The 115343-nt window shown below is 48.8% G+C and carries 111 protein-coding genes, 1 tRNA gene and 2 riboswitches (2 of these 114 only partly in view); all 112 genes read right to left on the reverse strand.

All coding sequences use genetic code 11. The annotated features are described in order from the left end of the window. Window positions 1-280, reverse strand: partial view of a site-2 protease family protein gene (locus tag PHR44_05530; GenBank protein ID MDD4910122.1) — the 5' portion only. 341 nt of this gene lie to the left of the window's left edge; 280 of the gene's 621 nt are visible here — the first part of the coding sequence; the start codon lies at window positions 278-280; the stop codon falls past the left edge of the window. A gap of 39 nt (window positions 281-319) precedes the next feature. Continuing rightward, window positions 320-616 (reverse strand): small basic protein, encoded by a 297-nt coding sequence (locus PHR44_05535; protein MDD4910123.1) that lies wholly within the window; start codon window positions 614-616, stop codon window positions 320-322. Beyond that, complete coding sequence (locus tag PHR44_05540) at window positions 613-1206, reverse strand: SPOR domain-containing protein (GenBank protein MDD4910124.1); 594 nt, start codon at window positions 1204-1206, stop codon at window positions 613-615. Before PHR44_05540 ends, PHR44_05535 begins: the two co-directional genes overlap by 4 nt. A gap of 1 nt (window position 1207) precedes the next feature. Then, a complete protein-coding gene (locus PHR44_05545) occupies window positions 1208-2290 on the reverse strand; it encodes an HD domain-containing protein (GenBank protein ID MDD4910125.1) in 1083 nt (360 codons plus the stop codon). Continuing rightward, window positions 2250-3443 carry a deoxyguanosinetriphosphate triphosphohydrolase gene (locus tag PHR44_05550; GenBank protein ID MDD4910126.1) on the reverse strand — a complete coding sequence of 398 codons (1194 nt, stop codon included), beginning with the start codon at window positions 3441-3443 and terminating at the stop codon, window positions 2250-2252. The genes PHR44_05545 and PHR44_05550 overlap by 41 nt, the downstream gene beginning before the upstream one ends. Beyond that, window positions 3412-3909: an HIT domain-containing protein gene (locus PHR44_05555; GenBank protein MDD4910127.1), complete on the reverse strand. Its 498-nt coding sequence runs from the start codon at window positions 3907-3909 to the stop codon at window positions 3412-3414. The genes PHR44_05550 and PHR44_05555 overlap by 32 nt, the downstream gene beginning before the upstream one ends. A gap of 28 nt (window positions 3910-3937) precedes the next feature. Then, window positions 3938-4435: a metallophosphoesterase family protein gene (locus tag PHR44_05560; GenBank protein ID MDD4910128.1), complete on the reverse strand. Its 498-nt coding sequence runs from the start codon at window positions 4433-4435 to the stop codon at window positions 3938-3940. Continuing rightward, window positions 4432-6066, reverse strand: a complete 1635-nt coding sequence (locus PHR44_05565; protein MDD4910129.1) for a hypothetical protein — start codon at window positions 6064-6066, stop codon at window positions 4432-4434. The genes PHR44_05560 and PHR44_05565 overlap by 4 nt, the downstream gene beginning before the upstream one ends. Next, window positions 6063-6704: a LysM peptidoglycan-binding domain-containing M23 family metallopeptidase gene (locus PHR44_05570; protein MDD4910130.1), complete on the reverse strand. Its 642-nt coding sequence runs from the start codon at window positions 6702-6704 to the stop codon at window positions 6063-6065. The genes PHR44_05565 and PHR44_05570 overlap by 4 nt, the downstream gene beginning before the upstream one ends. A 14-nt stretch (window positions 6705-6718) precedes the next feature. After that, window positions 6719-6789 (reverse strand) — tRNA-Gly (locus PHR44_05575). Window positions 6790-6792: 3 nt separating this feature from the next. Next, window positions 6793-8073, reverse strand: a complete 1281-nt coding sequence (thiC, locus tag PHR44_05580) for a phosphomethylpyrimidine synthase ThiC (GenBank protein ID MDD4910131.1) — start codon at window positions 8071-8073, stop codon at window positions 6793-6795. A 3-nt stretch (window positions 8074-8076) separates the two neighbouring features. After that, entirely contained in the window at window positions 8077-8712 is a 636-nt protein-coding gene (gene thiE / locus PHR44_05585; protein MDD4910132.1) for a thiamine phosphate synthase, read from the reverse strand. Next, window positions 8690-9103 (reverse strand): thiamine-phosphate pyrophosphorylase, encoded by a 414-nt coding sequence (locus tag PHR44_05590; GenBank protein MDD4910133.1) that lies wholly within the window; start codon window positions 9101-9103, stop codon window positions 8690-8692. Before PHR44_05590 ends, thiE begins: the two co-directional genes overlap by 23 nt. After that, window positions 9100-9579, reverse strand: coding sequence for a D-glycero-beta-D-manno-heptose 1-phosphate adenylyltransferase (rfaE2, locus tag PHR44_05595; protein ID MDD4910134.1), 480 nt, complete (start codon window positions 9577-9579; stop codon window positions 9100-9102). Before rfaE2 ends, PHR44_05590 begins: the two co-directional genes overlap by 4 nt. Further along, window positions 9569-10150 carry an SIS domain-containing protein gene (locus PHR44_05600; protein ID MDD4910135.1) on the reverse strand — a complete coding sequence of 194 codons (582 nt, stop codon included), beginning with the start codon at window positions 10148-10150 and terminating at the stop codon, window positions 9569-9571. Before PHR44_05600 ends, rfaE2 begins: the two co-directional genes overlap by 11 nt. Beyond that, window positions 10143-11171, reverse strand: a complete 1029-nt coding sequence (locus PHR44_05605; protein MDD4910136.1) for a 6-phosphofructokinase — start codon at window positions 11169-11171, stop codon at window positions 10143-10145. Before PHR44_05605 ends, PHR44_05600 begins: the two co-directional genes overlap by 8 nt. Before the next feature lie 24 nt (window positions 11172-11195). Beyond that, window positions 11196-11804, reverse strand: a complete 609-nt coding sequence (gene amaP, locus PHR44_05610; protein ID MDD4910137.1) for an alkaline shock response membrane anchor protein AmaP — start codon at window positions 11802-11804, stop codon at window positions 11196-11198. A 3-nt stretch (window positions 11805-11807) separates the two neighbouring features. Further along, a complete protein-coding gene (locus tag PHR44_05615) occupies window positions 11808-12164 on the reverse strand; it encodes an Asp23/Gls24 family envelope stress response protein (GenBank protein ID MDD4910138.1) in 357 nt (118 codons plus the stop codon). A 21-nt stretch (window positions 12165-12185) separates the two neighbouring features. Next, window positions 12186-13544 carry an acetyl-CoA carboxylase biotin carboxylase subunit gene (gene accC, locus PHR44_05620; protein ID MDD4910139.1) on the reverse strand — a complete coding sequence of 453 codons (1359 nt, stop codon included), beginning with the start codon at window positions 13542-13544 and terminating at the stop codon, window positions 12186-12188. 5 nt (window positions 13545-13549) lie between these two features. After that, on the reverse strand, window positions 13550-13996 hold the full coding sequence (gene accB / locus PHR44_05625) for an acetyl-CoA carboxylase biotin carboxyl carrier protein (protein ID MDD4910140.1): 447 nt from the start codon (window positions 13994-13996) through the stop codon (window positions 13550-13552). A 15-nt stretch (window positions 13997-14011) separates the two neighbouring features. Then, window positions 14012-14569 (reverse strand): elongation factor P, encoded by a 558-nt coding sequence (gene efp / locus PHR44_05630; protein MDD4910141.1) that lies wholly within the window; start codon window positions 14567-14569, stop codon window positions 14012-14014. A 22-nt stretch (window positions 14570-14591) separates the two neighbouring features. Beyond that, window positions 14592-15641, reverse strand: a complete 1050-nt coding sequence (locus PHR44_05635; GenBank protein ID MDD4910142.1) for a Xaa-Pro peptidase family protein — start codon at window positions 15639-15641, stop codon at window positions 14592-14594. A 6-nt stretch (window positions 15642-15647) separates the two neighbouring features. Continuing rightward, window positions 15648-16082 carry a type II 3-dehydroquinate dehydratase gene (gene aroQ, locus PHR44_05640; protein ID MDD4910143.1) on the reverse strand — a complete coding sequence of 145 codons (435 nt, stop codon included), beginning with the start codon at window positions 16080-16082 and terminating at the stop codon, window positions 15648-15650. A 3-nt stretch (window positions 16083-16085) separates the two neighbouring features. Then, window positions 16086-16241 carry a Trm112 family protein gene (locus tag PHR44_05645; protein ID MDD4910144.1) on the reverse strand — a complete coding sequence of 52 codons (156 nt, stop codon included), beginning with the start codon at window positions 16239-16241 and terminating at the stop codon, window positions 16086-16088. A gap of 13 nt (window positions 16242-16254) precedes the next feature. Beyond that, entirely contained in the window at window positions 16255-17076 is an 822-nt protein-coding gene (gene amrB / locus PHR44_05650; protein MDD4910145.1) for an AmmeMemoRadiSam system protein B, read from the reverse strand. Window positions 17077-17084: 8 nt separating this feature from the next. After that, window positions 17085-17255: a 30S ribosomal protein S21 gene (rpsU, locus tag PHR44_05655; GenBank protein ID MDD4910146.1), complete on the reverse strand. Its 171-nt coding sequence runs from the start codon at window positions 17253-17255 to the stop codon at window positions 17085-17087. An 84-nt stretch (window positions 17256-17339) separates the two neighbouring features. Continuing rightward, on the reverse strand, window positions 17340-17957 hold the full coding sequence (locus PHR44_05660) for a hypothetical protein (GenBank protein MDD4910147.1): 618 nt from the start codon (window positions 17955-17957) through the stop codon (window positions 17340-17342). 62 nt (window positions 17958-18019) lie between these two features. Beyond that, window positions 18020-19843, reverse strand: coding sequence for a TonB-dependent receptor (locus tag PHR44_05665; protein ID MDD4910148.1), 1824 nt, complete (start codon window positions 19841-19843; stop codon window positions 18020-18022). A 16-nt stretch (window positions 19844-19859) separates the two neighbouring features. Next, a riboswitch (cobalamin riboswitch) is annotated at window positions 19860-20003 on the reverse strand. Further along, window positions 19976-20503: a cob(I)yrinic acid a,c-diamide adenosyltransferase gene (locus PHR44_05670; GenBank protein MDD4910149.1), complete on the reverse strand. Its 528-nt coding sequence runs from the start codon at window positions 20501-20503 to the stop codon at window positions 19976-19978. Its footprint overlaps the riboswitch before it by 28 nt. Next, window positions 20469-21296, reverse strand: a complete 828-nt coding sequence (locus PHR44_05675; protein ID MDD4910150.1) for a heme ABC transporter ATP-binding protein — start codon at window positions 21294-21296, stop codon at window positions 20469-20471. Before PHR44_05675 ends, PHR44_05670 begins: the two co-directional genes overlap by 35 nt. 7 nt (window positions 21297-21303) lie before the next feature. Beyond that, on the reverse strand, window positions 21304-22272 hold the full coding sequence (locus PHR44_05680; protein ID MDD4910151.1) for an iron ABC transporter permease: 969 nt from the start codon (window positions 22270-22272) through the stop codon (window positions 21304-21306). Further along, window positions 22269-23108, reverse strand: coding sequence for a cobalamin-binding protein (locus PHR44_05685; protein ID MDD4910152.1), 840 nt, complete (start codon window positions 23106-23108; stop codon window positions 22269-22271). Before PHR44_05685 ends, PHR44_05680 begins: the two co-directional genes overlap by 4 nt. After that, on the reverse strand, window positions 23081-23746 hold the full coding sequence (locus PHR44_05690; GenBank protein ID MDD4910153.1) for a diphthine--ammonia ligase: 666 nt from the start codon (window positions 23744-23746) through the stop codon (window positions 23081-23083). The genes PHR44_05685 and PHR44_05690 overlap by 28 nt, the downstream gene beginning before the upstream one ends. Then, on the reverse strand, window positions 23730-25049 hold the full coding sequence (gene cbpB, locus PHR44_05695; protein MDD4910154.1) for a peptide-modifying radical SAM enzyme CbpB: 1320 nt from the start codon (window positions 25047-25049) through the stop codon (window positions 23730-23732). The genes PHR44_05690 and cbpB overlap by 17 nt, the downstream gene beginning before the upstream one ends. After that, window positions 25027-25167 carry a hypothetical protein gene (locus PHR44_05700; GenBank protein MDD4910155.1) on the reverse strand — a complete coding sequence of 47 codons (141 nt, stop codon included), beginning with the start codon at window positions 25165-25167 and terminating at the stop codon, window positions 25027-25029. The genes cbpB and PHR44_05700 overlap by 23 nt, the downstream gene beginning before the upstream one ends. Before the next feature lie 15 nt (window positions 25168-25182). Beyond that, complete coding sequence (locus PHR44_05705) at window positions 25183-26679, reverse strand: cobyric acid synthase (protein MDD4910156.1); 1497 nt, start codon at window positions 26677-26679, stop codon at window positions 25183-25185. After that, window positions 26672-27583 carry an adenosylcobinamide-phosphate synthase CbiB gene (gene cbiB / locus PHR44_05710; protein ID MDD4910157.1) on the reverse strand — a complete coding sequence of 304 codons (912 nt, stop codon included), beginning with the start codon at window positions 27581-27583 and terminating at the stop codon, window positions 26672-26674. Before cbiB ends, PHR44_05705 begins: the two co-directional genes overlap by 8 nt. Continuing rightward, window positions 27580-28632 carry a threonine-phosphate decarboxylase CobD gene (cobD, locus tag PHR44_05715; protein MDD4910158.1) on the reverse strand — a complete coding sequence of 351 codons (1053 nt, stop codon included), beginning with the start codon at window positions 28630-28632 and terminating at the stop codon, window positions 27580-27582. The genes cbiB and cobD overlap by 4 nt, the downstream gene beginning before the upstream one ends. Continuing rightward, window positions 28629-29354: an adenosylcobinamide-GDP ribazoletransferase gene (cobS, locus tag PHR44_05720; GenBank protein MDD4910159.1), complete on the reverse strand. Its 726-nt coding sequence runs from the start codon at window positions 29352-29354 to the stop codon at window positions 28629-28631. The genes cobD and cobS overlap by 4 nt, the downstream gene beginning before the upstream one ends. 1 nt (window position 29355) lies before the next feature. Continuing rightward, complete coding sequence (gene cobT, locus PHR44_05725; protein ID MDD4910160.1) at window positions 29356-30471, reverse strand: nicotinate-nucleotide--dimethylbenzimidazole phosphoribosyltransferase; 1116 nt, start codon at window positions 30469-30471, stop codon at window positions 29356-29358. Then, window positions 30468-30995 carry a bifunctional adenosylcobinamide kinase/adenosylcobinamide-phosphate guanylyltransferase gene (gene cobU / locus PHR44_05730; protein ID MDD4910161.1) on the reverse strand — a complete coding sequence of 176 codons (528 nt, stop codon included), beginning with the start codon at window positions 30993-30995 and terminating at the stop codon, window positions 30468-30470. The genes cobT and cobU overlap by 4 nt, the downstream gene beginning before the upstream one ends. Next, the gene (gene cobC, locus PHR44_05735; GenBank protein ID MDD4910162.1) at window positions 30983-31534 is read right to left on the reverse strand and encodes an alpha-ribazole phosphatase; all 552 of its coding nucleotides are present in this window, start codon (window positions 31532-31534) and stop codon (window positions 30983-30985) included. The genes cobU and cobC overlap by 13 nt, the downstream gene beginning before the upstream one ends. A gap of 73 nt (window positions 31535-31607) precedes the next feature. Further along, a riboswitch (cobalamin riboswitch) is annotated at window positions 31608-31795 on the reverse strand. A gap of 53 nt (window positions 31796-31848) precedes the next feature. Then, window positions 31849-32832 carry a radical SAM protein gene (locus tag PHR44_05740; GenBank protein ID MDD4910163.1) on the reverse strand — a complete coding sequence of 328 codons (984 nt, stop codon included), beginning with the start codon at window positions 32830-32832 and terminating at the stop codon, window positions 31849-31851. 339 nt (window positions 32833-33171) lie between these two features. Beyond that, entirely contained in the window at window positions 33172-33933 is a 762-nt protein-coding gene (locus PHR44_05745; GenBank protein ID MDD4910164.1) for a hypothetical protein, read from the reverse strand. Next, window positions 33930-34427 (reverse strand): hypothetical protein, encoded by a 498-nt coding sequence (locus tag PHR44_05750; GenBank protein MDD4910165.1) that lies wholly within the window; start codon window positions 34425-34427, stop codon window positions 33930-33932. The genes PHR44_05745 and PHR44_05750 overlap by 4 nt, the downstream gene beginning before the upstream one ends. Window positions 34428-34513: 86 nt before the next feature. Beyond that, complete coding sequence (locus tag PHR44_05755) at window positions 34514-35269, reverse strand: class I SAM-dependent methyltransferase (protein ID MDD4910166.1); 756 nt, start codon at window positions 35267-35269, stop codon at window positions 34514-34516. Window positions 35270-35281: 12 nt separating this feature from the next. Continuing rightward, entirely contained in the window at window positions 35282-36073 is a 792-nt protein-coding gene (locus PHR44_05760; protein MDD4910167.1) for a hypothetical protein, read from the reverse strand. 185 nt (window positions 36074-36258) lie between these two features. Continuing rightward, the gene (locus tag PHR44_05765; GenBank protein ID MDD4910168.1) at window positions 36259-36663 is read right to left on the reverse strand and encodes a hypothetical protein; all 405 of its coding nucleotides are present in this window, start codon (window positions 36661-36663) and stop codon (window positions 36259-36261) included. A 6-nt stretch (window positions 36664-36669) separates the two neighbouring features. Beyond that, window positions 36670-43038: a toxin TcdB middle/N-terminal domain-containing protein gene (locus PHR44_05770; GenBank protein MDD4910169.1), complete on the reverse strand. Its 6369-nt coding sequence runs from the start codon at window positions 43036-43038 to the stop codon at window positions 36670-36672. A gap of 2 nt (window positions 43039-43040) precedes the next feature. Beyond that, complete coding sequence (locus tag PHR44_05775; GenBank protein ID MDD4910170.1) at window positions 43041-46427, reverse strand: SpvB/TcaC N-terminal domain-containing protein; 3387 nt, start codon at window positions 46425-46427, stop codon at window positions 43041-43043. Between the two features lie 57 nt (window positions 46428-46484). Then, window positions 46485-46979, reverse strand: a complete 495-nt coding sequence (locus PHR44_05780; GenBank protein ID MDD4910171.1) for a small multi-drug export protein — start codon at window positions 46977-46979, stop codon at window positions 46485-46487. Continuing rightward, complete coding sequence (locus PHR44_05785) at window positions 46972-47610, reverse strand: protein-L-isoaspartate(D-aspartate) O-methyltransferase (GenBank protein MDD4910172.1); 639 nt, start codon at window positions 47608-47610, stop codon at window positions 46972-46974. Before PHR44_05785 ends, PHR44_05780 begins: the two co-directional genes overlap by 8 nt. Further along, the gene (locus tag PHR44_05790; protein ID MDD4910173.1) at window positions 47610-48272 is read right to left on the reverse strand and encodes a glycosyltransferase family 2 protein; all 663 of its coding nucleotides are present in this window, start codon (window positions 48270-48272) and stop codon (window positions 47610-47612) included. Before PHR44_05790 ends, PHR44_05785 begins: the two co-directional genes overlap by 1 nt. 1 nt (window position 48273) lies before the next feature. Continuing rightward, the gene (locus PHR44_05795) at window positions 48274-49128 is read right to left on the reverse strand and encodes a lysophospholipid acyltransferase family protein (protein ID MDD4910174.1); all 855 of its coding nucleotides are present in this window, start codon (window positions 49126-49128) and stop codon (window positions 48274-48276) included. A 1-nt stretch (window position 49129) separates the two neighbouring features. Further along, window positions 49130-50257: a glycosyltransferase gene (locus PHR44_05800; GenBank protein MDD4910175.1), complete on the reverse strand. Its 1128-nt coding sequence runs from the start codon at window positions 50255-50257 to the stop codon at window positions 49130-49132. Between the two features lie 6 nt (window positions 50258-50263). Then, window positions 50264-51427, reverse strand: coding sequence for an HD-GYP domain-containing protein (locus PHR44_05805; protein MDD4910176.1), 1164 nt, complete (start codon window positions 51425-51427; stop codon window positions 50264-50266). 51 nt (window positions 51428-51478) lie between these two features. Continuing rightward, window positions 51479-52381: a hypothetical protein gene (locus PHR44_05810; GenBank protein ID MDD4910177.1), complete on the reverse strand. Its 903-nt coding sequence runs from the start codon at window positions 52379-52381 to the stop codon at window positions 51479-51481. After that, a complete protein-coding gene (locus tag PHR44_05815) occupies window positions 52378-52884 on the reverse strand; it encodes a helix-turn-helix transcriptional regulator (protein ID MDD4910178.1) in 507 nt (168 codons plus the stop codon). The genes PHR44_05810 and PHR44_05815 overlap by 4 nt, the downstream gene beginning before the upstream one ends. After that, window positions 52881-53591, reverse strand: coding sequence for a nucleotidyl transferase AbiEii/AbiGii toxin family protein (locus PHR44_05820; protein ID MDD4910179.1), 711 nt, complete (start codon window positions 53589-53591; stop codon window positions 52881-52883). Before PHR44_05820 ends, PHR44_05815 begins: the two co-directional genes overlap by 4 nt. Before the next feature lie 656 nt (window positions 53592-54247). After that, complete coding sequence (locus PHR44_05825; GenBank protein MDD4910180.1) at window positions 54248-54724, reverse strand: transposase; 477 nt, start codon at window positions 54722-54724, stop codon at window positions 54248-54250. A gap of 56 nt (window positions 54725-54780) precedes the next feature. Further along, window positions 54781-55167: a hypothetical protein gene (locus tag PHR44_05830; protein MDD4910181.1), complete on the reverse strand. Its 387-nt coding sequence runs from the start codon at window positions 55165-55167 to the stop codon at window positions 54781-54783. 23 nt (window positions 55168-55190) lie between these two features. After that, window positions 55191-55877 (reverse strand): DUF4329 domain-containing protein, encoded by a 687-nt coding sequence (locus PHR44_05835; GenBank protein ID MDD4910182.1) that lies wholly within the window; start codon window positions 55875-55877, stop codon window positions 55191-55193. A gap of 220 nt (window positions 55878-56097) precedes the next feature. Then, window positions 56098-56487, reverse strand: coding sequence for an NTF2 fold immunity protein (locus PHR44_05840; protein ID MDD4910183.1), 390 nt, complete (start codon window positions 56485-56487; stop codon window positions 56098-56100). After that, the gene (locus PHR44_05845) at window positions 56484-60308 is read right to left on the reverse strand and encodes a DUF4329 domain-containing protein (protein MDD4910184.1); all 3825 of its coding nucleotides are present in this window, start codon (window positions 60306-60308) and stop codon (window positions 56484-56486) included. Before PHR44_05845 ends, PHR44_05840 begins: the two co-directional genes overlap by 4 nt. After that, the gene (locus tag PHR44_05850; protein MDD4910185.1) at window positions 60301-60738 is read right to left on the reverse strand and encodes a hypothetical protein; all 438 of its coding nucleotides are present in this window, start codon (window positions 60736-60738) and stop codon (window positions 60301-60303) included. The genes PHR44_05845 and PHR44_05850 overlap by 8 nt, the downstream gene beginning before the upstream one ends. 16 nt (window positions 60739-60754) lie before the next feature. After that, entirely contained in the window at window positions 60755-68146 is a 7392-nt protein-coding gene (locus tag PHR44_05855; protein ID MDD4910186.1) for a FlgD immunoglobulin-like domain containing protein, read from the reverse strand. A 419-nt stretch (window positions 68147-68565) separates the two neighbouring features. Continuing rightward, window positions 68566-68952 (reverse strand): response regulator, encoded by a 387-nt coding sequence (locus PHR44_05860; protein MDD4910187.1) that lies wholly within the window; start codon window positions 68950-68952, stop codon window positions 68566-68568. A 10-nt stretch (window positions 68953-68962) separates the two neighbouring features. Continuing rightward, window positions 68963-71215 (reverse strand): ATP-binding protein, encoded by a 2253-nt coding sequence (locus tag PHR44_05865; GenBank protein MDD4910188.1) that lies wholly within the window; start codon window positions 71213-71215, stop codon window positions 68963-68965. A gap of 647 nt (window positions 71216-71862) precedes the next feature. Continuing rightward, window positions 71863-73395, reverse strand: coding sequence for an NAD(P)/FAD-dependent oxidoreductase (locus PHR44_05870; protein MDD4910189.1), 1533 nt, complete (start codon window positions 73393-73395; stop codon window positions 71863-71865). A 105-nt stretch (window positions 73396-73500) separates the two neighbouring features. Further along, window positions 73501-73860: a four helix bundle protein gene (locus tag PHR44_05875; protein MDD4910190.1), complete on the reverse strand. Its 360-nt coding sequence runs from the start codon at window positions 73858-73860 to the stop codon at window positions 73501-73503. Window positions 73861-73910: 50 nt separating this feature from the next. Then, complete coding sequence (locus PHR44_05880; protein ID MDD4910191.1) at window positions 73911-75182, reverse strand: beta-ketoacyl synthase N-terminal-like domain-containing protein; 1272 nt, start codon at window positions 75180-75182, stop codon at window positions 73911-73913. After that, window positions 75172-76389, reverse strand: a complete 1218-nt coding sequence (locus PHR44_05885; protein ID MDD4910192.1) for a beta-ketoacyl-[acyl-carrier-protein] synthase family protein — start codon at window positions 76387-76389, stop codon at window positions 75172-75174. Before PHR44_05885 ends, PHR44_05880 begins: the two co-directional genes overlap by 11 nt. Beyond that, a complete protein-coding gene (gene fabZ, locus PHR44_05890; protein MDD4910193.1) occupies window positions 76376-76825 on the reverse strand; it encodes a 3-hydroxyacyl-ACP dehydratase FabZ in 450 nt (149 codons plus the stop codon). Before fabZ ends, PHR44_05885 begins: the two co-directional genes overlap by 14 nt. An 8-nt stretch (window positions 76826-76833) precedes the next feature. After that, window positions 76834-77067, reverse strand: a complete 234-nt coding sequence (locus tag PHR44_05895) for an acyl carrier protein (protein MDD4910194.1) — start codon at window positions 77065-77067, stop codon at window positions 76834-76836. Window positions 77068-77078: 11 nt separating this feature from the next. Beyond that, a complete protein-coding gene (locus PHR44_05900; GenBank protein MDD4910195.1) occupies window positions 77079-78302 on the reverse strand; it encodes a beta-ketoacyl-[acyl-carrier-protein] synthase family protein in 1224 nt (407 codons plus the stop codon). Beyond that, the gene (fabG, locus tag PHR44_05905; protein MDD4910196.1) at window positions 78299-79042 is read right to left on the reverse strand and encodes a 3-oxoacyl-[acyl-carrier-protein] reductase; all 744 of its coding nucleotides are present in this window, start codon (window positions 79040-79042) and stop codon (window positions 78299-78301) included. The genes PHR44_05900 and fabG overlap by 4 nt, the downstream gene beginning before the upstream one ends. Beyond that, on the reverse strand, window positions 79035-79415 hold the full coding sequence (locus PHR44_05910; protein ID MDD4910197.1) for a response regulator: 381 nt from the start codon (window positions 79413-79415) through the stop codon (window positions 79035-79037). The genes fabG and PHR44_05910 overlap by 8 nt, the downstream gene beginning before the upstream one ends. A 3-nt stretch (window positions 79416-79418) precedes the next feature. Next, window positions 79419-81599, reverse strand: a complete 2181-nt coding sequence (locus PHR44_05915) for an ATP-binding protein (protein ID MDD4910198.1) — start codon at window positions 81597-81599, stop codon at window positions 79419-79421. Further along, the gene (locus tag PHR44_05920; protein MDD4910199.1) at window positions 81596-82864 is read right to left on the reverse strand and encodes a GMC family oxidoreductase; all 1269 of its coding nucleotides are present in this window, start codon (window positions 82862-82864) and stop codon (window positions 81596-81598) included. The genes PHR44_05915 and PHR44_05920 overlap by 4 nt, the downstream gene beginning before the upstream one ends. A 35-nt stretch (window positions 82865-82899) precedes the next feature. After that, complete coding sequence (locus PHR44_05925) at window positions 82900-84468, reverse strand: SRPBCC family protein (GenBank protein ID MDD4910200.1); 1569 nt, start codon at window positions 84466-84468, stop codon at window positions 82900-82902. Further along, window positions 84461-85105 (reverse strand): lysophospholipid acyltransferase family protein, encoded by a 645-nt coding sequence (locus PHR44_05930; GenBank protein ID MDD4910201.1) that lies wholly within the window; start codon window positions 85103-85105, stop codon window positions 84461-84463. The genes PHR44_05925 and PHR44_05930 overlap by 8 nt, the downstream gene beginning before the upstream one ends. Then, a complete protein-coding gene (locus PHR44_05935; protein MDD4910202.1) occupies window positions 85053-85253 on the reverse strand; it encodes a helix-turn-helix domain-containing protein in 201 nt (66 codons plus the stop codon). The genes PHR44_05930 and PHR44_05935 overlap by 53 nt, the downstream gene beginning before the upstream one ends. 150 nt (window positions 85254-85403) lie before the next feature. Beyond that, window positions 85404-86618 carry a hypothetical protein gene (locus PHR44_05940; GenBank protein ID MDD4910203.1) on the reverse strand — a complete coding sequence of 405 codons (1215 nt, stop codon included), beginning with the start codon at window positions 86616-86618 and terminating at the stop codon, window positions 85404-85406. Between the two features lie 15 nt (window positions 86619-86633). Further along, complete coding sequence (locus PHR44_05945; GenBank protein ID MDD4910204.1) at window positions 86634-87530, reverse strand: energy transducer TonB; 897 nt, start codon at window positions 87528-87530, stop codon at window positions 86634-86636. A gap of 153 nt (window positions 87531-87683) precedes the next feature. After that, a complete protein-coding gene (locus tag PHR44_05950; GenBank protein MDD4910205.1) occupies window positions 87684-88436 on the reverse strand; it encodes an SIMPL domain-containing protein in 753 nt (250 codons plus the stop codon). Between the two features lie 230 nt (window positions 88437-88666). Continuing rightward, window positions 88667-89041: a hypothetical protein gene (locus PHR44_05955; GenBank protein ID MDD4910206.1), complete on the reverse strand. Its 375-nt coding sequence runs from the start codon at window positions 89039-89041 to the stop codon at window positions 88667-88669. 113 nt (window positions 89042-89154) lie between these two features. Then, the gene (locus PHR44_05960; protein MDD4910207.1) at window positions 89155-96717 is read right to left on the reverse strand and encodes a SpvB/TcaC N-terminal domain-containing protein; all 7563 of its coding nucleotides are present in this window, start codon (window positions 96715-96717) and stop codon (window positions 89155-89157) included. A gap of 3 nt (window positions 96718-96720) precedes the next feature. Beyond that, a complete protein-coding gene (locus PHR44_05965; GenBank protein ID MDD4910208.1) occupies window positions 96721-98937 on the reverse strand; it encodes a hypothetical protein in 2217 nt (738 codons plus the stop codon). A gap of 146 nt (window positions 98938-99083) precedes the next feature. Then, window positions 99084-99320, reverse strand: coding sequence for a lipoyl domain-containing protein (locus PHR44_05970; protein ID MDD4910209.1), 237 nt, complete (start codon window positions 99318-99320; stop codon window positions 99084-99086). After that, the gene (gene lipB, locus PHR44_05975; protein ID MDD4910210.1) at window positions 99277-99942 is read right to left on the reverse strand and encodes a lipoyl(octanoyl) transferase LipB; all 666 of its coding nucleotides are present in this window, start codon (window positions 99940-99942) and stop codon (window positions 99277-99279) included. The genes PHR44_05970 and lipB overlap by 44 nt, the downstream gene beginning before the upstream one ends. Then, the gene (gene lpdA, locus PHR44_05980; GenBank protein MDD4910211.1) at window positions 99942-101264 is read right to left on the reverse strand and encodes a dihydrolipoyl dehydrogenase; all 1323 of its coding nucleotides are present in this window, start codon (window positions 101262-101264) and stop codon (window positions 99942-99944) included. The genes lipB and lpdA overlap by 1 nt, the downstream gene beginning before the upstream one ends. Beyond that, window positions 101249-102172, reverse strand: coding sequence for a malate dehydrogenase (locus PHR44_05985; GenBank protein MDD4910212.1), 924 nt, complete (start codon window positions 102170-102172; stop codon window positions 101249-101251). The genes lpdA and PHR44_05985 overlap by 16 nt, the downstream gene beginning before the upstream one ends. Next, entirely contained in the window at window positions 102173-103258 is a 1086-nt protein-coding gene (locus PHR44_05990; GenBank protein ID MDD4910213.1) for an isocitrate/isopropylmalate dehydrogenase family protein, read from the reverse strand. Next, window positions 103255-103755, reverse strand: coding sequence for a 3-isopropylmalate dehydratase (locus tag PHR44_05995; protein MDD4910214.1), 501 nt, complete (start codon window positions 103753-103755; stop codon window positions 103255-103257). Before PHR44_05995 ends, PHR44_05990 begins: the two co-directional genes overlap by 4 nt. Window position 103756: 1 nt before the next feature. Continuing rightward, on the reverse strand, window positions 103757-104803 hold the full coding sequence (locus tag PHR44_06000; protein ID MDD4910215.1) for a type IV pilus twitching motility protein PilT: 1047 nt from the start codon (window positions 104801-104803) through the stop codon (window positions 103757-103759). Next, complete coding sequence (locus PHR44_06005) at window positions 104803-106062, reverse strand: 3-isopropylmalate dehydratase large subunit (GenBank protein MDD4910216.1); 1260 nt, start codon at window positions 106060-106062, stop codon at window positions 104803-104805. Before PHR44_06005 ends, PHR44_06000 begins: the two co-directional genes overlap by 1 nt. Further along, window positions 106047-107213 carry a pyridoxal phosphate-dependent aminotransferase gene (locus tag PHR44_06010; GenBank protein ID MDD4910217.1) on the reverse strand — a complete coding sequence of 389 codons (1167 nt, stop codon included), beginning with the start codon at window positions 107211-107213 and terminating at the stop codon, window positions 106047-106049. The genes PHR44_06005 and PHR44_06010 overlap by 16 nt, the downstream gene beginning before the upstream one ends. 109 nt (window positions 107214-107322) lie before the next feature. After that, entirely contained in the window at window positions 107323-107883 is a 561-nt protein-coding gene (rplQ, locus tag PHR44_06015) for a 50S ribosomal protein L17 (GenBank protein ID MDD4910218.1), read from the reverse strand. Next, complete coding sequence (locus tag PHR44_06020) at window positions 107880-108872, reverse strand: DNA-directed RNA polymerase subunit alpha (protein MDD4910219.1); 993 nt, start codon at window positions 108870-108872, stop codon at window positions 107880-107882. Before PHR44_06020 ends, rplQ begins: the two co-directional genes overlap by 4 nt. A 20-nt stretch (window positions 108873-108892) precedes the next feature. Then, a complete protein-coding gene (rpsD, locus tag PHR44_06025) occupies window positions 108893-109519 on the reverse strand; it encodes a 30S ribosomal protein S4 (protein MDD4910220.1) in 627 nt (208 codons plus the stop codon). Between the two features lie 2 nt (window positions 109520-109521). Continuing rightward, entirely contained in the window at window positions 109522-109938 is a 417-nt protein-coding gene (gene rpsK, locus PHR44_06030; protein MDD4910221.1) for a 30S ribosomal protein S11, read from the reverse strand. 14 nt (window positions 109939-109952) lie between these two features. After that, window positions 109953-110336, reverse strand: coding sequence for a 30S ribosomal protein S13 (gene rpsM / locus PHR44_06035; GenBank protein ID MDD4910222.1), 384 nt, complete (start codon window positions 110334-110336; stop codon window positions 109953-109955). 17 nt (window positions 110337-110353) lie between these two features. Continuing rightward, window positions 110354-110467 carry a 50S ribosomal protein L36 gene (gene rpmJ / locus PHR44_06040; GenBank protein MDD4910223.1) on the reverse strand — a complete coding sequence of 38 codons (114 nt, stop codon included), beginning with the start codon at window positions 110465-110467 and terminating at the stop codon, window positions 110354-110356. Further along, window positions 110464-110682, reverse strand: coding sequence for a translation initiation factor IF-1 (infA, locus tag PHR44_06045; GenBank protein MDD4910224.1), 219 nt, complete (start codon window positions 110680-110682; stop codon window positions 110464-110466). The genes rpmJ and infA overlap by 4 nt, the downstream gene beginning before the upstream one ends. Window position 110683: 1 nt before the next feature. Then, a complete protein-coding gene (gene map / locus PHR44_06050) occupies window positions 110684-111427 on the reverse strand; it encodes a type I methionyl aminopeptidase (protein ID MDD4910225.1) in 744 nt (247 codons plus the stop codon). Next, a complete protein-coding gene (locus PHR44_06055; protein MDD4910226.1) occupies window positions 111428-112066 on the reverse strand; it encodes an adenylate kinase in 639 nt (212 codons plus the stop codon). It lies immediately after the preceding gene. Continuing rightward, the gene (secY, locus tag PHR44_06060; GenBank protein MDD4910227.1) at window positions 112063-113409 is read right to left on the reverse strand and encodes a preprotein translocase subunit SecY; all 1347 of its coding nucleotides are present in this window, start codon (window positions 113407-113409) and stop codon (window positions 112063-112065) included. The genes PHR44_06055 and secY overlap by 4 nt, the downstream gene beginning before the upstream one ends. Beyond that, the gene (gene rplO / locus PHR44_06065; protein MDD4910228.1) at window positions 113390-113848 is read right to left on the reverse strand and encodes a 50S ribosomal protein L15; all 459 of its coding nucleotides are present in this window, start codon (window positions 113846-113848) and stop codon (window positions 113390-113392) included. The genes secY and rplO overlap by 20 nt, the downstream gene beginning before the upstream one ends. After that, on the reverse strand, window positions 113838-114338 hold the full coding sequence (gene rpsE / locus PHR44_06070) for a 30S ribosomal protein S5 (GenBank protein MDD4910229.1): 501 nt from the start codon (window positions 114336-114338) through the stop codon (window positions 113838-113840). The genes rplO and rpsE overlap by 11 nt, the downstream gene beginning before the upstream one ends. Before the next feature lie 8 nt (window positions 114339-114346). Then, complete coding sequence (gene rplR, locus PHR44_06075; protein MDD4910230.1) at window positions 114347-114721, reverse strand: 50S ribosomal protein L18; 375 nt, start codon at window positions 114719-114721, stop codon at window positions 114347-114349. A gap of 1 nt (window position 114722) precedes the next feature. Continuing rightward, a complete protein-coding gene (rplF, locus tag PHR44_06080) occupies window positions 114723-115271 on the reverse strand; it encodes a 50S ribosomal protein L6 (GenBank protein MDD4910231.1) in 549 nt (182 codons plus the stop codon). Window positions 115272-115296: 25 nt separating this feature from the next. Continuing rightward, window positions 115297-115343: the final stretch of a 30S ribosomal protein S8 gene (gene rpsH / locus PHR44_06085; protein ID MDD4910232.1), read on the reverse strand. It continues 355 nt past the right edge of the window; 47 of the gene's 402 nt are visible here — the last part of the coding sequence; its start codon lies off the right edge, out of view; the stop codon is at window positions 115297-115299.

The following is a 115343-nucleotide window of genomic DNA, read 5'->3' on the forward strand; positions in this document are numbered from 1 at the left end:
TATCCCTCTTGGGGTTATGGAGATTCCTGAAATTAACCGGCACGGGTTTTGCCCAGCCAAAAATAAACCTGGAACCGCTTAGAATAAGCAAGGCGGGGAATACTATCGTCCCGAAGATATCTATATGGACCAAAGGATTGAGAGTAAGGCGCCCTGCCATTAGAGCGGTGTGGTCGCCGAGCTTAAGCGCGACAAAACCATGGCTGACCTCGTGGAACACCACGGCAAAGTAGAATATGACCACCATTAATACTGTCGCGCTTAGATCTTGGGCTATCATTCGTAGGTTTTAGGCGGGAACTTTAAATCTGTGAAATCATTACTTTCCGGATGGAGCCGCGCCTTTAGATGGAGCCGCGCCCTTAGGCGCTGCTTCCCTGGTTCCGCCCGCGGGAGCGCCGCCTGCTGCCGCGGCCTCGGCAGTGGGTTCCTTAACCGCCTTTTCCTTCTTGATCTTGATCCTTACGGTCTTTATCTTGGGCAAGCCGAAGACAGACTCACCCTCGCTCCATTTGCCTTTCTCTAATAACGATTTTAACTTTTCCGTTCTCTTTAAAACCGACTTCTGTTTTTTGTGTTTAATGGATGAACCAAGCGACGGGTGTATCGACATCATAACCTCCTGACAAAACTGTCACTATATTGTTTTTCCTTCTTAAGCTCCTTCAGTGAAACCTGCGCCTTGTCTTTTGAAGGAAAATTGCCGATGCATAAAACCACATATTTGCCCTTAGGCATAACTATCGTCTTGTAGCCCTTTTTCTCAAACCTCTGCGCTGCTGATTTCGCGTGCTCTTGTTTAGTATAAGAGGCGATCTGTATCGTATAGTATTCGCTTGCTCCGGGGGCGCTGCCCTGTATCCGCGCGCTCCCCCCCTTCGCCAGCAGGACTTCCCCGCCTGACTTCTCAGCAGGCCTCTGGATCTCTGCCCCTTTCTGAACTGCCTTAGGCGCGGCGATCGCCTTCATCCGGGTATTGCCTGCCCCGGCGATTCCGCCGGAACCTGCCAGGCGCCTGCCTCTTTCAAAACCAAAAGAAAAGAACACGACGCCGCATACTATAAAACATATAAGCAGCATTATCTGCTTCTCATGCCGCTTGATGCTAATTTTGAACGACCGCTTGCAGGCGCCGCCCCTTGGCGCCGGGCCGTGCTCTCCCTCAGAAAAAAGCTCTAATTGTGTGGATGTATGCCTGAAATCCATATTATTTCATTATAACTTTTGAGCGTTCCCTCTTCAAGTATTTTTTTATCCTGAAACTCTTCAATACCTTCAGAAATGCATCTACTACCTTGGGATCGAACTGCGAGCCGCTCTGCCTCTTTATCTCATTTACCGCCTGAATGACATTCATCCTCTCTTTATAGGGGCGGCCGAAAACCATGGCCTCAAAGGCGTCGGCAACCGACATTATCCTCGCGCCCAGAGGGATCCTGCCTTTCTTAAGCCCGGAAGGATAACCCTGTCCGTCATATTTTTCGTGATGATGCAGTATTATGGGTATGACGGGCTTAAGGATCTGAAGGGGCTTGAACATCTTCGCGCCCGCGACAGGATGGCCTTTGATCAATCCGAACTCTTTCTTTGTAAGCGGTGTCGGCTTCATAAGTATTTCACTGGGGATATCTATCTTGCCGACATCATGAAGCATGCTCGCGTACTTCAGGATACGTATGTCGCTTTCGTTCAACCGCATCTGATGCGCGATATCCCCCACCAGCTTGCTGAAGTAAGGCGTATGCGTGTATTCACGGGGGACCTTCGCGTCAAGGAGCTTCACCATGGATTTTATGCTGCCGAGTATCAACTTCTGCTGCTCTTCATAAAGCTGGATATTCTTTATGCCCATTGATACCTGCGTAACCAGCATAGAAAGTATATCCTGATCAACGGAATCAAACGGCTGCTGATGCCTGCCGCGCTTTAATATGACAATGCCGATTATGTCTTCAGACATAAGAGGCGCGGCCATAACACAGCCCTTATTAACAGGGGTGGCCGTCTTCGCGATCTCCTTCTCCAGATAATTAGACAACCTGCCCCTGCGCTCAACAATGATCCTCTTATTTATACGGTAGGCGCATTTAAGATCGGCATATTGCTTCGTATTGTCAAGCAGGATCACGGTGCACTGCGCCGCCTCCATAACCTGGCAAAGAAGTTTTGAAAGGCGGAGCAAAAGGCCTTTGATATCAAAACTGGAATTTATCAGGCGGTAAAGCGAATGCTGCGAAGAGATCGCCCGTTTATACTTTTTCGTGAGGGTCAAATAGTTTCTTGTGCTCATCCAGCGCGCACCTGTCGGTCATCGCGGCTATATAGTCGCAAATCATCCTTCTGGTGTCCTCCTGCGAGCCCCTTGGTTGGTCCAGGGCGGGTGCTGATCCTGTCGAAGCAGGGCCCTTCCTGCTTACAGGAAGCTGCTCCGGGCTCTCCAGGTATAAATTAAACAATTCCGTGATAAACCTCTTTGCCTTATGAGACATCCTTAACACTCTATAATGGCGGTAAAGATCCCTGATCAGAAGGCGGCGTAACTCTAATCTGCGTTCCTTTATATCATCGCTGAAGACGATAATCTTTTCCTTAAGGCCCTTCGCGTCATCCGGAGAAGAAGGCGCGAATTCTTTTAGTTTCTTCCGCGAATTATTGATGAGGTCGGTCACCTGGATGTCTATAAGCGACCTTATCATCAGGTACTTCCTCATCTGCGGATCCAGCTTCCGGTGTTTCGCCCAGGTCCCCTCGAATACATCACGCCAGAGAGAAACCTTCTTAAGTTCGCTCTCCTGGATAAGCCCTGAGGTAATACCGTCATCTAAATCATGATTATCATACGCTATTTCATCCGCGATGTCAACGACTTGTGTTTCCAGCGCGGGCAGTTTATCCGGCTCAAATGTCTCGTTTCCGGCTATGGTATCATAAGCCGACATATGCTTTGCTATGCCTTCCCTGACTTCCCAGGTCAAGTTCAATCCGGGAAAATCAGGATATTTTTCCTCCAATAGATCCACGACCCTTAAGCTCTGCGCGTTGTGGTTGAACCCGCCGTAATCCCGCATCAGATCATTAAGCGCCTCCTCGCCCGCGTGCCCGAAAGGCGTATGGCCCAGATCATGGGCGAGCGAAATGGCCTCTACCAGATCTACGTTCAGCCTCAACGCCCAGGCGATCGTCCTGGCTATCTGAGAGACCTCCAATGTATGCGTAAGGCGGGTCCGGTAATAATCGCCTTCGTGATTGACAAATACCTGCGTCTTGTATTCCAGGCGCCTGAAAGCAGCCGAATGTATTACCCTGTCCCTGTCTCTCTGGTAACAACCGCGGTAGGTATGCTCTTTTTCCTTATGCTGCCTGCCGCGCGTCCGGCTGCTTTTCTGGGCGTAAGGCGCGAGAAACCTGCTTTCAAACTCTTCTATGTAATTGCTTTTCCGCATGCCTCAAGATATTATACAGCTCTTCCAGCGACTGTGATATTACTTTGGTGCCGGCTATAACCGGCATAAAATTCGTGTCTTCAGCCCAGCGCGGCACGATGTGTATATGCAGGTGCCCGGGGAAGCCCGCGCCGCTTACCTTTCCCAGATTCATGCCTACATTGTATCCCTGCGGCTTAAGCACCTTATCCAGGAGAAGCTTAGACCTGTTCAACAGCCCGATAAGGTCTGCTATCTCTTCCTTACTAAGCCCTGACAGCTCTGCCACATGCCTGCGCGGCACTACCATAAGATGGCCATTGTTATAGGGAAATATATTCAACAGGGCCAGGGAATTCCTGCTTCGCAAGACCACAAAATGCTTCTTATCGGATCTTGTGCCGGCCGCGCCACAGAATATACATTTGCGTTTATTCCCGCCTTGCCTGAGATATTTCATGCGCCACGGCGCCCATAACTTGTCCATCATGTACCTCTTAGTTAAATCGGATTTATCAATTAATACGGATTATTTTACCTTTTATACCCTTGTCTACCTCCAATATGCCGTAAGAGTTATACGGCGCGAATATTTTATCGCAAAGCGAGCCGGGATTAAAATAAAGCACCCCGCCTATTTCTTTGTTGAACGGCTTATGTGTGTGGCCGAACACGATCGCGTCAAGCCGTTCGCCTTCAAATATCTTATTAACCATGTCTATGATATCATCGGGATGCCCGCAGCCGTGAGTAAGCCCTATCTTAAAACCGCCGGCCTCCAGTATCTGCTTAACAGGAAGGGCGTTCTTTGCCTTCGCGGAATCCATATTCCCCCTTACCGCCTTCACTTCTACGCCGGGCAATCTTTCCCTGAAGATATCAAGGACCGCGATGTCTGTTAAGTCCCCGCAGTGCAATACAAGGTCGGCCGACTTAAGGCCGCTGAATACCGCGTCGGGCAGCCGGCTGCAGGTTTCAGGATAATGCGTGTCGGAAACAACCCCTATCTTCATTTAATGATGCGGGGTTTCCCGTAGAAATCCATCAGCAGGTTCAGATTGTCCAGATTCCAGGTCATTATCTTCTCCTCTTTGGCAAGGAGCCGGGCATTAGCGTCTATATCTTCGGATACGATTATAAACTTTTTCCGCGCCTTTGAACGGAACTTCTTGCAGCCGCCGGCAAATTCCATTATGTCTTCATAGGTAAGGCACGCGCCGTCCTGACCGTTAAAGGCGGCGACCCATACAATATCGGAGGACCTGCCGAGGATGCCGTCCCTCACGCGGCTGCCGCTGAATTTAAGCGGTTTTATCTCGCGAAAATGGCTTAATTTCAGCCGTTTTCGCTCTATCACCACCGACTCATCATTAAAATTATAGAAAAGCTCGGTCATCCTTTCCAGGATATCTTTATTGTTATTCTCAATAAAACTCTTTACCTCATCCGTTATCCTTGCCTTAAGCCTCGTGATAAACTCTTCACCCATCAGGGGGTTTCCCGACGCGTAGTCGGAATAAACGAATTTAAACCACAGATTATATAGCCGGTCATTAAATGTATAGAAATCCCCGCTTCTCGTCAGGACATCTCCCGCGATCAAGGCGTCCAGTTCATCTACTATCTTATTTTTTTGCCGGCGGAGGTTCAGCCGTATGTCCTTTATTCTGTTGCAGCCGTCGGTAATGAAGGCGAGTATCTTAAGGCGGTCCCGGGATGAGGCGGTATCGGCCAACTGCCGCGTCCTGAAAAGGAAATTTTTGTTCAGCACGCTCCACCTGTCGGAAAGAGAGCGGACAATACCCTCCACAAATACCTCTGAATCAATGATGTTCTTCTCGTGGCCGCGCGCGCAGGATGTCATTGACTCGCATATCGTCTTTAAATAAAACGGGTGCCCCCCTGTAAAATATATAAGGAACTTCCTGAAGTTATGGTCTATGAAAAAGGGCGCGAAATGCCTGTTTATCATTTCATTGCTGCAGCGGGCGTCAAAGGGCGCCAATTCGATGATCTCAAAATTGCCGAACAAAAGCGAAAGGTCTTCCTGCAGTATCTTCTGCGCCTTTTTCCCGCGGGAACTTATGAGGATATACATAATGTTTTTCTGCACGCATATCGCCTTTCCCCATTCCCTGTAAAGGTTCTTGACCTTAAAATTCTCTATATTCTGGAATTCGTCAAATACGACAACGCAGGATTTTGACGTCTCTTTATAGAAAACATCCAGGATAGATAGCATCTCAAAAAACACCCCGGACGCCCTGCTGCCTGCCTTAGCGACCTCTGCCAGGACGGCGATCCTGCCTGCCGTATCCGGAATGAATCTCCTGGAGGCGTTGACCAGAAAGCCGTAATCGTTCTGCAGGGATATGCCGCTATTCTGCAGGAAACTGTAGAGCATCGCGCAGAAAAAACGCTTCAGAAATGACTGAAGGTCCTCATCCGGCTTTACCTCAAGATATACCGGCACTACCGCGTTATCCTGGAACCTGCCGAAGAAGTCCAAAACCGCGCTGCTTTTACCAACGAGCTCGCTTCCCAGAACGGCTATATTCTGCCTGTAACCCTCCCTGAACCCCTGCAGGCGTTTGCCGAGGATATCTTTGATCTCCTGCCTTCCTATAAACTCACCTGTTTTCATGGCAAATAGTAAAGAGGATCTTTGGGTATATGGCCTTTGCGCACCTCAAAATGGAGAAGGGCGTGAGCGCCGCCTGATGCATTGATCAGACCGATCGTATCTCCCGACGCGACCCTGTCTCCTGCCCCGGCATTTATCCGCGAAAGCCCGGCATATACCGTTTCAAAACCGTCTCCGTGGTCAATTATCAGGGAATTACCCCATCCGTGAAGGTCTCTTCCCACGAATGTCACAACCCCGCCCCTGGAAGCAGATACATTTGAAGCCGAATTTACCTGAATGTCAATTCCTTTATTATTTACCCTGTTTCTTAGATTCCCGAAAGCGGATACTATGCTGCCCCTTACCGGCCAGGCAAAATCCCGGGAGGCGGCGGATGAACGCTCAATATTGTCAAATTCCTTTATTTCGGGTATCAATAACCTACGCCCGGTTTCTACCTGGCGCGGATTGGTAATACCGTTTGCCTCAACCAGCGCGTCAACAGACACGCTATGCATCCTGGCTATCCTCCAGAGGGTCTCGCCGCGCCGGACATTGTGATACTTGCCCGCGCTCACCGTAGGAGTAACCGGCTGCCTCATCGCGCATCCGCTTAACAAAAATAATATAGAGGCAATAGCAACTATTTCTCTCATAGAACTTTTTTCAAAGCGGGCGATGGGAATTGAACCCACCTATCCAGCTTGGGAAGCTGGTGTTCTACCGATGAACTACGCCCGCAATCTATTTTACGCAATTCTCGACTAATTTCAAGGAACAAAACTTTCCGCACATTGTGCAGACGTCCGAAAGCGCGGGCAAAGAAGAAGCCCTATATTCCTCCGCTTTCCTGGGATAAACCGCGTACTTGATCTGCTCTTTCCAATCCCTGTTCTTTCGCGCGATAGACATCTTCCTGTCCCAATCCACGGCGCCTTTTACTCCCTTGGCTATATCGGCCGCGTGAGCCGCTATACGGGAAGCGATAACGCCGTCTTCTACGTCCTGGGTGGCAGGATGCCTGAGATGCTCGGAAGGGGTTACATAGCAAAGAAAATCCGCCCCGAAACCGGCCGCCAATGCCCCGCCTATCGCCCCGGAAATATGGTCGTAGCCGGCCGCGACATCGCAGACAAGCGGACCTAGGACATAAAACGGCGCGTTTCTGCATATCTTTTTCTGCAGCAGGATATTCCTCTTTATCTGGTTTAGCGGAACATGCCCGGGGCCTTCTATGATCACTTGGACGCCTTTCTTCAGGGCCCTCTTTGCCAATCCGCCGAGTATCCTCAATTCATGCAGCTGCAATGCGTCGGTAGCATCCAATATGCTTCCCGGGCGCATCCCGTCCCCCAGGCTCAAAGTGATGTCAAACTTACGCGCCATATCCAGCACATCATCAAAAAATTCATATAGGGGATTTTCCTTATTGGAGCGCGCTATCCAGGCAGTCAGCATCGCCCCTCCCCTGCTTACAACGCCGAGAACGCGGCGCCTTTTTTGGGCGATAGACACGGCGGACTTTGTCACGCCGGAATGTATGGTGAAAAAATCCACGCCCATCTCCGCCTGCGTCTTTAACGCGCCAAAGATATCGTCTTTCGTCATCTTCAGGAAACTGCCCCTGGAACGCTCGGCGATCAACGCCGCCTGATAGATCGGCACTGTGCCGACGGGGACACAAGAACGCTTGATCATTGACCGCAGCATGCCCTCAATGTTACCGCCTGTGCTTAGATCCATGACCGTATCTGCTCCGGCCTCTACGGCAACGTCAAGCTTCTCTAATTCATAATTACTGTCCGCCTTATCCTCGGATGTCCCTATATTGGCGTTTACCTTTGTCCTCAGCCCTTTGCCTATGCCGCAGGGCCTGGCGACATCATGGAAGGTATTCTTAGGAATAACGATCTCTCCTTTTGCTATCTTTTTCAGAAGATAACTTATAGAAACACCTTCACATTTGGCGATGCCGCGGATCAAGGTATTGGCCTTATTCCTTCTTGCCTCTTCAATAAGTGTCATTGGTTATTGTGATATACGTTTTTTTAAAAAAGATACTTTTTTACTTACGTCCTTTGCGCCGCAGATCTCCCTTACTACGGCTATCCTCTCTGCCCCGCTATCAATTACAGAATTAAGGTTACCCGAATTGATCCCGCCTATGGCAAAAAACGGTATGCCCACATTCTTAGCCGCCCACCTGATTAAACTTAACCCTACAGGCGCGTACGCGGGCTTGGTAGGGGTCTTAAAAACCGGCCCCACGCTTATATAGTCGGCGCCTTCCTTCTGCGCCTTAAGGCACTGATTGATACTATGGCAGGATATGCCGATGAGTTTGCCCCTGCCGATGATCTCACGGGCGCGCTCCAACGGCAGGTCGTCCTGGCCCAAATGCAGCCCATCAGCATCCACTATCCTGGCAATGTCTGCCCGGTCATTAAGGATCAGTGGTATGCCGTATTTGGATAAGATGCCTTTGATCCGGTAAGCTATACCGATTATTTCTGCCGCGGCAGCGTTCTTTGCCCGAAACTGGATCAGGCCAACGCCTGCCCTGGCCGCTTGAGCGGATACAGCCGGCAGCCGCTTTGTATCAGCGCATATATCCTTATCCAGCACAAGGTATAGATTACGCTCATCCAAACAGAATTTTTTCAAGTGAGTATGTCCTGTAGCGCGCGTATTTTGCCCGCCCCGCAAGCCGCTCATCCACCAATTTAAGGAACTCCTCAAGGACCCTGAGAGATTCCTTTACCCTTTGTATATTAGCAAGCAGTATGCGGTTCTGATCCGCCCTTTTCAGTTCCGCTTTTATATGCCTTATTCCCACGTCTTCGTCTATATTCCTGTATTTGAGGAGGATCTTATAGTCAAACGCGCCGGAGATCAAATCAATACTATGGCGTATCTTCTTGAATTCCCGCGTAGCGCGCTTATCGTCAAAAATAAACCGCGTAGTATCCTCACATACGCGAAGCCCTTCCTTTACCCTGTTTAAATTCGCGTCTATGACCCTGAAGACCTTACTGTTATTGCCGCGCTTATTCAACCTTTTCCTTTGATCGCCTTTATCAGAGCGCTGGTAGAATAGTCCTTGATATAAGGCAAGCTCACTACCCTGCCTCCGTAACCGCGGACAAATGAACCGCCGGCTATCTTCTCCACGCTCCAGTCGCCGCCCTTGACCAGCACATCCGGCCTTATCTTCCTGATCAGATCTTCCGGGGTCAACCCGGCAAAAAACGTGATGAAATCAACGCATTCCAACGCTGAAAGCACATATGCCCTGTCGTTCTGATTGTTGACCGGCCGCTTATCGCCTTTTATCTTTCTTACCGAACTGTCCGTGTTCAGGCCCACGATAAGAATATCAGCGCGGCTCTTCGCCTTCCGCAGATAAGCGATATGCCCTTTGTGCAGGATGTCAAAACAGCCGTTGGTAAAAACCACCCTCAGCCCTTTCTTTCTAAGGGACGCGGCGATCCTGGATATCTCCCGCTGAGATTTGATTTTACTATTTATCAAATGACCCCTCTACTATCTCGCAAATTATATGGCCGATAATTATGTGGGCTTCCTGTATCCTCGCGGTCACCGCGGAAGGGACTACTATGGAAATACCGGCCTCTTTACTTAACTTCCCGCCGCTGCCGCCGGTGAGCGCGATCGTCCCGGCGCCAAGTTCCTTTGCCTTTGCCAGCGCCTTAATGACGTTGGAGGCATTGCCGCTGGTTGATATGCCTATTACCACGTCCTTTTTTTCCGCCAGCGCCTCTATCTGACGGGAAAAGACGATATCGTAGCCGTAATCATTGGCCAGGGCGGTCAAAACAGAGGTATTGGTGGAAAGCGCGATAGCGGGATAGGCCTTCCTTTCCTTCTGAAACCTGCCGATGAATTCCGCCGCTATGTGCTGAGCGTCGGCGGCGCTGCCGCCGTTGCCGCAAAGTATGACCTTACCGCCGGAACGCAGCGCGCCGGTTACAACGGCAGCGGCCCTGATAATATCATCCAGGTGACGCTCTTTGATCTCCTGCTTTATTTTAAGGGATTCGTTAAGAACCCGCTCCGCTATGTTTCTGGCTTCTCTATCCAAAGAACACCTTCGCTATTTCATAAAGTTCCGGATCTATCGTCTTAAGTTTTGTCACCGCCTCTTCCAGCGGCACATCGACTATTTTGTTGCCCTTTAAGCTCACCATATGCCCGAACTTTTTTGTCTTGACCAGCTCTACCGCCTTGACGCCGAAACGCGTGCCCAGGACGCGGTCAAAGGCCGTGGGGCTGCCGCCCCTCTGAATATGCCCGAGGACGCTTACGCGCGTTTCGTATCCGGTGCGCTTTTCTATTTCCCTGGCGAGCAGGTCGCCTATGCCCCCCAATCTTACATGTCCGAATTCGTCAAGTTTTTGCTCCTGCAGGACCATAGAGCCCTTTTTAAACTCGGCGCCTTCCGCCACAACCACGATGCTGAAGGTCTTGCCGCGGCCGTGCCTCTTTTTAAGCAGGATCGCCACCTCTTCAACATCAATAGGGTATTCCGGTATGAGGATGATGTCCGCGCCCCCAGCGATGCCGGCCTCCGCGGCGATCCACCCCGCGTGCCTGCCCATGACCTCAACGACTATTATGCGATGGTGGCTTTCCGCGGTCGTATGCAATCTGTCAATGCATTCTGTGGCTATGTTTATCGCCGTGTCAAAGCCAAAGGTGTAATCCGTGGCAGAAAGATCGTTGTCTATGGTCTTTGGGACGCCCACAATATTCAATCCTTCCTTGCACAGCTTATTGGCAACGCCAAGGGTGTCTTCCCCGCCTACCGCTACCAGGGCGTCAAGCCCCATTTTCTTATAATTATCTTTCGCGCGCTGGACAGAGCCCTCTTCTTTATAGGGATTTGTGCGGCTGGTGCCTAATATCGTGCCGCCCCTGGGAAGTATGCCTGAAATCGCCTGAAGGTCCAATTCCATAGTGTCGTTCTCGATCAACCCCTTCCAGCCGTTCTTTATCCCTATGACCCTGATATTCTCATTAAAGCTTTTCCTTACGACCGCCCTGATAACCGGGTTTAATCCGGGGCAGTCGCCTCCGCCGGTGAGAATTCCAATAGTAGCCATGCCTTTATTCCTCCTTATTATGTATTAATGGCGCCCGTAACCAAAGGGGACAGCCGGCCCTTTGGCATATCTGCCTTCTTCATGCTCTTTCTTGTTCTTTTCCTCATGCGAGATTATCTTGGCGACGTGTATCCTCGCCATGACCTCGGCATCTATGCCTAACTCCTGTATCCTTGACTTTATCATTTCCTGAAGCCTGCTGGTCACATCGGGTATGTTCGTCTCAGACCTCAAGATCAACCGTATGTTCACTTCTATGTTATTTTTCTTCCCCGCTATGACTTTGGGCTTTAACTCCCTTATCTCGGGTATGCCGCTGGAAATCCTCTTGATGAGGTCTTCAACCGCCGAGAGCGCGATGGTCACCTCTCCGGTGGGCATCTTAAAGGCGATCGTCCTTTCGCGCTGCCATCTGCCTGTAATGCCCTGGGTGAAAAAGAGATTGAACAGAAAGATAAACACGGCTACGAGAAAAATTATCTGCCGCGACTGCATATCGTCATATATCAAATGGAGCGCGCTGGAGATGTGCTCCGGGTATATCCAATGCAGCGACAGAGAGATCAACAGTCCGGCCAAAGCGCATATGACTATTGTATAAAAGATAAGCCCCAAAACAGTAAAGAATTTCATCGCCTACCCCCTTTCTATGCCCTGAATATTTATATTGATATCTTTAATGACCAGGTTGGTCGTCTTTTCCAGATTCCTTCTTACATTCTCCTGGACCTGCGAGGCAACATCAGGGATGCTGTATCCGTACTTCACTACCAGCGGGATATCTATCTTGACCTCGCCGTTTGAATCTATATCAACCTTGATGCCTCCTGTTTGCCTGTCTCTGCCGATAAATTCAAAAATAAACCTTCGCATATCGCTTCCCAGCCCCTTTACGCCGTCTATTTCGCAGGCGGCGATAGAGGCGACGGAAGAGATCGCTTTTTTATGGATCTTGACCAAACCGAATTCTGTCCTGGATTCTTCCCTATTCATGCCTTCCCCCTTGAATTTTTGTTATTCTTCCGATTCTTCCTTCAAAATCTCCTGCACAAAATGCGTGGAAAAGTTCCCGCTCACAAAAAGCGGATTATTCAGGATTATTTTATGAAAATCAATCGTCGTGTGTATGGGGGCTATCACGAATTCGTCCAGCGCCCTCCTCATAGTGCCTATGGCCTCGGTCCTGTCCTTGCCGTGCACGATGAGCTTGGCCACCATAGAATCGTAAAAGGGGTTTACCGTGTAGCCCTGGTATACATGGGTATCCACTCTCACTCCCGGGCCGCCCGGCAGTATAAGGGTTTCGATCTTCCCGGGAGAAGGCATAAAGGCCTTGCTGTGATCTTCCGCGTTGATGCGGCATTCAATGGCCGCGCCTTCCATCTTAACGTCTTCCTGGCTCACCTTCAGCTTCTCGCCCGCGGCGATCCTTATCTGCTCCTTGATGATATCCATGCCGGTCACCATTTCCGTTACCGGATGCTCAACCTGGACCCTGGTGTTCATCTCTATAAAGTAATATTTCCCGGTATTTTCATCGAGCAGGAATTCTACCGTGCCGCAGGACAAATACCCTATGCTCTTTGCCCCCTCGATAGCCATCTGGCCGAGGTGCTTCCTGCTTTTGGGGTCGACCAACGGCGAGGGGGACTCTTCAAGGAGCTTCTGGTGCCTCCTCTGGATACTGCAATCCCTCTCACCCAGATGTATTATGTTGCCTGCCTTATCGGCAATGATCTGTATCTCTATGTGGCGCGGCTTCTCAATATATTTTTCTATATAGACGTCTGAATTGCCGAAACTCGCCTCGGCCTCTGTCTGCGCGGTCATCAAAGCTCCGATAAGCCGCACATCGTTATGACAGATCCTCATCCCTCTGCCGCCTCCGCCCGCTACGGCCTTGATGATCACGGGATAGCCCACCTGTTTGGCTATCTTCAGCGCCTCTTCCTTGCTCTTTATGGAGGACTTGCTCCCGGGAATGACAGGAAGCCCTATCTTAAGCATGGTTTCCCTTGCCAGCATCTTATCGCCCATCTGCCGTATATTTTCAGGAGTAGGCCCTATAAAGGTGATCTGGCAGGACTGGCATATCTCGGCAAAATGGGCATTCTCGGCAAGAAAGCCGTAACCGGGATGTATGGCCTCAACGTCTGTGATCTCCGCGGCGCTTATCAAGGCCGGGATATTAAGGTAGCTCTCTTTGCTCGCCGCCGCGCCTATACAAACCGCTTCATCGGCAAACCTCACATGCAGCGAGTCCTTATCCGCTTGCGAATATACCGCCACAGTGCGTATGCCCAACTCTTTGCATGCCCGTATTATCCTGAGGGCGATCTCGCCCCTGTTGGCTATGAGGACCTTTGAGAACATATTATTTATAACGGTTCGATTAAAAAGACGGGTTGGCCGAATTCGACTGGTTCAGCGTTATCAACTAAAACTTCCTTTATCCTGCCCCTTACCTCTGCCTTTATTTCGTTCATCAGCTTCATCGCCTCTATAATGCAAATAACCTGGCCCGGCTCTATGGCATCGCCAGCGTTTACAAATGGCGCCGATTCAGGAGACGGCGCCCTGTAAAAGGTGCCGACCATGGGGGATTTGATCTCTGCCAGCTTGCCTGCTTCCTTAGCTGCTGCCTGCGACTCCTGGGCCCTGGGCAGTACCTGCTCTTTTTCAACTATAACGGGGGAATTCAGGTCGCCTGACTGTGAGGAGCCCTTGCGCAATTTAATGCGAGTCCCGTCCTTTTCGATCTCAAGCTCGGTGAGCCCGTTCTCGTTCATAAGATTTATCATTTCCTTGATCTCTTTAAGGTTCATCTCTCCACCTCTCGGTTATGCCCTTTCAATATATTCCCCGGTCCGGGTATCCACCTTTATCATATCGCCCGTGTTGACAAACAACGGGACATAGACCACCGCTCCGGTCTCAATAGTGGCCGGCTTGCCGCTGCTTTTTGCCGTATCGCCTTTAATGCCCGGCTCCGTATGCTCTACTTTTACTATGATGGTATTCGGCAGGCTTATATTAAGAAGGTCTCCCTTATAAAAATACGCGCTCACCTCCAGGTTGTCCTTAAGAAAAGGCTCCTTGCCCTGCAGATTGTCTTTATGCAGCGCCAGGTCCTCAAAGTTATCCTGGTCTATGAAATGGAACATGTCTCCCGCGCGGTAGGAATAGGCGAGCTTCCTCTCGTCCACAAAGGCCTCCTCGATCTTTTCTTCGCCCCTGAAGGTGTATTCCTGTATATTGCCGGTCTTCAGATTGCGCAGCTTCGTCCTGACAAACGCTGAGCCCTTGCCCGGCTTGACATGGTTGACTTCCACCACCATATACACGTTCCCTTCAACCAAGACCGTAAGCCCTGTCTTAACCTGATTAATGGATAGCATAGAGGATTATTTTACTTAAGATTTAACGCGTTGTCAATACTTCACATCCGCCTTCGGTCACCAGCACCATGTCTTCTATACGCACGCCGAACTTACCCGGCAGATATATGCCCGGCTCAACCGTAAACACCATCCCCGGCAGAAGCCGCGTCATATTTGTTGAGTTGATATACGGCAGCTCGTGCGCTTCCAGGCCTACGCCATGGCCCAGGGAATGCCGGAAGAACTTTCCGTAGCCCCTGCTCGCGATATGGCCCCTCGCTTTATGATCCACATCTTTAGCGCAGATCCCCGGCCTTATTGCCGATATAGCCAACTCTTGCGCCTCCAACGCCGTGTCGTAAATCTTTAGAAATTCCCTGCTCCTGCAGTTACGTTTAAATACCCGGGTTATGTCTGAGTTATAACCCTCAAAATTAACGCCCATATCGATCAGGACCGGCTCATCCCTCTTAAGCCGGCTTTCTCCTGTCGGATAATGAGGCATTGAGCCGTTCTTGCCAAAGGCCACTATGGTATCAAATGCCATGCTTCTGACGCCGTTGCCCCTGGCCAATGATTCTATAGCGATCTGAATATCTATCTCTTTTCTGCCGCGCCTGAGCGTCTTTCTTACCTGTTCAAGGCATTTAGCCGTCCTTGCTATGGCCTTCCTTATCTTTGCTATTTCCCGGCTGCCTTTGAACTGCCTCAATGATTCAACCAGGTCAAATGTATAAACGCAATCAAGGCCGCGGCAGGCATGCTTTATCCTCTTAAGTTCAGCTACGGATAACGACTTGGCCTCAAATCCCATCCGCCTTACTCTCGCTTTTGTAGCCAGCGAGCAGAGCGTTTGGAATATGTTATGGTCTATTATGGCTATCTTAAAAATGCCGGGATATTTTCTCGCCTCTTCTTCGTAACGAAAATCCGTGATCAGGTATTGGGCGCGCCTGGTGATCAACAGATAAGCATCTCTTGATTCAAGGCCGGTCACATATGAAATATTCGGCTGGCTGCTTACAAACAGCGCGTCCAGGCGCAGCTTATATAGTTTTTTCCTCAGCTGAGTTATGGTGTCCCGCGCCATAGGGCCCTACCGCAGGAGTGCTGCCAACGCCTTGAGGCCGAGCAGATAACTGTTTAAACCAAAACCGCTGATCTGGCCGCAAGCTACAGGGGCAACCAGAGAAGTGTGCCTGAATTCCTCTCTGGCGTAAATATTAGAAAGATGGACCTCAACAACGGGTAGTCCCGAAGCGGATATGGCGTCCCTTATCGCGACGCTTGTATGAGTATATGCGGCGGGGTTTATAAGCAGGCCGTCTATGCCCTTCTTTGCCTTGCCTATCTTCTCTACTATGTCACCCTCATGATCGGACTGAAATATCTCCAGCCCTACCTTCTCTTTCTTCGCTGCCTTCATTAGCTCCTCGTTTATCTTCTTAAGCGTGACCTTACCGTAAAACTGCGGCTCTCTTTTTCCCAATAGATCGAGATTCGGCCCGTGTATTATGAGTATCTTTTTCATATTTTATGCCTCCGCCTCATCGATCAGCATAACCGGTATACCGTCGCGAACAGGATATTTACGGCCGCAGGATTTGCAAACGATCTTGCTGTCTTTCAACTCCACATCGTTCTTGCAGGCAGGACAAGCAAGAATATCTAACAACTCTTTATCTATCATTCTATCACCTCGATTAGTTAATGATTACTCCGGCATATCCGACTACGGAACTGTTGTCTCCGGTAACATCTCCGCTTGTCTGATATTTGATCAACTCAGCGTACTTCGCGCCAAGCGCCTTAGCCGCCACCATAGCCACTATTACAGGAGCGATGCCGCACATAGTCATATCCAGCTTTCTGGCGTCGTTAAATAACTTGCGTTCATCCATGCGGGCTATGTCATTCAGGGCGGCCATGTCCTTCTTTTTCGCGGACTCGGCGGACTCATAATGGGTCATATCGCTGCTGGCGACGATCAAGGTATCTTTCTCCGCGTGGCCGGCCTTTAAGGCCCTGGCAATATTTATGCCTATAGCTTCCAGCGTGTCGATCTCCGCGTTTAACACCACTATCGGCACGATACTGATATCCGGCTTCAGGTATTGCAGGAACGGCACCTCTACCTCTATGGAATGTTCAAAACGGTGGGCATCGTAATCCTCTTCCAGGAGCGGGTCATTCTCAAGAAGCAGCGACGCGAGAGCGCCGTTAACCGCGACATCCCCCAGAGGCGTATGCCATTTGCCCGAAGCTATCAGGCTGAATGGCTTACCATAGCCGGTATGATTAGGCCCCAATATGATCGCGCTGCTCTTGATCTTGATCTTGGAAACAACGGCGCCCGCCACCTTTCCGGAATAGGTGTAGCCGGCATGCGGCATAATACAAGCCAGGGCATCTTTCTTAAAAGAGCGATCTTGCACTAACGACCCGAGTTCGCCTCTAAGTTGGGTCTGCGAGCCCGGATAAAACTGGCCCGCGACCGCGGGCATCCGTATCTTGACCTCAGTCATTTTTGGCGTTATCTGCTTCGGCTTCCTATTGAATACCTTCTGCGCCGCTTCTCGCTAGGCTTCTCGTAATGCTTCCTGTCCCTGAGTTCCCTTAGAATACCTTCCCTGTCTATCTTCTTTTTAAACCGCCTTAAGGCAGACTCAAAGGATTCGTTCTTCCTTACCTCAATTTCCGACATCCTGCTTACACCCCCTTAATTTGCGTTTTGCACAGATTAATATATCACCCATTCTCTTGTGTGTCAACAGATTAGAGGACGGCGCTACTCTACTTCAAATGATATGGCTACTGTAAAGGGGAGTTCCGGGTAATCCAGGTCCTTGGGGAAAGGCGGGAACGGCGAGGCATCATAAATACTCTTCAGGGCTATTTCTTTCAGGTAGGGGCCGGCAAAGGTCCTGCCTTGAGCTATCCCGCTATTGATAACCGCCCCGGAAGAGGAGACCGTAAAGGCGATATTGACCTCTCCTGTTTCGGAACGAAAATAATGCTTGTACGCGCTCCTCCTGATCTTTTCTCTTATTATCTCATAATAGCTCATATAGGCGGGGCTTTTGATCTTATCCGCCCCCAGGACGGGAACGGTTATTTTCTTCTTAAATGTGGCCTGGGCCGATTGCGTGGGCAGGGGCTTGTTCACTTTTAAGGCGGAGCGCTCTATGGCGGGGGTTTCATTCTTAATAAAAGGCGGCAACCCTCTGCCCTTAGGCAGCTCCCTCTTCATTTTATTCTGCTGTTGAGCCGTGTTTTTAAGCGGCGCGGCCCTGAGTATTTTATAGGTGATCTCTATCTCATTAAGCGCCTTTCGCGAGGGCAGCATTGTTTTCGGCAGGCGTAAAAATAATACGGCGTGCGTGAGCAGCGAAAAACAGACCGCCATCTTGAAACTTCTCTCGGTAAGCATACGTTTATAGTTTACTAGAATACGGCGCGTATGTCACTCTAAAATTCTATCTTGACGCCGCTCCTGAGCGAAAAGCCGGGCATAGGATAGCCCTGTATCTGGCTGTATTTTCTGTTCAGCATATTATCGATAGACAGAGTATATTCGATATTTTTAATGAGTTGCCGCGAGGCATCCACGCTCATTACAAAGAAATGATCCAGATAGTCCGAGTTGTTTGTCTTGGTGAACCTGTTAGAAACGAACTGTCCGCCGAGTTTCACCTCCCAGCCCCAGACATCATCCGCCGTTATAAACATATCAACCTTATGCTTGGGCCTGTTAGTAAGATACTTATCCGTATCCTTGTCTTTAGACCTCAAGTAATTATAGGAAACGTCTCCTGTTAAATCAAAAAATAAGGGGAATACCGCTTTTAATTCCAACCCTTCAATCATGGCGGAATTGATATTTGTGGGCGTCCATACACCGCCGCTTCCCTCAGCCCAGTTAATCAGCTTATCCGTATCATTTCTGAAGTAAACTACCTCAATGAAATGGCCGTTGGATAACCATTTTTGCAGGCCCATCTCGCCTGACCAGCCCACTTCCGGCTGCAGATTTGGGTTGCCTTCGTATATGCCTGCGGCAGGGTAATATAAATCATTAAACGTCGGCACCCTGAACGACCTGCCTGCGAATGAATGCAACTTTACTGAATCGTTCAGCCAGTAAGAGACGCTGAAAGAAGGCATCAGCTTCTCTCCGAAATTTGAATAGTCGTCCTGCCTTAAGGATGCCTCTATATTAAAATCATCTGACAATGTAAAGGTATTATTAAGATATATCCCCAGTAGCCGGTAGTCGTGCTTGCCGGAACTTGAGCTGTTAAGCAGGTTCTTCTGCCTGTTTAACCCAAGCAGAAACTTATACCTGTCACTGAACCTCTTTTCTATATGCCCGTCAAAGCCGCGCGCCTTGTCATTGGCCGCGTTTTTATTCAAAGGGTCCCTCTTTTCTATAAATTCAATCCGGTCAAAATTGTAATATGACTTGATAGTAAAATTTAATGTATCATCAACCTCTGAATCCCATAATATCTGCGTATAGTTTGACTTATCTATCTGCTCATCATCTAAATCCTGCGCGTTCACCTTTCCCGGTATGCCGTGTTTTTCATAGTGCGCGCCGGTATGGACTGTGAGTTTGTTGGTTTCATTAATGTCATACACCGCTTTAAACGCCTGGATATTTGCCCTGTATTTGGAATTATCTCTGTGCCCCTGCGATGTTTTTCTAGTCCCGGATACTATATACCCTAATTTCCCGAATGTCCCCGAGTTATATAGCGTATTGATATTTGTCCTGAATGTGCCGAACTCACTCCTTATGTATGTATGCTGCTTCTTATCCGGCTCTTTTGTGATTATGTTGGCTACGCCTCCTACCGCGCTTGAGCCGTAGAGGTTTGATGCCGGCCCCCTGACTATTTCAACCCTGTCTATCATATCAAGCGGTATCTTTGCCAGGTTTGCCTGTCCGTGCCGTGAATTATTCAAGGAAACCCCGTCAAGCAGTATCAGCGTCTGGTTGTCGGTAGCCCCCCTTATACGCAGCGTCTTCTGCGCCCCTATGCCGCCGTAACTTAGCACCTGCGCCCCTGAAGCATAATCCAGCGCATCCGCTACATCGTCTATGTTTCCGGATCCAATATCTTCGCTGTCAACAATATCTAAACTTCTTGTGGTTTCCTTGTACTTCTGCTTGGAGCGCGACGCGCTGACTACGATTTTATCCAACTCATACTCTTCGGCCAGGGCGCTGCCGCCGAACACCATCACTAAAATTAATCCCGCGATAAAAACCAAATTTCTCCTGTTCATCTCTTCTTCTCCTTTCGAGAATACTTTCCGTAATAGATAATCGACCGGGCTTATGCCCTTATCGGGCAATCACCGTTGCGGGGCAGCGGAAGGATTCACACCTTCGCTTCCTTTATCTATCCGGTAACGTTGTTAATATTCTATCCCCTTCCTTCCTTGCGCGCCGTTACGGTAATGATGCCTCACCTCCTTTATGTTGGAAACCATATCGGCGTAATCCCTTAATTTCTTCGGCGCGCCTCTGCCGGTTATGACCACATCTACATCGCCTCTCAGCGGCTCCAAAATAGATACAATGTCATTTATTTTCATATATCTGTCTCGTAAGGCAATGTTTAATTCATCCAAAACCAGCATACCGCAGCCATGGCATTCAAGTATTTTCCTTATGCATTCCATAGCGCTGCCGCATTCTTTTACTATGTTATCGCGCGGCTCGGACTTGAAAAAATGCGGATGACGAGGCGCGAAGGAATACAACTTAACGCCTATCTTTTTCAGCATCCTCGCCTCACCGGTGTATATCCGGCTGTAGTCCTTAAAAAAGGAGATCCAGCATACCTTGATGCCATGCCCCCGCGCCCTTAACGCCTGGCCAAGCGCCGCCGTGGTCTTACCCTTGCCGTCACCTGTGTAAATCAACACCAGTCCTTTTTTCATCTATCCTCTCCTTTGTCGCCAGCAAAATATACGGCTTACGCGAAAACGGGTTCTCCCTTACCACGACTACGGTCTGATATACATCTTCGATATTCTGATAGGTAAGCACTTCGCGCGGATCGCCTGATCTGAACACCTCGCCTTTATTCAGTAGAATAAGCCGGTCGGCGTACTCTGCCGCGAGGTTCAGATCATGCAGGACAGCAAGCACTGTGATCCCCTGTTTTTTATTAAGATTCTTCAGCAGCTCCATTATGCTTATCTGATGACCTATATCAAGGTGGGATGTCGGCTCATCCAGAAGCAGAAGTTTGGGTTCCTGCGCCAGCGCCTGCGCTAAAAGCACTCTTTGCTTTTCCCCGCCGGACAATTCATTCACAAAACGCCTTGATATAACTTGCGTATCGGTCAGGGACATGACATTTTCAATTATGGCGTAGTCGTCGTTGCTCAGCCCTTCAAACCTTTTCTTATGGGGATAACGGCCCATCAGTATAAACTCTTCCACCGTGAATGAGAAATTGAGTTCTACGCCCTGCGGCAATACGGCGATCTCTTCGGCGATCTCCCTGGCGCTGAGCCGGTTGACATCTTTATTGCGGTATATTACCTCTCCCGATCTTATATGCAGGAGTTTGGTGACCGCTTTAAACAAGGTTGTTTTTCCCGCGCCGTTAGGACCGATGATGCCGACGAATTCCCCTTCTGCCACGGAAAAACTGATATTGTGGATTACATCCTTGCTGCCATAACCGCAGAACAGATTTTTTATTGTCAGTATATCTGTGCTCATCTGTGTATTAAAACATCCTCCAGTCCTTTGCCCTGATCAGCAGGATCAGGAAAAATACGCCACCGAAAAGCCCGGTGATCACCCCCACAGGCAGTTCAAGGGGCTTAACGACTGTGCGCGCGAGCGTGTCCGCCAACACAAGAAAAGTTGCCCCTGCCAGGACAGAAGCGGGGATGAGAAATCTGTGGCCCGGCCCGACGAGCTTCCTTGTAAAATGCGGAATAACCAGCCCGACAAAACCGATGATCCCGCAGGCAGCAACCCCTACAGCGGTGATCAGCGATGCCGCGATAAAGATTATCGCCTTTATCCTGGCGACGGCCAGCCCCAAGTGCGTTGCCTTTTCTTCGCCGAGAGTAAGGATATCAATATCCGGGCTGAGATAAAAAATAGCCAGCCAGCCAAAAACAAAAAACGGCAGCATCAATTTTAGCGTCCGCATATCCGCCAGAGAAATGTCGCCCATAAGCCAGAGTATGGCCTGATGCACATTTTCCGACTTTGCCACGGCAAAAAGGAACATAACCAACGATGAGAATACAAAATTCAGCATTACGCCGCCCAATATCATGCCGGTGTTGGAAAACCTCTTGTTGCCGGCGACCATATACACAAGCGCGATGCATAATATCGCCCCTGAAAACGCGCTTACAGGCAGCCAGAACGCGCCTAAACCAAGAATTATACATAAGGAAGCGCCGAACGCCGCACCGCCTGATATCCCTAATGTATAAGGGTCTGCCAGGGGATTGCTCAATACCGCCTGAAAAACGCATCCGCTTACCGCAAGGGACGCGCCTACCATAAGCGCGAGCATTACGCGCGGCAATCTGATCTTATATAAAATGGTCCCTGCCTGGCTGTCAGCCCTGAATAAATCCGGCAAATTCACTTTGGCCGGGCCTGAGAAAAGCGAGAATACGACTGACAGGACAAGCGCGATAAACAAAACTATCAAAACAACCCGCTTGCTCATTGCTGCCTTGCCTCCTTCACCAATCCAGCGGTCTTCTCCAGCGCGACTATAAAATTATCCGGCGTGGGTGTGCAGGCGAAATGCATATCATATACGTACACCCTGTTATTCCTCACAGCGTCTATCCCCGGAAACCTGCGCCACAGATCCAGTTCGCTGCCGGTAATGTCGCCCATTGTAACTACGATTATGATCTCCGGGTTTCTCTTAATTACCTCTTCTATGCTGACTCTGGGATAACGGCCGGCCATATCCGAAAATATGTTCACGCCGCCTGCCCAGTTAATTATCTCATCCGTGAATGTGCCGGCTGAAGCGCTGACTATGGGCCTTGCGCCCAATTGCCAGAATATTTTTATCTTATCCGCGGCGGCAGATTCTTTTCTGATGGCCTCGATCTTTGCATTTATGCCGTCCATGATCTGCCTTGCTGTCTCAAAGCGTCCCAGGATCACTCCCAACCTCAAGAAATTGCGTTCTATATCGCGGAATCCTTTTGTTTCGTTAAACGCGACTACGTTTAACCCCAGGGCGGCCAATTTCTTTATTGACTCCTGCCTGTTGCCTTCATTTGTGGCCAGGACCAGATCCGGCTTAAGAGACACTATTTTCTCCATACTCGGCTCAAGCACTGTCCCGATGATCTCCTTGTTTCGCGCCTCTTCGGGATATCGGCAATACGAGGTAACGCCTATTAAGGAATCCTCTGCGCCTAAAAGATATATCTCTTCAGTAATGGAAGGAGCCAGAGAAACCACCCTTTTGTGATCCGCGTACGAGGTGCCGCTGAAAAACAGCAGGAATAATGCTAATATACTTTTATATTTAACACCCATCTGTCATCAACCTTTTCAACCGCGCCTTCTTCAATCTTCAATTCCCTGGAGAATATCGGCCCGTTAAACACAAAACTGTGGTATTCCCCGTTTTCTCCGCAGGGGTCGACTCCGGCAGGAAGCCCTGATAAAAGATCATTGTCAATTGTCCTGCCCAGTATACTCTTATCCAGTTTATCCGCCTTCACATTAATGATCTTGGATCTAAAACCTGCGCCGATGAATTCGCGCGCCAGTTTCTCCGTATCCTCTTTCCAGAGAGGGAATACCGGCTTAACCCCCGCGGCGGCGCTTACATCGCTGAGCCAATCGTAATGCTCCCGCACAAAGATATCGCCGAATATCGCGTGATCTACACCCTGTTCCTTCAGTGACTTTAAGGCAGCGGTATAAACATCCCTGGCGTTATTTCTTTCCGCGTCTTTTTGCAGAAGCTTAATGCCCATTGCCTCTGCCTGTTTTACTATCGCCTCCCTGCCAAGATTGTGCGATATAGAACACTTGCTTCCCTTCAGCGTTACGTTAAACAGCCGTTCCACGCTATACCCGTCATTCATCGCCCTGAAAAGAGCAAGGCATGCATCCTTGCCTCCACCCCAGAGACAGACGGCCCTTCTGACCTCAGAGTTCGTATTCATACTCTAATCCTTTCAATACCTCTGACTTGATAAATTCAGAGTATTTTTCATCCGCTATAAGTTTAAAGGCGTAAGTAATTATTTTCTTGTAAAACCGGCAAAATACCGACTTCTTATTCATACTGCCCTTATACGCGTAAAGTTCAGCCGGGCAGGGAGCGCCGCATATATTCCTTAATACGCACACATCGCACTCCTTTATATCTTCCACTACGCGGCCGCGTATTTTCCTGAAGGCGGATGAGTCCATAGCGGAGGCGATAGAACCATCACGGAATATGTTCCCGCCGGAGAACTCTCTTAAGCCCGCAAATTCACCGCAAGGTATCATATCTCCGTCCGCGGTTATGTTCAGGAAAACCCTGCCGCCTCCACAAGGCGAGATATCGCACATAAGACGGCGCGCCATAGGCGCGACTATGGCAAGGATAACGTTCTCAAAGTTTCCGATCGCTATTTTGCGGCCGGATTTAAGCGACAGACGCGTAGCCGTCTTAACAGCAAGCAGGAAATACTTAGCCATATCCGCCTGTTTCGGCCTTACCTTACGCGAATGTTTCTGCGTCAGGCGCACAGGGTTAAGTAAGGCGCAGGGCACCCTAAGCTTATGCAGAAAGCTTACAATTTCCGGCAATTGGCGCACGTTGAATTTATTAATGGTCGTGATCACATTCAGCCGCGGGTATCCGTTAAACCATTTTAACGCCCTTACGGCGCATTTGAAATTGCCTCCGCCCTTTGATGAACGCGCCTTATTGTTGGACATCTCATCATATGAATCCAGCGATATGCCCACATTTACCCTGTATTTTATCAGGAAATCAACATCCTTTTTTTCCAGCAGGATGGCGTTTGTCTGAACACCGAAGAGTATCCTGCCGCTGAATTTCCTCACCGCCAGAAACAGCAGGTCTTTCTTCAGCAGCGGCTCTGCCGCGTGGAATATGACTAACGGCTTAGACGCGCCCTCTGTCTTGAAGTGCCGGATAATACTGTTAAGGATAAACTCTAATTTATCCCAGTCCAGTTCAGCGCCTGACTGTCGTATCTGGTGAGGTATATAGCAATACGAGCAATTGGCGTTGCATCTATCTGTCAGATTGACGTAGACCGCGGCAAGCTTTCTATTCTTCCTGAAGGCATTGAAATCCCGGCTGATCTTAGGGTTGACCCGCTCATAGAGGGAGACCGCATCCTGAAAGCCGCCGGCCTTCGGATCCGATCCCCCTCTTGATATCGCCCAGAACACATTGTCCGGGTCGATCATTAAATTGATATTTTTAGCTATTCTTCTCTTCTCCATAGACCACATAATGCGAAAGCCCTGCTCCTGATTTATTGCATTTTGCCCGATAAGATACTGTTTCTTTTTTTTCCTCTGTCTTTTTCTCCGTGCATTTACCCCGCTTAGAACAACTCATTTTGTTCACCTCCTCTCATGACTTAAGCAACCTGTAAATTTCCTTCATATCAATATTTTTCCTGACCAGCCGCGCCAGCTTATCTAAGTTGCCGTTGAGAGACGATCCGCTATTCCCCGCTTTATAGCCCAGGCCTTTGGCAGCGCACAGGCGCGTAATGAAATCCTTACGGAATGGATCATTATCAAAGACGCCGTGGATGTATGTGCCCCATACCCTGCCCGTATCATTTGAGGCGCCGTCGCCTATATCTGCCTTCTTGTTATTTCGCCGCGTGATTTTAAATAACGGCCTTGAGCCGTTTAACAGGCGCGACTGTCCGTGGTGGATTTCGTATCCCTGAAGCATCAGGCCTGACGCCATATGCCTTGCCTTAACCTGGAATGTGGCCTTCTTTCCGCTGAAGGCAGTCATTACTTCCAACAGGCTAAAGCCCTTGACGCCTCCTGACTTTGATTCTATCCTGCCGTTATCTGTGATACTCCTGCCCAACATCTGATATCCGCCGCAGATGCCGATCACTTCACATCCCTTCTTCAGTAAATGATCCAGCTTCTTTGCCAGGCCTGCCTTGCGCAGCGCCGCGAGGTCTGAAATAGTATTTTTGCTGCCGGGGATTATCAAAACATCCGGCTCCGCGATCTCGTTTATGTCCCTGATGTAATTCAGGTTAACCACCGGCTCTTTTTCCAACGCGTCAAAATCGGTAAAATTAGAGATATGCGGAAGATAAAGCACATCTATGTTGATCTTATCACGTTCATATCCGCGCTGCCCCAACCTTTCAAGCGAAACAGAGTCCTCCTCGGGCAGGCGTATGGTATCAGGGCCGAAGAACGGCACCACACCTAAGACCTTTTTCCCTGTCTTTTTTTCAAGGAAACTCAAGCCCCCTTTGAGCAGCCGCTTATCGCCCCTGAACTTATTTATTATGAACCCGGCTACCTGCCTTCTCTCATCAGGCGTGAGCAGCTCCATTGTCCCGACTAGAGACGCGAATACGCCGCCTTTGTCAATATCGGCGACTATTATGACCGGGGCATTGGCGAACTTTGCCATGCGGGTATTGACGATGTCGTGCCGCTTCAGATTTATCTCCGCGATACTGCCCGCTCCCTCTATCACGACAACATTAAACTCAGCCGATAATCTCCTGAAAGAATCCTCAACCGTTTTCCTCAGCCCGGCCTTTGCCTTCGTGTAGCGCAACGCGGACATATTTCCTAACGGCCTGCCTCTTACTATTACCTGCGCGCCGGTATCGCGCGTCGGTTTTAATAATATGGGGTTCATATCTACTGTGGGGTTTATCCTGGCCGCCTCTGCCTGCATTGCCTGCGCCCTGCCTATTTCACCGCCGTCTCGCGTAACGCAAGAATTAAGCGCCATATTCTGCGCCTTGAACGGCGCCACCTCATAGCCGTCCTGCCGAAAAATCCTGCAAAGCGCGGCAACCAGTACGCTTTTACCTACTCCAGAACCTGTGCCGCAGATCTGTATCGCTTTAGACATTTAATAATACTCCCGAAACCAAAGTGATCATCGCGCAAGCATAACTTAATTTTATGCTTTCTGATATATGGATAATATCCGGGGCGCTGTTGCCTTTGCCGAAAACCGGCTTTTCTATCGCCTGTCCCTGGTAGTGATTTACCCCGCCTATTTCAATGCCTAACGCCCCGGCAAACCCTGCCTGAATTATTGAAGTATCCAGCCGCCGGCTTGGCCTGAATGCCTCACGCCAGTTCTTCCTCAGGATAAATGCTGCGATAGCAACAACGGCCGAAGACAACATAGAAGGAATGATATTAAGGAAATGATCCATCCGCGCGCTTGCCCAGCCAAAATCCCTGTATTTCTCATTCCTGTATCCTACCATTGAGTCAAGCGTGTTTATTGCCTTATACATCCAGGCAAGCGGTATGCCGCCTAAAAAGGCAAAGAATATAGGAGCGATTATGCCGTCAACCGTGCTTTCCGCGGTCGTCTCAACGGCTGCCCGCGCGATATCGCCTTTATCCAGATCGCCGGTATCCCTGCCGACAACCTTGGAGAGCTCCTTCCGCGCCAGTTCAATATCGCTGTTTTTAAGCGCTCTGCTTACGGATTCAACGTGCGCCTTCAGGTCTTTGATGCTGATCACAAAGTAGAACAGCAGCGCGGCAACAGCCGTGCCTAAGGCCGCGTTCATCGCAAAAAGCAGCTTCAGGGCCAACCATGCCAGCCCCGGCCAGAATACGGCGATAGTTAAAGCGAATATTATCCCGTTGATCCTGTCGTTATGGCTCAACTTCCTGAAATACTTCTCTGAGGCGCCTATCTGCCTGCCCAATAAACGCACAGGATGCCATTTAAGCCATTGCGGGTCGCCCAGCCACAAGTCCAGGAGAAAACCTATCACGATCGCTATTGTCATATTAATATCTTTTTTAGCTCATTGACCAAACGCAGATTCTCTTTTCTCGTCCTGACCGCCACTCTGAAATACTTACTCCCCAGCCCGCGGAAAGTAGAGCAATCGCGTATGAGTATCCCCTTCCTGCCCAATAAATCAGCCAGCCGGCTTGAATTAACGCTGCTTTTACAAAAAATAAAATTGGCGGTTGGAACTGACGGCTTGACCCCATCTATCAGGCAGAGCTGCCTGTATAGATACTCCCGTTCCCTGAACATAAATTCCCTGCTTTTTTCAATAAACCTTCTGTCTTTCAGCAATGCCTCTGAAATGAGCTGCGCGGGATAATTGACCATCCAGGGATAACGGAATTTATTCAATTTTGACAGCGTCCTGTTATGCGCCGCCACATACCCCGCTCTCAAGCCGGCAAGCGCGAAGAATTTGGTAAGCGATCCGAGGATAATTATCCTGCTGTTCTTGAGCGCCTGCCTTATCAAGGTATACCTGTCTTTGTCCTTTACGAAATCCATAAACACTTCGTCAATTAGAAAATAAGCCGATGGTAATCTTTTAATAAAACTTATTAGATCTCCCGCCTCAAACAGGTCTGCCGTAGGGTTGTTTGGGTTGCAGATAAATACAATATCAGGCCTTCGACCGCGCTCAGGGTTGAAATCACCGATTTCGCGACGATAGATCTTTGAACCGACCGCGTTAAGCGCCCTTTCGTATTCGGAAAACGCTGGCGTAAAGATAAGCGCGCCGCGGGGGCGTAAAGCTGACACGACAAGATAAATGAGTTCAATTGAGCCGCAACCCGGCATTATATTATGCCGATCGACGCCTAGATATCCGGCAATGGCCTTTGTCAGGCCCGCGGCATCTGGCTGAGGATAACGGCGTATCTTGGTGAAATTGTCACGGATCAATTTCCGTATCGCGGGCGGATGACGCAGGGGATTTATGCTCGCGCTGAAATCCACTATTTTATCTTCAGGTATGCCGTACTGCCCTGATGCCGCCTTTATATCTCCACCGTGGTATGCCGCCTGCCTGCTCTCTTTCATATGGCAAGAATGATCAGTGTGACTGCTTCCGTAAACTCAATTATAGCTCCGAGGTTATCGCCTGTTATGCCGCCGAATGTCCGGCTTAACACAAAAGAAAACAACGCGGCTAATACGCATATGACCGGAAAAAATAATACTCCTTTGGCGCCAAGCGCGATGCCGGCTATGACTAAAGCGGTGATAGCGGCGATAACAACGGTTTTAGGGCGGATATTGTCAAAAAATGCTTTTGCCTTACCGGACTCCCTTGGATAACTGAATAAAAAAATTGGCAGCGTTACGCTGAATCTTCCCAGAACAGGAGCAACTATTAATGCGCCTGTCCTCATGCTGCCCAGGGAATGAAGGGCGAAAACCTTAAACAGAATAAGGAATACTACCGCGGCCATACCGAACGCCCCTATCCTGCTGTCCCTCATGATCTCAAGCATTGCTTGTCTGGGCTTTCCGCTGCCTAACGCGTCAAAGGTATCTGCCGTCCCGTCAAGATGCATCCCGCCTGTAATGAGCAGCCATAATCCGGCTAATATAACGCTAAGAAGCAAAGGCGGCAGTATGCCTGAAAGCAAGGCACTTACTCCGGCCAACAGCAGGCCAATAAACAATCCCACAACCGGAAAATAGATCAGGGACGCGGCAATGCCGCGGTCCTTCAACTCCCCCCGTATTCTGACCGGCAGTATCGTAAGGAATTGCAGCGCGATAAGCAGTCCTTTCATATTATTTATCTCTCTCGGATACATTGGCGTCTTTAAATGTCGCCATTTCCCTGAGGATCTTCACCGCTGCCTCGCATAAACCGATGCCCAAAGCGGCGCCCGTGCCTTCGCCTAACCTCAAATCCAGATCAAACAATGGCTTAAGCCCGATGTGGTCAAGGGCGATCCTGTGTCCCGGCTCAACAGAACAGTGCCCCGCGATCATATATTGTTTTGACTTAGGATTTATGGTATAGGCGATCAACGCGCTCGCGCCGCAATTAAAGCCGTCGATCACAACCGGGATCTTTAAAGCCGCGCATCCCAGTATGATGCCGGCGATCCCCCCTATTTCAAATCCCCCTACCTTGGAAAGCACGTCCAGGCCGTCTTCAGGATCTGGCTTATTTAATGCTATCGCCTGCTTTATGACTTCTATCTTGCGCCTGTGTATCGTATCATTGACGCCGGTGCCCCTGCCTGTCACGGATTCAACAGAAGACCGCGTGATCACAGAGACGATCGCGCTGCTTGAGGTAGTATTACCTATACCCATATCGCCCACTGCCACGATATCAACGCCGCCGCGCGACTCCGACTCAACCAGTTCAACCCCATAATCCAGGCATTTCTTTACCTCATCTATACCCATTGCCGGCCCCTTTGCCATATTCTTTGTGCCGTAATTTATCTTTTTATCTACAAAGTTTTGCGCTTTGCGCTTTGCGCTTTTCATGGTTCGACATTGCTCACCATTCACCCTGAGCGCAGTCGAAGGGTTCACTTTCTCTGCCACTCCCATATCCACAACCACCACCTCAGCGCCCACGTGCCTGGCCAGGACATTGATGCCCGCGCCGCCGTTAAGGAAATTATAAACCATTTGCGCGGTTACCTCTTTGGGGAAGGCGCTTACCCCTTCTTCCGTCACGCCGTGGTCTGCCGCTAAAACAAAGACGGACTTTTTCTTAATATCAGGCAGCTCCCGGCCCTTTATACCGCAGATCTGCCTGGCAAGTTCCTCAAGCCGGCCTAAACTGCCTTGCGGCTTGGTCAAATTATCCAGCCGCCTCTGCGCCATCTTGATGAATTCCGCGTCAATATCCTGTATCTTATTTACTGCCTCCTGAAAATTCATTCCTCTCCTTTCAATAATATAGGTATGCCGGACACAACAAAATACGCCTTATCACAACTCCTGGCAAATGCCTGGTTCACCTCACCCGCGATATCCCTGAACCTGCGCGCGATCTCGTTATCGGGAACAATGCCTGAACCAACTTCGTTGGAAATAACTATGGCATCTACCTTTGATTTTTTCACGGATTGGATCGCCTCCAAAGAGTATCGGCGTATATCTTTGTCGGCAGCTCCGGAAAAAACAAGGTTAGAGATCCAAAGAGTAAGGCAGTCAATTATTACGCGGCTTGATACCTTTGACGCCGTTTTTACCGCCCTGGCTAAATCCAGCGGCTCCTCTATGGTCTTCCATGACTTTGGCCGGGACAATTTATGCCTTCTTACCCTTTCCCGCATCTCCCCGTCTTGCGGCCGGCAGGTGGCTATAAAGCACACCCTGCCCTTCGTTTCTTTGGCAAGCCGCACCGCGAGATTACTCTTGCCGCTCCTTGCCCCGCCGGTTATGAAAATCAGTTTTGACATACGCAGATAACGCTGGCTGAATCAATGCTGATATTCCAGAAATCATCCTCATTCAATCTCAGCGTCTCATATATTATCGCCTTGATCGGGCCGTGATGCGTGACAATGGCGATCGTCTTGTCTGCCGCCCCTGATGCAACTTTGTTAAAAAATACCATAACCCGCTTCTTTAAAGCAGAGTAGCTTTCTCCTCCGGGTATCCCTGTATGCAGCGGCCGGTTTAGCCAAAGCGATATTTCACGGGGAAACATTTTCTTTATCTGCTCAAATCTTAAACCCTCCCATAGCCCAAAGTCAATCTCCCTTAGATCGGGTTCAATGATTATCTTTTTCCTGCCGGCTATGAAGCGCGCGGTATCTCTGGCTCGCCTTAAAGGGCTGCTGAATATCGCGTCAAATCTCTCATCCCTGAGAACGCCGGATAAAGACCTTGCCTGCCGCCTCCCTGTCCTGTTAAGCGGAACATCGCTCTTACCGGCATAGCGCCTGAATTTGTTATAATCCGTCTCCGCGTGCCTTATTAAATATATCCTGCCCATACAAAACAAAAACCCCTGACCTGTTCAGTCAAGGGTTGACACCTCTTTTCTTCACCCAAAACCCAATGCCTTACCACGAGGCATTTATACAGGCAGGTCTTCTGACTTAAAGAGGCATTAACCTACTTGCCGCGCCTTCCCGCTTTCCAAGCAGTGGCTCTTGCGGCGTTCGTTCCTCTTAAACAGCGGCGGGACCGTGTCGTCTCTTATCGACTTCCCTTTTTATCCGCGCAACGCGGAACCTGTATAGCTATAAACCAAATTGTAAATATAATATATTACGCGGCTGCGGAGTTGTCAATATAAAATTACCCTTACATATGCATAAAGCCGTTCTTCCTGCATATCCCGCAAACCGTGGTTATCTCTCCGCTTTTCCCTATGATCTCTTTTCTCGCGCGGATATACCCGGTATTATTCCATACCTGACGGATGCCGGCGTTGTTGATATTGCCTATATTGTATTGATCGCCATAGACGGCGCAGCAGGGAAAAACATCGCCGTTCCAATTAATGCTTATCTCCTGCCATGGCTTCCTGCAGGCAGTGATCACCTTTTTCGTCGTGCAGGTATCCTTATTGTAAGCGCTGTATTGAGGGTTATCCGGTATCCACGCCAGGTCTTTCCTGATCGCCTCATCCTTAGGCCTGAGTATCTCATCCTTCATTGTGACGCGCATCTTGCCGACCCTGAAATTCACTCCTATTTCTTCCGCCATCTTTCGCGCCTTCTGGACCTCATGTTCATTATGCTTGAAGACAATGAAATTCCATACCAGATCGACCCTTCCCCCGGACTTCCTGTTCTCATCCGCTATAAACTTCATGTTCCTCATAACCAGGTCAAAGTCGCCGTCAACCCTGTATTTCCCATATGCCTGGGGCGTGGCCCCATCGCAGGAGATGATCACTTCATCAATGCCGGACCTGACCAAGTCCGCCAACAATCGGTCATCATTGATATTAAGGTTGGTGCTGGTAATTATCCTCATCCGCTTATTTCGCAAACGCGCGTATTCCACCATTTTCACAAAATCTTTATTTAAAAGCGGCTCGCCCCAGCTGTAAAAATTCAATACCTCAAGATGCGGCGCCAATTCATCAAGAATCTTCTTAAAGGCGGCAAGGCCCATAAATCCCTTTTTCATTGACTTGTCGCCGGATCCGGTGGGGCAAAGCGGGCATTTAAGATTGCAGACGTTACCCGGCTCAATATTCAATATATGAGGCATATAGGGCAGGCGGCAGATCCTGGTCGCCTTAAAGAACTTCGCCCTTCTTTTATATATCTTGAACATGGATATATCCCGGTAATTGAATCATCCTGTATAGAATAAAAAATCGGCCCGGCCATTGTTAAGCCGGAGCCATAATCACACATCGCTAATTTCCAATCCGAGCCTGCGTCCTCCCTGAAATAAACGTTTATGATTAAGACCGTAGTGCCAAGATTATGGTGAACAGTATAATTGGTATTGACTGAGAAACTTTGAGGGCCTGAATCATAAAACTTTAATGCCGAGCCCTGCCAGACAGGGATCTCGCCTGATATCTGTAATACCCGTCCGTTATCGCCCTTTCTTAAATTCTGCTATCCATTATTATAATAACGACCTCATTAAGAAACAACCTCCTTACTAAATCTTTGCCAAGGCCTTAATCCCTCTCTCTGTTTTGACTCTAAGTTTTGAAGCGCGGGAATCGCTGGGCTCTACTAAGACAATTGCGTAAGTAGTACCATCTTTGTGGACTCTTAAAGGAGAGGTCAAAACCCCAGCTGGTTCGCAGGCAATTTTTACTGCTTCTGTGCCGTCATAAAGACGTAGCCCGATATCAACACTACCCCAAGCTTGAAGTTCATAAATACGAGCGCTGCTCCATCTAGTCTCATTACCGTGCCCACCGGTATTGGTAGATATCCAAATTCTTACTCCTGAGCAGTTGAGATTAAGGTCTATGTTCTGCCGTCCGGAATCTTGATGCGTTTGGACATCGCCATCATCATCATTTCTGCAATCGCTAAAGGAAGTGTATGGACCGGTAAAATCCTTCCATTCAGAACCGTCAAGATACTGAACCTTTGCATAAGTATCTATTCCCGGGCTGTTGTCGGCGTATGAATAAGCGTCTAAACCCCATCTAAAAGATAAGCGGGATATCCTGTAATCCTTATTGAAGATATGAGTGGAGCTGGTTTCGTAATATCCTCCCCCGCCATAGTTTCCTGCCTGAGGAGTGTCAAAATCACCATCTATCGAGATAGGTCCTGCGCCTACATTTGTCCCTACATATGTATGTGTTGTGGCGGGTAATGTGACTATATCGGTATCGGCCTGTACATATCCCGCTAATACTATTGATCCGAACAAAACAAATAGAAAAGAGATAATCTTCTTCATTGATCTGTCCTTAGCCAAACCTGGCCTGTCTCAGGTGATGCAGGGTCAGATGTCCTCGTCTCAATAATAAGGCCGCCCGTTGCTTTTATTTTACCTTCGGCCTCATCAGCTTTTCCCGCCCTCACGGCATAACCGGCAGCGGTGAGCTTCTGTCTGGGTGTCATCTCCGCGTCCGGGGGTATCTGAATGCCAAGCCAATAGGGCTGGTCGAATTTGACGCTCTCATCCGGGAATGAGCCTAAGATAGTTGAGAAGATGCCGCCGCTTGATACAGGGACGCTCTTTGTGTCGCTCCAGATGGCGCTGCCCCCTGACTCCTGTGTGTAGAGCCGAAAGGTGATGCTCACTGTTCCTTCCGACAAGGGTTTGCCATCTTTGTCAGTCAGCCGGCCCTGATAGGAGATCTCACGAGGGATACCGGCAAAAGAGCTAAAAACGAAAAGTGAGAAATGTAAAATGCAGAGAAAAATGATTGTTTTGAATAGTGGTTTCATGGTAGGATTACCCCCCTCAATAATTATTATGTCAATATTTATTCTACAAGATGTTATGCAGAAACGACGCTGATTTACGTACGGATTTACGCTCTGTGCGCGCTGGATTTACGCTGGATCTCGGACGTCTTAGCAGCTTTAACTATCAAATGTTCGCCAAACAACAGCTCCTTTGACAATAAAATCCGGTTAATCCTTGCAAAATTCACACCACCCTTTTTATTTGCGCGCATTTCCTTGACCTTAAGTTGAAATTTAATAAGAGGAACAAGAAATGCCAATCCCCGACCTTCATACTTGCTGGTATGGATGCTCTCTATTCTTAAATCATTGTAACGAAGCAAATATTCCAACTCATGGTATCGCCACGGTATTAAATGTAAATTCCAAATAATTTCTTTTGGATTCTGCGAATGCTCAAGCGGTATCTCTCTAAAATATTCCCAACAGCCCTCTATAAGAAACCGCATCCTGGATTTCAAGTTCAAGATGTTAGGCGTAGATAAAACCAGCTTCCCTCCGGGCTTTAAAATCCGATTCAGCTCTTTAACTACGTCATAAGGATTTTTTAAATGCTCGATTACTTCGGCAAGGACAATAAAATCGAAACTATTATCATCGAAAGGCAGCCTTTCGGCAACATTGCATTTCTGAAATTTTATTTGGTCCGCATATTTAAACCGGGCAACATCCATATCAGCGGCTAAAACACTAAAACCCATTTTCTGCAAATTATATGCATAGTCCCCATCGCCGCATCCAATATCAAGAACCTTGCCGCGCTTTTCTTTTCCAAAAACAGACAGAAAGCTTTCCAGTAAACCGTTTATTTTTTTCCCCATTTTTTGCCGATTTTAGTTTCCTATTGGTATCCAATAAACAACATCTGCCTCTATCACCTTCCAGTAATCATTTTTCCTTACTGGAAACATGATGCTCGCTTCGAATTTATGGTCTCCCTCCGGCGACGTAGTATTACCGACTATCATCCGCTGCGTTGTGGGGGGATTGCCGCTGTCGGTATAACCTCTTAATTCATTTCTGTTGTCCTGATTTGTCCTTTGGGCTAATACAAAACCATCGGTTAAGGCCTGATAAACTGTGTCGGAACTTTTAGATGCCCAACTTCCGAAAAGTTGTTTTACCCGTAAATTCCCGCTACCGACTTCTATTGTATTATTGTCAACCTTATCAGATAGGTATAAGGCCCCTGCTGTATCATTGCTATCACTTCTAATTATAGCCCGCTCTGCCATATTAGCGCTCTCCGCCCTCACCGCGTACCCTGCCGCGGTGAGCTTCTGTCTGGGTGTCATCTCCGCGTCAGGAGGTATCTGGATACCGAGCCAGTAGGGTTGGTCAAACTTTACGCTCTCCTCCGGAAACGGGCCCAAGGTGGTTGAGAAGATGCCGCCGTTTGATACAGGGACGCTCTTTGTGTCACTCCAGATGGCGCTGCCTCCTCCCTCTGTGGTGTAGAGCCGGAAGGTTATGGTGACTATACCTTCTGCCAGCGGCTTACCGTCCTTGTCTGTGAGCCGGCCCTGATAGGAGATCTCACGGGGGATACCGGCAAAGGAACTAAAGGTAAAAAGCGAAAGGTGAAAAATGCAGATAAAAAATAATATCCTGGTTGATGATTTCATTTGGCCCCCCCCTATTTATAATTACGTCTGACGTTGTTGTCAAGGATAATTTCATCGTATCTCTATGTTTATCAAGGAGTAAGCGAGTTATGATACTAATTTATTTAACAGATAAGGTTATCAATAATTATTATATAAATTTTTATTTTTCAATGAGTTAAGCAGAAACGACACTATTTTCGTTTTTACTTTGTGTACCAACTACCACAAAAGATATCTTCAACTATACCATCTTTAAAAGTAACCGTACAATTTGGAGCTAAAGTTTGCAATAAAGCCCCCTTGTAATACCAAAAATCGTAGTCTTTCCTGTTCCCATCTTCTCTAATCTGATCTTTGGAATAATAGTATATGTCGTTAGGAGCACCCCAAGATGCTCTCACATCAACTTTTGTCATACCCCTTATAACTCTTCCTTCAATAATGGCCTTTTTCGTTTCGGGAGATAATGCTGGCTGACTCTGTATATACTCTTTCTTTAAAGCTATGCTGGGTTTCCCCATAGGTCCCGCCGCAGAACAACCTTCAATTACTATCATGGCTAATGATATAACGGCAATAAAGACGGTACTGGTTTTATCCTCTGCCATAAGATTCTATTGAAAATAACGTACTTGACTATTAGGCCCTATGCCATACCAATCAGGATAACCGGATTTATCTAAAACTGCACTATTAAATGTAGAACAAACATACTGACCAGGCAACATGCCATAAGTAATCTTTTCTTTAGCTAAAGACTTGGCGGCATCAATAACATACTGATTGCGACGGAAGCGATTAGAAACATATGCCTGGCGTTTTGAATAGCCTTTTTCAATATTAACTATACCGGTTCCAGTTTCCCAAGTTGAATGCGCCATTTCTGTTTTATTTAACATAATCCCTGTATGAGAAAAAATCCCCCCTTCAAATAAAGCTATGCCCCATCCAATAGCGCTATCTGGTTTAAAAAATACGACATCTCCTCCTTCAAGATTTTGTTCTCCTAAGCTTTGCGTAGGTGTAGCAAGTATCCCTCCCACAGTCTGCCCCAAAGAATGTAAACCGCCTTCCCGTGCTCCCTCGCCAAAATCTCCACCCAGAATCTCAGCAGACACTCCACCGGCAACGATTTCCGCTCCCAGTGGCCAAACACTACCTCCAATATAACCAATTGTCCCGCCAGCAAATCCTGCTAAAGCGCCTAGGCCAACATCACCTCCCAGCATTGCTGAAGCAGCTGCTCCGGCGCCAGCGCCGCCTAAAGCAGAAGCTGCTAATCCAGACCAAAACCCACCTCCCCAGACCGCGCCAACTCCCGCACCTATCCCAAAACCTACTAAACTACTGGCAAACCCTATGCCAAAATTCTGAGCAAAATTGCCACGTTGGCTACTGGCAGCAATTAGGCTATATGTTGCCATCCCTAAAAAAGGATTACCAGTAGCGATACCAACAACAGTACCTACAATAGCAGCGACAAATCCACTGATCTTTTGCCAAAACTTCTTGAACCATCCGTATCCGCTGGGATCCACATAGTTAATGGGATTATTACGGCAATAAGCGTAACGATTCAGATCCTGCGGATCATACGGATGCTGTATTGTCGGATCAGGCGTAATAAATCTGCCAATATACGGGTCGTAATACCTCGCCCCATAATAATACAGACCGAATGAATCAAGTTCTTTGCCGGTGAAGTGGTAGTTGGTGGCGGACTCAACGCTCGTTTGTTTGGCGAACGATCCGTATGGCGTATATTCGTTACGCTCTATTGTCTCTCCGGACTGGTTGGTAATCACATTGCTTGAACCGAGGTGGTCTGAATGGTAATAAATCCTCTGTCCATTTGTGATGGTGCAAATCCTGTTTGAGCCGAGGAAGACGTGGAATTTAACTGCTCTCTCGCCTCCTGTTGTCTCTTCAATCTCATAGGCAGAGCTAAAATAAGTCGTGGTTGAGCCCGCGCTGATCTTCTTTATGCGCTCGGTAGATACGCCATATACGAAGTTAGTGCGGCTGCCTTGCGCATCTGTAATTTCTGTAAGCCGGTTATCGTAATCATATTCCATATTACGGCCTGCGCCGGAGGTCATATTGCCGTTCAAATCGTAAATATAAGAGTATTGCCCTGCTGATGTTACCGCGTGCGGAAGGTTACCGTCGTAGCGCAGCGCGCCGACATCGGACTTGTAGGTCATATTACCGATTGAATCATACCTGTATTCCAAGCTTCGGAATGTCCCCGGGAACTGCGGGTCAGGTATATTCTCCGCTGCCACCAGCCGGTCTAAATCATCGTAGCGGTAGGCGCGGGTTTTATGGTCCGGCAGCATTTCATCGCTAATAGAGGCAACGTTTCCGTTATTATCAAAATCATAAGTGAGTTTTTGGATAAGACGGTCAGGGCTGTAGGTATTGATCTCCTTGAGGCGCAGGTCATCTCCGTAAGCATATCTGGTATGGACTCTGTTCCCAAAATCCACATCATGCATTTTACCCTGGGCATCATAGGTAATGTCGTAGGCGTAAGCGCGCTCCCTGCCCCTTACCATCTCCAGCAGGCCGGAATTACTATCGTAAGTATAACTAAGGGTTTCAGTATCGTCAGGATACTGAACCTCAGTAACCCTGCCCAGGATATCGTAAGCGGTCTTGGTTACATAAGTATGCCCGTCGATAATCTTTCTCGCTTCCTCCGTCCTGCCTTCATTATCATAAAAATATATTGTCTGGTATTCGTTGACATCGGTTACCTTGGTGATCCGGCCGATGCAATTTGAATCGTCTATTTGCGGGTCATCATAGGTATCGTAAAGGTATTCTGCCGCGACTTCGCCGTTGTAAATCTTTTGTCTGAGGCGGTTAAGCTCATCATAGCGCAATTCAATGGCCTGTCCCTTATTATCGGTCTGGAAGCGCAGGTTGCCCATTTTGTCATATTCATAAGAGGTCAACCCTGTATCCGGGTCGTTCAGCGAACTCTTCCTTCCCAAGGAATCATACTTTATGTCTGTCGTATTCCCCTTATTGTCAATCACCCGCACAAGGTTATTCTGCGAGTCAAATTGATATTGGGTGCGGTAATAGCCCCTTCCTGAATCAAAATAAAGCGGCGCCTCCATATTATCGGTGTTTCTGACAAATTCCCTGATCTCCGTAGTGTTGCCGAAGACATCCTTGACCGCGCCCTTTCTGTTGCCTCTGGCATCCTCTGTTTCGACATAAGAAACGGTTTTATAGAACGTCCTTGCTGTGGCGTCCTTGCTTGAACCCGGGAAGTCGGCAGTTACAGAGACCGCCCTTGAGCGCAAGTCATATTCGTATCTGGTATAGGAGATATTGGCCGGCTGCTCATCAAAGTAATGCGGCAGTGACTCTGCCTGCACAAACCCGCGCCGGTTATAATAGGTCTCTGTGGCAATATCCCGCCTGTTGTCGCCGTCCTCTCCGTTTGAAACGGCTTTATATTTACGGCCCAGGCCGTCAAAGTGTTCGGTCGTGACCAGATTAAGCTGGCGGGTGATCTTTGTCTTAAAATCAGGATACTCGTAGGCAGCTACCACTTCCGCGTCTGTATTCAATTCTTCAACAAGCCGCCCCAGAGAATCATAATTTGTGGTAGTCGTATGGCCGTTGGCATCTGTAAGTTGATGCACAGCGCCGAATTCAGGATAATAGGAATAAGATACTGTATGTCCGAGTTCGTTACTTATGCTCTGCGGGAAGGTGTAAAATTCGGTTTCATACGCGGTATCTACCGCCTTGAGGTTGGCGTTTATTGCGCGGATAACGTTACCGTAATCATCGTATTGATATTCTGTGGACGGGCTGTCTTGAGGGTCGGTATTCAACCAGGCGATTTCTTTCTTTAACAGGCCGTCATCATAATACTCAAAGTCCTTACGCGATACTTGGATGCCTTGCTCGTCTTTCAATACTGCATAGTGAACGTTATTAAAACCGACTTCATACGGAGCATTATATACGGTTATGCCTTCTCTTTCATCGCCCGTGGTCTGGCCTTCTATCTCACTGCCTGCCTGTCCTACCTCGCCGTAACTTATCTCCCGCGCTACATTACCCAGTCCATCGTACTCAAATCCGCTCTTTAATGTAATAGACGTGGCCGTATCCTCATATTTTTCATAGGCAGTGGTAAGGACTTCTTTCAGGTGCGGGAAGGCAATGCCGTCTTGCGGCCCTGCCTTTGCCACTTCCCAGGTATTTATAACCTTGCTTACCAGTTTAGGCGTGATAGACCTGCCGTAGTCCTCATAGGCGTAGATCTCCTTGATTTGGCCCTTTAAGGGAACTGTTTCTTCTATCTCACCAAGGTAGAAATACGTCTGTGTATAGTTAAGCGTAACAGGGTCTATTGAAGTTACCTTGCCAAAACCGCGGAATTCGCGCTCAACAGCATCATAGTAACCCTGCTCAAACTTAAATTCCTGTGTATATGAATTTGACCTGTCCACATCAAAACCAACATCCGATCTGTTAGGATAATAATCGCGCTCTATCGTATCGGTGGTAGTCACCTGACGCGTTATATATAAAGGAAACGGCAAGGCCAATTTCTCATCCTGCCTGGTATAGTCATATTCAACGGAGACCAGGCCGCCTTTGCCGTTGTTGACCTCTACCAGAAGATCCGCGGGTCTGCCCGTGCTGGTCCTCACCGACCATCGCTGCAGGCCGGGCCTCTTTTTATCATACAGCGCGGCGTCGGCAATGCCATCACCATTAATATCAAGGGTGGTGGGCGACTGATCCTTTGAGCTGGAATAATTGATCCATACGCCGCTGTCGCCATTGAACGCGCTGCCGGTATTTATCGCCTGATGCCAATCCGAGCCGCCTTCAGGCAGATAACCCACGTCTGTTAAACCATCATTATTAAAATCGGCAACGAAGGCATCTTCCTTAACGGAAAATCCGGAAAGCCAGGTGCCCCTGTCTAAAAACTGCCTGTTATTGGAAAGGGCCACCCTGAATTCACCGCTGGTTTTCTTAAATATACAGATGTCTGCCAGGGAATCGCCGTTAAAATCGCCTACCAAGGGTGTCCATTCCTTGCTTGAGCCAAACCCGCTGATCCACTGCGTAAATCCGGAAAACCCTGAGCCGTTGCCTAACGCAACCCTGGCCTCCCCTGATTCCCAGTTATAAACCCCAAAATCAGTAAAGGCATCTCCGTTAAAATTGCCGGTTAGAGGCGCCCAGTCATTGCCTGCTTCGCTGAATGCAGCCCATTCGCTTGCGCCTGTAAAAGACGACTTGGTAGATGTAGCAATCTTTAATTTGCCGTCCTTATAATTATATACACCTGCATCCCCTACGCCGTCTCCGTTAAAGTCGCCGCCTATGGCAATCCAGTCCTCGCCGCCAAAGCCGGTCAGCCAGTCACTTACATACCTAACCTCGCCTGCCTCTGAAAGCCCGATTTCCCACTTTCCGTCTTCGGGATTATACAGCCCTAAATCGCTAAGCCCGTCGCCGTTAAAGTCGCCGCCTATCGGCCGAATTTTATTATCGGGCTCCACAACGTTAAAATGTATGATATCAGACAAAACAGAACGGCCGTCATCGGTCTCTATCTTAACCTGGATTGTCTCGTTATTACTTACTGCGCTGCCTGCGTTGGTAGTTACGGAGAACTCTGCACCCACAGCAGTTCCTGAAGCAATCTCTGTCCCGTTCTTCAGGATGGTATAAGTCATACTACGGCCCTCGGGGTCGTAGGCATTAATCATAATATCAAAACTCTCATTCACCAGGAATACATAGGGGTCCCTGTTTAAACTCACGCTAACCTCAGGCAGTAGCGAGACATTCAATACCGTAATCTGCACATCCTGGGAAACATCGGCAAAGCCGTCAGAGGCAACAATCGTTACGATATAAACTCCGGCGTCATTATAGGTGGTCTGCCACCTTCCGTCTGATTCAATGGCCGCGCTCTTGCCTTGCTCATTCTGACGAGGAACAAAAGAGTAAACAATGGTATCGCCGGTATCCAAGTCCTCAACTACAGGGCTTATAGTAAACAGCTCGCCCTCATTGGCAGTTAACTCAACGTCCTGTCCGCTGACATTGATACCGTTAATGCTTACGAAGCGCGGAATCCGGTTAACCCTCTCAACGATAATGCGGAAATACTGCTCGTGATAGACCTCTGCGGTAACGCTGTCTACCAACTGCACGCTGACCCGTTCATAAATATAATTCCCGTGCCCGGGAGGCACCCTCCAGGTATTCTCACCTATCATCTCCCAGTCAGTTAAGGGATAACTAAAATTGAACGCATAGTGGTCGCCTTCCCTGGGATTTAAAATCTGCGGGCTAATAGTTATCTCTGTGCCTGCCGAGACCCTAATTTCATCAATAGGGGCAATCAGCGGCGTAGGACTAACCTGTAAAGTTACGTCGTTGCTGTATACAATATTGCCGGCACTATCTTCCGCGATAAACCTGACTGTTTCGCTTCCTAAAAAGTCAGCCGGCTGGCTGAAGCTCACCAGGTTTTCCTGGTTAATCGTAATAACTATCCGATTGTTCCCGCTGAAGGAATACTGCAGGGCATCGCCTTCCGGGTCCTGAAAGTAATCATCCAGATCAAAGGCGTTGGGATAATCTGTACCGATGTCCCATGATATAGGGGCTATCTGACGGATAAGCACAGGCGGGCTGTTATAGATCAAAGTAGGAATAAAACCTGCGCTAAGGCGGTAGTTTAAGCTTGAAGCAGCGCCTATAAACGGCTCGCCTGCGGAATCTAATTGTATTTTATTGTTGAGAGAGCCCTTGCCTGAACCGCCCTCATTGATCGATGAGGACTGGAGCCGGTAATTTAAGCTGGCGGCAACGTCGGCAAGCGCGTCATTAATAGGGCCGAATGCGGCTATATGCAGAAAGATGAGCGCGATCGCTATCGCGCGCCTTGTTAAACTAAATTGTTTTGACCAGAAAAACTCCATATTTAATTCTCTGTTGCCCTCTGGTAATTAAATGTAAGCGCCGGAAAACTCTTGCCGTCGCTGCCGTATTGAGTAACGCTCTTAAGCAATGAGCGGGATGTGTCGTCGCTTAAGACATATTCCAACTCATACCTCCAGATTAACCTTGCGTCCAGCAGGACGCGGATGCGCTTAAGCCGCTTATTTATACTGATCTCCTCCCCGCTGATAAAGCTGGAGGTTACATCAGGCCTGTCTTCGGTCTCAAACTCCACCCTGTGCTTGGGCGCAAAGCCGGCCACGTCGTTACCGGTATATTCAACGCTATTGAGATACGCCTTACCTTTATCCTTTATATAATTAAATCTCACATAATTTGCCTTGGTATCCTTGACCTTGGTTACATACCAGGTAAACGTCCCTCCCGAGCCGTTCTCTTTTGATTCAGGAGTCGCGCCGAATTCCATAACCGTGCCGTTCTTCTCTACGCTGCGCCAGGTATCCGCCTCCTTGTAGAACCTGGTAAAGGTTGACTCTATCTTTGCCTGCCAGACGTTATCGGTCAGATGCACCAGCTGCGTTGAGGAGCTCTGGGTGCGGAATACAAAGGTGTCGCTGTCGTCGTAACGAGCAGGGCCTTTTCGTGTATCCCTGACAATGTATCCCGGCTCAAGCGACCAACCCATGCCTGCCCAGGAATTGGAGCCGGTTGTGCGGTATTGCAGAGTTAAATTCGGCTGCATTCCTTTTCTTCCCGGAGGCACGGTTATAGGTACGGAATGACTGAAAGAGCCGGTAAGCATATCAGGCAGAGGGATCATTGTGCTTGCGCCGACAGGCGTGCTGGGAGGAGTAAGATTTCCTATGATCGCGTAAGTTGAGAAATGGCCTAACTGGAAAGACGCCTTACCGTAAGAGTCAACAACCAGGTTTTGCACGGTCTCCATTACCCTGCTTGACTCATTGTAATAGCGAAGTTCTAACGGTGTGCCCGGCACTTCGTGCTGAACAACTGTTACCGTCAGCGGTTGACTAAACTGCAGCCCATCAGGCAGGAATTTTATAGCTGTCTTTACGGCATATCCGGGCACCTTATCTTCAAATGCCGCCTTATCCAGCAACTGCACCCTCATCTGAGCCCTTTGCTCAGCGCCTAATCGCTCATATGTATCCTGCGGAATATCTATAACTACCTTGCCGTCAAAAAGCTCTACCCTTCTTCCCTCCACCGTCTCCACAGGCTCATCAGGAGGGGGCGACCTGAACAGCTTTATGCCCGAAATCGTATGGTGGGCTTCGGCATTGCCCGCCTTATCCACTGACCAATATTCCAAAATATTATTATCTGATTCGCGGGTGATCTGCGGCTGTCCGTTGGCTGCCACACTAAGAGGGGTGCCTGGATCCACGTTATTTATGATATAGTAGGTATCCCTGACACCGGAGGTGGCGTCTTGCGTGCTAAGAGGTATAGCAAGGGAAACCCCGTAGTAGGCGCGGGAAGCATCAAAATCTGTGCTTGTAACCGGGGCGGCGGTATCCAGGATTATATTCTTAGATACAGCATCAGACCAGGCATCTGACTGTCCGGCCCTATTATCGCTTACCCTCACATATACCGTCTTCACGCCATCGCCGGAAGCCAAGGCCCAGTTCTTTGTCCGCGCAAATGATTCAGGAACAGACCATGAGTCACCATCATTAGAAAATTGTATCTGATCAAGCCCTGTTTGATCATCCCTTGCCTCTATGTTAAGCGTGACTTGTATGCTATTGGTATATTGGGCATCGCTGTTGATACTGAAACCTGTAATTACAGGGACTATTCTGTCAAGAATAGCAAAATACCACTGTATTTTAGATATATTACCGGCGAAGTCGCTGATGGCCAGATCTATACTGTAAAATATAGAAAATCTCAATGGCTCCGCGGGGGCGTAAGAGATGATGTCGCCTTCCACTGCGGGCACAACTACTTCTGTTGACGGTTCGACCCTGTCTAACGGCCCAACAACGCTGAGCGTCATCTCTATGCCGCCGTAATTTACCCCTGAAAGGCCGTCGCCGCACCTCGCGCTAACCGTGGGGGTCTCTTCCAGGAAAGTAACAAGCCAATCCAGAAGGTTTGTTATCTGAGGCGCTGTCTTATCCAGCTTTATGCCCTCTATTATATGATGGGCTTCTTCATTACCCGCGTTATCCACCGACCAGTACTCCAACCTGTTATTAGCGCCTTCTGCGGTAATTACCGGCTGTCCGTCTACCCCTACGGATCTCTGAGGCCCATTGTTGACTTTATAATAAGTATCTGACACTCCTGATGTTGGGTCTGCCGCGGTCAAATCTACGGCTATATCTGCATTATGCCATGGCTGGCTGTCAAAACTTGTGTTTGTTATCGGAGGGGTCGTATCAAATATGATCGTCTGGGTCAGCATCTCTGACCAGTTACCCGCCTTGTCGCTTACCTTAATAGATACGTTCTTCTGGCCGTCTCCGGGATGCAGGCCCCATCGCCAACTCTCTTTAAAGTCGTAATCCGGGCTCCAAGACCTGCCCATATGATTTGAAATCCGCATTTGAGCCAGGGCGCCGCTATCATCATTCGCCGCGATGCTAAGGGTCACCAATCTGTCATTGGTATACTCAGCGCCGTTGTTTATGAGCAGCGACGTAACTACGGGGGGCGCAGTATCAGGTGGCTCATTGGTGCGGAATGTAAGGTCGCCTGACTCCTCGGTATTACCGGCCAGATCAGTTACTACTATCTTAAAATGATAAAGGGTGCCTGGCGTTAAGCCCTCCAGGAGCGCTGAATTGCTGCGGGTGAACGGCCGTCCGTTTGCGGTCTTTCCGTAATCCTGAGTCAATCCGTAATGGACAACTCCACCGGCCGCCTCGGAAGTCGCCCAGTTGATCTCTATATGCGTCTCTCCCTGGTTTGCGAAATAAATCTGCCGTATGTCCGGAGCGGTCTTATCGATCACTACGCCGTCTGAAGGAAGCGACCACCGCGAGCTATAGCTCAATGCCATGATGCTTGATACTATTCTTACGCGGTATCGGTATGAGGACTTTGCTGTCTTGGGCGAGGCGGAATTATAAAATGTATCGTGCGTGTAAGTAAGCGTGCGCCAGACGGCGCCATCTATTGATTCCTGTAATTGATAAAGCGGGTTGCGTGCGGGTATTTCTGTTTCAGGCCTCATCCAGTAAACAACATATGTACCTGAACTGGAATCTATATCAAAGCCGCCTTGCTGCCGCGCCTCCTGAGGCGCGGCAGGGACATAATCTCCGATCGCGTCTTCAATGTCGTCAGCGAAAGCGCTTACACAAGAAGTAAAAAATAAAAGGAAAACAGCTAATAATGCTGTCTTCCTTTGAGTGTCTCTAACCTTAAAAGGCATAGGGTACCTTTCGTTCTCTGACCCTTAACGCTAGTATACCTTAAGAATCGTGTTTTGTCAATGGTTGAACGTATTCCAGGTCATTATTCCCACCGAGCAAAGGGCTGAAACGATCACCGAAGCCAGCAGCACGCCGCCGATAATGGCGGGGAATGCGTATCTGAAGCGGATTTTGAATAATGAAGCGGCGATCGCGCCTGTCCAGGCGCCGGTCATAGGCAAAGGTATGCCGACAAAGATCATAAGGCCAAGCGCCTCATAACGCTGAATAATATCGCCCTTTCTCTTTGCCCTTTCAAAAAGCCAGTCAAAAAACCGGTTGAAACCCGGCAGGTGCCTGAGCCGCTCTGACACCGGCTTAAGGAACACCAGCAGCGGCACAACCGGGATCAAGTTGCCTATGATGGAAAGGAAAATTACCCTGCCTAATGGCAGGCCTAAATAAAGGCCCCAGGGAATTGAACCCCTCAGTTCTAATATCGGTAAAGACGCGGCGGCTATAACAGAGGATTCCTTCGGCAGCCCCTGAAGCCAATGTATCAGGCTATTCACAACTATAACTCCCTTGAAGCGGCACGAATACGCATCCGCAGATTTTCTCTTCCCTGGCCCCCTCTTTCTCTTTATCAACAGCTGTCAACACCTGGCTATACCGCTCTCCTATAGGTATGAGCAGCCGTCCGCCGGCCTTCAACTGTTCAATAAGCGGCTTCGGCACCTCGGTTGCCGCGGCAGTTACTATTATCTTGTCGTAAGGAGCAAACTCCCGCCAGCCATCGGTGCCGTCTCCCACCCTGACCTTGATATTTTTATAGCCCAGTCCATCAAAGATCTCTTTCGCCCGCCCGGACAGAGAATCATATTTCTCAACGGTGTAGACATCTTTTGCCAGTTCCGCGAGGAACACCGTCTGATAACCGGAGCCGGTGCCAATCTCCAACACCTTATCCGTCTCCCGCAAACGCAAACTCTCTGTCATAAGAGCGACTATATAGGGTTGAGAAATGGTCTGGCCCTCGCCTATTGCCAGGGGGAAATCCCCGTAGGCGCTTGAACGCAGGCCTTCAGGCACAAACTTGTGGCGCTCCACCCTGCCGAAAAGCTCAAGCACCTTTCTGTCGCTTATGCCCCTCCGCATAAGCTGCTCCTCAACCATCCGCTTACGCGAAAGCGCGTAATCCATCACCGGAATAGTTCGCTGAATAAAAACCTGAAGAACCGAAGGGTATCCACAAAGGGGTTTATCTGGCTTTTTCTGTTGAAATAAAGCGTCTTGATGGGGATCGACCGGATCCTGTAACCCATTCTTGACGCCCGGATCAGGATCTCGGATTCTGTCTCATATTTTGAAGTGCCCAGCTTGACATTCTTCAGGACACCGGGGATAAACAGGCGGAACCCGCATTGGCTATCGGGTATTCTCTGCCCTGTCAAGCCTGAGATGCCCCAGGACATCAATTTATTGGTCATATAGCGAAGCGGCGGCATAGCCGACGCGTCGCTCATCCTGTTGCCGATTATGATCTCCGCCCCGTTCTTTTCCGCCTCGTCAATAAACTTATCAATGTCATTCGCGCAGTGCTGTCCGTCTCCGTCCATGGTGATCACCGCGTCAAAACCCCCTGACAAGGCGTTATCAAACCCTATTTTCAAGGAAGCGCCCTTGCCCAGGTTGCGCGCGTTACGGACAACCTTCGCGCCGGCATTCTCCGCGGCTTCCGATGTCTTATCCTCTGAGCCGTCGTCGATCACCAATACATCCAATTCCTTCGCGCGAAGCTCAGAAACCAGGCCGCCTATATTCTCCTCTTCGTTAAGGGTCGGTATTATTACGCAGGCCTTCATCTTAGATCCAGAATTGACGGAACATAAACCACTGCTCGGGATAACGCCTGATATAACCCTCAATAATACGCAGGCACCTCTTTGCTAATTCTACCACGTCTTTTTCTTCATTGCCTGTGGCAACCGGCAGGATCGGCTCCTCAAACCTCAGATTGAATTTGCCGTCCTTCTGGACGGTGATAAATCCCGGGATTATGGGCGTGTTGGCCTTAAAGGCGAGCATCGCCGGCCCTCTAGGTATGATAGCAGTCCTGCCGAAGAAATCAAGCCGGAATCCTCCCCGCGTAAAATCCCTGTCGCCTACCAGCGCCACCACCTTGCGCTCTTTAAGCGCCTTGAGGCATTTCTTTACGGCGCCGCCCAAAGGCACTATTTCAACCCCTGTATGCCCGCGCTGCTTATTGAAAAATTCATCTATCCGCTTATTCTTATGGACCATTGCCACGGCTACCACGGGATAGCCGCGAAGCGCGGTAACTGCCGCGGCAAGCTCCCAATTGCCGATATGAGCGGTAGTCGCTATTACCCCGCCGTATTTCTTAAGAGATTCGGATATATACTCCATATTCTCCATCACCACGTGCTTCTTAATAAATTTATCGTCAATTAACGCGAACTTAAAGAATACCGCCAGGTACCTGCCGAAATTCCTGAACATCTTCCAGGAAATAAGCAGTATCTCTCCGCGGCTTTTCTCCGGGAATATGGCCCGAAAGTTAGCTATCACAGCCCTTCTGTCTTTTCCGGCAATAATGAATTGGATAGTACAGACCAGATCGGCAAGGGTGTAGGAAAGCCGCAGCGGCAGGCATACCGCGATAAAATGTCCTAATCTGTAAATGAGGTAATTGACCACGTCAGGTATTCTTACAAAGCCCTAAGAGAAGCCTGGCAATATCTTCTGAAGAGTTCGGCTTGCCGATAGAACGGGCGCTGGCAGACATAGCGCTTAATCTTGAGGGGCCGGCCAACAATCCACTGATACATCCGGCAAGCTCGTCTATATCGTCGATCTTTATCGCCACGCCGTTATCAAGCAAATACTGCGTATTGCTTTCTTCCTGCCCGGGTATGGGTTTGACAATAACCATCGGCAGGCCCTTGGCGAGCGCCTCCGCGGTAGTTATGCCTCCGGGCTTAGTAATTACCAGTTCTGAAATATCCATCAACTGTTCTATGTTGTCGGCAAAACCCAGGATCACTACCTTATTCTTGAACTTATCACTTTTTCCGCTTAATTTCTCATAAAGTTTCTTATTCGAGCCGCATATTACAACCATTTGCACAGGCCGCTCTAATTTATCCAGGACCTTTATGATCCCGCCTATGGGGCCCAACCCCTGCCCGCCGCCCATGATCAGCACAATGGGGATCTCCGGCTCAAGCCCCAGCCGGCCTTTTATCTCTTCTTTATTATTCTGCGGCCGGCTGAATTTCGGCTCGATCGGTATGCCCAACACCTTTATTTTCTCTTCTTTAACGCCTTTTTTTATAAGCTGCCGGCTGATATTTCCGGAAGGCACGACATAATAATCAACATTTTCATAGACCCAGTATGAGTGCGCGGTATAATCGGTTACGATCCCTACCAGCGGAAGTTCGGTATTATACGCCTGCTTAAAATAAGCCGCCATTCCGCAGGGGAATGCCTGGGAGCAGGCGACTGCCTGCGGCTGGAACTTATCAAACAGGGCCTTAAGCTTGGGCGCGTTGAAACGGTGTATCATTTCCTTGATATTGCGGGTCTTCTCCACAACGGCCGGGTTATCGTAAAGATACTCCCAGATCTTCGGCGTGCGCTTTATCACGCCCAGATATAATTTATTTATGATCTTCTCTGAGATCGGGTTGGTGTAATTGAAGGCGTTTATATTGAGGACCTCTGCCCGCGGGTCAATATTCTTTATTGACTTCTCCACCGCTACAGTCGCCTGCTTGTGGCCGGAGACCTCGGAAATATACATCAGCAGAATTCTCTTAGACATCGCTGGTTAGACCTTGCCCTTTTGATATGCCTGGAAGAATGCCTCTACTACCCGCGGGTTGAACTGCCTGCCGCTTTGGCTGCGTAACTCCTCAAACGCCGTCTCCCTGGACAGCGCCTTCCTGTACGGCCTGTCGGTAGTCATGGCGTCAAAGGAGTCCGCGACGGAGATTATGGCGGCGATAAGAGGTATCCCCTCGCCCTTAAGGCCTTCCGGATAGCCGGAACCGTCGTATCTCTCATGATGGTATTTCACGCCTGCCAGCGCCTCTTCAAGCTCCTTTATCGGCTGCAGTATGTTGACGCCGATCAAGGTGTGCTCCTCTATCCTCTTTCGCTCAACGGCATCTAACGGGCCTTCTTTATTCAGGATCGATTCGGGGACGCCTATTTTGCCGATATCGTGCAGTAAGCTGGCAATATGCAGGTTTTCCAGAAACTTGTTGTTGATCTTATTCTTTTTCAGGAAGGACATCTCTTCCGCGATGGCGATGCTTAATCCTGTTACGCGCGAGGTATGTCCGTGGGTGTAGTGGTCTTTGGCGTCAATGGCGGCGGCAAGGGCGACCGTAGTATGTATGAACAATTTGTGCTTCTTATCAAGTTCGTGCTGAAGCTCATCAAACAACTGGGCATTCCTGATAGCCATTGCCACATTAGACGCGAGGGCGACTATAAATGCCAGTTCGTCTTTCGCGAAATCGCCTCCCGACTTTTTTCTCCCCAGAAGCAGTATCCCCAGCAGATCGTTCTGGTAGTAACTGGGTATCGCCGCTATCGTGTCAAATATGTCCAGCTGGTATTTTGCCTTTTCCAGCAAAGCGAGGGTGTTCTTGTTGACCTTATTTTCACGGAGCTTTTTATCTATATCCCGCAGAGTTACTACCTCGCGCCCGAATATATCTTTATTTTTGCGGTCGCTGAATATCTTGATAAGCGCGCTGTCCTTATCTATCCTGGCAAAGCCGGCAGGGATCTTAAAACCCTTTTCGCCCCGGGAGACGGTAAGCACATAGGTATCCTTGTCTTTCCTATGCAGCAGTATTCCCGCGTGCACTACCCCTACCTTGCCGACCATTGTCCTGACGATAAGCTTCGTCAGCGTATCCGGATTATGCACCAGGATCATCGTCTTCGCTGAATTCTCTAACTCTTTCTTATAATCGATCATAGCACTTCATTTTACTATAATATTCGCCGCCACGCAATTATAAATATCTGCTCACCACCTGCGCCCTATGCCGGCGGTTATAGCCGCTTCCTTTTCTGATTTGAGCAACTTAAGGAATGCCTGGCCGTCGGCTCCCCATATATCGTTTGAAAGCGTCAGGTCCATCTCCGGGCCTTTGCCAAGCCCGTGCTTAAGCCCGAATGTGATCGCGCCTGTTTCACGCTTGACAGTCCATTTACCGTATAAAACTACCGTCCGCTTAACCGGCTTAAACCCCACACCCACCTCATACTTTATTGAATCCCTGTTCAATCTGCCCATATCCGCGCGGAGTTCAAAACCGGAATCATCGCTCAAAGAATACGATAAAGCATACGGCCCCTTGATATCCCAACGGCCCCTGAAGGTCAAAGTCGACTTTCCCTTACCCCGCCTCTTTTTATAACAGTATATCAGGTTATGTTTCTTATCCAGTTCCCAGACGCCTTCAAGGGTCAAGGTGTCATATTTGGCCGCTTCCTTCTTCACTCTGAACGTAAGCTGATTGTGTTTATTCGCCTGCCAACTGCCATCCAGCTTAAGAATATTTGTGGATACGCTGTCCTTGCTTCTGGTGGTTACGGCGAACAGAAGAGTATGCGCCTCAACGTGGGCTATCTCACCTTGCAGGGTAAGTTCATCGCCCAAGGTCTGCCTGTGCCAGTTATCAAGGGTAAGTTTTAAGTTGTGCTCTTTGGTCAACGACCAATCACCCCTTAACTTCACTTGATGAGGCGCGTCAGGGCCTTGCCTGTCCGGAGCCTTTACGTGGTATATCAGGGAATTTTTGGGGCCGATCTTGAATTTGCCATCCAGGACCTTGCGGAAGCGCTGCACGCGGGATTTCCTGCCGGTCTCCCCTATAATCAGCCGGTTATAGGGGTCAACTTCATAGCGAACCTTGTGCAAAGTCATCCTAAATTAATTCGCTTAATCTTTATAATCTTACATAGGCGCATTAAGGTATATAAAGTAATATTTTTCCTGCCCTCTTCAATACGCGAAATATCCGGCTGCTTCATGCCTGCTATCTGCGCCAATTGCCTCTGGCTCAAGCCCATTTCAAGGCGCGCCTCTTTAAGCATCATTCCGACTTTCCGGTATAAGTCAGGCATCCTGCCCGGTGATTTCTTTTGTGTATGGCGGTATTTTTCAATAAGTTGTTCATATATTGTCTCCCACCAGTCGCGAAAATCCGACTGCCGGCTCATTTTAACCCAATGAGAACGGATCTTAGGCCAGGCGCGGATAAATTCTTTCTGCGCCACAACAGAAAACAGCTCCCTGGGACTGTCGCAGCGGGAAAGCAGGGCAACCATCCGCCTGGCATAATCAGGGTGATTCGGATCTCTTAAAACCTTTTTGACCCCCCTCAAGGATTTGCGGTTTAAATCCCAGAAATATTTTGAAATATTCATTCCATTACCTCGCGTATGAACTTCTTTATTTCATCTTCAAGATAAAAAATCATCGCTTTTGAATTAAATTTCTTGTCATAAATATCCATATCAAGAAGCGCCAGCTGAAGCTCCTGCCGGGAAAACGTCCGATACCAATGCACCATCCCCCTCTGCCACAGAGAAGGAACGCCTTTTAAGAATCTGTGCAAAGGCAGGATCTTTTGCGAAAGCATATATAAGTCAAATACATCGCGCGCCGCTTTACGGCCCTCCATTATCTCCCTGCCAACTTCATCCGCTTCCGGGCGCATGCCTGCGATAGCGCCGATCTTCTGTAGATATATGCTCTTTGCGCTGTATACCCGCACGCCTTCAAACCTCTCAATATCCGGCTTGTCAAAAAGCACATCCTCAACAAAATCTATCTTCAAATATCTCCTGGAGCCCTTGATCGGAACCGCGTAAAAGCGCACCCTGGCCTTATTTGGAGAAACGAATTCCGATTCCTGCTTTATGCGCCGGCCGATATTTTTCTGAAGCGCGGCGATAATACTGCCTATTTCTCCTTTAGCGAATTTCGGCGAAAAAAAGTCCAAATCAGCGGAAAAGCGATGGTGCAGATAATACAGCTCAAGCGCGGTCCCCCCTGCCAGGGCAAAATCCTTCGCCTTACCGGCAAATACCTTTAGAACGTCTTTCTGCGCCTTCCTTATCGCCCTGTCCATACTGCCCCTCCAATATGCCAATAGGTTATAATCTATCTACATATAGAATATAACCTATATTATCCTATTTGTCAAGTATTTTTGAGTGGAGTTGCGGCCTTGCGGCCGGGGACGAGATGCGGAGAAGCTTACCACTCTATTCCAAGATACCTACGCATTAGCAAAAAAACAATTATAAAGATAATTATGGAGATTATGCTAACTGCCAGGGATGTCTTACTTTTCATGAGTTCAAACCTTCTCTTATAATAAAATGCCAACCCAAAGAAAAAGAAGGGGAAGGCTAAAATAGACAGCCAAATTGCATACGGATAATCCACCAATATAGCAAAAGGAATGTGTAAGAAACCACTAACGAATGTATACTCTGCACCTATCTTAAATACATAGCTGATGTCTCCTTAAAAGCCAGCCACAGCAATATAAAAACAATGATTTGACCCCACCAGCAATATCCTATAACGTCATAGAATTCTTCGCCCGTTCGATTCATATCTTTCTCCTTTTAGTTCAATAACCGCATATTTGTACTCTTTTAATATCCTCCATTACAAAGAATGGGATTACTTCTGCAGGGATCATAGAAGGAATTATCGGGGAGCGGACTATACAACCAATCATTAGGGGACGGGGACGGTTCTCCTTGCTGTTATTTATTATACCGCAATAAGTTCTGAGTGCTCAATTATTCTTCTTGCCTTTAGGGTCTTTTCTGTCATCTCTTCTATTATTATGTCTCTGTAAATAAGCTGTCTTCTCTCCTGGCTGCTTGCTAAATTGTGGTATAAGGGATCGCCTTGAATTAAAATATCCTTTGCTCCATAGGCATAATGGAGATAGCTGGAAAACCGATATTCTTCAGGCCCCTTGACTATACCTGCCCTGACAGGATTGAGTTCTATGTACTTGCCGCATTGAATAAGGTATTCCTCATTGTCTATAGTCTTTGCCTTGAACCTGTCCTGCCAGAGATGGCCGCAGTAGGCATACTTTCTTCTGTAATAGTAGACGTACCTCAGGTTTACCCGCTTCATGAACCTGGAAAGGTTGCTTGCTTCGTTTACTTCCAGTATCAGGTGTATATGATTGCTCATCAGGCAATCTGATATGAATTTTTTGATATGTGATGGCAAACTTTGCGATGGATGAAAAGTACCTGTTAGACCCGATCCCCCGCTAGGTTCAATACTTACTTTCCTCTATATATCGTAATTATATCTCCATTGTTTGCATTAACAAAAATACAAAGATCCCCACCCTTATATGACTCTTCGGCTTGCTTAGGTTTATAGTAATAATACACAGCCCAGTACTCTTTATTCATAAGCTTATTCTGTCTCTCGATACAGTAATCGGAATTACAATCTTTTGGTAAATAATCATTCCAAGGTGTATTATATTTAGTAACCTTGATATCCATAATCTTAGTATCATATCCGAGCATTATTGCTTCTTTGTTAGCAATCTCAATGATTTGTTCTTTTGTAATATTCATATTATTTCCATATATTTTTAGAAAATATGCTGCTAAAAAAATTATTGTCAATAAAGTAATCCCTATGTAGATTTTTCTCACATTTCTCTCCTATAAATTTAAAACTACTTCTTTTTATCTTTACGTTTTTCTCCTGAAGGTTGAATATCTGTCTGTTGATTACTTGATGGTTCATATTTCTTAACTGCGCCACTGGGAGTTCCTAAATATCCTGTCGTTCCTGACCGTCTATTATCCGCTATATCTTGTAACGAGAAGTTCTCATTATTATAACCAGGATCGTTTGCACCATGAGTATGATAATCTCCTACCACCCTACCGCCCGATGGTCTTGGCCCTAAAGAGGTACCCGCTTTACTACCAGGATACGGTTTAGTATAAGAGTATGTTCCGTTAGGATTCTCATATACCCATCCACCATATTCCCGTCCTTCTGAAATTGATTTTGGATTTATATCGTTTACTGCATCTTTTCCAGCTGCATCTTCTGTTGGATAGGGATCACCGGGCTTTAACCCCCAAGGATCTATCCAGATTAACGGATTATTATAACAATACAAATATAAATTTGTAGCTAAAAATAAGTGCCCCCACGGATCCCTCTGCAAGAACCTCCCCAGCATTGGCGAGTAGTGGCGAGCCCTGTAGTAATACAGCCCTGTCTCAAGGTCATACTCCCTGCCGGTGAACATGTAGGGATTGCCGATGGATGAGGCAGTGGATGGCTTGCCGTAGGCGTCGTAGGTGTAGGATTCAACGGTTGAGCCGGATGAGTCGGTGAGAGCGGTCACGCTGCCGAAGCCGTCAAATAGGCAGATAACTTACGGAGCCTAGCGAACGTAAGTTATAGGCCGAAGACCACCTGCGAATTTATCCCGAGCTTACGCAGTCCCGACGTATCGTCGGAACAAGTGTTAAGCGAGGGACAAAGCTGTCAAAGAGCAAAAATATTTGTTTTGCAAGCTAGTAAATTACAGCGCTTTATGTAGAGCGTCTGAAGATCCTTTTTATCTATTCCCCTCCATAAAAATCAAGTATTTTTCCATTGGTTCGATCAATAAAGATTATTGCAATCCCTCCTAGCATCGGCTTTTTTGGTATATATGAAACTACCCAATACTTTCTTCCATCATTATGCAGCTTCCTGATTTTTTCTTGTAAAATAATGGGAAAAAATGAATCGACCTCCTCCCAGGCCATCTCTTCATTATCGGCTGTTATCTTCAAATCGTTTTCGGATAAAGAATCGCCTCTTCTTTCTAACTCTTTATTTCCTATCCCTATTGCTTCTTCTAAAGTTATCATTAACCCCTCTTCCTGTAATGCATTTGAAATTTTGCCCGAGCAACCAGAGATAGATAGGACTAACATAACAGCTAAAGATAATTTTAATAGTTTCATTTTTTATTAGATGTCCCTTCTTTCAATCCTATCGGTTCTGTGATCTCTTCTTTTGAATGATCATATTCCTTCTTATTACCACTTGGTGTAATGAGATACCCATCTACACCATTACTATCAGCATAAGGTACATCGCCTTGCCATGTGGCCGTTCTGCGGTCATAATAGTTTGAAAAGTTCTCATCATCATAATCTGGGCCGCTTTCCGCACCATGAGAATGATAATATGCAGTCCCATTAGGTGGTTTATGACCGGGATCCGAACTGTGAGCTGAACCTTCTCGAGGAGGAGTATATGAATACGTTCCATCGCTATTACGATATATCCAACCGGCGTTTTCTCTGTCCTTCCTTACTGATGGCTCGTGGATATCGTTGAGAGCATCATTTGCAGCATCATCTTGCGTAGGATACCTATCTCCTGGCCTATATCCCCAAGGGTCTAATAAATTTACAGGGTTGTTGCGAACATACTTATAAAGATTAGAGCCGTCCATGTAATCAAAGGGATCCCTCTGCAAGAACCTCCCCAGCATTGGCGAGTAGTGGCGAGCCCTGTAGTAATACAGCCCTGTCTCAAGGTCATACTCCCTGCCGGTGAACATGTAGGGATTGCCGATGGATGAGGCAGTGGATGGCTTGCCGTAGGCGTCGTAGGTGTAGGATTCAACGGTTGAGCCGGATGAGTCGGTGAGAGCGGTCACGCTGCCGAAGCCGTCAAAGTGGTAATAGCAGCGGAGGTTTAAACCTCCGCTACCGATCATACAGATCGGTTCATCAATACCTGGGCCGTAGATGTATTTCTTGGTTGGGTTGCCTTGGTCGTCATACTCGGCGATGATTTGGTCGCCGTCGTAGAGGAAGTTGGTGGTTTTGCCATCGACGGTCTTTGAGGTGCGCCTGCCAAAGGGGTCGTATGTGTAGATTGCTTCCCCGCCAAGATTCGTGGCGGGTCGCAATGACGATGCGCTGATTAGACGGTTCTCGTAGTCATAGGCGTAGGCGAAGCTGCCGTCATTAGCCAGGTTGCCGTTTGCGTCATAGGCGTAGTTAGTTGTGCCGACTTTTGTGTATTGGTTGAGGTTATTGGTGGTGTAGTTTGTCGTGCGGTTGCCTGTCTCATCATAGTCGTAGGCAGTGTCAAAGAAGGCAAAGCCGTCAGGGTAGTTGACGGCTGTTAGCTGGTAGGTCTTATCATATTCATAAGAGTGGTCGCCCTGTTCTGTCTGCATTGTCAAGCGGTTACCCGCGTTGTCGTAGGTGTAGGAATAGGGGTTAGGTATAGAGTTAGAGACATTGGTAAGGGTTGTCAGGCGGCTGGCTGGGTCATAGTCGTAGAGAGAATAGGTGTTGTTGGGATAGTCAAGCCGCGTCCTGCGGGAGAGGGGGTCGTAGGTGTAGGAGGCGACGGCCCCGCTTTGCCCCATAAATGGAGCAACTACATTAGTGAGACGGTTGAGTTCATCATATATATAGGTAATGTAGGTATTGTCCGGATATGTTAGTTTAGTACGATTGGAATTGGCGTCATATTCATAAAAGACGGATTTATTGCCGGGAGAAGTTACCTTGCTGACGCGGTTGGCTGTATCATAGTCGTAATGTAGTGTTCCGGTTTGATCAATAATATCAAGCAGCCGGGAGCCGATGTCATACACGTAGTCAACGCTTGATTTATCAGGATAGGTCTTTAAGTCCAGCCGGTTAAGCGGGTCATAGCCGTAGCTGATGATCTGGCCTTTGGGGTCTTTCTTGGCTGTGAGGTTGGAACTGAAGTCATAGGCGTATTCCTCTTTTGAGCCGTCAGCATAGGTGGTAGAGATGGGCCGGTCAAAGCTGTCATAGGCGTAGGTTGTGGTATTTCCTTTGGAGTCGGTAATTTCTTTGAGGTTGCTGTTTGCGTCGTAGGAGTATTCGGTAGTGTTGTCTGCGGCGTCGGTTACCTTCCATAAGAGGTTACGTTCATCATATTCGTAGCAGGTAGAGTTGCCTTCTGCGTCCTCTACCTGGCTGCGGTTGCCGTTGGCATCGTAACTAAAGGTGGTGATATTGCCTAATTCGTCTTTTACGGTCTCTATACGGTCTAAAAGATCATAGGTGTAGTAGGTTGTCTGCCAGGGGTTATCCGTCTCACCTGTCTGCCTGCGGAGTTCAATCAAGTTATCATTCTCGTCATATTTATAGATGGTTTCGTAGTTAAAAGGCGGGCTGGATATAGCTTTAATCAGGTTATTGTGGCTGTCGTATTCAAAGGTGGTGGTGTTGCCTCTGGGGTCTGTCGTTGTCTTGAGGTTGCCTGCAGTATCATAGGTAAACTGGGTAGCGATGTTAAGAGCACCCTGTGCAGCGGTTGTCTTGATTAAGTAGCCGGTATCAGGGTTGTATTCGTAGGTAGTTACATTGTTATTGGAGTCGGTTACGCTTGTGAGCTGGCCAAAGGTATTGTAGGTGAAGGTTACCTCTGGCGTCCTGCCTGAGACAGCCGGATAGGTTATGTTTGTGAGGTTGCCTTTTGAGTCGTATTCATAGGTGGTGGTGCTGCCTTTGGGGTCGGTTGCGGTCTTAATCTGGTTAAAGCTCGACTCATAGGTAAAGGCAGTTACTATGTCATTTGCAGGGTCATTACTGTCAGGGGTGTTGGCTTTCTTACGCCTGATTTCTAAGATGTTCCCCTTGTTATCATAGGTGTATTTGACCCAGTTGCCTCTGGGAGAGGTTATCCTGGTGCGCTCGCGGCCCTGGTTGTATTCGTATTTGGTCTGATAATAAGAAGTGCCGGTATAATACTGCCTCTGGCTTTTTACTGTGCCGTTGGAATTGAGTTCGTATTCTGTCTTAAAACCCCTGGGGTCAATAAGGGTAGTGAGGTTGGTCTTGTAGGTAAATTGGTATTTGCCGCCTGCGTAGACAAGTTCCTTGACGCGGCTGTCCTCATCATACTCCAAAGATAGGTATTGGCTGCCTCGGGCATCGGCGATAGAGGTTAGCCGGTGTTTATCGTCATAGGTATATACGGTGGTTGTGCCTGCGGGATAATCCTCTGTGGGAGGAGTAGTTACATAGATTGGGTTGCCGTCTGAATCGTATTCATATGAAGTCAGGCGGCCGCTGAAGTCCCTTAGCCGGCTTACCTTATGTTCAGGATTATAGGTAAACTCAATAAAGCGGCCTGAACTGTCGCTAACCTTACTCAATACGGCTGTTTGCGGGTCATACTCCAGAGAGATGACATTATTGTTTCGGTCGGTAATTGAATTCAGGCGGCCTTCTAAGCCAAAACGATAGATTAAACCGTGCTTATCATGGATAACATAGCCGCCTGCCTCTTTGGTCAAAGTATCGTAACAGCCGGCAGGAGCTGTGTAAGAGCCGTCGGAATTCTGCAGGAACTTGTCCTTTGAGCCGTTGGCATTGCGCCTTAGAACGTAATCCTCCCTACCGTCTGAAAACTCCAACAGGAAGATGTTGTAACTGTGGCTTGTGCCTATGCCAAATGGGCCCTCGTAGGCATCTAAACTACTGTAGAAACGCCTTATCTCTAAGGGGAGGCCTCGTGAGGGGACAAATAAGTCCTTATTTTGGTAGAAGAAATTACCGTTTGAGATGTCAACAGGGTCTGCTGCCTCTGTCCTGTTCTTCTGGTTTATATCAGGGGGCTGGGCCGCTGCAGCGTCTGAGGCGTCTACTCCGCCCTCCCCGGAAGCAAGCGAGGCGTCATTCCAACAAGGAAGCTCGGCAAATGCTACTGGAGATAGAAAAATATTAAAGGCAAAGAAGAAAAGCGTAAATACCGAGATAACCTTTAAGAGGCGGCTATTCATCTGCTTCCTTGTTGTTGATTACAACCTCTTTTATTCCAATGGCCGAGGGGCCGGATTTATCCCAGAAATTAACAATTATTTTATGCGTGCCATTTTCGTATTGGGCGGTATCTAAAACACAACCGAAGGAGAACCGCGCATCGCTGCCTTCTTCAATGCCTGTAGTCTGGTGAATCAATTGTTCATCTAAAAAATACTCTACCAGATACCTATCCCGTTCTATTTTATCAGGAACGAGGCTGATGTTAACAAAAATTTTCCCGTAAACCTCCAGCGGCTCTAATTTAGGCGCGGGCGCTGTCATCTTAGAGGTGCTTTCTTTGGGAAAGATTAGTTCCAAAAGCAATTGTTTGTCGGGCGCCTCTTTTGCTAATGCGCTAAAGTAAAACAAAGTGATAAAAACCATAAGCCAAAAAAACTTCTTCATCATCTTACCCGCCTTTATGCTAATAGAAAATTTCTGTATGTAAGGTATAACCTTCCGAGTAATTTCCGTCTTTTTCCGCCTGGATTACTGCTCTATAGAAACCTTCGGCTAACAACTTTCCCTGGTTATTTCTGCCGTCCCAGATAAAAGAATTACTACCCTGCGCGCAGGGATGGTTATTCAGCAAATTACGCACCGGATTGCCTTCAGAATCATAAATATTTATCGTAACATTGGCGTCTCTGGGAAGAATAAAAGAAATTATGCTTTCTGAAACAGATGTACTGTAAGGATTGTCATAAGGGCTAAAACGCATCGGCCCGACAGCCGGCCTGCTGATTACAGGCCTGCCTCCCACCACCATAATAGAATTCTCATCCAATGTATAGCCCCAGATAGCAAAGGTAAAATCAGCGGGGTTAACAAAATTTCCCGCCTCATCCCTGCCGTCCCAGAGTATCTGATGCATGCCTGAAGAAACCGGCTCCTGATATTTTAACACCCTGACAGCCGGGCCAGAATATCTCTCGTAGCGGACCTTGAGGTTTATTTTGGCTGCCTGGGGTAAAGTATAATTTATGACGCAGAATTGATTTAAAAGCGGCTTAAAGTCGCCGGCAGAGAGAGTAATGCTTTTAGAGATATCCCTTCCGCCTGTGCCGCGCGGGTCATAGACAACCATGGGCCTGCCGCCTGCGCTATCCTCAATGATAAAATAGTATGCACCATCAGGCACAATCCTGCCGGTGTTATCTTTTCCGTCCCAGGACTCTGAGTAAGCGCCTGCCTGCCGATCTTGATTTAGAATAATATTTTTTACTAATTCGTCCCTGCTATTATAAACCTTAATGCTTAAAATGCCTTCGTGTGACATTCTATAAGATATGGTTACTGCCCCTCCTGTGTAAGGATTGATTTTGTCCGTAGAAATACGGATGTTAGAAATAAACAATATGGAGACATTCAGATAAACAGAAGATACCTCTTCTCCGTTCTCTGCTCTGGCGCCTATTTTTATGGTATATCTTCCTTCAGGAAGGTATGCGCCCTGCTCGTCTTTACCGTCCCAGATTGTGCTATGGTTACCATAAGAAAGGAATTGATTGTCTGTTAACTTTCTCACCAAGGCGCTTTGCTGGTTATAAATCTCTACGCTGACATAAGAATTCTCGGATAGACTATAAGAAATGGCGGTTGTTTCGTCTACGCCGTCACCGTCCGGAGAGAAGGGATTGGGCGTAATTCTGGCAGTAGTGATAAATACATTTTTGCTCACGTTAATTGTCGCTGCCTTCTGTCTGTTAACGCTTCCCGCATTTACAATAAGCGTATATGTGCCATTGGGAACCGGGTTGCCGTTCTGGTCGCGGCCATTCCATTGCAGATTTATCAAGTTGCTCTGGGGCTCCGGAGTCAATACTCCATAAACAAACTGCCTGACTATTTGACCGTTACTGTCAAGAACCTTAATATCAAAAAAGCCCTGTTTAGTGGTTGTAAAGGAAATGTTGGCGATATCATCCAGGATGCGGTTAGGGCCGGGGTCGTTGAATATTTCTCCTGTATCTATGTCTACCCAGGTGCCGCTTTCGTCCGGAGAAAAGGGATTTGGCATAACCGAAATATCGCCTATATCAGGAATTTCATTTGATAAAGAAATACTATAACTACCCCTAGCATCAATATTGTGGTCAGAGACAAAAATGTAATAAATCCCTGCTGCAGGCAAAGAATGAATGATGCTGCCGGAAGTAGAGTCGGCGATCATCTTCCCTGCGTTATCATAGAGCCACACATAAGGAGAAAAATAATTATTACCGCTGACTTTAGAAAAACATATATCCGCGTATAAATTATCTCCTTCATTTATGGTAAATCTGTATACATCCATATCTATAGGCGAGGAGATCTCAGAGGTTACTGTCTCGCCGAAGGCGATATTTGTTGCATTTGCCGGATTATTTAAATTCTGCACGCTCATCTTATACCCGCCTGTCTTGTAGTTATTATAATCCATTGCGTAGATGTAGTAGGTGCCTGCCCGGGCAAGTGAGACACTTAAGGATGTTGAGGTAGAGGTATAAATCCTGTTAAGCTGATTGCCATTGTCGTCATAGACGGCTATGTAAGGCGTAAATACCCCTGTTGTCTTGATGAGATTTATAATCAGAGTATCTGCCGCGCTTACTGTAAAGGAGTAGGCATCTATTTCAGCGGGAGCCGAGATAGCGGCGTCTATGGTCTGACCCGCAGTTAAGGCAACTGCTCCTGCCGGGTTGTTGAGCCGCTGCAGGCTAAAGGAATAATTTCCTGAACTTACATATGTAGTGTCAATAATATTTACATATTCATAGTCCGTAAGAATGAGCGCGTATCTGCCTGTCTTGGGAAGCTTCTCCATGAAATGGTTATCTATTGTATCTGTTGCGGTTGATGTTGAATTCAAATGATTGCCTGTATCGTCATAAAGTGCGGCAGAGACATTAAAATTGCTACTGCCTCCTGTCTTGGCTAAGGCGACGTAGATATAGTCGTCTTTATTGGCATTAAAGGTATAGGACTTAAGGGGAATAAGGGGCGATAACAGGCCTGACTTGCTTTGGCCAAGAGAGATCTCCTCTGCCTGGGCTGGATCATTCATCCGCTGAGCCGTTAAAGCATATGTGCCTGTATGTATGCCAGAGTGGTCGGTTACAGTAAGCATGAATGTACCTGCGGTAGCAGGCCGGACAAATAAACAGCTGGCTGTCCGGGTATCGCCAGAGGCAATATCTCCACCTTGGGAGTCAAACAGGCGAAGGTATGGCCGGAATTTATCTCCTCCTCCTATCTTGGCAAAAAGTATGTAGATATTATCGTCTTTAGAGACACTAAGAGAGTATGTGGCAGTAGGGCTGTCGGATGAGATTGCGCCTGTGACTGTAGTGCCGAAGGAGAGCTGGGTAATATCAGGATTGTTGACGCTCTGCACGCTCATCTTATACACGCCTGTCTTGTAGTTATCTTTGTCCCTTACGTAGATGTAGTAGGTACCTGCTCGGGCAAGTGGCACGTTTAAAGATGTTGAAGTATAGGTATAATCGCTTTCAAGCGGATTACCCTTATCGTCAAAGACCACTATGTAAGGTATAAACGTCCCTATTGCCCAGGTGAGGTTTATAATCAAAGCATCTGCTGCGCTTACTGTAAAGGAGTAGGCGTCTATTTCAGTTGGCTTTGAAATAGTGGTATCTATGGTCTGACCCGCAGTTAAGGCAACTGCTCCTGCCGGGTTGTTGAGCCGCTGCAGAGTCAAGGCATAATTACCTGTATTCTGGCCTGTCAGATCTGAAATAGACAGAATAAACCTGCCTGAATAAGGTAAATGTTGCAATAAGTGATTAACTCCTTCTTGCGGCCAGGAGTATTTGGTATCCGCCGACTCGATAAGATTACCAGTTGAATTATATAGTTTTAAACGAGGACTAAGATTACCGCTTGTTTTAGCAAAAGGCACGTAGATCAGGTCGTCCTTGTTGGCATTGAAGGTATAGGTAGTTACGGGCCTGCCTGCTGAGACTATGCCGGTGACCGTAGAGCCAAACTCAAGATTGGCCTGGGGGTTATTTACGCTCTGCAGGGTTATAGTATAACTGCCTGTCCCATAATCAGAGTCATTCCCTACATGGATATAATAAGTGCCTGCCTGAGGCAGAGCCACCCGTAAAGTGAAAGCGACAGTTGACTCCGGGTAGATATACGCGCTTGTTGTGCCCAGTCGCTTGCCTTCGCTGTTATATATATCTATATAAGGTCGGAATTGACCGGAGGATTTGATAAGGTCTATAAACAGAAAATCGGCCGAGGTAGATGTGAAGCGATAGAAGTCAATTTCAGCAGGTGTTAATATGGAGGCGGATATGGTTTGGCCGGCTGAAAGTTCTACTGCGCCGCCTGGGTTATTCAGCCGCTGCAGGGTCAGAGAATAATTGCCTGTGTTTGTACCGGTAGAATCCGATACAACTAACGCATATCTGTCTGTTGCCGGGAGTACCTTACTAAGGGTAGCGGATCCTGTGGTAGATACATAATCAATGCGAGCACCGCTTGAGTTAAACAGCTGAAGATGTGGCTTGAAGTTACTGCCTGCTGTCTTAGCAAAAGGTATATAGAGCTGGTCGTCCTTGTTAGCGTTAAAGGTGTAGGTAGTTGCGGGGCTGGCGGCTGAGATTGTGCCGGTAACTGTGGAGCCGAACTCAAGATTGGGAACCTCTTGGCTATTTACGCCCTGCAGGGTTATGGTATAACTGCCTGCAGCATCTACATTATCGTCGGAAATTAAAATGTGGTATGTCCCTGTAACTGATAATAAATGAACTATTCTGTCAGAGGCGTACTCAGCAACCATCCCCCCTTTATTGTCATAGAGCCGCACATAGGGAGAGAAAGAACTATTACCGCTGACTTGAGAGAAACGTATATCCGCGTATAAATTATCTCCTTCATTTACGGTAAACCTGTATACATCCATATCTATAGGCGAGGAGATCTCAGAGGTTACTGTCTCGTTGGGAGTAATATCCACCGCGCCGCCTGGGTTGTTGAACCGCTGAGCGGTCAGAGTGTAATCACCTGTGTTGGTGCCGGTGTAATCTGAAACAATGCAAGTGAAAGTACCTGAAGAGTCCGCCTTTTCAATCCGATAAAAGGTTGTATCGGTACTTGCTGATTCAATATATGTGGTAGCTGAACCAAACAGCTGCAACCGCGGTCGAAGAGTACCTCCTGTATTGGCAGCAGCAATATAAATATAGTCATCCTTGTCAGCATTAAAGGTGTAAGTGTCAGAGGGACTGTCGGCTGAGATTGTTCCAGTGACAGTAGAGCCGAATTCGAGGTTGGGAATATCGGGATTGTTTGTGCTCTGCAGGGTTATCGAGTAGGTACCTGTTGAATAGTCGCCTGTATAGTAGCTGGTGCCGTCTATTACGTATACGTAATATGTACCTGCTCGGGGAAGCGATACATTGAAATTCAAGGAAGCAGTCGAGTCCCAGACGAGGTCTCCTGCTCCCAACCAATCACCTCGACTGTCATATATCTCCACGCTAGGCCTAAATTCTCCTCCCGTCTTGATCAAATTGATAATTAAGGAACCGGCCGAGGCGGCGGTGAATCTGTAGGCGTCAATCTCGGTAGGAGACGATATAGAGGCAGACAATGTCTGTCCGTCCGAAAGCTCTACCGTCCCACCCGGGTTGTTCATTCGTTGCACGGTCAGAGTGTAATCACCTGTGTTGGTGCCGGAAACATCTGAGACGGCGAGAGTAAAGGTGCCTGAGGAATTGAGTTTGCCGTATAAGCAGCCGGGTATCAGCATCAAGGGGAATTCCTCGTATGGCTCGGATAAATAGAGACCTGAAGCATCAAACAGCTGTGGCTGCGGCTGCAGGCTGCCGCCGGTATTGGCAAAAGGTATGTAAATATAGTCGTCCTTCTCGGCGCTAAAGGTGTAATAAATAACGGGGCTGCTCTCTGAGATTGTGCCGGTGACCGTGGAGCCGAACTCAAGCTCGGTAATCTCGGGATTGCTTACGTCGCGCAGGGATATTGAGTAGCTGCCTGTGTTATATAACAAAGAATCCATTACATATATATAATATGGCCCTCCTTCGGGAAGTAAGATACCTAAAGTACCTGAATCATATATGGTTTTATAACCCAAGATATTACCCTTTGTATCATGCGCTTCTACGTAAAGTTCGGATGAGCCGGAGGATTTGGTAAGATCTATCAGTAAAGAACCATCTGAGGTAGATGTGAAACTATAGGCATCTATCTCGGTAGGGGCCGATATATCGGCAGACAAGGTTTGGCCGGCTGAAAGTTCTACTGCACCGTCTGGGTTATTCAATCGCTGCGCGGTTAACACATAATTACCGGCGCGCATACCGGTGTAGTCTGAAACGGTGAGATTAAAGGTGCCCGAAGAAGTAATCTTACCGGATAAGTATGCGGTTGTCTGATAATCAATATAATAAATACCTAATAAACCGCGCGCCTCCAACATAGGTTGCGGCTGCAGCCATGGTTGAAGATCTCCTTCTGTCATGGCAACAGCGATATAAATGTAGTCATCTTTGTTTACATTGAAGGCGTAAGTATCAGAAGAGTTGCCTGTTGAGATTGTGCTGGTGACCGTGGAGCCGAACTCAAGCTCGGTAATCTCGGGATTGCTTACGTCGCGCAGGGATATTGAGTAGCTGCCTGTCTTGTAATCATCGCCAGCCATTACATATATATAATAAGTACCTACTTGTGGCAGAGATATACTTAAGGAGGCCGAGTCCTCTATTCTTCTATAATCAAGAACGTTGCCCTCTGTATCATATACCTCTATGTAGGGCCGGAACTCACCAGAAGATTTGATAATGTCTATAAGTAAACAATTGGCTGATGTGGCTGTAAAACTATAGGCGTCAATCTCGGTAGGTGCTGATATGGAAGCAGATCGGGTTTGGCCGGATGAGAGAGCTGTTACTACCCCACCTGGGTTGTTGAACCGTTGAAGGGTAAAGGCATAATCGCCTGTGTTTGTGCCGGTATAATCAGAGACAATCAGTGTAAAGGTGCCTGAAGAAGCGAGTTTGCCTGATAGGTAGTTTCGTACCTCGAACATTACTGGTCCTAGTAAGACAGGGGCGCCTGATGAGTCCAAAAGTGCCAGATAAGGCAAAAGAGCGCCCCGGGTCTCAACCGCTAGAATAGAAATATAATCATCTTTGTTGGCGCTGAAAGTATAGGTTCTAATAGGGTTTTGTTTAGAAATAGTATCTATTATGGTCTGTCCAAAAGAGATCTGTCCAGCAGAGATAATGCGGCTTTTAGTCCCTCTAATCTTAATCCCGCTTGTCTCCTTCCAGCCAGATTCAAAATTATTTATGTCTTTGGCATATAAAGAGACGACCTCTCTTATATTGCGGCTGGTATTGTTTACGAATAGGATGGGCCATTTGACCTCTAACGTATTTCTTGAGCCGCTTATCTTGACTTCAGAGCAGTCCAACGTTGCCTGCCACTCAGTCAGGTCTACCTGTATGGTCCGCTCTGCGCCCGGGGCATAGCCGCCGCTCCACTCTGAAAGATTACCCGAAGCATATAACCTATTCTCCTGTAGGTTATACCTAAAGTAAGCCCCTCCGATAGACATATATACATCCTGTAGGTCCTGCCAGCCGGCATTGTCAAAATAAGTGGCGCTAAGTTCCAATTGCTCATTGGAACGGACTATCTCATCCTCGGGACTAACTGAGCCCGTGTAGGGTGTGGAGTTGTGTATAATGGTGTATACGGCTGTCTTTTGGTCGGTCTCTACCCCGTCTGTTACCCAGAAGGTGATAGGGTGTGTTCCTACATCGGTTTCTTCTGGCATCCAGTAGAACCTGCCTGTCTGGGCGTCTAAAGTGGCGTTTCCCCGTAATCCTTCTGCGCCAAAGACCAGTTGATTTGTGCGGTTGTATTGAACTCGCAGCGTGAATGAAATCGGCCGGCTGCCGGCCATGATAGTGCGGCCTCTAATACCGTTTAACGTCAGGCCAACATTGGCTGAGGCAGATATATCTGCGAATGCAAATGGCAGGATAAACAAAAACAGGGATATACAGAATATCCCTGTTTTAATGGCGCGGATTATGGGCCTTTTGGTTTTAAGCACTGTGTTCTTTCCTTATGTTTCGGGCTGACCCGTGCCCTGACGTAGGGGACATTTAAATGTCCCCTACAAATCATAATAAATATACCCTATAATAAACCGCTTGTCAAGCACCTTATATGAAAGGTTGAGGGGACTTATTATTTCTTCTTACTTGCGGATTTGACGAGCTTCATTACGACTTTTTCTAATTCATCCAGCTGCAGCGGCTTGTGGATATAGCTGACAGCGCCAAGTTCTTCCGCCTGACGGCCGGAGCCGTCTTTTTCCGGCTCCCTGCCGGTAACCATCACTACCTTGACATCTTTATCGGTTTCCCTTATGCGCCGTAAGGTTTCTATGCCGTCTATGCCTCCCGGCATAAGTATATCCAGCAGGATTATCCGCGGCTTCTCTTTTGCTACCTTGCGCAGCGCCTCCTCGCCGTTAGCGGCAATGCACACGTCAACATCGCGCTTACTGAAAAATCTGGCGGCAAATTCTCGAACATCGGCTTCATCATCCACAATCATCAGTTTAACCTTCATGTTGCACCTCCTACGCTAGCGGTAAATGGATAATAAACTTGGTGCCTTTGCCATGTTCTGACTCAACCTCAACCGAACCTTTATGCATTTCGGAGATTATGCGCCTGATAACGTAAAGCCCCAGGCCTGTCCCCTTGTTCGCGGTGGCCTTGGTAGTGAAAAACGGCGTGAACATCTTCTTCAAATTCCCCTCTTTTACGCCCATGCCGTTATCCTCCACGACGATCTCCAGGGACTTGCCCTCCGGCCGCGCGGAAATCCTTATCCTGCCCTTGTATCCCTCTTCCTTTAACGTTTCCTTGCGTTCCTTGATCGCGTCGTAGCCGTTATCAATCAAATTGAAGAACACTTCCTGCAGCTGGACTAAATTACCGTAGATTTTATGGTCTTTTTCGGGATAATCCTTGACCAGTTCAAAATCCGCCAGCTTGACCTTGTATTGCACCATTTCCAGCGTATTCTCAATGATCTCGCTCAGGGATACAGCCTTAAATCCTTCTTCGCCTTTCTTACTGTATTTCAACAGGCCCTTGACTATTTCGCCTCCCTGAAGAACATTTGCCTGGACCCTGCCAAAGGCATATTCTAATTCATCAAATAATTCCCGCATCTCCTTGCCTTGAACGCCTTTTTCTTTCTCAAAGATCTTTAATGTATCCAGCGTGTTTCCGGAAATCAGGGCCAGAGCGTGGAAACGGTTGTTTATCTGATGGGAAAGCCCGTCTGCCATAGTGCCGATGGTAGCCATTTTCTCTGCCTGCGCTATCTGTTCCTGCATCTCCTGCGCCTCCTGGTAGAATTCGGCGTTCTCAATTGCCAGGGCCGCCTGGCTGGCGAGCACAGAAAACACATTGATATCTTCAGGCGTATAGGGCTTGCCGGAAAATTTATCGCCAAGCGCGAGAAACCCCAAAAACTTATCCTCCAGAAAAGTCGGCACTATCATATTCGCCTCAAGCATAGCCATTTGTTCAAGCGCGCCGGAAACATTCGTATCAAATTCATCCTGGACCTGCTGTTTTAACTCATCGTATACAAACGGTTCTTTCATGTCGGACATCAGCGTGGTCAATGGACTTGACGCGTTGATTTCCCGCGGATAGGCAGCGCTGTCCTTGCCTCTCTGCGATTTTAAGACAAAGCAGCCATTTTTTTCGTCTAAAAGATAGATCGCCACGCGTTTAATCTTTACTATCTTGGTAAGAACATGAGTAATGAGATTCAGCAGCCGCTGAAGGTTGCGCACGCGCGTCATTCCTCTGGATGCCTGTTTCAGGGTATTGTGATACCTATTTTGTTCCCACAACAGACGCTCCTCTGCTCTATGTTGAATATATAGGTAAATATACGGACCTGAGGTTGCTAAGGCAGCCATTAACCCTAAAGGCGCTATCCACCATCTGCCGCCAAATAAGGTAATGAGTGTGCTACTGCCCCAGGTGGCAAGGGCAAAAGGAAGGCCTAAAACCAGCGTATACACAAAAACGAATATGCCGGCGCGGGTAAGGGCGATATTGATATTAAGAAGCCGGAATTTTAAGATCGCGTAGGTAACAACACAGGCATACAGAACAATACCAAAATTGCCAAAAGGATAAAAAATGTCTATGCCGAATTCCGGCAGGAATGTTGAAGTGCCTCCGATAAACCCGCATAAAAATCCAAATATTATATAAAGAGCTTGGGTTCGCTGAGTGCCCCTGGATTTTCCAAGGAATCTGGTAAGTTCAAAATAACTCAAAACAATTAAAGACACATAGCAAATAATTCCTAACAAAAGTAACGGCGTAACTTCGTTATAATAAATCCCAAAGGCAACTCTAGTCTTATTTATAAGATAAGGGGTACATAAATTTAATATATTGAATAAAATGGCTTGCGTATACGCGAATTGTAATACCCGCCTTCGTGATACCTTGCATAATACGCACACCAGATGATAGAAGAACGTCCCTATAAAAAATCCGCCGAAATGAGCGATCTTCCAACCTAATATTCCAATCGATTCTCTAGTAGCTACACCCGCTATAAATGAGCCGACACCCCAGAAAGTCACAGCAATATTAAACAGCATTAATAATCTATGTAATTTAGTTTTGCCGACAACCAAAGTAATAAAAGACAAAATAAAGCAGAAAACTCCCACCGTTAAACCAGCCAATGCAAACAAATTCATTAACAAGAATCCTATGGGCATACCTACAACTAAAGCAAGGATCATAGCGTAGACGGCTATTCGCGAGAAGGCGATCCGGATATCCATAAACCTATATTTTAAAATTGCGTAAGTAATAATTGAACAATATATTAATATACTAAAATTGCCTACTGGATAAACATCAAGCCCGAATTCCGGTAAGAATGTTGAAATTCCACCTAAAAAGCCAATAAGGAATCCCGAAATCATATAAATAGTCTGCCGGCGCTTTTCTGCTTTGGTACTCGGTAAATATTTTAATAATTCATAGAAACTTGAACATACAAGTGATAACCATATTATTACAGTCGCAAAATAAAATAACGTCCCTTCATTAATATATATTGAATTAAAAGCGAATCTTACTCTATTTATAACTAGGTCTGTCATAAAAATAAGAGAAAGCATGATTAACCCAGTTACATAAATTGTAAGAACCGTCTTTTTTCTTTTAAGGCCGCAAAACACACATACCATATGATAAAAAAGTATACCTATGGGAATACCTCCGAGATGCGCAATCTTCCAACCCAAGATTGCTTTCGATGGGGTAGATGATATTCCCGCAATGAATAAACCCAATCCCCATAGAAGTACAGCGCCGTTAAAAAAGGCTAATATTCTATGTAGTTTGGTTTTACCATATATTAACGATACGAACATCAACACTAAGCCAAAAATAGATACCAATAATCCTGACAGCGCAAATAGATTCATGTCTTACCCTTACTTTTTTTTATCTTGTTTTTATTTAAAATTGCCTCTGCCGCCTGTTCTCCTGCGTATAAAACCATGGATACGCCACCGCCCATACGCGTCCAGGCGCTTGCCAAATATAGGTTCCTTATGGGGGTTCTGTTGTCTAGCCGGTTCATACCGCTCTGAGATACAACCTGGCTCCACCCGTAAACTGCTCCTTTATAATTTCCGGTATACCTTTCCATCGTTACGGGCGTGGCTACCTCAACTTTCTCAATATAAGAAGATAGATTCGGTATGATCTTTTCGCTGGCCTTGATCAATTCCCGCGAAACCCTTATTTTCTCCTGCAAGTACTGCTCTTTTGTTAATTTAGCCCAAGAGTCATAATAAGAAAAGAAAGTAATCCCCATGCTGAATTTTCCTTGCGGGGCCGCGTCGGGATCGATATTAGAATATAACGTCAAACAGAACAATGCATCTTTTATGTCAAACTCTCCGGAACATGCAGCGAATTGCTTATTAATATCATAATGCGGATTATAAAAAATCTCATAATCTGAAAATCCCAATTCTCTCAAATCTCTGTTTAATCCTAAATATACCTGAGCGATAGAGATTGACGGCTCCATCTGCCGAATCTTACTAATAAATTTTACCGGCAGATATTGTTCGCCAATCAATTCAAGAAAAGTCATACGCGCGTCAACATTTGAGATAAAAAAACTGGCGGAAAATTCTTCGCCTTTATCGGTTATAACCTTTTTTGCGTTCTTATTTTCTAGAACTATCTTAGTAATTTTAGAATTTAGTAATACCACCCCTCCATATTCCTTGGTGCTATGTAAAAGGGCATCTGTAATGCTCTGTACGCCTCCCTTTAAATAATAACCGCCATTGCGAAAGAAATCATAGGAAGGAAAGACAAAATAAACAGAGGACAATTTATCAAATGGCAGGCCATAATATGGCCAAAACTGCCCAATTATAACTTTTAACCTCTCATCTTTTATAAACCTGTCTAATAAATTCTTGTATGGTTTATTGTGATATTTAAATAATGTACGATATTTAAATGGGAGAAAGGAAGACTCTATGTTCAAGGGTAGATCAGAATACACAAACTTTCTTATATCGGAATATAATTTAGCCATTTCCTTAAATAATTTCTCAATACCTTTCCGTTCTGAAGGAAAATAGTTTGCTAAAGCACCTATCTGTCCGGAAGAATCAAATTGAGGTAATCGGAAATCAAGATCAGGATATATGGAACGGTATAAATATTGCGACCTTAGAAAATTAACTCTATTTAGTGCCCCGCATTTTTTAAGGACATTATAAGAAAGCCCTCCTTCACTACAACCATTCATCAAATGCAGCGAGGCGTCAAAATTAAAATCTCCCCGCCGGAAATTCACGGCATAGCCGCCGGCGACATGGTTTTTCTCCAGGACCAGCACCTTTTTACCGTTTTTTGCCAAGATGGCGGCTGCGGTTAAGCCGCCTATCCCTGCGCCGATTATGATGACATCGTATTTATTGCTCATTTAAGTCGCCATTCAAATTAAATATAAATCATCAACTTCAAAACCCTAAACACTAAACTCTAAACACTAAACAAACCCAAAACATAAAACACAAAACTCAAAACATTACTTGGATTTCTCAACTATGGAGCCGAAAATCTTTGTTAACTCAGTTGCCTCCTGGATCAAGGCATCCCTTTCCTGAATTTGACCGTCCTTTGGCTCGGTTAACTCAAGCCAATACCTGCTTTCTTTTGCTTCTTTCCTTGATATTTTTATTCTCATTATGAAATCTTTCTTGCTAAGGGATTCTTCGGCTTCAATATAATTGGCTCCAACAGAACCTGAGGCCCTAATAAGCTGAACTCCATCTTCAATATCGGCGATACTTCTCGGTAAATCTTTTATATAATTCCTGACTCTTATTGCAAATTTCTTTGTCCTCTCTCCTAAGTCATATGGTTTTGGGTTTTGAGTTTGGGTCATTTGGGTTTATTTAGAGTTTAGGGTTTCGGGTTTAGTGTTTGTTTTATTGTTCATATTTTCCTGAATACCACCGCCGCGTTGAAGCCGGCGAAGCCGCAGGCGGTTTTTACAACAGTCCTGAGATTGATTCTTGTGAATTCCCTTACGGGAGTAATATTCAGCTTAGGATCCGGTATGCCGCAATTTAATACCGGAGGCACCAGGTTATTTTCTAAAGATAAAAGCAAGATCGCGGTTTCCAACAAAGCGGTGCTGCCTAAATTGTGGCCCACATAGGGTTTGAATGCCGTGATAAGCGGCCTTTTGGGGTTTTTGCCGAACACGGCGGTGATCGCCTTTGCCTCGTATGCGTCGGTAACAGGCGTGGCAACTCCGTGAGGCACTATTAAATCCACCTTCTTTTTATTGACGCGCGCGTTTTTTATGGCGCCTTCAATGACGCCTTTATATGAATCGCTGGTCATATCCGGCACGGAAATCTTCCAGCCCTCCATATGGAAGGCGCCGCCGGCATACTCCGCGTATATACGCGCTCCCCTCTTTTTAGCGCTCTTTAAATCCTCCAATACGATGCCTGCTCCGCCGTCGCCTAAGACAAACCCGTCCCTGTTTTTGGCGAACGGCTTTATCAATCCGTCCCGCGCGTACATACCCAGGCGCCTGAACCAGGATTGCTTAAAAATGCTCGGCCTGTCAGCCGCCGCCACGATCACGGAGTCGCATTTACCGCTCTTTATGATGCCTGCCCCTGCCTCAAGCGCGTACAGGCCTGAAGCGCAGGCATTGTTTACAAATAAAGAGTAGCCGTGAATACCCAGCGCCTTTGCCGCGTAATATAAGAATACAAATGTCTGTAGATCGTGCCCTCTTTTGGCGAACCCTTCGTTGATACCTTTGAAAAACCCAAGCTTATTCTCCTGCTTTAATTTATAAAACTCATCTACTACATCAGTATAGAATTCATCCAGGCCGGGATTCTCATGCGCGAGGACCAAGCCGATCCTGTTTCCGTCAATCTCTGTATGGCTGTCATCCAGGGCAAGCTTCGCCGCTGCTATAAGGTAAAACAAATCCTGCGGCTCTCTCCCGTCTTTCCACTGCCGGATATCCGCTAAGACCTGCTTATCAATATTGAAATTGCCGATATTAAAATCCTTGATCTTATGCGCAAAATATTTATCGATCAATGTGCCGTCCAGAGAGAACTCTTCCTGCGTAAGGCCTGTGTCCCTGTTCAACACAGAATGCCAGACATTATCCCTGCCCGCGCCTATCGCCGATAACGGCCCTAAACCAGTTATGACAACTCGTTTATCCTTCATATTTTTTAAACACTACTGTCGCGTTGTTGCCGCCGAAGGCAAAGCCGTTGTTCAATGCCACCCTCACAGCGGCTTTCCTCGCCTTATTGGGAACACAGTCAATATCACATTCCGGATCAGGGGTCTCAAAATTTATGGTCGGAGGCACAATACCTTCTTTTATGGCAAGGCAGCAGGCAGCTGATTCAATGGCAGACGCCGCGCCCATAGGATGGCCCAGCATTGATTTTATGGAACTGACCATTACCTCTTTATATCGCTCTTTTAATACCTGTTTGATCGCCTGGCATTCCACCTTATCGTTCAAAGGCGTGCCTGTGCCGTGCGCGCTGATGTAATCCACGTCCTTATAACCGATACCGGATTCTTTGAGCGCCTTCTCCATCGCCCTGGCGATGCTTTGCGGCTCAGGGGCGGTAGCGTGATAGGCGTCGCAGGAAAGGCCGTATCCCAGGACCTCCGCGTAGATATCGGCGCCTCTTTTAAGGGCGGAATCAAGGTTTTCAAGAAGGACTATACCGGAGCCCTCTCCCAGTATCATACCCTTTCTGTTCTTGTCAAACGGCTGGCATTTCTCAGGCGCCATCGCGTAAATGCGCTGGAAGCCGGCAAATGCCACGTGAGAGAAAGCGTCAGAGCCGCCTGCCAGGGCGTAATCAAGCGCCCCGCTCCTGATCAAATCAGAGCCGTAGCCGACGGCGTAGTTGCCCGCGGCGCAGGCAGTGGGAAAGAGGAAATTCTCTCCCTGCGCCTTGAACTGCAGAGCAACGTTGGCGGAAATGTTGTTCACCGACGCCTGCATTATCTTCTGCCGGTCAAGTTCCTTCAAGCCGCCTTTAGCCCATACCTCTATCAATTCCTCCAATGGCTTCTCCCCGGTGGTAGTGCCTACCAATACGCCTGTTTTCTTCTTAGGCATATCAGCAGCGGCCAATCTCGCGTCCTCCAAAGCCAGCGTAGACGCGGCGATCGCCAATTGCGACGCCTTCCCCAGGAATTTGACCTTTCTTTTGGGGATGAAAGATTTCGGATTAAAATTTTTTACCTCTCCCCCATTATGGCACTTGAGGATGCTGGTATCAAGGGAGGTGACTTCGCTTATGCCGGATTTACCGCTGATGACAGACCTCCAGAACTCCTCTCTTCCTATGCCCACAGAAGAAACTATGCCTATGCCGGTTACAACTATGCGCCTATTGCTTTTCATTGTTCTTTATTTTAACGGCAAACGATGTGGTGCTCTTAGCCACTACCCTATCCCCCACCCTTGCCGTTGTTTCTATTACCCCGCCTTTGTCTATGATCTTTACATTAACCGCTTCCAATATTAACGTATCGCCGGGATATACGGGAGACAAAAATTCCGCTTTTACCTTCGCCAGATAATAATCCGGATTCGTTTGGGCGATCTCCGGCTTCTTTGTGTAATAAAGCACTATTGACGCCTGCGCCATCGCCTCAATGATCAGCACGCCCGGCATTATCGGTTTACCCGGAAAATGCCCTCTGAAGAAATCCTCTTTTGGGTCAAGGAATCTCCTGGCTACGATGCGCCTGCCTTCTTCCACCTCAATGACCTCGTCAATGAAGAGGAACGGCTCTCGCTGCGGCAATATGCTTTTGACCTTTTCCTTGTCCCACATATTTATTATTACCCCTTTAACTGCCTTGCCATCTCAATTATTTTATTCAGCGTCCTTGCCTTTGGTATCTGGTCTTCAGGCACGACTATCTTGAGCTTCCTTTCGATTGCCGCCACAATCTCAAGCGACTTCATTGAATCAACTTCCATATCGGCAAAGTCCTTATCGGGCTCAATCTCATTTGCCGGGATCTCAATGATCTCCGATACTAATTGTGTTATCTGGTTTACCAATTCGTCCATACAAATCCTCCTTAGTATTTACCGATCAAACACGACGCGTTATTCCCGCCGGGGGCGAAGTTATTTATAAGCACGGCGCCTACTTTCCGCTCTCTGCATTTATTAGGCACATAATCCAGATCGCACTCGGGGTCCCTTTCTTCGTAATTGATCGTGGGCGGCAGAAAACCCTCTGATATCGCTCCCACCGAAGCCGCGACCTGCAGGATGCCGGAGGCGCTTACCGGCTCGCCTATCATTGACTTGATGGAGCTCACTGCCACATCCCCGGCACTGTCTCCGAAGATCTCCTTGATAGCCTCGGTCTCCAGGCGGTCGTGCTGGAGCACGGAATTTGCCGACGCGCAGATATAGCCGATGTCCCGCGGCCGCAGGCCCGCGTCCTTGATAACGCCTGTCATAGTCCTTTTCAGGCCTTCAGCGCGAGGATGATACTTTCCGCTGCGGTAGGCGTCAAAGAGCGTCGCGGCGGCAAGCGCCCGCGCGTAGATACGGGCGTTCCTCGCCCTGGCATGTTCCTCATCCTCAACTATCACTACGCCTGCCCCCTCTCCCAGGATTATGCCGTTCCTCCTTTTGTCAAACGGACACGAGGCCTCAATGCCTTTAATGCCTGCCAGAAAGCCGATCTTGTAAAATCCCACAAAACTCTGAAATGACAAGCCATCAACCCCACAGACCAATACAGCCTTGGCGCGGCCAAGGCGTATGAAATCAAGCGCGTATTTCAACGCGTCCAGCCCTGCCGTGTAACCGGTGGAGACGGTAGTGTTGAACCCCTTGATATTGTAACGGATGGATACCTGGCTGGAAGGGGCGTTGATCGTCGTGCCCGGGAACATAGCGGGATTTACGAACTGGGCGCCCTCCTGCGCGATCTCCTTGCCGAATTCGGCAACATTCCATATTGAAGATAACGTGGTTGCCGTTACCACACCCATGTCATGGGTATTCTCTTCGTTGATCACAAGCCCCGAATCATCCAGCGCCATCTTTACCGCCGCGCAAAGAAACCTGGTGCTCCTGTCCATATTCCTGATACCCTTCGCGCCCAGGAACTTCTCCGCCTCAAAACCGCTGATCTCGCCGGCGAGCTTGGTCTTAAAGAACCCCGTTTCAAAAGAGGTTATCGGCTTGACGCCTGAACGGCCGGCTCTTAATGCCTGCCAGAATTCATCTTTGCCGATCGCGTTCGGCGCGACAACCCCGATCCCCGTGATCACTATCTTCTTCATCGCATTATCATTCCGCCGTCAATGATTATGACCTGTCCTGTAATGAATCCCGCCTTATCGCTAAGCAGAAAACTCACCAGTTTTGCCACTTCCTCCGGCCTGCCAAACCTGCCCAGAGGGATCTTCTTCAGCATCTCTTCTCTGTATTTCTCCTTCAACTCCTTCGTCATATCAGTTTCAATGAACCCGGGCGCGACCGCGTTTACCCTTATGTTGTAGGCAGCAACTTCCCGCGCCAGCGCCCTGGTAAATCCGATCATCCCTGCCTTCGCGGCTGCATAATTGGTCTGGCGAGGCATGCCGGATATGCCTGTCACCGAAGCAACATTGACAATATCGCCGCTTTTCTGTTTTACCAACGTAATTATCGCGGCATTCGTAAGGTTAAACACCCCGTTTAAATTGGTGTCTATCACCTTGTGCCAGTCATCCTTAGCCATAAGCGCCAGCGCCTTGTCGTTGGTGATGCCGGCGTTGTTAATGACGATATCCAGCGCGCCGAAATATTCCTTTGTATCCTTGACCCACTGCTTCACCGCTTCAAGATCCCTGATGTCCACCCGGTATGCCTTTGCCTTTACGCCCAAAGACGCGATCTCTTTTTCAAGCTCAACGGCGGTATCCACGCTTTGCAGGTAATTGAACGATACATTGGCGCCGCCTTTGGCCAACTCCAGAGCGATAGCCCTGCCTATGCCGCGCGTGCCTCCGCTTATAATGGCTGTCCTGCCTTTAATCATTGCCCAGGTTCCTTTTGACCTTATCGATCAGCTCGGTTATATCAAAGGGCTTAAATATATAATCCGCGACCTTCAAATCCAGCGCCTCTTTATATTTGCTCTCATCGGCGTAACCGGTGATCAGTATTTCGGGCACGGGTTTCTTGCCTGCCTCCTTCAAATAATCCCGGATCCGCCTGATCGTCTCTATCCCGTCTATATCGGGCATCCTGATATCGGAAATGATAAGATGGAAGTCCACTTTTTTGACCTCCTCTATCGCCTCTTTTCCGCTCTTTACCACTGTCGCGTTGTGGCCCTGGCTGCTGAGTAATTTACGCAAACTTTTAACTATCAGCTCATCATCATCAATGACTAAGATGTTCTTGCTCATCGGCTACCTCCCCTTGCCGGCGTCCGCCGCGTTTGCTGCCGGTAATCTGACAGTAACAACCGTCCCCTTATTCAACTCGGAATCAATGCTGATCGTGCCTTTGTGCTTTTCAACAATGGACTGGCATATGGAAAGGCCCAGCCCCAGCCCCTTTCCCACGTCCTTGGTAGTGAAAAAAGGGTCAAAGATCTTCCGTTGTATATCCCTGGATATGCCTGTGCCTTCATCCTCCACGGCTATCGCGACCCATTTGCCGTTCCTGGATAATGTTACGCGGATGTCCCCGCTTTTCTTTATCTTCCTTATGGCGTCCCTGCCGTTTAAGATTATATTGGTCAATACCTGTTCCAGTTCGTTGGGATTGCCCTTGACAACATAGCCGTCCTTCTTAAGGTCGGCGACGATCCTGACGTTCTCCTGTTCCAGCTGATAGCCGATAAAACTCATCACGCTCTTGAACACATCCGACAGATCCACTTCGGAAAAATCTACCGCTTCAAGCGGCTTCCTGCCGTAGGCCATCAGCTTCTGCACGATCGTGCGGCACCTCCTGGTCGCCTCTTCTATGATCTCAAGGGACTCCCTGTCCATCCCTGTATCTACGGCTAAAAGCATCTGGACGTTGGTCAGTATCGCCGCCAGAGGATTGTTGATCTCATGCGCCACGCCGCCTGCCAGAGTACCTACCGTCGCCAGTTTCTCCGCCTGGACCAGCTGTTTCTGCACCTCAACCAGCTCCCTGGTCCTCTGCCTGACCTGATCTTCTATGTTCTCATACAAGAGGGCGTTCTCAATGGCTAAAGCGGCCTGGCTTGCCAGAACAGAAAAGGCATTCAGATCTTCCTGCGTATAGGTCTTCTCAGAAAGCTTGTCCCCCAATATAAGAAAACCCAGCAGCTTATCTTCCGAAAAGCTGGGCACGACTACGGCGGCGTCCAAAAGTTCCAACTGTTTTTCCAAACTCTCAAGCCCGGAATCAACATCTTCTTCTGTTTCCCGCTTTATTTCTTCGTGCACTATCGGCTCGCGCCCGTCTTCAAGGCATTTGATCAACCGGGTTTCTCTGCCTATGGACGCGGGCTGACCCTGTTTCAAATTCCCCCCCGCCTTCAAAACAAACTTTCCGCCTTCTTTATCATATAAATATATCGCCGAATGAGAAATATGGACGTTCTGAATGACAATATTCACGAAAAAATGCAATAACTCCTGCAGGCTGTGGATCCGGGTCATCCCCATCCCCGCCTGCTTTAAGATCTCCTGATAACGCCTCTGCTCCTTAAGCAGGCCTTCTTCGGCTTTACGCTGCAGGTAAATATAAACCAGGGTGGCAACCGTAGCCAGGACCGCTATTGAACCCGACGGCAGTATCCACCAATTTACCCCGAAATTAGCGACGAAGAGGTCCTTAAGCCGCAAAGCCAGGGCAAAAGGTATACCCAAAAGCAAGGTATAAACCGCTATAAAGATCCCTGTGCGGGTAATGGCGACCTTTATATCCATAAGACGGTAGCGGAGTATGGCGTAAGTGACCATAAAGAAGTATAAGGGGACGGTAAAGTTCAAAATGGGATAAAGGTTCAGGCCGAAACAGGGCAGGAAAGACGTCCCCCCGCCCGCGAAGCCCAAAGCGGCGGCAGAGAGAAAATACTTGATCTGATCGCGCTTCAGGCCGCTCATCTTTTTATAATTTATTACCAGTTCAATATGGCCGTACAGCACCAGTCCGGCAAAGTAAAAGATGACGAACAGATAAAGCAGCGGCCCGCCGGGATAAACAAAATATACCGGCTTGACCCACTTCAAGTCCGTAAAATATAAGGTACAGCTATTGATAAAAAGGCCCTTAAAGAAAATGTCGGATACCAGGAATATAACAGCCCATAACCCTAAGAATCTGATAAAAAGAGGATGTTTAATGTGCAGGAATTCATAAATAAGGTATACAAATGAGAACGGTATTAAAATGATCCCCACATAAGCGAACTGCCACCAGAAAAATGCCTCTGACGCGCTTTCGGCGTGGCTGACCATAAATGCCCCGAACCCGTAAAAAGAGGTAGCGAAAGCAAAAATAGACCACTTCCTGGCCAGTTTAGTCCTGTAGCCTTTGACATAGACAAAGACCGCCATGGATAGACTGGTGATCGCCGTTAATATACTGGATATGCCGTAAAGGTTCATTTCAGCCGTTTAGCGAATCTTTTAGCAAGCGCGATTATAGTCAAGATGGGCGGCACTCCGGGGCTTTTCGGCAATACGCTCGCGTCGCAGACAAAAAGCCTTTTTATCCGCGTTTCCAGTTCCCTGTCAACCACCTCGTCTATGGCCGCCGTGCCGCCGGGATGCGCCCCGCGTACCTTTGTCACGGCTATCGTGCGCGGCAGGCATCCTGCCTCAAGCAATATCCTGCCTGAGATCTCGGCGCCCTTATTCAATTTGGACAAATCAGCAGGGGTCAACGTTTTCTCCACTACCCCGTCTTTACGCACGCCGCCTTGCGGATCATCGTCTATCTTTGTCATAATCCCGAGCATCCTGTCTCTATGCCTGAATTTCAGAATGTGCCTGAAAGGCGAAACGGATACGTAGGCAAGCGCGCAGTCAATAAAGGGTGACAAAAGAAAACCGTCCTGTATATTCACCGCCGCCATCGTTACTTCTTTATCCATTCCTGTGTCTTTAGTCAGCCCGATAGTGACGTTAAAAAGGTCTAAAAACAATTTCCTGCCTGCCTCTATCCCTGAATTCTGCAAGATCACCGGCGTGCCGATGCCTCCCGCCGCCAGGATCACTGTGTTGGCGCGTATCTCTATCTTTCTTCCCGCCCTGCCGCGGCCTTCTACTCCCGCGGCCCTGCCTTCGGAAACAAGGACTTTAGTAATATCAGCGCCCGCGAGCAAAGAAGCGCCGTTGTCCCGCGCCTCTTTCAAATAAGTAAGCGCACTCCATCTTGCCGTAGTGCGGCAGCCCAGCACACAGTTGCCGCAAGAAACGCATTTCCTGAAATCAATGATCTTCGGCATAGGCATCATCTTAAAACCGAGTTTATCCGCCGCATCCATGATCCTTTTCGTGCCTCTGCCTATAAACCTGTCCGGCACCGGCGTGACAGCGAGTTCCTTTTCGGCCTCAAGGAACTCCTGCGTCAGATCCATGCCCAGGTTCTTGAATTCCGCCTCAAGCCCCCTGACGCCGTTACCGCAGCTGACAAGGGAGGTGCCGCCTACTGCTATGGAACGATAAAAGAAAACCCCTTGCCTGCTCCTGCTCAACAGGCCTAACCTATCGTACAGGTTGACTGCCGCGTAAAATTGCGAACCGAATTTCTTCCGAGCCAGATCAGGGCCCTTCTCCACGACCAGGACCTTCCTGCCGTTCTTCGCCAGCTCTCTGGCTAAAGTTGACCCTGCTACACCGGAACCAACGATGACAATATCGCTATCCATCCTCATCAGCCACCCCTCTTAAGATATCCCGCGCTTCAGACCTTTATCGTTTCTTTTACCCTGCCTACCATTGAGGCGTCCACTAATTTATCTCCCCAATAAAAATCAGACACCTCAAAGCCGTGTTTGGCGCCCAACAACCGTATCTCTTCCATTTTTTCGGACGTGATGTTTCCTCTGCCGAAACTGAAATTCTCGTAGCGTTTCTCAAGCGCCAAAATGATCGCCTCGGAAAAACAGCCGTAGAGGACGTTTCCCGGCGGAAGCCCTATATCAATAGGTATATGAATGGGCGTGGGCGCCTTTGCCATGCCGCCTGAAAATATCAGCACATCCTGCCTGGATACCGGCGCGTAAGAGATATTCTTGGGGTATCCCACGTCGCAGATTATGGCGCCGGGCTTAAACCACTCTATCTTCAGAATGGAGGCGCTGGCTGCTGCCGCGGCGATAACAATATCGGCGTCCCTCACGGCTGCCTCGTTATCGGTCGTGGCCGCTATCCTTGCCTTTCTCTTCTTTGACAGCTCCTTTTTCATCTTCGCGAGGTTTGATTTTGTGCGCCCGGTTATGGTCACCTGCGCCGCCTTTTCCGACAACACCCTGGCGCAGGCGCTTCCGATGTCGCCGGTGCCTCCTATAACGGTGGCCTTCGCGGCTGAGATGTCCAGATCCAGCATACGGGAGGCCTTGAGCACGCCTTCAACAGCCATTGCCGCGGTAAAGGTATTTCCCGTCGTCACTGCCACGTCCACCTCGTTGGCGATCTCCTGCCCTATCCTCTCCGCCACAATAGAGGTAAAGCCGCCGAGAGTGACTATGCCCACGCCGTATTTCTCGGCGATCCTGCAGGCCCTGACCACCTTGGCGAATATGGACCACATATCCTTCTCTATCATATCGGGGATAAATGTGGCGATGATAAAACAGCCGTTTGTGACCGCGCCGGCATTTGACTTGACGTTCATAATATCGTATAGCTTGAAAGAAGGCGCTACGTTGAAAAGCTGGCCGAGGAATTCCCGCGAAGGCATCTTGATATCGGGCTTGAGCGCCTGGAGGTATTTCTGCCAGTGGTTATAATTATAGGGATGGCCGATGATCCCGAAACCCGCCACCTTGTCTTTGTCGCCGTGCTTGAAACTGGCGTAACGCAGAGATATCAGGCGGCGCTCCATCGCGTCCAGGATCGCCTCAAAATTACTCGTGACCAGCTTCTTTATAAAATCGTCGGCGAAGTCGGCGATCACGGGTATGCCCACCCTTATCTGGACATTCACAATCACCTCGGTGCCTTCGGGGTGCTTCTTGAAGATCCACTCGCCCTTGAACTCTTCCAGGTCGCCCTCTACGGCATTAAAACGGACGGTGTTATTCCTCAGATCAAGAGTGTCTTCCTCTACCCAGCTTATGGGGACATTGTTGACCTCAACCCTCCATTTCGTCTTCATCTTGTTGCGGCTTTTCTCTACGACCGACGCCTCTTTTACATGCACCATATAACTGGGGAAATCCTCAACCTTTGTTATGAGGCGGATCACCTTCCATTCCGGGGCAGGCACCACCTTTGATAAACGTATCTTCATTACCTCCTCTTTAGCCATGCGTCATCTCCTCTATTGTATTTTTTAATTTATGGATACATTCCTGCATATAAATATCATCTATTATCTCGTGGTGCATCTTCATAAGGTATTGCGGCTTGCCTATCATGATCCTGATAGGGCGCAGCCTGGGGAACTTCGCGCTTCTGGGGAACGCCTCGAAGGCGCCCATGATGGCGCAGGGCAGTATGGGCCTGCCGGTCTTAAGCGCCAGAAGCGCCACGCCCCTTCTGAACGGCCTCATCTTGCCGTCGCGCGTGCGCGTGCCTTCGGGAAAGAGCCCGACATTCCTGTCGTGGAACAACAGGTCTACCGCGTGCTTTGAAGAGCTCCCGCTCGCCAGCGTTTTGAGCCTGCGCATAAACCAACGCAAGCCCAGCATAAAATGGAACTGCCTTAAGGCGATCCAGTAGATCTTTTTCGGTATTGCCGCGCCCACAATAAACGGGTCAAGGAAACTTACGTGGTTTGCCACTACGATAAAATTCCCCTTCCTCGGTATATTATCCCTGCCCTCTATCTTAAGCCGGAAAAACACCTTGAGTATAATAAACCCTAAATCCCTGAATATCCAATACCACATACTAAAGTTGTTGTTCTGCCTTCCGCCGCTCTTTGCCGGTGGTATGATACTCAATCTTTTCCTGCATCCATCGTTCCAACGACTTGCGTTGGAACCGCCAATCCGCCCCGATCTTAAACGCCGGGATCCTGCCCTGCCTTGCCATACGCTGTACAGTCAATGGGTGAATGTTAAGGAATTCCGCCACGTCCTTAGTTGTCATTATCTGTTTTGATATTTTATTATTTGACATATCCACCCCAACCTAAACATACCTAAACATATTATATGAGATAATAATTATAGAGGACGGGCGCTATTATGTCAAGAGGTAAAATTATTGGATTAGATTTCTTGCTGTTTGCTGCGGAATTTAAAACACTATGGCGGAATTAAAACTGATCTCGTCGCGGTTTAAGAATTCGGGTATCCGCGGGTAAGGCGCGGCGTTGATCACGGCCTCCCTGGCAAAATCCTGCAGTTCGGGGTCATCCGCATAAGCGTAGGCCTCTTTTACGCTGCCGTCTGAAGCAATGGTGAAATCTATGTCTACCTTGCCTCTCGCGGATACATATCCCCTCGAGGCATACTCAGCCAGCTGCTCCTTGACGGCGTTGTAATAATCGGAGGCATTGCTGTATCCGGCTGTTCTCCTGTATGCGTCCTGGCGTGATTCTGCGACATAAGCGTCATATTGGCGTGAATATTCGTAGTCAGTTCTCTCATGGGAGCTTTTTTGCCTTTCTTCGATCCTGCTATCAGGCCAAGCGTAGACCAGTTTAAATCCTAAGCCGTATTCTGTGGAATTGTTCTCCGGTTCAATCCACCCATCCCCATCAGGATCAATAGTAACTTCCGAATCTTTAATATCCCAATATCGTATAAAGGGCTCTATTATAAAATCCACTATCTTGCCTTCCCTTTTAAGCTTTAGAGATCCTCTTAAGCCATAACCTTTCTCCTGATCATTCTCAATGTCATAGTACCCGGGCAGAATACCCATATGGCTCTTTTGTTTACCCCACCAAAAATAATCATACTCAAATAAACCGCCTATAGACCATCCATCCTCCAATTTAGCGGCGATCTCTATACCTATGGGGCTATATAAATAATTTGATTCCCTTTCATAAAAAGCGCCGCCAGTTGTGCTGATCTTTCCGGCGCCATCATCGTTCAGATATCTATATCCTATACCTGTATAAGGCGTAATAACACTGGTTGTATACGATGAAGAAAAGTCATACCCTGCTAATCCCCTGGCTTCCCACAAATAATCATCAATATCATCTATGCTGCCCGAGCTTGAAGAAGTATAATCCACCTCACCAGCGGCAAACCTGCCTTCCACTTTTAACATATAACTACTGACATTTGAGACAGGCAAAGACAATGCATCACGATATGTATAAGAACCTGCCACTCCGTAGAATACGCCCTTCTCCTCCATGACACCGGGTTCTTCATAGGTAATGTGAGATATTTCTGTGCCCAACTCCATCTTATGTCGTATCGGCTCTGCAGCAAAAACAGTAAGCGTGCCTGTCATCCCAAAATAAAGGAATACAGCTATCAATATTCTCTTCATTATCTGAGTTCCTCCTTATTTAAACTCTATGCTTATCGTGAATCTCTTGCTTGCTTCGGTTATATCAGCGGGAAACGCCGGAAACGGCGCTGACTTCTCAATCGCCGTTACAACCGCGCCTCGTAAAGCAACGTCATCGGTTGAGCCGTTTAATATCTCCACATCTACCAAATCTCCATCAGAAGATAAAGTAAATGCCGCGTTCACCACGCCGCTGCCTGAGTCAAGGGGCTTAACCAACGCTTTACCTATCATATCATGTAATATTTTATAATAGTCCATATACGTAACTATGGTTGGCGTAAGTGTAGACCCTACGGTACTGATGGGTTCTACTGTCTGCATCTTCTCATATCCGCTGCGGCCTAACGGTATCCTTAACTCCTGGACAAATTTATTATTCGCTTCCTTCAATGCGCGTACTGCATACGCAGCCGGACCATCATAAAAGACATCCTTATCTTCAAAGCTATGCCTGACATTACCCTCCCATAGAATCCTTCTGCCAGCGACATCAATAACTCTGATATTGCCATATTCGACATCAGCCCCAACTGTCTTGGGATTAGCCATTGCTTCAGCAAGCACACCTACCATACCAAATAATACGGATGCGCCTGCCGCTCCTTTTTGGAACCCATAGAAATGCCTGATATCGCCATCTATAACTAACTCTACGCCATCCTTATTTAACATCGCCGCATCTTCCAGATTTATATCCCTAAACTCTACTGAGGTAAATACCCTGGCCTTTCTCAGATGCTCTGCAAGCATCTTAGAAATCTGCACATCAACGTTATCCCTAAACATCTTATCATTTGTATATATAAAGCCCTTTCTGTTGCCAGTCCCGGACCGCTCTCCTGCGGGCCTCGCGTCTTCAAATACGTCAACCAGAACCTTATATTCCATCGGCTGATCTTTCTTGTAAAGGCCCTTATCAAAAGCATACTTAATAGATGTAGCACACCCACTAAGAAATAGAGCTAAAAGCATCGTAGTGATTATCTTATATGGACGCATATATCCTTTCTTTTGCCATCTCTGTTTAGTCCCTATTTACTCTTACTCAACAGAATAAATCACAGTGCAATTAGCGGTAATTTTCAGGTATCCCGATTCAATCTGCGGAGCTATTTCTGCTTTGGCAATCGCTCTCTTAGCAAAGGAATCAGCCAGTTGTTCTTCCCTGAGAAAATCATAGCCGTCGCTTACGCCGCTTTGTATTTTTAAAACTTTGCCTAAGGTGGCGCCGCTACCTTCAGCTAATTGCAACGCCTTCTGCCTGGCATTATCCGCTGCCTTCTTTAGGGCATCTATCCTTAACTGCTCAACGTTGGTAGCGGTATATGTAAGGCCGCTAACAGTGGTCTCGGCTATGTCGGCAAGACGCGCCAATATCTTTCCTAAATCATCAAGTTTATATAAAGTTATCTTGAGATTATGAATGACCTCGTAGCTGGTTGGCCTGGCTATGGTGCTAAAAATCCTTTTGCCTTCGTATAAAGGATAATAGACATATCCCAGATTTCTTATGTCTTCTTTTTTCACCCCGAAAGATGTCAGCGTTTCCTGTATGGAATTGATTCTTTCCGTACTTACTTCAAAGGCGCGCTCTAATTTCTTCTCCTCAGCCCTCATCCTTATATTAAAATAGGCCTTGTCTGCGATTACTTCAATTTCTCCCTGGCCCTCAACTATCAACTTGGGATACTCCTCGTCACAGCACCTTGTATTGCATTCAGAAGCAGCGTAAGCTGTATATGACAACGCGGCGATAAATAAAGTCAATACGCCGACCATCATGTATTTCTTCATCTTTTTACCCCCTCTCTCTATTCCTCACTATCTACCTACACAACTCCAACTCAAAACACACCAAAGAACGAGAATTTATCTGTAACTTAAATCATGATAATCGACTACGCAGAAACGACACTATTTTTCTATTTTCTGGCAAAATTCATGTCAATATTTGTGCCTAACTCTCATAGCTGTGGATAGTTATGTAAAACGTCTGGGGTGCTATTTTATTAGGATTGCCTCCCTCATTTTTTCCAATTATTTCTTATTTGTCTGCCATTAAAGACAAAATAATAAATATCATGCCAGCCTTTTTTGAGAATTTTTTTGAAATAACGAGGGGTGACACTATCAGAATTACTATCGATTTCATCAACTACTTTATCCCATTCTAATTCTTTGTTACAAACTGGGCATCGTGGGATTGCATCTATTGTAAATTTTCCACCACAGGAACATGGCTGTAAACCCTTGGAGATCGCTATCTTCATTTTCTTGATATTTTCTTCAAATATAGCTAAGTCTTGTTTTCTATGTGTATTATACTTTCTCCCTAAAATATATTTTTCATAGAATCTACCCTTGGACATTTCTTCGCTATATGTATCTACGGTAGCCACTATCCCACATTGGTCACAATAAAAGAATATCTCGTCGCCAAAACCAGCGTGAGCAAATTCAAAATTAAAAGACGAATTACAGTGATAACAATGCAATATTTTCTCTGGCATTTTTAGTTTGGATTAGGATAGGCATCTATAACTCTATTTTCTCCATGTATTTGGAATTGAGGGGCGCCTCCTCCTGTATTAGGCAATCTAAATACAGCATTATTCGGTGCTAACACATCAACAAACCACTCTCCAACACCGGCGCGTGGTTGACTTACAAACCTCCTAAACTCGGCTGGATTCAGTCTCATCGCCATTTTTCCTGTAGCTGGATCGATAGCATTGTGGAGCGTAACATAAGAATCAGGGTTCAATCCCCAAGGAGATTTTCTAATAAGCGCCGCTGATACCTTATCGGTCCCATGCAAATATCTCCCCCAACCATACCTCTTTGTGCTGCGCGCTGTTGAAGCAGTTGCCTCTGCTGCTAAGCCAGCTTGGGGGATAGCTCCTGCGCCAGCGCCAACAGGTGGGGATACAATTGGCGGTAAGACACCTTGACTTACAAAATGATCTACGGATAATCCGTGCGCAAAAGTCTGATAGCCGCCTAAATAGGAACCCTCAATTAAACCGCCGGTTATCGCACCTATGCCAAAGCCGATACCACCGGCTTTCATTGCATCACCAAAGCTTCCACCTGAACCCAATGTCTCACCGAAGGCACCGCCAAAACCCGCGGTTCCCATCTCAGCGGCGCCGATGAGGAAACCACCGCCAAAGGTATAAGTTGATTCGCCAAGGCCTTTCGCTATGCCGGTGGCCCAACCAACACCCGCCATCCCGCCTAAGATACCGCCTGCTAACCCACCTGCAAAACCACCCCAGTTCCCGGTGTTGACCGCATTACCGAAGGAATTAAACAAATTAAACAGCTGGAAGCCAAACATCATGTTGCCGGTAAGGAGAGTACCAAGGATTCCAGCTATGATACCGAAAAACTTACCGAAGTGCTTCTTAAACCACCCATGACCTGTCGGATCAACCAGGTTGATCGGATTGTTATTGCAATAGGAGTAGCGGTTGAGGGTTTGCGGATTGTAGGAATCCTGGACTATGGTATCCGCTTGGGTGAAGCGGCCGATGGTTGGGTCGTAGTAGCGGGCGCCGTAGTAATACAACCCGCTCTGGTCGAGCTCTTTGCCGTTGTAGTAGCGGTTAGCGGCGACTGATCTGTCGTCAGGGGTTGGCGAGCCGGAAACAAACTCTCCATACGGTGCGTAGTGGGCCTCCTGGACAATCGCACCGCTGTTATTGGTGATGACGCTGGAGGAGCCGAGGTGATCGCTATGGAAATATGAAATTACTTCGTTGGTACCTTCAATATTATCTTGCAGTGGTGAGCTAGTTATTGTGCAGATACGGTTGCTTCCCAAAAAGATATGTTTAGTACGTTTCGTCAATAAAGCCGCTGAAATAGCCCTAACAATGGAATTATCACCATTGCCTGAACCTGTGGTAATCTCATATAGAGAACCAACATATTTGGTAGCTATGTCCCCTGCTGTCTTCTTCACCCTTCCGCCGTCGCCGTCGTAGGCGTAAGAAGCGAGGGTCTCCAGCGTAGAAACCGGCTGGCTGGTAACAGTAAGGGCGGCGCCGTTTGAAGAGGTAACGTAGACATAATAGTTTCTGTTAACTTCCAGTGCCTCAAAGTCATTGAATTTCGCGATACCCACGTAGTGCTCGTAGCTTTGCGTGCTGGTATTGTAGCGGGAGATCTGGTCAAATTCTCCTTTTATCGGCGCGAAGATCTGGTCTATACGGCTGTCTTCCGGCAGACGCGGGAAGAAAATGAGGTTCCAGCCCTGATGCAGCTCATAGGTGTCTATCCCGTCGTCAAACGCTCCTCTCTCTATACAGGTGAGCCGGTTCTCTATGTCATAGATGAAGTTCTGGCCTGCCTTGACCGTCATGTTGCCGTTGGCGTCGTATTCAAACTCCGTGCCGTCGGAAAGCGCCCTTACCGCGTGGGGCTTGTTGCGGCTGTCGTAGGTGAATGTCAGGCCGTCTTTTTCAATGATGTTGCCTATGGAATCGTAATCATAGGACTTTACGCCGTAGGCGCCTTGCGCCTGCGTGAGCCGGCCCAGGTCATCATAGGTAAAGGACTGATCAAAAGAGCGGTTCTTGTTGTCGGTTATGTTGCTTATATTGCCGTCGTTGTAGAAATCATAATGCAAACTTTGGAGCGTGCCGGCGCTGGACTCTGTTGATATATCTGAAAGCCGCAGCATATTGTCGTAGGCGTAATCGGTAACCGCGCCGTTACCATAGGTAATGCTCTTGATCTGGCCTGTAGAGTGATAAATGACATTCTGGACAATGGTTCCCTGGGGGATGTTAGAAACTGACGTTGTATCTTCCGCAATGCGCTCCTGGCCGGGCGGGGTAAAGTTTGAGTTCCAGCGGGCAATGCCTTTTGAGACGCGGAATTCATCAAGCCGGCCGTCAAGGTGATGCTTGCCTTCCATATCCACGCTGATCTTTAGCGGCGCGTTGGAATCGGGCATTGTCCCAAAAGGACTATACGCCGTCACATTAAGCGCGGCTCCGTTCAGGAACATACGGCAGGCGCTCCCGTCCCTTACCACCGCGAAATGATACCAGGTATCAGTGGTGACGTTAAAACCGGAACCTACAAAGTCGCCCGCGTAAACCCCTTCGGACAGCGCGCTAAAGCCCGCGTTCCCTGCCGGCGGATTGAGAGTAATATACCAAAGGTTTTTGTAATCACTGTCGGTTTGCTGGGCGATCGTAACGGAGGACGCCATAGTATTAAACTTGACCCAGAAATCTATGGTGAAGTCACCGCTGCCAAAATTCCAGCCCTCGTTGTCGGTTATTGAAAGATAGCTTCCTTCCTTCCCGTCTAATAGAAGCGAGCCGCTGCCGAATCTCTGCTCCTGGGTATCTATATAGGCGTTGCCAGAGAAGGCCACCGGATTACCCAGGTCGTCAAAGGTAAATGTGTCGCCCTGGCTGCCGTCAAATCCCAGCTGCAGCCGCGTATAGCTGTCGGGATTGGCGTATGTATCAGGCAGAGACGCGACATCGGGCGGCTGTCCGGGATTTATATTACGGTTACCGGCTTCGGAGCCGTTCCCGGTAACGTGCACGGCTCCCTGCGGGCCGTAGGCATACCATACGCGCGATGAATCGGGATAGATCACTGAAGTAAGCCGGTCAAGCGGGTCGTAGGCGCGTTCAACCGTATACGAAACGCCGTCTATTGACTTGAGCGACTTGACTTCCCTGCCCAGGTTGTCATAGAAGAAATCAGTTGAGCCGGATGGATAGGTCACGCGGGAAAGCCGGCCGATGCAATTTTGTTTGGAAGAATCATCGTAGGCGTACGCCGCTAATATTGTTGAGTCGGTATATTTTCTGGTCAGGCGGTTCAGGGCATCGTAGTCAAATCTTAACACCTGGCCTTTCGCGTCGGTCTGATTCATAAGGTTGCCGGCCGCGTCATATTCATAACGCCACTCCCCCATATCCGGGTCGTTCATATAGAGTTTTCTGCCGAGGGAGTCGTAGGTTATTCGCGTGGTATTGCCTTGATCATCAACAATCCCGGTTAAGTTACCCAGTGGATCATAAACATACCTGGTGGTGTATTGCGCGCCTTCATTAAATTCCCGCGCCTGGGCCACCCTGCCGAAGCTGTCGGATACAGTGGTCTTATAACGGCCTGCCTCATCGGTCACGGTCACCTCTAAGCCGTTATACGCGGTTGATACGTACGTCCCATCGGGATTGGTAACCCGGCTTATTCTGCCCGCGGGGTCATAGTCATAGACGACCTTGGTGATATCGGAGATGACGTCTCTGTTAAGCTGGGCGCTGGAGCGGACATAGTAGGGCCGGTATTTCTCTTTGGCTCTGCCTGCCGCGTCGTAAACCACCCTGCCTGAAACCACCTGTTTGCCTGATTCGTTCGCCGGCGACTTCTCCTGCATCAGGCGGCCCAGGCCGTCAAAAAATGAGTAAGAGTGATAATAGCCGGCCGGTTGAGAAGAATATTTTACCTTCTTTATGACCTTGACCGGGCTGGTGTCCAGCCGGTATTCATAAGAAACTGCGGGATACTCCTCGGTATCATTTGGGCCGACTACCTTCCAGAGCCGGCCGAGCTTATCGTAGATGTTCCTGGTCGTCTGGCCGTTGGGGTCGGTGGTGGACTTTACCTGGCCGAACAGGCCAAAGCCGAAACCGTTACTTTCATTTACGCCGTAGTATTCGGTCTTAACTGTGTGGCCCAGGGCATTACGCACCTCAACCGGAAAGGCGCGGTAGGTGTTATCATAAATAGTAGTGGTGACATTCCCCTTAGGGTCGGTCGTCTTTACAAGGTTGCCGTAATCGGCATAGAGCGGATCTGATGAAGACAGGCCATTATCATACGTATAGCCCGAAGTGTATAATGTATCGCTGTTTGTCAGGGGGTTGTGGCAGGTGACCGCCTCGGATGACGGCTGGCCGTTAGAATTGTACGCGACGGATTTCCTGTTCCAGGTAGTGTCATCTGAAATTACATTTACCTCGTGCGGCAAGCCAACTATCCATCTGTCCCGCCTGGAATTGTCAAATATCGTCAGCGTTATCCTGTCATCCGAGCCAATAGACAGGTCGCCCAATTCAGTAACCTGCGCGCGGGAAACCAGTCCGTTCTCAAGCGCGATCGCCGTGGTAGAAGCGGTATTAACCAGAGAAGATCCCGCGCCGTCATATATATAGGTATCCTGGCGCGCCGCGTAAGGCAGATAGCTTCTGCCTGCTACAGCATCGGCCTCATTAACATCGCCGCCTGAAGAGACGTCTTTTATCCGCCATTGTGTCAGCTGACGGGAATAGATGTTGCCTGAAGGGTCCTTTGTCAGCGCCTCTTTGGCCCTGCCTTTTAATATTTCTCCCTGCTCAAAGTATGTTTCTGTGTAATTGCCTTCCGCGTCGGTCGTCTTAACGTAACCGAAGCCGCGGAAGTCCTTATCCGGGATATCGTAAAGCCCGCCCGCGTAGAAATAGGACGTCCTGTAAGAACTCCCCTGGCCGTCCGAAACCAAACTCGCCGTAAGCACAGGAAGCGTAAACGGCAGATCGGTCTGCTCATCGCCGCCCTTATTGTCAAACCGCGAAGAAGCCCCGTATTCAAGGTCTAAAGATCCGCCCAAACCATTCTCTACCTTGCGAAGCAGATCAGGAAACTCTCCCTGTGACAGCGCCAGCTCTAAATTACCCGAAGCGCCGTAGGCGAAGAAGTCGGTCAGGCCGTCGCCGTTATAATCCGCCGACTGGATCTGCGATGTGGGATCGCTGAAAATAACATAGAGGTTTACTTCCTTTATATCGCCAAAACACAGCCCTTTTGACGGCTTATAAAACATCCTGCCGGTAGAATAATCATAATAGCCGATATCGGTCAGCCCGTCTGAATTAAAGTCGGAGACCACAAAGTTTTTCTTCGCGCCGAATCCGGAAACAACTTCCAGATCCCTGAACTGCGAATCCAACTGGCCGGTATTCAGGGCTATCTGCCAGTTTCCGCTGTCATAATTAAAGGAACCGATATCTGCCAGGCCGTCGGCGTTAAAGTCGCCTGTAAAGGGAATATCGTTCTCGCCTCCCGCCTCGCGCTCAGTAGGAAGTATCTCCAGGCCGCCGCCTATATAAACGGCGTATTTAGAATAAAGCTTGCCTCCCGACTTATAGAAAACGCAGACATCCGTCAGTCCGTCGGCGTTAAAGTCGCCTGTGCCGTATTGCCAATCCCTATCCATCCCCGAAAGCCGCACCCCCGCGTCAACGAACTTCTTGCCGTCCGATAAGGCAAGCCTCATGCTGCCTCCGGTAGAACTGATGCCTGCGGCATCTGTCCTGCCGTCGCCGTTAAAGTCGCCTAAAAGAAGTCTGCCGTCTTTGGCAAAGTCCTCAATCCACGCCTCTTTGGGAAGGAATGCCGTGCCGTTGGATAATGACACCATCACCTTGCCGGAAGAAGGGATGAACGTACCCGCGTCTGCCAGGCCGTCGGCGTTAAAATCGCAGGAGAGCTGAGGCAGGATTACCTGCGTAGAATTCATCAGATCAACGTTATCCGCAAGGGCGTAATTCAGGTCGCAATTAATACTTTCGTGTTGATTATACGCGGTGATCTCAATAAGGTTATAGCCCTCTTTTAAATGCCACGGCTCGCCGGCAACGCTGCGAGAATAGTCGCCGTTCAGCCAGACCGCGTCAATACCCCTGAGCGGCACGTTAAGTGTCTTTGGCTGCTTTACGTAGACATAAGTCCAGAACCAATTAGCCGCATCCTGCGAACTGGAGAAATGGAGGTTTCCGTTGGACTCAATACTCCAGCTTCCGTTTGACCAGCTGCCGGAAGATTTGACATATGGCCCCTCTACCCACTTTACACCAAATACCGGCTCAAAGGCAGGCCCGGGCACAGGCCCAAAATTGTCGTGGCCATAGTCAAATCCACCGTCAAAGCGGCAGTTCCAGAGGTTGTCGCCTTTCGTGGGATCGTCAGTAATGATGGAAACGCTATATATGGGCTCGGGATTATCCTGATAAGTAAAGGTAAGCGCGGGCATGGCGGTTGTGCCGTCGGAGCCGTATTCTGTGACTGTCCTTAACAGCGAACGGCCGGTCTTTTTGCTATATTTGTAGCCAAAGACATACTTACGGATCAACCCTGTGTTGGAGTAAACGTTCACGGCCTTTAAGCGCCGCCTGGTCTCTATCTTGAACCCGCTGCGGTAGTTCTCGATGGGGTCTTCCCTTTCTTCTGTCTCAACCTCTGCCTCAACCCGCAAGCTCAGCCCCTGGCTGGCGTCTCCATAACCGCCGCGGTCTGTTCCCGGCTTACCGGTATACCTGACCTCAAAGCTTCCGTTTTCAAGGTATTTGATAAACAGGTAATTTCCGTTTATGTCTTTGATCTCGCTTAAGCGCCACCTGAAGACATCAGTGCCTTCGTATTCGCGTGAACGATCGCTCAATACGCTGTCTAAACCGAAATAATAGGTATTGCCCTGCTTGTCCCTGGCGCTCCAAGATGTCCCGTCAAAGGCGAACTTCATAAAATCGCCCTCTATTCTCGAACGGTATTCGTTGGCGCCCACGGATACTAATTCCGAAGCTGACCCGCCCAAAGAACAGATAAACGTATCTGTAGAGTCATACTTGGGGACGCCTTTCTTAGTAGAGCGCTCAATGCAGCCCATATCCATTCTCCAGCCCACGCCCAGCAGATCATTGCCTGATGAAGCGGAATAGCTTAATGCCAAATTGGGCTGGATACCCTTCCTTCCGGCAGGGGCATATATAGGAAAAGAAATAACCGGTGAGCCGCTGTAGGGGTCAAGGTGGAAACTCTTGATCAGATTCTCCGGCATAGGCGCTGCGCCGGGAGCGTCTATGGAAAGAGGCCGCGCCTGTGAACCGGAAGACGAAATGTTTTCGCCGCTGCCGTAGCCCATAAGTTCCTCTGTGGTCACGGGAGACGGCGCAGCGGAAGCAGGCGCCTCATTCGCGTACGCGGCATCGCGCAAGCAAAACACAAACAGATGCGCTACTATCAGTACCAGTGAAATGGGCTTAAAGATCAACGGTTTCTTCATATCTTATTCGGGATCAGGTGGATTCCGTACAATATAGATATCCGACTCCTTTGATGCCTCTCCTGAGGAGCTGCGCGCGGTAACGCCCAGCGTATGCCGGCCGATATCCGCCGCAGAAGTACGCCATTCAAAATCATTGTCGCCTGAGAAATCCTGGACAACTTCATCGTCTATGGAGAAACGGAAGCTGAATACGCCGAAGACAGAACCGGTTGCCGAGGAGGAAAGCGTTACGGCCTGCCCTTCCGTGAACTTAGCTGCGTCTTGCGGAATAAAGCTTATTGCGCCCGTATCGGGAACTGAGCCGCGCAAAGAGATCCGGTAGCTGCCCGTATCATTATAACCATCATCGTAAACATACAGAAAATACCTGCCTTCAGCCGCTGTCAAAGATGAACCCTCTGTATAGCTGACAGCGCCGCCGCGCTCGTTATACAGGATAAACGCCGGGTTAAAGCCGCCGCCCTGAGAAATGCTTGATACCTCAAATGAAATGACCTGCCCGGGGTTAAGGCCGCTGATAACGTAAGAATCCATCTCGCCTGCCAGAGATATGGCTGCCTCGGTATCCCCTGCCGACACCTCACTTGTATTCCCGGGGCTGTTGAGCCGCTGAAGGGTAAACCCCGCTCCGGCAGGTATACCTAATATATATTGGCCGTCTGAGCCGGCTGTGAATGTTCCGACAGAAGGGCTGATGCTGTTTGCCAGAGGGCCGTAAATTTCCGCGGAAGATGCCGACGCTATGAGGAATCTATCGCCCGAAGAGGCGTTAAAGCTGTAATAGGAAGCGGCGCCGGACGCGACCGCCCTGCCTAAGTCGATCTGCGGGGTGAGCGATATTTCCGCCGTGCCCTTCAAGGAGTAATCCTGCCTGTCAATACTGTCGGTAACGGAAAGATATACGTTTCTCCTGCCTGCGTATTGCTGCTTGAATATCAATCTCCAGCTTATGATCAGCCTCTTGCCGTCGCCCTCTACGCGCGCGCCTGTCCCGGCACAGAGCACTTTCACATAATCGTTCTCCAGTATATTATCCGAGCCGGCAGCGTAGCTTCCAAGCCACCTTGCCTGCCCTCCTATCCCGGAGATCTTAAGGATATTGCTCTGGCGCTCGTAAGCCAGATAGAAGGCATTATCACCGTCTCCTATCTTAACATCTGTAATTATAATGTCCTCGGCTGTGTTTACGTCAAAAAAGGCGCTGCTCATAGTAACCGGGGTATCTGTAAACGGCCTTTCAGGTGAAAAACTTACCCCTTCAGCCAAAGACGGCGCATCGGTGTCGTCGGCCGGCTCTATGTTGATGCTGCCGGCTTCTGCCCAGCCGGAAAACGCTCCGGAATAAGTAGTAGTCGCCGCAAACAACTTCTTTACGCCGGTAAAACCGGGCTTGAAGACAACGCGCCAGCTCACAAGCAGGTTCCCATTGTTTAAGCTGTATATAGCGCCGCCGTCTGCCAGAACAGCGCTAAACCTCGCGCGGGAATTCTCCACAGATACGTTGCTGCCCAGAAAGCTGCTTCCGGCATCACTGCGCAGATACAGCTTATTCTCTAACCTGTCATAGTAGGCATTTACCGCGTTGGCATCCGAGGGATCGGAACCTATAAGAAAATGCGCTCTTCTTATCTGGGCCGCGCCGGTTGCCGTAGACCTGAACACATATTCCCTCCCTACGCTGATATCGCCGGAAGGGATATACAGGGACACCACAGGAGGAGGATCGGGTATGGTTATTTCGCCTTGCGGCGGCTTATACCAGCCCACAAATCTTCCCGGATCCCTGTCTGTTACTGCCATATAAATGGATTTCGCGCCTGCGAAGGCGCTTTTAAAGCTAAGCGACCACCGTACTATCAGGGTATTGGGGGTATTCTTGTCTATAGCCGTAGCCCGGCAATCCAGGGTTACATAGCTGTTGGAAATGGTATTGTTTGAGCCGGGGGCATAGCCGGCAAGCCACTGGCCGTTATCTCCCACAAGAGAAAGACGGTTGTTTGTATTCCTGTAAACAAGCCGTATTGAGGCAGAACCATCTTTGATGAGGAATTCAGCGAAGCGAATATCGTTTACCCCATCCTCATCCTGATACGTAGCAGTAAAGGTATAGGCCCTGTCGATCTCAAATGTGCCCGAGGATGGAGTTACAGAGACGTTCACGGGCGAAGCGGCAAAGGCAGGACAGAGAAAAAATAAAGACAGGAATACACAGATCATTCCTGTCTTATAATTACAAATCATGGGCCTTTTTGTCTTGTTAACCAATGTAGAGCTCCGCTTTCCCCGGGTTGACCCTAACCCTTATTTTAGTATAAGTATACCATACAAAAAGCAATTGTCAAGCACCTTATGCGAAAGGTTTTTTACCCTTCCTCTATCCTGCCAAGGGCCTGGCCGACCTCCACGTCCGAGCCTTCCTGTGATAGTATTTCGGCAAGAGTGCCGCTGGCTGGGCTGGGCAGGTTAAAGGTGGCTTTATCGGTGGTAAGCTCAACCAGGTCATCGCCCTGATTGACCTTTTCGCCCTCCTGGAAATACCAATACGATATGGTTGCCTTAGTTATGCCTTCTCCCAATTCCGGTAAGATTATCTGCGTCATTGAAACCTCCGTCAGTTACAAATAGATTTGAAATATCCCCGGCCACCTTATCAATGGGTATGGTTTTACCCGATTCTTTCTGTATAGACGTCATCTCTATGTCCTGGCCGCAGGGCCTTATATAGGTAAATTCCAATAAGTCATTGTTGACATTGAGGGCAAATCCAAAAAAACTGACCCAGCGGCTGACGGCTATGCCTATGGAGCAGATCTTTTTCTCCCCTACCCATACCCCCCTGTTGCCGGTTTTGACCTCGCCGTTAACGCCGTATATGCGCAAAAGTTTACAGACATGGCCTTCTAACGCGCTCAAATACCAATGTATATCTTTTTTGTGCCTGCCTAAATCTAAGACGGGATAAACCACAAGTTGTCCCGGATTATGCAAAGTAACATCTCCGCCTCGCGGCGCCGAAACGACCCTGATACCTCTCTCAACCAGAAATGCCTCATCCTTAAGGATGTTTTGCCTGCCTGCCTTTCTACCCAGAACAACGCATGCCGGCGAATGCTCGCAGAATAATACGATATCGTCCGCGCCTGCCTTAACGCGGCTGACCGCGTCAATCTGCCTGTTAAACGCCGTTTCAAAGTCAATGATACCGAGATCGATGAAATCCACTATTGCCTCAGCGTCTCCTGGATCAGCTCGGATAATGAAGGATGGGCGAATATGGTATTATCAATGGAATCTTTACTGAGGTTGTTGTTGACCGCGCAGGTCAATAACGCGATCAGCTCGCAGGCAGACGGCCCGACAATTGTCGCCCCCAATATCCTGCCTGCCCCGTCGCGGGCGGGGCCTGTGCCGGACTCAACTAATATTTTAATGAACCCGTCGGTTTCGTTCATGATCTGCGCCATGCCGTTTGCCGGAAAATCCAATTTCTTCACAAGGTAGTTTATGCCTGCCTTTTTTGCTGCCTCTTCGTTAAGGCCCACGCTGGCAACCTCCGGCTCGGTAAATATACAGGTAGGAACCGCGCGCGTGTCTCTTTTTACCGGCTTATCCGGGTTCAGCATATTCCTCACTGCCAGGCGGCCCTCATACGCCGCCAGATGCGCCAATTGAATACTGCTTGAAGCATCGCCGGCAGAATATATGTTCCCGACGCCGGCCCGCAAATGATCGTCAACCACGATCCTGCCTTTTTCCGTCTTGATGCCTAATGAGGCATCAAACAGGCCTTCTGTATCGGCTACGCGGCCTATGGCCACCAGCACCTTATCAAATTCATCTAATTTCAGCGAGAATAAATCCGTCTTTGTCAAAACCTTGATCTTTTTCTTCCTGAAGGCCGACTCGATCTTCCGCGACGCCTCCGCGTCCTCTACCGGCAGCAGCCGCTCCAACATCTCTACTATCGTAACCTCCGAACCAAAGCTGCCGTATATTGAGGCAAATTCGCAGCCGATAAATCCGCCGCCTACGATAAGCAGCTTCTCAGGCACCTCTGTAAATTCTAACGCGTGGTCGCTGGAAACTATTCTCCGCGAGTCGTATGCCAGCCGCGGCAGCCGCGCCGGTCTTGAACCGGTGGCGACAAGAATGAATTTTGCCGAGATCTTTTTATTCGCGGCCTCTATTTCGTTGGGTGAGATTATTTTCGCCGCGCCCTGGATGTAATCTACCCCGGACTTTTTTACGCGGAAATCCATCCCTCTTGAAAGCTTTTCTATGACCGCCTTACGCCAGTTCTGCGCCTGCTGAAAATCAAACTGGGCCCCCCGCGGTTTTACGCCGAAAGAGGGTATCTTCTGTAAATGGGACAGCGCCTTCGCGGACTGGACAAACGCTTTGGTGGGTATGCAGCCCCTGTTCAGGCAGGTGCCGCCGATCTTATCCTTTTCGATCAGGCAGGTGTTGAGGCCGTTTTCTCTGGCGTACATAGCGGCGCTGAAACCCGCCCACCCTGCGCCGATTATCGCTAAGTCGTAATCCATCTGGTGGACTTCTTTATCTCTTCCGCCGACTCTGATAACCTTCTTTTCTCTTCGGCATTCAACTCTAACTCTATAATCTGCTCGATGCCTCTCCTGCCGATCCTGCAGGGCACGCCGACGCATACATCGTGAAGCCCGTATTCGCCTTCAAGGCAGCACGATACGGGGATGTCTTTATTCTCATCCTTTAATATCGCCTTTGCCAGATCGGCTATTGCCGCCGACGGCGCGAAATAAGCGCTGCCGCTGCCGAGCGCGCCTACGATCTCCGCGCCGCGTTCAACAGTGCGCCTGACAAGCTCATCCAGCGCGGCCTTGTCGAGCAGCTTATCAAGGGGGGCATTCTTTACACGGGAAAAACGCGGCAAGGGAAGCATCCCGGCTCCGTGCGCGCCTATGACCAACGCCTCTACTTCGGACTGAGGCACATTAAGCTCCCTGCTGATGAGGTTGGCGAAACGCGCGGAATCAAGCCCCGCGCCCATGCCTATGACCCTTTCCCTCCTGAAACCGGTTATCTTAAGGCCGAGCTGCGTCATTACGTCCAGCGGATTGGTCACAATTATCACAATAGAATCATGCGCCAGGCGCCTGATCTCCAGGCAGATGCCTTTTATTATGTCGGCATTTTTCCTTAAGAGGTCTTCCCTGCTCATCCCGGGCCTGCGCGCCAGGCCCGCCGTTACAACGATCAAATCTGAGCCCTCTACATCGGAAATATTCTGCGACGAGAAAACGCGGTAATCCCTTTTGAATACAGCCGAGGAGTCCTCAAGATCCAGCTGTTTTCCCTTTGCCAGGCCCGCGGCAATATCTATCAAAAAAACATCCGCTATCGCCTCATCCAGAAGGCGCATAGCGGCCAGTCCGCCGACGTTCCCGGCGCCGATTATTGAAATCTTTGGCATTTATTTTTTGATCTTTGCGGCAATCGCCTCTGCCATCTCAAGAGTGCCCACGGCAGAGGGATCATCCCTGTTTTCCTTTAAGTCGTAGGTCACGGACCTGCCCTCGCGCATAACATCGCTTACGGCCTTATCCAATTTCAAGGCGGCATTTTCTTCGCCGAGATATTTCAGCATTAACACCGCGGAGAGGATCATCGCCGCTGGATTCACTCTGTTCTTCCCGGCATGCTTAGGCGCTGAACCATGCACCGCCTCAAATACGGCTATGCCGTCTCCAATATTGGCGCCGGGAGCGACTCCCAGCCCTCCCACCAGCCCCGCGCAAAGGTCCGATAAGATATCGCCGTAAAGGTTGGGCAGGACAAAAACATCGTAATTATGCGGCCTCAATACAAGCTGCATTGACAGGTTGTCCACGATGGCATCGTCAAAAGCGACCCTGCCTTCGTATTCAGCCGCTATCTCCCGGGCAACCGACAGGAACAGCCCGTCGGTAAACTTCATGATGTTGGCCTTATGCACGGCTGTGACTTTCTTGCGGCCGTTCTTAAGCGCGTACTCAAAAGCAAACTTGACTATGCGCCGTGACGCGGACTCCGATATCGGCTTTATGGAAACGGCTGAATCGGCAATGATTTTCTTATCCCTGAGGGAATTGATCTTCTCAATGACTGACCTTGTGTCTGCTTCGCCCTTTTGAAATTCTATGCCCGCGTAAAGGTCTTCGGTGTTCTCCCTGACCAGCACCAGGTCAATATCTTTATATTTTGATCTTACGCCTTCGTATGATTTTGCCGGCCTCAGGCAAGCGTAGAGATCAAGCTTCTGGCGTATGGCAACGTTTACGGAACGAAACCCGCTGCCGACAGGCGTGGTTATGGGGCCCTTCAGCGCGACCTTGTTTTTCCTGATCGAATCAAGCGTCTGCTCAGGCAGGACTGTGCCGTATTTCTTAAGCGCTGTCTCGCCGGCAACCGCCTCCTCCCATTTGATCTTAACTCCGGCGGCGTCCACGCACATCCGTGCCGCCTCTGCCACTTCCGGCCCTATGCCGTCTCCGGGGATTAATGTAATTGTGTGATTCATAACTTTATCCCGCCATGTTTCTTAAAATGCGCCACCAGGCCGCCGTCCTCAAGCAGCGTGCGCATAACTTTATTCAGCGGCTTAAAAGGGGTGCGCGTTTGCCGGCTCTTATTCTCCAATACACCTTTCTCTATATCTATCACTATTTCGTCGCCTTGTTTTATCCCGCCGGTATCCGCCTCTATAAGCGCCAGCCCTATATTAAATCCGTTCCTGTAAAATATCCGCGCGAAACTCTTTGCCACGACGGCGTTTATGCCCGCCGCCTTTATGACCAACGGCGCCTGCTCGCGCGATGAGCCGAGGCCGAAATTGCCGCCGGCGACTATGATACTCTTGCCAGGGGTAAGCTTTTCAGGGAAATCCGGGTCAATGTCCTCCATAATATGCTTCGCCAATTCTTTCATATCGGTGATGGCGAATTTGTAGCGCCCCGATATGATAAAGTCGGTGTTGATATTGTCGCCTAATAATACCGCCTTGCCTGAGATCACCATTTTATAACGACTTGAACTCGCCGGGGTTCTTCACCTTCTGCATCGCCGTATCCATAGAGACAAGACCTTTCTGGTAAAGCTCTTTCAGCGACTTATCCATTGTCTTCATCCCGTACTGGCTGCCGGTCTGCATGACTGTCGGCATCTGCTCGACCTCCTGCTCTCTTATTAAATTCCTCACAGCGGGGGTGGCGATCATTATTTCAGTAGCAAGCACCATACCTGTTCCGTCGGCGCGCCTGAGCAGTAATTGCGAAACTATCCCCTGCAGGGAAGCCGCCAGCTGAAGTTTTACCTGCGCCTGCTGATGCGGAGGGAACACGTCAATGATGCGCTGGATCGTCTGCGGCGCGTCGGGCGTATGAAGGGTGGCAAGGACAAGATGCCCGGTTTCGGCCGCGGTAAGCGCGGTGGCGATCGTCTCCTGATCCCTCATCTCTCCCACTACGATCACGTTCGGGTCCTGCCGAAGAGCGTGCCTCAAAGCCGACGCGAATGAGTAGGTATCGGAATACAGCTCTCTCTGTTTTACGATACTCTTCTTATTAGGATGAACAAATTCTATAGGGTCTTCAATGCATATTATCATGCATTCTCTCTCGCTGTTTATCAGGTCTATCAGGGCGGCCAGGGTCGTGGTCTTGCCTACGCCGGTAGGCCCGGTAACCAGCACAAGGCCGTTTGGCTTTCTGGCAAGGTCTATCAATATCTGGGGCAGGCCCAAATCGTTGAATGTAGGGATATTCAGCGGTATGCGCCTTAATGCCGCTTCCACAGACCCTCTCTGCATATGCACATTCACTCTGAACCTGTCAAGCCCGGGAAGCGCCAGAGAAAAATCCAGTTCCAGCTCCTTTTCAAACGCCGCTTTCTGGGAACTGCTTAACGCGCTGTAGATAAGACGCTTGTTATCTTCTTTGCTCAAAGCCGGGAAGTCCGTTTTGACCAATTGGCCGCTGACCCTCAATATCGGCGGCTGGGACGCGGTAAGGTGCAGATCAGAGGCGTTATTTTTTACCGCCAGCATAAGCAATTCTTTCAATTCCATTATCTCATCTCCTTCCTCGGATCGGTTATATGCCCTGTCAGGGCGGATGCGGCTACGGTGGCGGGCGAAGCAAGATATATGAACGCCTTCGGGTTGCCCATCCTGCCCTTGAAATTCCTGTTAGCGCAGGAGATCACCGATTCTCCATCAGCAGGCACGCCGTTATGCGTGCCTACGCACGGGCCGCAGCCGGGAGCGACTATGACCGCCCCCGCCTTGACCAACGTATCTATTATACCTGTTTTGAGCGCTTCTAAAAATATATTTTTGGAAGCGGGGGCGACTATAAGGCGCACCCCGTCTTTGACCTTTCTGCCCTTAAGTATATCCGCCGCGATCTTTAAATCCTCGAGGCGGCCGTTAGTGCAGGTGCCGATGTAGGCCTCGTTGATCCCCACGCCCGATAACTCGCCCGCGAGGGCTGTATTGTCAACCGCGTGCGGCTTTGAAACCGTGGGCCTGATCTTATCCGCGTCATAATGTTTTACCGATCTGTATCCGGCATCGCTATCGGCCTTCTGTATCCTGTATTTTTTCTTGATCGGCCTTTTTTTAAGCCAGTCCCGCGCCTTTTTATCCACGGGCATAAAGGCGCACTTTGCCCCCATCTCCACCACCATATTGCATATTGTGAACCTCGCGTCCATACTTAAGGCGCCTATGGCGCTGCCGTAAAATTCTATCGCCTGATACGTCGCGCCGGAGGAAGTGAAGTCGCCGATAATATGCAAGATAAGGTCTTTGGCAAAGACGCCTTTGGGCAGGCGTCCGTCTACTATTATCTTTATGGTTTCGGGCACCTTAAACCAGTTCTTGCCCCCTGCCAGCGCGATGGCCAGGTCTGTTGAGCCCACGCCGCTGGCAAAGGCGCCCAGCGCCCCGTAAGTGCAGGTGTGCGAATCAGCCCCGAGAACGAGTTCACCGGGATATACGTGCCCCGACTCAGGTATGACCTGATGGCAGACGCCGCAGCCGATGTCATAAAGCCCCGTATCGAATTCACCGCTGAAGGCGCGCATCCTGTTATGTATGGCGGAGACCTCCTGTTTCGGCGAAGGCGCGCTGTGGTCTATCACCATGCAGAACTTATTCGCCGCGGCAAGCTTCTTTATCCCCAATTCAGCGATCCTGTCAATGATGATCGCGCTGGTGCCGTCCTGGCCAAAACAGAAATCAACCTTGCATACCGCAAAATCGCCGGCAGTAAGGGATTTGCCGGCGTGCTCGCTTAATATCTTCTCTACTACTGTCTTACCCATTTTTCGATCCTGTCCATCCCCTTCTCAATATTCTCCATGCTCGTGGCAAAGCTTACGCGCACGAAATCATCATATCCGAAGCCGATGCCGGGCACAAGCGCCACATTCGCCTCATCAAGAAGCCGCGAAGAGAAGGTAAGCGAATCCATCCCGGTCTTTGATATGTTAATAAAGATGTAGAACGCTCCCTGCGGAAGTATGTGGCTCAGTATCTTGATACTCTTCAGCCGCCCCACTATGTAGTCGCGCCGCTTCAAAAACTGCGCGCATCTTTCCCTTACGATCTTCTCATCCATCTCTAAGGCGGCAACTGAGGCCATTTGCGCGATGGAATCGGCGTTGGAAGTAGAGTGGCTCTGGATGTTGTCCACTGCCCTGGCTATTTCAAGCGGCGCGCCTAAATAGCCGATGCGCCATCCGGTCATCGCGAATGATTTGGATACGCCGTTGACGGTAATTACCTGCTCAAGGGCCTGCCTGCCAAACGACGCGGGTGAATGGTGCTTCAGCCCGTCAAAGATTATCTTCTCATAGATCTCGTCGCTTATTATGAAGATCCCTCTCTCCAGGCAAACGTCCACCAGGGCTGTCAGCTCTTCACGGGAATAAACCACGCCCGTGGGGTTAGAGGGGCTGTTCAGGATCAGGACCTTAGTTTTTGGGCTTATGTGTTTCTTAAGGAGTGCGGGGGTAAGTTTGAAGCCGCCGGCGGGATCCGTGTTAACTACGACGGATCTACCCTCGGCAAGATTCACCATTTCCGGGTAGCTTACCCAGTACGGCGCCGGTATGACCACCTCATCGCCTCTATCAACCAGCGCCTGGATGATGTTGTATATGGAGTGTTTCGCGCCGCAGGAAACGACTATCTGCTCCGGAGAATACTCTATGCCGTTATCCCTTTTGAACTTCTCGCATATGAGTTTTCTTAATTCCGGTATGCCTGAAGTAGCGGTGTATTTAGTAAAACCGCTCTTTATCGCTTCTATAGCTTTCTGCTTGATCGCGTCGGGCGTGTCAAAATCCGGTTCGCCGGCGCCGAAACCGATGATATCCTTCCCTTCTTTGCGTAACTGCTTTGCCTTGGCCGTTATCTTCAGAGTCAAGGAAGGATTGATAAGCTGGACTCTTTTGGCAAGCTTGATAGGCATAGGGTATATATTTGAACGCAGATTAACGCATATCTAACGCAGATTTACGCAGATTAACTCTGCGACCATATGCGTGCAAATCTGCGAGAATCTGCGTTCAAAGTAAAATCTATAGTGAGTCGCGTTCTTTCTTGAATATATTACGGATGCCGCCTAAGAATTTCTTCTTCGGCTTGACATCTTTTTCCGGCCTTTTCTGTTCCTGCGGCTGGGGCTCTGCCGCTGCCTTCGGTTTCTTGATCTCTTCCCTGGGTTTCTCTTTTTCTCCTGTCCTCTCGGCAACGGCCTTTTTGACTACGGGGGCCGCCTCCGCTTTTTTCTCGGTAAACTCAAACAGGACCAGCTCTGCCCCGTCGCCGCGCCGGTTAGACAAAGGCAGTATCCTCGTGTATCCGCTGCTTCTCTTGGCAAACAAAGGAGCCAACTGAGTAAATAGCCGCTGAACAAGGCGGTGGTCGCCCAGGACGACAAAGGCGCGCCTTCTGGCTGCCAGATCCCCCTTCTTTGCCAGCCATATCAATTTATCCGCGTATGGCCTGGCTGCCTTTGCCTTATGCTTGGTAGTGCGTATTGACTGATACAAGACAAGGGAGCGCAACAGGCTCTTTATGGTCGCCTTTCTCCAACTGGTAAAACGGTTCAACTGCATTTTCTTATTTCTATGTCTCATTTGGTCTCTTTCAGTTTTTTCGTATCAACCTGCATCCCCAGGCTCAAGCCCATGCTGGCGAGCAGCTCTTTTATCTCGCTTAGCGACTTCTTGCCGAAATTCTTGAACGAAAGCATCTCATCTTCGGCCTTCCTGACGAGTTCGGCAATGGTCTTTATGTTCGCCTCGCGAAGGCAATTGGAGCTTCTCACCGACAACTCAAGTTCGGATATGGGCAGCTTAAACTTCTCGTACAAGACGACTTCCTCCGCAGACATCTGCTCCTCTTCTTCCTCTTCCTCGGGGATCTGCCCTAAGCCGACAAACGGGTCAAGATGCCTCTGCAGTATATTTGACGCGTAAAGCAGGGCGTCCTTGGGGCTTATCGCTCCGTTAGTCCAGATCTCCAGTATCAGGGCATCGTAGTCGGTACGCTGGCCCACGCGCGTATTCTCCACGTGGTAATTCACCTTGGTTACGGGCGTAAAGATAGAATCTATGGCTATTGTGCCTATCGGCTGGTCTTCTCTTTCATTCTGTTCCGCGGTCAGATAACCGCGGCCGCGGCCGACTTCCATCTCCGCGTGGAATTTTATGTCTTTGGTGAGGGTAGCCAAATGCAGGTCCGAATTGATCACCTCCACCGACTCATCAACTATGATGTCCTTCGCCTTGATCTCTCCTTTTTTATCCTTCTTTATATAGATCACCTTAGGCACCTTGGAATATGAACGCAGGACGACTTTCTTCAGGTTGCAGATGAGCTCCACCGCGTCCTCCAGGACACCGGGCAAGGTAGAGAATTCGTGCATTACACCTTCGATCTTAACAGACGTAATGGCTGCCCCCTCTATGGACGAAAGCAGCACGCGCCTGAGCGAGTTTCCCAAAGTCACGCCGTATCCTTTTTCAAAAGGCGCCGCGATAAATTTAGCGTACGTATTGGAACTGCCGGCCTCATCGCAGTCAACACGCTTTGGCATCTGGAAATCTCTCCACTTTATTCCCATCTTATCTTGTCTCCTTCACTTTATTTTGAATACAACTCAACTATCATCTGCTCCTGGACAGGAACAGCGATATCGTCTTTTTCCGGCAGGCGGATCACTTTGGCGCTAAGCCCTTTGCTGTCCACCTCAAGCCAGCCGGGCCTTGTCCAATCTTTGGTGGCTTCAACACTTTCCCTGACCTTATTTAAAACCGCTTCTTTTGCCTTGAGCTGAATAACGTTGCCGCTTTTAACCAGAAAAGAAGGCGTGGTAACCCTTCTGTCATTCACGTAAACTGCCCCATGGCGCACCGCCTGCCTTGCCTGCGCGTGCGATGTGGCAAAGCCCGTCCTTATAATAACGTTGTCCAGCCGCCTCTCCAAAAGTTGCAGCAGTATCTTGCCTGTTACGCCCTTTGTCTTTGCCGCTATGGCGAAATATTTCCTGAACTGCCTCTCCAACACGCCGTAAAGCGTCTTCACCTTCTGCTTCTCCCTCAGCTGCAGCCCATAGTTGGAAAGTTTCGTTCTCATTTTGCCGTGATCGCCCGGGCCGTAAGCGCGCTTTACAAGCGTGCATTTCTCGCTGTGGCACTTTACCCCCTTCAGGAAGAGTTTCATCCCTTCCCTGCGGCAAAGCCGGCATGACGGACCGATGTACCTGCCCATAACTATACTCTCCTTCTCTTTGTAGGACGGCAGCCGTTGTGAGGAATGGGAGTGACATCCTTTATGGATGTCACGGTAAGCCCCGCTGCCTGCAGCGCCCTGATCGCGGATTCCCTTCCCGAGCCGGGGCCTTTCACCCTTACCTCTATTTCCTTGATACCCATATCTTTAGCCCTCTTCGCGGCCTCAGACGCGGCTATCTGAGCGGCAAAAGGCGTAGACCTCTTTGAGCCGCCAAACCCCACTATCCCCGGCGTCGCCCATACTAAACAGTTCCCCTGCTTATCCGTAATGGTCACTATTGTGTTGTTGAAACTGGCCTGTATATGGGCGATCCCGCTGGTGACATTTTTCAGGACCTTCTTTTTCTTGGGCCTGGCCTGTTGTGTTGTTGTATTTGTATTTGTGGTTGCTGCCATTTAACCTCCAGAAATTATGATTCCGCCTTCTTTATTATTGCCATGCCGCCCTTGCGCGGCCCTTTCCTGGTCCTGGCATTAGTGCGCGTTCTCTGGCCTCTAGCGGGAAGGCTTTTCTTATGCCTCAGGCCCCGCCAGCAGCCGATATCCATAAGGCGCTTTATATTCTGTGAGATATCGCGGCGCCTGTCTCCCTCGACCTTCCCGACGCCTTTCTGGATCACCGTAGTGATATGGGCCACTTCCTCGTCGGTCAGATCCTTGGCGCGCTTGCTTACCTCAATATTGGCTTCCTTAAGGACATCGCGCGATGTCTTCCTGCCGATGCCGAACAGATAAGTAAGCGAAATGTCTATTCGTTTTTCCTTTGGAATATCAACGCCTAAAATTCTTGGCATAATGCCTCCCTGGAGTCCTAACCTTGCCTTTGCTTGTGTTTGGGATTGTCGCAGATAACCCTGATAACCCCTTTTCTCCTGATTATCTTACAGTTGCTGCAAATCTTCTTAACAGACGCCTTGACTTTCATTTTCCTCTGTGTATTATCCTTCCCCGGCTTAGATCATAAGGCGATAATTCAAGCTTAACCTTATCTCCCGGCAGTATTCTTATAAAATGCATCCTCATCTTGCCGCAGACATGGGCCAGAACTATATGACCGTTCTCCAATTCCACTCTGAACATGGCATTGGGAAGTGTTTCTACGACCGTGCCTTCAACCTCTATTAATTCTTCTTTGGCCATATTATACCGTCAATATCTCCGGCCCCTTTTCCGTTACGGCTACAGTATGTTCAAAATGCGCCGACAACGCTGAATCAGCCGTCACCGCGGTCCAACCGTTATCTAATATCGCGACTTCCCACGTGCCCGCGTTGACCATCGGCTCTATCGCCAGCACCATACCCGCCTCCAGGCGTTCTCCTCTGTGCGGCCTGCCGAAGTTGGGTATTTCCGGATCCTCATGCAGTTTCCTGCCGATCCCATGCCCCACAAACTGCCGCACCACTGAGAACCCCTGTGATTCCACGCAGTTCTGCACCGCGTAAGAAATATCAGAGACGTGGTTGCCGGGCCTTGCCTGCTTAAGCCCCAAGGTCAGCGCTTTGCGCGTAACCTCCAGGAGCTTTGACGCCTCAGCGCTGATCTTGCCCACGCCCACGGTAACGGCGGCGTCGGCGAAAAACCCGGATAGCTCCACGCCCAGGTCAATGCTGACTATGTCGCCCTCTTTGATCACCCTTGAAGACGGGATGCCGTGAACAACCTCCTCATTCACGGAAACGCACGCCGCCGAGGGAAAGCCCCTGTAACCCTTGAACGCGCATTTCGCCTGCCGGCCCCTGATACTCTCTTCTGCCAGGATGTCCAACTCCTGAGTCGTTATCCCCGGCTTTACGCGCGCCGCCAGGATCCTCAAGACCTCGGCAACTATGGCACCTGCGCGGCGGATAACCTCAATTTCATCTGCTTGCCTGCGGGCGATCATCTACTTTTTCAGTATCTCAATGAGCTTCCTATATACCACGTCCGAATCTTCGTCGGCCGATAACTTCAGCAGTATGCCTTCGTTATTATAATAATCTATCAAAGACGATGTTTGCTTCAGATAAACGTCCAGGCGCTTTTTTACGGTATCGGCCTGGTCATCGGAACGCTGGATCAGTTCCGCGCCGCAGGCATCGCATAAGCCTTCCGACCTGGGAGGCATATTCTTGATGTGATAATTCGCCCCGCATTTTTTGCATACGCGCCTGCCGGTCAGCCGCTGTATGACAACATCCTCTGAGGCCTCCAGGTAGATAACCGCGTCTATCGGCTTATCAGTCAATATCTCATCCAGGCGCTTTGCCTGCGATATATTGCGCGGGTAGCCGTCAAGGATGAACCCCTTGGACGCGTCTTCTTTCTTAAGGCGCAAGGAGACCATCTGGGTCACAAGGTCGTCGGGGACCAGCTCGCCCTTGTTCATTATCTCGCGCACCTTTGCCGCGATATCAGAATTACCCTTCACCGTCTCTCTCAATATGTCGCCGGTTGAGATATGCGGCACCTTGAGATATTCAATGAGCAATTTTGCCTGCGTCCCCTTGCCTGCCCCAGGCGGTCCGAGCAATACTATCCTCATCTTCTTCCCTTTATCTTCGCCGATTTGATAAACCCCTCGTAGTGCCTCATAAGAAGATGGGACTCGATCTGTTTTATGGTATCCAGCATTACCCCTACGACTATAAGGATACCGGTGCCGCCGAAGAATGAAGCGATCAAATAAGGGACATTAAGCGACGCCATGATCATATCCGGCAATATCGCGATCGCTACTATGAACATCGCGCCTGCCAGCGTGATCCGGGTCATTACATAGTTAAGATACTCCGCTGTAGGCTCGCCCGGCCGTATGCCCGGGATAAAGCCGCCGTATTTCTTCATATTGTCCGCGAGGTCGCGCGGATTAAAGACAATGGCGGTATAGAAATAACAGAAGAACACTATTAATAAAGCATAGAGCAGCGTATAAGGGCCATGCCCGCGCGACAGCGACTCTGCTATACGCTGAAACGCCGGGTTGGGAATAAAGGTGGCGAGCGTAGCCGGAAATAATATGATGGACTGCGCGAAGATTATGGCTATGACCCCTGAAGTATCGACCTTCAAAGGGATATAGGTGCTCTGCCCGCCGTAGATCTTCCTGCCGACTATCCTTCTGGCGTACTGGACAGGGATCTTACGCTGGCCTTGCGTGATCAGCGTGACAGACCAGACCACCGCCACAAGGAATGCCGCCATGATCAAAAGCGTCACGGGTTCGATCTGCCTGGCAGCGCCCTTTCCGGGAGCGATAAGAAAAAACAACTGCTGTATGGCTGTGGGGATCCGCGAGATAATGCCCGCGGTGATTATCAAAGATATCCCGTTGCCGATGCCTCTCTCCTGTATCTGCTCTCCCAGCCACATTATGAAGATCGTCCCGCCGGTAAGCGTTATCATCGTGATAAAACGAAAACTCCAGCCGGGATCGGCCACTATGCTCAAACCCTCAAACCTTGCCGGGCTTTCCAGCCACAGCGATATAAAGAACGACTGGACTAAAGCCAGCGCGACAGTGCCGTACCTTGTGTACTGGTTGATCTTCTGATAGCCCGCCTGCCCTTCCTTGGCTAACTTCTCCAAAGCGGGGACTATAGCCGTAAGCAGCTGCAATATGATGGAGGCGGATATGTAAGGCATGATGCCCAACGCGAATATGGTGATCCGCTCCATCGCGCCGCCGGAAAACATATTGATTATGCCAAAGAGCGCGCCGCCTTGTGTCTGGCCTATCTGTTTAAAAAACTTGGCGAGCTCAGCGCCGTTGATCCCCGGAGTAGGCACGAAACAGCCGATCCTGTATACCACAAGAAGGCCCAGGGTAACCAACAGCTTCTTCTTCAGTTCCGGTATCCTAAAGGAATTAAGAAGCGCGCTGAGCATTTCTTATAACCGCTTTACCGCCCGCCTTTTCAATCGACCGGCGTGCTGCCTTTGAGAAAGCATCCGCCTCTACAGTGAGCGGCTTTGCCAATTCCATATTGCCCAGTATCTTTATCGGGCCTTTCTCGTCTTTTATCAGCCGTTTTTCCTTTAACAGCGCGGGATTAAGAACGCTGTCTTTCTCAAACCGCTTCAGCCGCGCGATGTCTATCAGCTGATATTCGGACCTCTTATATACCCTGAACCCTCTTTTGGGGATCTTCCTGATAAGCGGCATCTGGCCGCCTTCAAAGCCGGCGTAAAAATGCCTGCCTGCCCTCGACAACTGCCCTTTAGAGCCGCGGCAGGAGGTCTTGCCGTGGCCTGAACTTGAGCCGCGCCCCCTGAGCTTCTTTCTCCTCCTTGAGCCCTCCGGAGGGCGGATCTCGCTAAGCAACATTCTGTTCTACCTCCCGGTCCGGCTTAAGGCGGGCAAGGCCGTCAAATACCGCCTTGATAACATTTACCGGATTGTTTGACTTGAGGCACTTTGTAAGTATATCCTTGATGCCCGCCGCCTCGCAGACCGCCCTGACGCTTCCGGCCGCGATTATGCCGGTCCCTTCCGACGCCGGCCTCAGCAATACCGTGGCCGCGCCGAATTTTCCCAGTATATCGTGGCTTATTGTCGTACCCTTCAGATCGATCTTCACCATGCTCTTCTTGGCGGCGGCCAAACCCTTGCGTATGGCATCGGCAACTTCGTTTGCCTTGCCCAGGGCAAAGCCCGCGTTGCCTTTTTTATTGCCGACCACGACCAGGGCGCTGAAAGACATTTTCTTGCCGCCTTTGGTAACCTTGGTTATCCTGTTTATGGTAACCACCTTTTCCACAAAATCCGGCTGCTCCTGACGGCCGCCTTCTCTAGTACCCCCTCTTGGATTATTCATATCGTGCCTTATTTTCCTTTGTCGTTAAAACTTAAACCCGCGCCTTTTGCCGCCTCGGCAAGCGCCTTTATCCTGCCATGATAGGCATAGCCGGCGCGGTCAAAGACAACCTGCTTTACCCCGCGTTCCCCCGCGAGCCGGGCGACCTCCCGCCCTAATACGGCAGCGGCCTTTACGTTTCCGCCGTAAGGCAGCGACTTCTTTATGGCCTTATCGGCAGTGCTTAAGGAAAAAAGCGTCTTCTGCCGGCTGTCATCAATGACCTGCGCGCAAATATTCTTGAGGCTCCTGAAGACGCACAAACGCGGCATAGATGAAGAGCCGTGTATCTTCTTCCTTATCCTTTTATGCCTTTCCAATCTTGCTATCTTTTTCTTATCCATATTATGACGACTTAGTTGTTGCCGCTTTTCCGAGTTTCTTCTTGACCTTTTCTCCCGCGTAGCGGATGCCGGTGCCTTTATACGGCTCGGGCCGGAAAATAGAACGGATCTCAGCGGCTATCTCCCCTACGCGCTGCCTGTTGATGCCGCTTACGCTTATCAGGGTATTCTTCTGTACCTCTATCTTAATGTCGTCGGGCACAGGGAAAACCACGGGATGGGTGAACCTTAAGGTAATCATCAGGTTCTTCCCCTGCACAACCGCCTTATATCCTACACCCTGTATCTCAAGCTGTTTGGCGTAACCCTCCTTGACCCCTCTTACTATGTTAAAAACCAGCGCCCTGCTAAGGCCGTGAAGCGACTTTGCTGCCTTGCTGTCATCGGCCCTTGTCAGGACCAGTTTATTGTCTTCCAGTCTCGCCTCTATGGGCCCGGGAAGAGTATAGGCGTCTCTGCCTTTAGGGCCTTCGGCGGAGATCTGTTTGCCGCTGACCTGCAGCTTAACTCCCTCGGGGATCGCTATCGGTTGTTTTCCTAGTCTTGACATATCGTATTAGCGTTAATTAGCGTTTTTACCAAATGTAAAACAAAACCTCGCCGCCGATTTTCTGGCCGCGCG

Source organism: Candidatus Omnitrophota bacterium (genome assembly GCA_028707125.1).
Classification (GTDB): domain Bacteria; phylum Omnitrophota; class Gorgyraeia; order Gygaellales; family JAQTUX01; genus JAQTUX01.

What these genes read in the sequence shown, in the direction of transcription:
- PHR44_05535 (MDD4910123.1), bottom strand. Translation starts at nt 616, where the DNA reads ATGATGTCGATACACCCGTCGCTTGGTTCATCCATTAAACACAAAAAA.
- PHR44_05540 (MDD4910124.1), bottom strand. Translation starts at nt 1,206, where the DNA reads ATGGATTTCAGGCATACATCCACACAATTAGAGCTTTTTTCTGAGGGA.
- PHR44_05545 (MDD4910125.1), bottom strand. Translation starts at nt 2,290, where the DNA reads ATGAGCACAAGAAACTATTTGACCCTCACGAAAAAGTATAAACGGGCG.
- PHR44_05550 (MDD4910126.1), bottom strand. Translation starts at nt 3,443, where the DNA reads ATGCGGAAAAGCAATTACATAGAAGAGTTTGAAAGCAGGTTTCTCGCG.
- PHR44_05555 (MDD4910127.1), bottom strand. Translation starts at nt 3,909, where the DNA reads ATGGACAAGTTATGGGCGCCGTGGCGCATGAAATATCTCAGGCAAGGC.
- PHR44_05560 (MDD4910128.1), bottom strand. Translation starts at nt 4,435, where the DNA reads ATGAAGATAGGGGTTGTTTCCGACACGCATTATCCTGAAACCTGCAGC.
- PHR44_05565 (MDD4910129.1), bottom strand. Translation starts at nt 6,066, where the DNA reads ATGAAAACAGGTGAGTTTATAGGAAGGCAGGAGATCAAAGATATCCTC.
- PHR44_05570 (MDD4910130.1), bottom strand. Translation starts at nt 6,704, where the DNA reads ATGAGAGAAATAGTTGCTATTGCCTCTATATTATTTTTGTTAAGCGGA.
- thiC (MDD4910131.1), bottom strand. Translation starts at nt 8,073, where the DNA reads ATGACACTTATTGAAGAGGCAAGAAGGAATAAGGCCAATACCTTGATC.
- PHR44_05605 (MDD4910136.1), bottom strand. Translation starts at nt 11,171, where the DNA reads ATGGCTACTATTGGAATTCTCACCGGCGGAGGCGACTGCCCCGGATTA.
- amaP (MDD4910137.1), bottom strand. Translation starts at nt 11,804, where the DNA reads ATGAAATTCTTTACTGTTTTGGGGCTTATCTTTTATACAATAGTCATA.
- PHR44_05615 (MDD4910138.1), bottom strand. Translation starts at nt 12,164, where the DNA reads ATGAATAGGGAAGAATCCAGGACAGAATTCGGTTTGGTCAAGATCCAT.
- accC (MDD4910139.1), bottom strand. Translation starts at nt 13,544, where the DNA reads ATGTTCTCAAAGGTCCTCATAGCCAACAGGGGCGAGATCGCCCTCAGG.
- accB (MDD4910140.1), bottom strand. Translation starts at nt 13,996, where the DNA reads ATGAACCTTAAAGAGATCAAGGAAATGATAAATCTTATGAACGAGAAC.
- efp (MDD4910141.1), bottom strand. Translation starts at nt 14,569, where the DNA reads ATGCTATCCATTAATCAGGTTAAGACAGGGCTTACGGTCTTGGTTGAA.
- PHR44_05635 (MDD4910142.1), bottom strand. Translation starts at nt 15,641, where the DNA reads ATGGCGCGGGACACCATAACTCAGCTGAGGAAAAAACTATATAAGCTG.
- aroQ (MDD4910143.1), bottom strand. Translation starts at nt 16,082, where the DNA reads ATGAAAAAGATACTCATAATACACGGGCCGAATCTCGATCTATTGGGA.
- PHR44_05645 (MDD4910144.1), bottom strand. Translation starts at nt 16,241, where the DNA reads ATGATAGATAAAGAGTTGTTAGATATTCTTGCTTGTCCTGCCTGCAAG.
- amrB (MDD4910145.1), bottom strand. Translation starts at nt 17,076, where the DNA reads ATGACTGAGGTCAAGATACGGATGCCCGCGGTCGCGGGCCAGTTTTAT.
- rpsU (MDD4910146.1), bottom strand. Translation starts at nt 17,255, where the DNA reads ATGTCGGAAATTGAGGTAAGGAAGAACGAATCCTTTGAGTCTGCCTTA.
- PHR44_05660 (MDD4910147.1), bottom strand. Translation starts at nt 17,957, where the DNA reads ATGGCGGTCTGTTTTTCGCTGCTCACGCACGCCGTATTATTTTTACGC.
- PHR44_05665 (MDD4910148.1), bottom strand. Translation starts at nt 19,843, where the DNA reads ATGAACAGGAGAAATTTGGTTTTTATCGCGGGATTAATTTTAGTGATG.
- PHR44_05670 (MDD4910149.1), bottom strand. Translation starts at nt 20,503, where the DNA reads ATGAAAAAAGGACTGGTGTTGATTTACACAGGTGACGGCAAGGGTAAG.
- PHR44_05675 (MDD4910150.1), bottom strand. Translation starts at nt 21,296, where the DNA reads ATGAGCACAGATATACTGACAATAAAAAATCTGTTCTGCGGTTATGGC.
- PHR44_05680 (MDD4910151.1), bottom strand. Translation starts at nt 22,272, where the DNA reads ATGAGCAAGCGGGTTGTTTTGATAGTTTTGTTTATCGCGCTTGTCCTG.
- PHR44_05685 (MDD4910152.1), bottom strand. Translation starts at nt 23,108, where the DNA reads ATGGGTGTTAAATATAAAAGTATATTAGCATTATTCCTGCTGTTTTTC.
- PHR44_05690 (MDD4910153.1), bottom strand. Translation starts at nt 23,746, where the DNA reads ATGAATACGAACTCTGAGGTCAGAAGGGCCGTCTGTCTCTGGGGTGGA.
- cbpB (MDD4910154.1), bottom strand. Translation starts at nt 25,049, where the DNA reads ATGGAGAAGAGAAGAATAGCTAAAAATATCAATTTAATGATCGACCCG.
- PHR44_05700 (MDD4910155.1), bottom strand. Translation starts at nt 25,167, where the DNA reads ATGAGTTGTTCTAAGCGGGGTAAATGCACGGAGAAAAAGACAGAGGAA.
- PHR44_05705 (MDD4910156.1), bottom strand. Translation starts at nt 26,679, where the DNA reads ATGTCTAAAGCGATACAGATCTGCGGCACAGGTTCTGGAGTAGGTAAA.
- cbiB (MDD4910157.1), bottom strand. Translation starts at nt 27,583, where the DNA reads ATGACAATAGCGATCGTGATAGGTTTTCTCCTGGACTTGTGGCTGGGC.
- cobD (MDD4910158.1), bottom strand. Translation starts at nt 28,632, where the DNA reads ATGAAAGAGAGCAGGCAGGCGGCATACCACGGTGGAGATATAAAGGCG.
- cobS (MDD4910159.1), bottom strand. Translation starts at nt 29,354, where the DNA reads ATGAAAGGACTGCTTATCGCGCTGCAATTCCTTACGATACTGCCGGTC.
- cobT (MDD4910160.1), bottom strand. Translation starts at nt 30,471, where the DNA reads ATGAATTTTCAGGAGGCAGTAAATAAGATACAGGATATTGACGCGGAA.
- cobU (MDD4910161.1), bottom strand. Translation starts at nt 30,995, where the DNA reads ATGTCAAAACTGATTTTCATAACCGGCGGGGCAAGGAGCGGCAAGAGT.
- cobC (MDD4910162.1), bottom strand. Translation starts at nt 31,534, where the DNA reads ATGGGCAGGATATATTTAATAAGGCACGCGGAGACGGATTATAACAAA.
- PHR44_05740 (MDD4910163.1), bottom strand. Translation starts at nt 32,832, where the DNA reads ATGTTCAAGATATATAAAAGAAGGGCGAAGTTCTTTAAGGCGACCAGG.
- PHR44_05745 (MDD4910164.1), bottom strand. Translation starts at nt 33,933, where the DNA reads ATGAAGAAGATTATCTCTTTTCTATTTGTTTTGTTCGGATCAATAGTA.
- PHR44_05750 (MDD4910165.1), bottom strand. Translation starts at nt 34,427, where the DNA reads ATGAAACCACTATTCAAAACAATCATTTTTCTCTGCATTTTACATTTC.
- PHR44_05755 (MDD4910166.1), bottom strand. Translation starts at nt 35,269, where the DNA reads ATGGGGAAAAAAATAAACGGTTTACTGGAAAGCTTTCTGTCTGTTTTT.
- PHR44_05760 (MDD4910167.1), bottom strand. Translation starts at nt 36,073, where the DNA reads ATGAAATCATCAACCAGGATATTATTTTTTATCTGCATTTTTCACCTT.
- PHR44_05765 (MDD4910168.1), bottom strand. Translation starts at nt 36,663, where the DNA reads ATGGCAGAGGATAAAACCAGTACCGTCTTTATTGCCGTTATATCATTA.
- PHR44_05770 (MDD4910169.1), bottom strand. Translation starts at nt 43,038, where the DNA reads ATGGAGTTTTTCTGGTCAAAACAATTTAGTTTAACAAGGCGCGCGATA.
- PHR44_05775 (MDD4910170.1), bottom strand. Translation starts at nt 46,427, where the DNA reads ATGCCTTTTAAGGTTAGAGACACTCAAAGGAAGACAGCATTATTAGCT.
- PHR44_05785 (MDD4910172.1), bottom strand. Translation starts at nt 47,610, where the DNA reads ATGGATTACGCGCTTTCGCGTAAGCGGATGGTTGAGGAGCAGCTTATG.
- PHR44_05790 (MDD4910173.1), bottom strand. Translation starts at nt 48,272, where the DNA reads ATGAAGGCCTGCGTAATAATACCGACCCTTAACGAAGAGGAGAATATA.
- PHR44_05800 (MDD4910175.1), bottom strand. Translation starts at nt 50,257, where the DNA reads ATGTCTAAGAGAATTCTGCTGATGTATATTTCCGAGGTCTCCGGCCAC.
- PHR44_05805 (MDD4910176.1), bottom strand. Translation starts at nt 51,427, where the DNA reads ATGATCGATTATAAGAAAGAGTTAGAGAATTCAGCGAAGACGATGATC.
- PHR44_05810 (MDD4910177.1), bottom strand. Translation starts at nt 52,381, where the DNA reads ATGACTTTGCACAAGGTTCGCTATGAAGTTGACCCCTATAACCGGCTG.
- PHR44_05815 (MDD4910178.1), bottom strand. Translation starts at nt 52,884, where the DNA reads ATGAATATTTCAAAATATTTCTGGGATTTAAACCGCAAATCCTTGAGG.
- PHR44_05820 (MDD4910179.1), bottom strand. Translation starts at nt 53,591, where the DNA reads ATGGACAGGGCGATAAGGAAGGCGCAGAAAGACGTTCTAAAGGTATTT.
- PHR44_05840 (MDD4910183.1), bottom strand. Translation starts at nt 56,487, where the DNA reads ATGAAACTATTAAAATTATCTTTAGCTGTTATGTTAGTCCTATCTATC.
- PHR44_05845 (MDD4910184.1), bottom strand. Translation starts at nt 60,308, where the DNA reads ATGAATAGCCGCCTCTTAAAGGTTATCTCGGTATTTACGCTTTTCTTC.
- PHR44_05850 (MDD4910185.1), bottom strand. Translation starts at nt 60,738, where the DNA reads ATGATGAAGAAGTTTTTTTGGCTTATGGTTTTTATCACTTTGTTTTAC.
- PHR44_05855 (MDD4910186.1), bottom strand. Translation starts at nt 68,146, where the DNA reads ATGCCAGAAGAAACCGATGTAGGAACACACCCTATCACCTTCTGGGTA.
- PHR44_05860 (MDD4910187.1), bottom strand. Translation starts at nt 68,952, where the DNA reads ATGAAGGTTAAACTGATGATTGTGGATGATGAAGCCGATGTTCGAGAA.
- PHR44_05865 (MDD4910188.1), bottom strand. Translation starts at nt 71,215, where the DNA reads ATGGATATCCGGATCGCCTTCTCGCGAATAGCCGTCTACGCTATGATC.
- PHR44_05870 (MDD4910189.1), bottom strand. Translation starts at nt 73,395, where the DNA reads ATGAGCAATAAATACGATGTCATCATAATCGGCGCAGGGATAGGCGGC.
- PHR44_05875 (MDD4910190.1), bottom strand. Translation starts at nt 73,860, where the DNA reads ATGACCCAAACTCAAAACCCAAAACCATATGACTTAGGAGAGAGGACA.
- PHR44_05880 (MDD4910191.1), bottom strand. Translation starts at nt 75,182, where the DNA reads ATGAAGGATAAACGAGTTGTCATAACTGGTTTAGGGCCGTTATCGGCG.
- PHR44_05885 (MDD4910192.1), bottom strand. Translation starts at nt 76,389, where the DNA reads ATGAAAAGCAATAGGCGCATAGTTGTAACCGGCATAGGCATAGTTTCT.
- fabZ (MDD4910193.1), bottom strand. Translation starts at nt 76,825, where the DNA reads ATGTGGGACAAGGAAAAGGTCAAAAGCATATTGCCGCAGCGAGAGCCG.
- PHR44_05895 (MDD4910194.1), bottom strand. Translation starts at nt 77,067, where the DNA reads ATGGACGAATTGGTAAACCAGATAACACAATTAGTATCGGAGATCATT.
- PHR44_05900 (MDD4910195.1), bottom strand. Translation starts at nt 78,302, where the DNA reads ATGAAGAAGATAGTGATCACGGGGATCGGGGTTGTCGCGCCGAACGCG.
- fabG (MDD4910196.1), bottom strand. Translation starts at nt 79,042, where the DNA reads ATGATTAAAGGCAGGACAGCCATTATAAGCGGAGGCACGCGCGGCATA.
- PHR44_05910 (MDD4910197.1), bottom strand. Translation starts at nt 79,415, where the DNA reads ATGAGCAAGAACATCTTAGTCATTGATGATGATGAGCTGATAGTTAAA.
- PHR44_05915 (MDD4910198.1), bottom strand. Translation starts at nt 81,599, where the DNA reads ATGAACCTTTACGGCATATCCAGTATATTAACGGCGATCACCAGTCTA.
- PHR44_05920 (MDD4910199.1), bottom strand. Translation starts at nt 82,864, where the DNA reads ATGGATAGCGATATTGTCATCGTTGGTTCCGGTGTAGCAGGGTCAACT.
- PHR44_05925 (MDD4910200.1), bottom strand. Translation starts at nt 84,468, where the DNA reads ATGGCTAAAGAGGAGGTAATGAAGATACGTTTATCAAAGGTGGTGCCT.
- PHR44_05935 (MDD4910202.1), bottom strand. Translation starts at nt 85,253, where the DNA reads ATGACAACTAAGGACGTGGCGGAATTCCTTAACATTCACCCATTGACT.
- PHR44_05940 (MDD4910203.1), bottom strand. Translation starts at nt 86,618, where the DNA reads ATGAAGAGAATATTGATAGCTGTATTCCTTTATTTTGGGATGACAGGC.
- PHR44_05945 (MDD4910204.1), bottom strand. Translation starts at nt 87,530, where the DNA reads ATGGAATATAAGGTTCTGGTTGACGTATTTGAAGACGCGAGGCCCGCA.
- PHR44_05950 (MDD4910205.1), bottom strand. Translation starts at nt 88,436, where the DNA reads ATGAAGAAATACATGATGGTCGGCGTATTGACTTTATTTATCGCCGCG.
- PHR44_05960 (MDD4910207.1), bottom strand. Translation starts at nt 96,717, where the DNA reads ATGAAGAAACCGTTGATCTTTAAGCCCATTTCACTGGTACTGATAGTA.
- PHR44_05965 (MDD4910208.1), bottom strand. Translation starts at nt 98,937, where the DNA reads ATGATCTGTGTATTCCTGTCTTTATTTTTTCTCTGTCCTGCCTTTGCC.
- PHR44_05970 (MDD4910209.1), bottom strand. Translation starts at nt 99,320, where the DNA reads ATGACGCAGATAATCTTACCGGAATTGGGAGAAGGCATAACTAAGGCA.
- lpdA (MDD4910211.1), bottom strand. Translation starts at nt 101,264, where the DNA reads ATGGATTACGACTTAGCGATAATCGGCGCAGGGTGGGCGGGTTTCAGC.
- PHR44_05985 (MDD4910212.1), bottom strand. Translation starts at nt 102,172, where the DNA reads ATGCCAAAGATTTCAATAATCGGCGCCGGGAACGTCGGCGGACTGGCC.
- PHR44_05990 (MDD4910213.1), bottom strand. Translation starts at nt 103,258, where the DNA reads ATGAATCACACAATTACATTAATCCCCGGAGACGGCATAGGGCCGGAA.
- PHR44_05995 (MDD4910214.1), bottom strand. Translation starts at nt 103,755, where the DNA reads ATGGTGATCTCAGGCAAGGCGGTATTATTAGGCGACAATATCAACACC.
- PHR44_06000 (MDD4910215.1), bottom strand. Translation starts at nt 104,803, where the DNA reads ATGGAATTGAAAGAATTGCTTATGCTGGCGGTAAAAAATAACGCCTCT.
- PHR44_06005 (MDD4910216.1), bottom strand. Translation starts at nt 106,062, where the DNA reads ATGGGTAAGACAGTAGTAGAGAAGATATTAAGCGAGCACGCCGGCAAA.
- PHR44_06010 (MDD4910217.1), bottom strand. Translation starts at nt 107,213, where the DNA reads ATGCCTATCAAGCTTGCCAAAAGAGTCCAGCTTATCAATCCTTCCTTG.
- rplQ (MDD4910218.1), bottom strand. Translation starts at nt 107,883, where the DNA reads ATGAGACATAGAAATAAGAAAATGCAGTTGAACCGTTTTACCAGTTGG.
- PHR44_06020 (MDD4910219.1), bottom strand. Translation starts at nt 108,872, where the DNA reads ATGGGAATAAAGTGGAGAGATTTCCAGATGCCAAAGCGTGTTGACTGC.
- rpsD (MDD4910220.1), bottom strand. Translation starts at nt 109,519, where the DNA reads ATGGGCAGGTACATCGGTCCGTCATGCCGGCTTTGCCGCAGGGAAGGG.
- rpsK (MDD4910221.1), bottom strand. Translation starts at nt 109,938, where the DNA reads ATGGCAGCAACCACAAATACAAATACAACAACACAACAGGCCAGGCCC.
- rpsM (MDD4910222.1), bottom strand. Translation starts at nt 110,336, where the DNA reads ATGCCAAGAATTTTAGGCGTTGATATTCCAAAGGAAAAACGAATAGAC.
- rpmJ (MDD4910223.1), bottom strand. Translation starts at nt 110,467, where the DNA reads ATGAAAGTCAAGGCGTCTGTTAAGAAGATTTGCAGCAACTGTAAGATA.
- infA (MDD4910224.1), bottom strand. Translation starts at nt 110,682, where the DNA reads ATGGCCAAAGAAGAATTAATAGAGGTTGAAGGCACGGTCGTAGAAACA.
- map (MDD4910225.1), bottom strand. Translation starts at nt 111,427, where the DNA reads ATGATCGCCCGCAGGCAAGCAGATGAAATTGAGGTTATCCGCCGCGCA.
- PHR44_06055 (MDD4910226.1), bottom strand. Translation starts at nt 112,066, where the DNA reads ATGAGGATAGTATTGCTCGGACCGCCTGGGGCAGGCAAGGGGACGCAG.
- secY (MDD4910227.1), bottom strand. Translation starts at nt 113,409, where the DNA reads ATGCTCAGCGCGCTTCTTAATTCCTTTAGGATACCGGAACTGAAGAAG.
- rplO (MDD4910228.1), bottom strand. Translation starts at nt 113,848, where the DNA reads ATGTTGCTTAGCGAGATCCGCCCTCCGGAGGGCTCAAGGAGGAGAAAG.
- rpsE (MDD4910229.1), bottom strand. Translation starts at nt 114,338, where the DNA reads ATGAATAATCCAAGAGGGGGTACTAGAGAAGGCGGCCGTCAGGAGCAG.
- rplR (MDD4910230.1), bottom strand. Translation starts at nt 114,721, where the DNA reads ATGGATAAGAAAAAGATAGCAAGATTGGAAAGGCATAAAAGGATAAGG.
- rplF (MDD4910231.1), bottom strand. Translation starts at nt 115,271, where the DNA reads ATGTCAAGACTAGGAAAACAACCGATAGCGATCCCCGAGGGAGTTAAG.